The sequence below is a fragment of the Parvibaculum sp. genome (assembly GCF_030651915.1).
Taxonomy (GTDB): Bacteria; Pseudomonadota; Alphaproteobacteria; order Parvibaculales; family Parvibaculaceae; genus Parvibaculum.
Map to the genome: position 1 here is coordinate 220,477 of NZ_JAUSBV010000008.1, position 112,800 is coordinate 333,276.

Annotated in this window: 109 protein-coding genes, 1 tRNA gene and 1 other RNA gene (2 of these 111 cut by a window edge); 46 read left to right on the forward strand and 65 right to left on the reverse strand. The window is 64.0% G+C overall.

Going from position 1 to position 112,800, the window contains the following annotated elements:
• Together Q7V31_RS12515 and Q7V31_RS12520 are read right to left on the reverse strand one after the other, a co-directional pair.
• A protein-coding gene (locus tag Q7V31_RS12515) for an error-prone DNA polymerase (protein ID WP_304734813.1) crosses the window boundary here: on the reverse strand, positions 1-874 show its beginning. 2,387 nt of this gene lie to the left of the window's left edge; only the first 874 of its 3,261 coding nucleotides appear in the window; its start codon is at positions 872-874; the stop codon falls past the left edge of the window.
• Positions 871-2,472 carry a DNA polymerase Y family protein gene (locus tag Q7V31_RS12520; RefSeq protein WP_304734814.1) on the reverse strand — a complete coding sequence of 534 codons (1,602 nt, stop codon included), beginning with the start codon at positions 2,470-2,472 and terminating at the stop codon, positions 871-873. The genes Q7V31_RS12515 and Q7V31_RS12520 overlap by 4 nt, the downstream gene beginning before the upstream one ends.
• A gap of 149 nt (positions 2,473-2,621) precedes the next feature.
• Here Q7V31_RS12520 and Q7V31_RS12525 point away from each other — a divergent pair, with 149 nt between their 5' ends.
• Together Q7V31_RS12525 and Q7V31_RS12530 are read left to right on the forward strand one after the other, a co-directional pair.
• Entirely contained in the window at positions 2,622-2,876 is a 255-nt protein-coding gene (locus Q7V31_RS12525; RefSeq protein WP_304734815.1) for a hypothetical protein, read from the forward strand.
• Positions 2,877-2,896: 20 nt separating this feature from the next.
• On the forward strand, positions 2,897-3,193 hold the full coding sequence (locus Q7V31_RS12530; RefSeq protein WP_304734817.1) for a hypothetical protein: 297 nt from the start codon (positions 2,897-2,899) through the stop codon (positions 3,191-3,193).
• A gap of 1 nt (position 3,194) precedes the next feature.
• Here the strand turns inward: Q7V31_RS12530 and Q7V31_RS12535 are convergent, their stop codons facing one another.
• From Q7V31_RS12535 to Q7V31_RS12560, 6 genes are all read right to left on the reverse strand, one after another.
• Positions 3,195-4,025: an ImuA family protein gene (locus Q7V31_RS12535; RefSeq protein ID WP_304734818.1), complete on the reverse strand. Its 831-nt coding sequence runs from the start codon at positions 4,023-4,025 to the stop codon at positions 3,195-3,197.
• Positions 4,026-4,110: 85 nt separating this feature from the next.
• Positions 4,111-4,728, reverse strand: coding sequence for a class I SAM-dependent methyltransferase (locus Q7V31_RS12540; protein WP_304734820.1), 618 nt, complete (start codon positions 4,726-4,728; stop codon positions 4,111-4,113).
• 53 nt (positions 4,729-4,781) lie between these two features.
• Entirely contained in the window at positions 4,782-5,639 is an 858-nt protein-coding gene (locus tag Q7V31_RS12545; protein WP_304734821.1) for a hypothetical protein, read from the reverse strand.
• A 23-nt stretch (positions 5,640-5,662) separates the two neighbouring features.
• Entirely contained in the window at positions 5,663-6,082 is a 420-nt protein-coding gene (locus Q7V31_RS12550; RefSeq protein WP_304734822.1) for a DUF3574 domain-containing protein, read from the reverse strand.
• 40 nt (positions 6,083-6,122) lie between these two features.
• The gene (locus Q7V31_RS12555) at positions 6,123-6,446 is read right to left on the reverse strand and encodes a 2Fe-2S iron-sulfur cluster-binding protein (protein WP_304734824.1); all 324 of its coding nucleotides are present in this window, start codon (positions 6,444-6,446) and stop codon (positions 6,123-6,125) included.
• A 24-nt stretch (positions 6,447-6,470) separates the two neighbouring features.
• Positions 6,471-7,502, reverse strand: coding sequence for an NAD(P)/FAD-dependent oxidoreductase (locus Q7V31_RS12560; protein ID WP_304734825.1), 1,032 nt, complete (start codon positions 7,500-7,502; stop codon positions 6,471-6,473).
• Positions 7,503-7,738: 236 nt separating this feature from the next.
• On the opposite strand from Q7V31_RS12560, the gene Q7V31_RS12565 reads away from it, so the two are divergent.
• Positions 7,739-8,047, forward strand: coding sequence for a chorismate mutase (locus Q7V31_RS12565; RefSeq protein ID WP_304734826.1), 309 nt, complete (start codon positions 7,739-7,741; stop codon positions 8,045-8,047).
• Positions 8,048-8,067: 20 nt separating this feature from the next.
• Here the strand turns inward: Q7V31_RS12565 and Q7V31_RS12570 are convergent, their stop codons facing one another.
• Entirely contained in the window at positions 8,068-8,697 is a 630-nt protein-coding gene (locus tag Q7V31_RS12570; RefSeq protein WP_304734827.1) for a glutathione binding-like protein, read from the reverse strand.
• 91 nt (positions 8,698-8,788) lie between these two features.
• On the opposite strand from Q7V31_RS12570, the gene Q7V31_RS12575 reads away from it, so the two are divergent.
• Positions 8,789-9,388, forward strand: coding sequence for a TetR/AcrR family transcriptional regulator (locus Q7V31_RS12575; protein WP_304734828.1), 600 nt, complete (start codon positions 8,789-8,791; stop codon positions 9,386-9,388).
• 26 nt (positions 9,389-9,414) lie between these two features.
• On the opposite strand, the gene Q7V31_RS12580 is transcribed toward Q7V31_RS12575, so the two are convergent.
• On the reverse strand, positions 9,415-9,735 hold the full coding sequence (locus Q7V31_RS12580) for a 2Fe-2S iron-sulfur cluster-binding protein (protein ID WP_293507108.1): 321 nt from the start codon (positions 9,733-9,735) through the stop codon (positions 9,415-9,417).
• A 232-nt stretch (positions 9,736-9,967) separates the two neighbouring features.
• On the opposite strand from Q7V31_RS12580, the gene Q7V31_RS12585 reads away from it, so the two are divergent.
• A complete protein-coding gene (locus tag Q7V31_RS12585; RefSeq protein ID WP_304734830.1) occupies positions 9,968-11,482 on the forward strand; it encodes an alkaline phosphatase family protein in 1,515 nt (504 codons plus the stop codon).
• 702 nt (positions 11,483-12,184) lie between these two features.
• Here Q7V31_RS12585 and Q7V31_RS12590 read toward each other — a convergent pair.
• The gene (locus tag Q7V31_RS12590; RefSeq protein ID WP_304734831.1) at positions 12,185-15,637 is read right to left on the reverse strand and encodes an autotransporter domain-containing protein; all 3,453 of its coding nucleotides are present in this window, start codon (positions 15,635-15,637) and stop codon (positions 12,185-12,187) included.
• 184 nt (positions 15,638-15,821) lie between these two features.
• On the opposite strand from Q7V31_RS12590, the gene Q7V31_RS12595 reads away from it, so the two are divergent.
• Positions 15,822-16,376 carry a hypothetical protein gene (locus Q7V31_RS12595; RefSeq protein ID WP_304734832.1) on the forward strand — a complete coding sequence of 185 codons (555 nt, stop codon included), beginning with the start codon at positions 15,822-15,824 and terminating at the stop codon, positions 16,374-16,376.
• Between the two features lie 56 nt (positions 16,377-16,432).
• On the opposite strand, the gene Q7V31_RS12600 is transcribed toward Q7V31_RS12595, so the two are convergent.
• Both Q7V31_RS12600 and Q7V31_RS12605 read right to left on the reverse strand, forming a co-directional pair.
• Positions 16,433-18,112 (reverse strand): capsular polysaccharide synthesis protein, encoded by a 1,680-nt coding sequence (locus Q7V31_RS12600; protein ID WP_304734834.1) that lies wholly within the window; start codon positions 18,110-18,112, stop codon positions 16,433-16,435.
• Complete coding sequence (locus Q7V31_RS12605; RefSeq protein ID WP_304734835.1) at positions 18,109-19,029, reverse strand: hypothetical protein; 921 nt, start codon at positions 19,027-19,029, stop codon at positions 18,109-18,111. Before Q7V31_RS12605 ends, Q7V31_RS12600 begins: the two co-directional genes overlap by 4 nt.
• Before the next feature lie 177 nt (positions 19,030-19,206).
• On the opposite strand from Q7V31_RS12605, the gene Q7V31_RS12610 reads away from it, so the two are divergent.
• The 3 genes from Q7V31_RS12610 (at position 19,207) to Q7V31_RS12620 (ending at position 21,161) form a co-directional block, all read left to right on the forward strand.
• Positions 19,207-19,572, forward strand: coding sequence for a type II toxin-antitoxin system RelE/ParE family toxin (locus tag Q7V31_RS12610; protein WP_304734837.1), 366 nt, complete (start codon positions 19,207-19,209; stop codon positions 19,570-19,572).
• Positions 19,572-19,946, forward strand: a complete 375-nt coding sequence (locus Q7V31_RS12615; RefSeq protein WP_304734838.1) for a helix-turn-helix domain-containing protein — start codon at positions 19,572-19,574, stop codon at positions 19,944-19,946. Before Q7V31_RS12610 ends, Q7V31_RS12615 begins: the two co-directional genes overlap by 1 nt.
• Before the next feature lie 105 nt (positions 19,947-20,051).
• Positions 20,052-21,161 carry an NAD(P)/FAD-dependent oxidoreductase gene (locus tag Q7V31_RS12620; RefSeq protein WP_304734840.1) on the forward strand — a complete coding sequence of 370 codons (1,110 nt, stop codon included), beginning with the start codon at positions 20,052-20,054 and terminating at the stop codon, positions 21,159-21,161.
• Positions 21,162-21,435: 274 nt separating this feature from the next.
• Here the strand turns inward: Q7V31_RS12620 and Q7V31_RS12625 are convergent, their stop codons facing one another.
• Complete coding sequence (locus Q7V31_RS12625; RefSeq protein WP_304734841.1) at positions 21,436-21,843, reverse strand: Hpt domain-containing protein; 408 nt, start codon at positions 21,841-21,843, stop codon at positions 21,436-21,438.
• A 330-nt stretch (positions 21,844-22,173) separates the two neighbouring features.
• Between Q7V31_RS12625 and Q7V31_RS12630 the strand changes: the two genes are divergently transcribed.
• Entirely contained in the window at positions 22,174-24,363 is a 2,190-nt protein-coding gene (locus tag Q7V31_RS12630) for a hypothetical protein (RefSeq protein ID WP_304734842.1), read from the forward strand.
• Positions 24,364-24,598: 235 nt separating this feature from the next.
• On the opposite strand, the gene Q7V31_RS12635 is transcribed toward Q7V31_RS12630, so the two are convergent.
• From Q7V31_RS12635 to Q7V31_RS12650, 4 genes are read right to left on the reverse strand one after another with little or no spacing between them, the layout of a single operon-like run.
• Entirely contained in the window at positions 24,599-25,267 is a 669-nt protein-coding gene (locus tag Q7V31_RS12635; RefSeq protein ID WP_304734843.1) for an ABC-type transport auxiliary lipoprotein family protein, read from the reverse strand.
• A gap of 14 nt (positions 25,268-25,281) precedes the next feature.
• Entirely contained in the window at positions 25,282-26,190 is a 909-nt protein-coding gene (locus tag Q7V31_RS12640; RefSeq protein WP_304734844.1) for an MlaD family protein, read from the reverse strand.
• A 5-nt stretch (positions 26,191-26,195) separates the two neighbouring features.
• On the reverse strand, positions 26,196-26,966 hold the full coding sequence (locus Q7V31_RS12645; RefSeq protein ID WP_304734845.1) for an ABC transporter ATP-binding protein: 771 nt from the start codon (positions 26,964-26,966) through the stop codon (positions 26,196-26,198).
• A 3-nt stretch (positions 26,967-26,969) separates the two neighbouring features.
• Positions 26,970-28,145 carry an ABC transporter permease gene (locus Q7V31_RS12650; RefSeq protein WP_304734847.1) on the reverse strand — a complete coding sequence of 392 codons (1,176 nt, stop codon included), beginning with the start codon at positions 28,143-28,145 and terminating at the stop codon, positions 26,970-26,972.
• A 196-nt stretch (positions 28,146-28,341) separates the two neighbouring features.
• On the opposite strand from Q7V31_RS12650, the gene Q7V31_RS12655 reads away from it, so the two are divergent.
• The 3 genes from Q7V31_RS12655 to dgcA all read left to right on the forward strand — a co-directional run bounded on the left by Q7V31_RS12655 (position 28,342) and on the right by dgcA (position 32,259).
• Positions 28,342-28,740, forward strand: a complete 399-nt coding sequence (locus Q7V31_RS12655) for a cytochrome c family protein (RefSeq protein WP_304734848.1) — start codon at positions 28,342-28,344, stop codon at positions 28,738-28,740.
• 177 nt (positions 28,741-28,917) lie between these two features.
• The gene (locus Q7V31_RS12660; protein ID WP_304734850.1) at positions 28,918-31,182 is read left to right on the forward strand and encodes a CHASE2 domain-containing protein; all 2,265 of its coding nucleotides are present in this window, start codon (positions 28,918-28,920) and stop codon (positions 31,180-31,182) included.
• A gap of 93 nt (positions 31,183-31,275) precedes the next feature.
• Complete coding sequence (gene dgcA / locus Q7V31_RS12665; RefSeq protein WP_304734851.1) at positions 31,276-32,259, forward strand: N-acetyl-D-Glu racemase DgcA; 984 nt, start codon at positions 31,276-31,278, stop codon at positions 32,257-32,259.
• Here dgcA and Q7V31_RS12670 read toward each other — a convergent pair.
• The 8 genes from Q7V31_RS12670 to Q7V31_RS12705 all read right to left on the reverse strand — a co-directional run bounded on the left by Q7V31_RS12670 (position 32,256) and on the right by Q7V31_RS12705 (position 39,746).
• Positions 32,256-33,269, reverse strand: a complete 1,014-nt coding sequence (locus tag Q7V31_RS12670) for an NAD(P)-dependent alcohol dehydrogenase (protein ID WP_304734852.1) — start codon at positions 33,267-33,269, stop codon at positions 32,256-32,258. The two genes, dgcA and Q7V31_RS12670, sit on opposite strands and share 4 nt — an antisense overlap.
• Before the next feature lie 93 nt (positions 33,270-33,362).
• Positions 33,363-34,220: a TauD/TfdA family dioxygenase gene (locus Q7V31_RS12675; protein WP_304734853.1), complete on the reverse strand. Its 858-nt coding sequence runs from the start codon at positions 34,218-34,220 to the stop codon at positions 33,363-33,365.
• Positions 34,177-35,397 carry an MFS transporter gene (locus Q7V31_RS12680; protein WP_304734855.1) on the reverse strand — a complete coding sequence of 407 codons (1,221 nt, stop codon included), beginning with the start codon at positions 35,395-35,397 and terminating at the stop codon, positions 34,177-34,179. The genes Q7V31_RS12675 and Q7V31_RS12680 overlap by 44 nt, the downstream gene beginning before the upstream one ends.
• Before the next feature lie 85 nt (positions 35,398-35,482).
• Positions 35,483-35,932 carry a hypothetical protein gene (locus tag Q7V31_RS12685; protein ID WP_304734857.1) on the reverse strand — a complete coding sequence of 150 codons (450 nt, stop codon included), beginning with the start codon at positions 35,930-35,932 and terminating at the stop codon, positions 35,483-35,485.
• Positions 35,929-36,969 carry a phosphotransferase family protein gene (locus Q7V31_RS12690; RefSeq protein WP_304734859.1) on the reverse strand — a complete coding sequence of 347 codons (1,041 nt, stop codon included), beginning with the start codon at positions 36,967-36,969 and terminating at the stop codon, positions 35,929-35,931. The genes Q7V31_RS12685 and Q7V31_RS12690 overlap by 4 nt, the downstream gene beginning before the upstream one ends.
• 2 nt (positions 36,970-36,971) lie before the next feature.
• Positions 36,972-38,081, reverse strand: coding sequence for a hypothetical protein (locus Q7V31_RS12695; RefSeq protein WP_304734861.1), 1,110 nt, complete (start codon positions 38,079-38,081; stop codon positions 36,972-36,974).
• Between the two features lie 174 nt (positions 38,082-38,255).
• Positions 38,256-38,447, reverse strand: a complete 192-nt coding sequence (locus Q7V31_RS12700) for a rubredoxin (RefSeq protein ID WP_304734862.1) — start codon at positions 38,445-38,447, stop codon at positions 38,256-38,258.
• A gap of 27 nt (positions 38,448-38,474) precedes the next feature.
• A complete protein-coding gene (locus Q7V31_RS12705) occupies positions 38,475-39,746 on the reverse strand; it encodes a cytochrome P450 (protein ID WP_304734863.1) in 1,272 nt (423 codons plus the stop codon).
• 309 nt (positions 39,747-40,055) lie between these two features.
• On the opposite strand from Q7V31_RS12705, the gene Q7V31_RS12710 reads away from it, so the two are divergent.
• From Q7V31_RS12710 to Q7V31_RS12750, 9 genes are all read left to right on the forward strand, one after another.
• Positions 40,056-41,024 carry an NAD-dependent epimerase/dehydratase family protein gene (locus Q7V31_RS12710; RefSeq protein ID WP_304734864.1) on the forward strand — a complete coding sequence of 323 codons (969 nt, stop codon included), beginning with the start codon at positions 40,056-40,058 and terminating at the stop codon, positions 41,022-41,024.
• 68 nt (positions 41,025-41,092) lie between these two features.
• Positions 41,093-41,470: a DUF423 domain-containing protein gene (locus tag Q7V31_RS12715; protein WP_304734865.1), complete on the forward strand. Its 378-nt coding sequence runs from the start codon at positions 41,093-41,095 to the stop codon at positions 41,468-41,470.
• Positions 41,471-41,546: 76 nt separating this feature from the next.
• Positions 41,547-43,043 carry an NAD(P)/FAD-dependent oxidoreductase gene (locus Q7V31_RS12720; protein WP_304734867.1) on the forward strand — a complete coding sequence of 499 codons (1,497 nt, stop codon included), beginning with the start codon at positions 41,547-41,549 and terminating at the stop codon, positions 43,041-43,043.
• 38 nt (positions 43,044-43,081) lie between these two features.
• The gene (locus Q7V31_RS12725; RefSeq protein ID WP_304734869.1) at positions 43,082-44,053 is read left to right on the forward strand and encodes an alpha/beta fold hydrolase; all 972 of its coding nucleotides are present in this window, start codon (positions 43,082-43,084) and stop codon (positions 44,051-44,053) included.
• Between the two features lie 94 nt (positions 44,054-44,147).
• Positions 44,148-44,525, forward strand: a complete 378-nt coding sequence (locus Q7V31_RS12730) for a hypothetical protein (protein WP_304734870.1) — start codon at positions 44,148-44,150, stop codon at positions 44,523-44,525.
• 44 nt (positions 44,526-44,569) lie between these two features.
• Positions 44,570-44,980 (forward strand): nuclear transport factor 2 family protein, encoded by a 411-nt coding sequence (locus Q7V31_RS12735; protein WP_304734871.1) that lies wholly within the window; start codon positions 44,570-44,572, stop codon positions 44,978-44,980.
• 104 nt (positions 44,981-45,084) lie between these two features.
• Positions 45,085-46,515 carry a glycosyltransferase family 4 protein gene (locus Q7V31_RS12740; RefSeq protein WP_304734872.1) on the forward strand — a complete coding sequence of 477 codons (1,431 nt, stop codon included), beginning with the start codon at positions 45,085-45,087 and terminating at the stop codon, positions 46,513-46,515.
• A complete protein-coding gene (locus tag Q7V31_RS12745; protein WP_304734873.1) occupies positions 46,481-47,197 on the forward strand; it encodes a class I SAM-dependent methyltransferase in 717 nt (238 codons plus the stop codon). The genes Q7V31_RS12740 and Q7V31_RS12745 overlap by 35 nt, the downstream gene beginning before the upstream one ends.
• Positions 47,197-48,282 (forward strand): prenyltransferase, encoded by a 1,086-nt coding sequence (locus tag Q7V31_RS12750; RefSeq protein ID WP_304734874.1) that lies wholly within the window; start codon positions 47,197-47,199, stop codon positions 48,280-48,282. The genes Q7V31_RS12745 and Q7V31_RS12750 overlap by 1 nt, the downstream gene beginning before the upstream one ends.
• On the opposite strand, the gene Q7V31_RS12755 is transcribed toward Q7V31_RS12750, so the two are convergent.
• Positions 48,262-48,882, reverse strand: a complete 621-nt coding sequence (locus Q7V31_RS12755; protein WP_304734875.1) for a class I SAM-dependent methyltransferase — start codon at positions 48,880-48,882, stop codon at positions 48,262-48,264. The genes Q7V31_RS12750 and Q7V31_RS12755 overlap by 21 nt on opposite strands.
• Before the next feature lie 127 nt (positions 48,883-49,009).
• Between Q7V31_RS12755 and Q7V31_RS12760 the strand changes: the two genes are divergently transcribed.
• Positions 49,010-49,558 carry a hypothetical protein gene (locus Q7V31_RS12760; protein WP_304734876.1) on the forward strand — a complete coding sequence of 183 codons (549 nt, stop codon included), beginning with the start codon at positions 49,010-49,012 and terminating at the stop codon, positions 49,556-49,558.
• Here Q7V31_RS12760 and Q7V31_RS12765 read toward each other — a convergent pair.
• From Q7V31_RS12765 to Q7V31_RS12775, 3 genes are read right to left on the reverse strand one after another with little or no spacing between them, the layout of a single operon-like run.
• Positions 49,555-50,571, reverse strand: coding sequence for a threonine/serine dehydratase (locus Q7V31_RS12765; RefSeq protein WP_304734878.1), 1,017 nt, complete (start codon positions 50,569-50,571; stop codon positions 49,555-49,557). The genes Q7V31_RS12760 and Q7V31_RS12765 overlap by 4 nt on opposite strands.
• The gene (locus Q7V31_RS12770) at positions 50,532-51,134 is read right to left on the reverse strand and encodes a histidine phosphatase family protein (RefSeq protein ID WP_304734879.1); all 603 of its coding nucleotides are present in this window, start codon (positions 51,132-51,134) and stop codon (positions 50,532-50,534) included. Before Q7V31_RS12770 ends, Q7V31_RS12765 begins: the two co-directional genes overlap by 40 nt.
• A complete protein-coding gene (locus Q7V31_RS12775; RefSeq protein ID WP_304734880.1) occupies positions 51,135-52,142 on the reverse strand; it encodes a magnesium transporter CorA family protein in 1,008 nt (335 codons plus the stop codon).
• A gap of 269 nt (positions 52,143-52,411) precedes the next feature.
• On the opposite strand from Q7V31_RS12775, the gene Q7V31_RS12780 reads away from it, so the two are divergent.
• Positions 52,412-53,725: a DEAD/DEAH box helicase gene (locus tag Q7V31_RS12780; RefSeq protein ID WP_304734881.1), complete on the forward strand. Its 1,314-nt coding sequence runs from the start codon at positions 52,412-52,414 to the stop codon at positions 53,723-53,725.
• Positions 53,726-53,843: 118 nt separating this feature from the next.
• A complete protein-coding gene (locus Q7V31_RS12785) occupies positions 53,844-54,659 on the forward strand; it encodes an alpha/beta fold hydrolase (protein ID WP_304734882.1) in 816 nt (271 codons plus the stop codon).
• 95 nt (positions 54,660-54,754) lie between these two features.
• Here Q7V31_RS12785 and Q7V31_RS12790 read toward each other — a convergent pair whose 3' ends face one another.
• From Q7V31_RS12790 to purT, 10 genes are all read right to left on the reverse strand, one after another.
• Positions 54,755-56,803 (reverse strand): acyltransferase family protein, encoded by a 2,049-nt coding sequence (locus Q7V31_RS12790; RefSeq protein WP_304734883.1) that lies wholly within the window; start codon positions 56,801-56,803, stop codon positions 54,755-54,757.
• Between the two features lie 229 nt (positions 56,804-57,032).
• Positions 57,033-57,108, reverse strand: a tRNA-Lys gene (locus Q7V31_RS12795).
• Between the two features lie 156 nt (positions 57,109-57,264).
• Positions 57,265-58,413 carry a rod shape-determining protein RodA gene (gene rodA / locus Q7V31_RS12800; protein ID WP_304734885.1) on the reverse strand — a complete coding sequence of 383 codons (1,149 nt, stop codon included), beginning with the start codon at positions 58,411-58,413 and terminating at the stop codon, positions 57,265-57,267.
• Entirely contained in the window at positions 58,413-60,299 is a 1,887-nt protein-coding gene (mrdA, locus tag Q7V31_RS12805; protein WP_304734886.1) for a penicillin-binding protein 2, read from the reverse strand. Before mrdA ends, rodA begins: the two co-directional genes overlap by 1 nt.
• 23 nt (positions 60,300-60,322) lie before the next feature.
• Positions 60,323-60,856, reverse strand: coding sequence for a rod shape-determining protein MreD (gene mreD, locus Q7V31_RS12810; RefSeq protein ID WP_304734887.1), 534 nt, complete (start codon positions 60,854-60,856; stop codon positions 60,323-60,325).
• A 3-nt stretch (positions 60,857-60,859) separates the two neighbouring features.
• Positions 60,860-61,783, reverse strand: a complete 924-nt coding sequence (gene mreC / locus Q7V31_RS12815) for a rod shape-determining protein MreC (RefSeq protein WP_304734888.1) — start codon at positions 61,781-61,783, stop codon at positions 60,860-60,862.
• Between the two features lie 81 nt (positions 61,784-61,864).
• Positions 61,865-62,905, reverse strand: coding sequence for a rod shape-determining protein (locus tag Q7V31_RS12820; protein WP_304734889.1), 1,041 nt, complete (start codon positions 62,903-62,905; stop codon positions 61,865-61,867).
• A 400-nt stretch (positions 62,906-63,305) separates the two neighbouring features.
• A complete protein-coding gene (locus Q7V31_RS12825; protein ID WP_304734891.1) occupies positions 63,306-64,268 on the reverse strand; it encodes a LysR family transcriptional regulator in 963 nt (320 codons plus the stop codon).
• Positions 64,269-64,457: 189 nt separating this feature from the next.
• Positions 64,458-65,408, reverse strand: a complete 951-nt coding sequence (locus Q7V31_RS12830) for a calcium/sodium antiporter (protein WP_304734893.1) — start codon at positions 65,406-65,408, stop codon at positions 64,458-64,460.
• 121 nt (positions 65,409-65,529) lie between these two features.
• Complete coding sequence (gene purT, locus Q7V31_RS12835) at positions 65,530-66,729, reverse strand: formate-dependent phosphoribosylglycinamide formyltransferase (RefSeq protein ID WP_304734895.1); 1,200 nt, start codon at positions 66,727-66,729, stop codon at positions 65,530-65,532.
• Positions 66,730-66,839: 110 nt separating this feature from the next.
• Between purT and Q7V31_RS12840 the strand changes: the two genes are divergently transcribed.
• From Q7V31_RS12840 to Q7V31_RS12855, 4 genes are all read left to right on the forward strand, one after another.
• Positions 66,840-67,181 carry a helix-turn-helix transcriptional regulator gene (locus tag Q7V31_RS12840; RefSeq protein WP_304734896.1) on the forward strand — a complete coding sequence of 114 codons (342 nt, stop codon included), beginning with the start codon at positions 66,840-66,842 and terminating at the stop codon, positions 67,179-67,181.
• Between the two features lie 93 nt (positions 67,182-67,274).
• The gene (locus Q7V31_RS12845; RefSeq protein WP_304734897.1) at positions 67,275-68,183 is read left to right on the forward strand and encodes a cation diffusion facilitator family transporter; all 909 of its coding nucleotides are present in this window, start codon (positions 67,275-67,277) and stop codon (positions 68,181-68,183) included.
• 68 nt (positions 68,184-68,251) lie between these two features.
• A complete protein-coding gene (locus Q7V31_RS12850) occupies positions 68,252-68,962 on the forward strand; it encodes an alpha/beta fold hydrolase (RefSeq protein WP_304734898.1) in 711 nt (236 codons plus the stop codon).
• 171 nt (positions 68,963-69,133) lie between these two features.
• A complete protein-coding gene (locus Q7V31_RS12855; RefSeq protein ID WP_304734899.1) occupies positions 69,134-69,571 on the forward strand; it encodes a globin in 438 nt (145 codons plus the stop codon).
• Positions 69,572-69,707: 136 nt separating this feature from the next.
• Here Q7V31_RS12855 and Q7V31_RS12860 read toward each other — a convergent pair whose 3' ends face one another.
• From Q7V31_RS12860 to miaA, 6 genes are all read right to left on the reverse strand, one after another.
• Positions 69,708-70,391: an aspartate/glutamate racemase family protein gene (locus tag Q7V31_RS12860; protein WP_304734900.1), complete on the reverse strand. Its 684-nt coding sequence runs from the start codon at positions 70,389-70,391 to the stop codon at positions 69,708-69,710.
• A gap of 80 nt (positions 70,392-70,471) precedes the next feature.
• The gene (gene ilvC, locus Q7V31_RS12865; protein WP_304734902.1) at positions 70,472-71,491 is read right to left on the reverse strand and encodes a ketol-acid reductoisomerase; all 1,020 of its coding nucleotides are present in this window, start codon (positions 71,489-71,491) and stop codon (positions 70,472-70,474) included.
• 17 nt (positions 71,492-71,508) lie between these two features.
• Positions 71,509-71,799, reverse strand: coding sequence for a hypothetical protein (locus Q7V31_RS12870; RefSeq protein ID WP_304734903.1), 291 nt, complete (start codon positions 71,797-71,799; stop codon positions 71,509-71,511).
• Between the two features lie 7 nt (positions 71,800-71,806).
• A complete protein-coding gene (gene ilvN / locus Q7V31_RS12875) occupies positions 71,807-72,319 on the reverse strand; it encodes an acetolactate synthase small subunit (RefSeq protein ID WP_304734904.1) in 513 nt (170 codons plus the stop codon).
• Between the two features lie 58 nt (positions 72,320-72,377).
• The gene (locus Q7V31_RS12880) at positions 72,378-74,132 is read right to left on the reverse strand and encodes an acetolactate synthase 3 large subunit (protein WP_304734905.1); all 1,755 of its coding nucleotides are present in this window, start codon (positions 74,130-74,132) and stop codon (positions 72,378-72,380) included.
• Between the two features lie 122 nt (positions 74,133-74,254).
• Positions 74,255-75,199 carry a tRNA (adenosine(37)-N6)-dimethylallyltransferase MiaA gene (miaA, locus tag Q7V31_RS12885; protein ID WP_304734906.1) on the reverse strand — a complete coding sequence of 315 codons (945 nt, stop codon included), beginning with the start codon at positions 75,197-75,199 and terminating at the stop codon, positions 74,255-74,257.
• Positions 75,200-75,226: 27 nt separating this feature from the next.
• Between miaA and serB the strand changes: the two genes are divergently transcribed.
• Positions 75,227-76,114, forward strand: a complete 888-nt coding sequence (gene serB, locus Q7V31_RS12890) for a phosphoserine phosphatase SerB (protein ID WP_304734907.1) — start codon at positions 75,227-75,229, stop codon at positions 76,112-76,114.
• A 4-nt stretch (positions 76,115-76,118) separates the two neighbouring features.
• On the opposite strand, the gene Q7V31_RS12895 is transcribed toward serB, so the two are convergent.
• The 4 genes from Q7V31_RS12895 to hflK form a co-directional block, all read right to left on the reverse strand.
• Positions 76,119-77,573 (reverse strand): DegQ family serine endoprotease, encoded by a 1,455-nt coding sequence (locus tag Q7V31_RS12895; RefSeq protein ID WP_304734909.1) that lies wholly within the window; start codon positions 77,571-77,573, stop codon positions 76,119-76,121.
• 91 nt (positions 77,574-77,664) lie between these two features.
• Entirely contained in the window at positions 77,665-77,856 is a 192-nt protein-coding gene (locus Q7V31_RS12900) for a DUF2065 domain-containing protein (RefSeq protein ID WP_304734910.1), read from the reverse strand.
• Positions 77,857-77,859: 3 nt separating this feature from the next.
• Positions 77,860-78,738, reverse strand: a complete 879-nt coding sequence (gene hflC, locus Q7V31_RS12905; protein ID WP_304734912.1) for a protease modulator HflC — start codon at positions 78,736-78,738, stop codon at positions 77,860-77,862.
• Positions 78,735-79,904, reverse strand: coding sequence for an FtsH protease activity modulator HflK (gene hflK, locus Q7V31_RS12910; RefSeq protein ID WP_304734914.1), 1,170 nt, complete (start codon positions 79,902-79,904; stop codon positions 78,735-78,737). Before hflK ends, hflC begins: the two co-directional genes overlap by 4 nt.
• A gap of 183 nt (positions 79,905-80,087) precedes the next feature.
• Here hflK and Q7V31_RS12915 point away from each other — a divergent pair, with 183 nt between their 5' ends.
• Positions 80,088-81,233 (forward strand): Mrp/NBP35 family ATP-binding protein, encoded by a 1,146-nt coding sequence (locus Q7V31_RS12915; protein WP_304734916.1) that lies wholly within the window; start codon positions 80,088-80,090, stop codon positions 81,231-81,233.
• A gap of 57 nt (positions 81,234-81,290) precedes the next feature.
• Here the strand turns inward: Q7V31_RS12915 and Q7V31_RS12920 are convergent, their stop codons facing one another.
• The 7 genes from Q7V31_RS12920 to Q7V31_RS12950 form a co-directional block, all read right to left on the reverse strand.
• Positions 81,291-81,626 carry a hypothetical protein gene (locus Q7V31_RS12920; RefSeq protein WP_304734918.1) on the reverse strand — a complete coding sequence of 112 codons (336 nt, stop codon included), beginning with the start codon at positions 81,624-81,626 and terminating at the stop codon, positions 81,291-81,293.
• 119 nt (positions 81,627-81,745) lie between these two features.
• Entirely contained in the window at positions 81,746-82,663 is a 918-nt protein-coding gene (locus Q7V31_RS12925; RefSeq protein WP_304734919.1) for an SMP-30/gluconolactonase/LRE family protein, read from the reverse strand.
• A gap of 85 nt (positions 82,664-82,748) precedes the next feature.
• Positions 82,749-83,588: an S-formylglutathione hydrolase gene (gene fghA, locus Q7V31_RS12930; protein WP_304734920.1), complete on the reverse strand. Its 840-nt coding sequence runs from the start codon at positions 83,586-83,588 to the stop codon at positions 82,749-82,751.
• The gene (locus tag Q7V31_RS12935) at positions 83,588-84,697 is read right to left on the reverse strand and encodes an S-(hydroxymethyl)glutathione dehydrogenase/class III alcohol dehydrogenase (RefSeq protein WP_304734921.1); all 1,110 of its coding nucleotides are present in this window, start codon (positions 84,695-84,697) and stop codon (positions 83,588-83,590) included. Before Q7V31_RS12935 ends, fghA begins: the two co-directional genes overlap by 1 nt.
• A 77-nt stretch (positions 84,698-84,774) precedes the next feature.
• Positions 84,775-85,287, reverse strand: a complete 513-nt coding sequence (locus Q7V31_RS12940) for a dihydrofolate reductase (RefSeq protein WP_304734922.1) — start codon at positions 85,285-85,287, stop codon at positions 84,775-84,777.
• A complete protein-coding gene (locus tag Q7V31_RS12945; protein WP_304734924.1) occupies positions 85,287-85,430 on the reverse strand; it encodes a hypothetical protein in 144 nt (47 codons plus the stop codon). Before Q7V31_RS12945 ends, Q7V31_RS12940 begins: the two co-directional genes overlap by 1 nt.
• Before the next feature lie 17 nt (positions 85,431-85,447).
• Positions 85,448-86,242, reverse strand: a complete 795-nt coding sequence (locus tag Q7V31_RS12950) for a thymidylate synthase (protein WP_304734925.1) — start codon at positions 86,240-86,242, stop codon at positions 85,448-85,450.
• Positions 86,243-86,404: 162 nt separating this feature from the next.
• Between Q7V31_RS12950 and Q7V31_RS12955 the strand changes: the two genes are divergently transcribed.
• The gene (locus tag Q7V31_RS12955; protein WP_304734926.1) at positions 86,405-87,568 is read left to right on the forward strand and encodes a dipeptidase; all 1,164 of its coding nucleotides are present in this window, start codon (positions 86,405-86,407) and stop codon (positions 87,566-87,568) included.
• 3 nt (positions 87,569-87,571) lie between these two features.
• On the opposite strand, the gene Q7V31_RS12960 is transcribed toward Q7V31_RS12955, so the two are convergent.
• Positions 87,572-88,174 carry a DUF1287 domain-containing protein gene (locus tag Q7V31_RS12960; protein ID WP_304734927.1) on the reverse strand — a complete coding sequence of 201 codons (603 nt, stop codon included), beginning with the start codon at positions 88,172-88,174 and terminating at the stop codon, positions 87,572-87,574.
• A 57-nt stretch (positions 88,175-88,231) separates the two neighbouring features.
• Between Q7V31_RS12960 and ssrA the strand changes: the two genes are divergently transcribed.
• From ssrA to Q7V31_RS12985, 5 genes are all read left to right on the forward strand, one after another.
• Positions 88,232-88,592, forward strand: a transfer-messenger RNA (tmRNA) gene (gene ssrA / locus Q7V31_RS12965).
• A gap of 176 nt (positions 88,593-88,768) precedes the next feature.
• On the forward strand, positions 88,769-89,236 hold the full coding sequence (locus Q7V31_RS12970) for an SspB family protein (RefSeq protein WP_304734928.1): 468 nt from the start codon (positions 88,769-88,771) through the stop codon (positions 89,234-89,236).
• Positions 89,233-89,595 carry a DUF3147 family protein gene (locus tag Q7V31_RS12975; protein ID WP_370690661.1) on the forward strand — a complete coding sequence of 121 codons (363 nt, stop codon included), beginning with the start codon at positions 89,233-89,235 and terminating at the stop codon, positions 89,593-89,595. Before Q7V31_RS12970 ends, Q7V31_RS12975 begins: the two co-directional genes overlap by 4 nt.
• 85 nt (positions 89,596-89,680) lie before the next feature.
• On the forward strand, positions 89,681-91,081 hold the full coding sequence (gene fumC, locus Q7V31_RS12980; RefSeq protein WP_304734929.1) for a class II fumarate hydratase: 1,401 nt from the start codon (positions 89,681-89,683) through the stop codon (positions 91,079-91,081).
• A gap of 17 nt (positions 91,082-91,098) precedes the next feature.
• Positions 91,099-91,335, forward strand: a complete 237-nt coding sequence (locus Q7V31_RS12985) for a ribbon-helix-helix domain-containing protein (RefSeq protein WP_304734931.1) — start codon at positions 91,099-91,101, stop codon at positions 91,333-91,335.
• On the opposite strand, the gene Q7V31_RS12990 is transcribed toward Q7V31_RS12985, so the two are convergent.
• On the reverse strand, positions 91,336-94,755 hold the full coding sequence (locus Q7V31_RS12990) for an AsmA family protein (RefSeq protein WP_304734933.1): 3,420 nt from the start codon (positions 94,753-94,755) through the stop codon (positions 91,336-91,338).
• Positions 94,756-94,887: 132 nt separating this feature from the next.
• Here Q7V31_RS12990 and Q7V31_RS12995 point away from each other — a divergent pair, with 132 nt between their 5' ends.
• From Q7V31_RS12995 to Q7V31_RS13015, 5 genes are all read left to right on the forward strand, one after another.
• Positions 94,888-95,124 (forward strand): DUF4169 family protein, encoded by a 237-nt coding sequence (locus Q7V31_RS12995; RefSeq protein WP_304734934.1) that lies wholly within the window; start codon positions 94,888-94,890, stop codon positions 95,122-95,124.
• A 152-nt stretch (positions 95,125-95,276) separates the two neighbouring features.
• Positions 95,277-95,906, forward strand: coding sequence for a TetR/AcrR family transcriptional regulator (locus Q7V31_RS13000; protein WP_304734936.1), 630 nt, complete (start codon positions 95,277-95,279; stop codon positions 95,904-95,906).
• 1 nt (position 95,907) lies between these two features.
• Positions 95,908-96,735, forward strand: coding sequence for an HlyD family secretion protein (locus Q7V31_RS13005; protein WP_304734937.1), 828 nt, complete (start codon positions 95,908-95,910; stop codon positions 96,733-96,735).
• Entirely contained in the window at positions 96,732-97,505 is a 774-nt protein-coding gene (locus Q7V31_RS13010) for an ABC transporter ATP-binding protein (protein WP_304734938.1), read from the forward strand. The genes Q7V31_RS13005 and Q7V31_RS13010 overlap by 4 nt, the downstream gene beginning before the upstream one ends.
• A 4-nt stretch (positions 97,506-97,509) precedes the next feature.
• On the forward strand, positions 97,510-98,646 hold the full coding sequence (locus Q7V31_RS13015) for an ABC transporter permease (RefSeq protein WP_304734939.1): 1,137 nt from the start codon (positions 97,510-97,512) through the stop codon (positions 98,644-98,646).
• A gap of 230 nt (positions 98,647-98,876) precedes the next feature.
• Here the strand turns inward: Q7V31_RS13015 and Q7V31_RS13020 are convergent, their stop codons facing one another.
• A complete protein-coding gene (locus tag Q7V31_RS13020; protein ID WP_304734940.1) occupies positions 98,877-99,095 on the reverse strand; it encodes a CsbD family protein in 219 nt (72 codons plus the stop codon).
• A 160-nt stretch (positions 99,096-99,255) separates the two neighbouring features.
• On the reverse strand, positions 99,256-100,650 hold the full coding sequence (locus Q7V31_RS13025; RefSeq protein ID WP_304734941.1) for an FAD-binding oxidoreductase: 1,395 nt from the start codon (positions 100,648-100,650) through the stop codon (positions 99,256-99,258).
• Positions 100,651-100,914: 264 nt separating this feature from the next.
• Between Q7V31_RS13025 and Q7V31_RS13030 the strand changes: the two genes are divergently transcribed.
• The 4 genes from Q7V31_RS13030 (at position 100,915) to Q7V31_RS13045 (ending at position 106,796) form a co-directional block, all read left to right on the forward strand.
• Positions 100,915-101,394: a thioesterase family protein gene (locus tag Q7V31_RS13030; RefSeq protein ID WP_304734942.1), complete on the forward strand. Its 480-nt coding sequence runs from the start codon at positions 100,915-100,917 to the stop codon at positions 101,392-101,394.
• 37 nt (positions 101,395-101,431) lie between these two features.
• A complete protein-coding gene (locus Q7V31_RS13035; protein WP_304734943.1) occupies positions 101,432-103,774 on the forward strand; it encodes an ATP-dependent helicase in 2,343 nt (780 codons plus the stop codon).
• A 231-nt stretch (positions 103,775-104,005) separates the two neighbouring features.
• A complete protein-coding gene (locus Q7V31_RS13040; RefSeq protein WP_304734944.1) occupies positions 104,006-104,941 on the forward strand; it encodes a 50S ribosomal protein L11 methyltransferase in 936 nt (311 codons plus the stop codon).
• Between the two features lie 40 nt (positions 104,942-104,981).
• Positions 104,982-106,796: an aminopeptidase P family protein gene (locus Q7V31_RS13045; RefSeq protein WP_304734945.1), complete on the forward strand. Its 1,815-nt coding sequence runs from the start codon at positions 104,982-104,984 to the stop codon at positions 106,794-106,796.
• A gap of 331 nt (positions 106,797-107,127) precedes the next feature.
• Here the strand turns inward: Q7V31_RS13045 and Q7V31_RS13050 are convergent, their stop codons facing one another.
• The 4 genes from Q7V31_RS13050 to recN all read right to left on the reverse strand — a co-directional run.
• On the reverse strand, positions 107,128-108,174 hold the full coding sequence (locus Q7V31_RS13050; RefSeq protein ID WP_304734946.1) for an IS110 family transposase: 1,047 nt from the start codon (positions 108,172-108,174) through the stop codon (positions 107,128-107,130).
• Positions 108,175-108,319: 145 nt separating this feature from the next.
• The gene (locus Q7V31_RS13055) at positions 108,320-109,555 is read right to left on the reverse strand and encodes a GNAT family N-acetyltransferase (protein WP_304734947.1); all 1,236 of its coding nucleotides are present in this window, start codon (positions 109,553-109,555) and stop codon (positions 108,320-108,322) included.
• Positions 109,556-109,668: 113 nt separating this feature from the next.
• A complete protein-coding gene (ligA, locus tag Q7V31_RS13060) occupies positions 109,669-111,741 on the reverse strand; it encodes an NAD-dependent DNA ligase LigA (RefSeq protein ID WP_304735133.1) in 2,073 nt (690 codons plus the stop codon).
• Between the two features lie 59 nt (positions 111,742-111,800).
• On the reverse strand, positions 111,801-112,800 hold the 3' portion of the coding sequence (gene recN, locus Q7V31_RS13065) for a DNA repair protein RecN (protein ID WP_304734948.1). The gene runs 683 nt beyond the window's last position; the window shows 1,000 of its 1,683 coding nt (coding positions 684-1,683); its start codon lies beyond the right edge, outside the window; the stop codon is at positions 111,801-111,803.

Here is a 112,800-nt window from a genome sequence, read left to right on the forward strand (position 1 = left end):
CACCGTCGGAAAGCCTCCCCTGCGCACCTTCCCATGTCAGCCTTTCGAGAAGTTCTTGCGGCGTCTCATGCTCGGAAAAATTGTCGGTCGGATATTCGTAGCGAAGTTCATCGAGCGAGAATGCGCAGCGCGTTGCAATGTCGCGTGTCGCGGCCAGCGCCTGAGGCGCATGGGCGAGAAGCCGCGCCATTTCCATCCCGCTTTTGACATGCCGCTCGGCATTCGCTTCGAGACGAAATCCCGCTTCCGCGAGCGTGCAATGTTCACGGATGCAAGTGACGACATCGGCCAGCGGTTTGCGGTCCGGTGTGTGATAGAGCACATCATTGGTCGCCACGAGCGGAACGTCCGCCTCCCGCGCCATACGGCCGAGAAGAACGAAACGGCTCTTGTCGTCGGCGCGGTAGAGCGGCGTCAGGCCAAGCCAGACAGATCCTGGAAAACCTTGTGCGAGCTGCGTCAGCGCGGCTGTGAAATCCTTGCCCGGCACAGGAGGCGGCATGGCGATCAAACATTGCCCCACGCCATGTTCCAGCACATCGGCGAGCGTCAGGTGGCATTGGCCTTTGGCTGCGCGCCGGTTACCGAGCGTGAGAAGCCGCGTCAGCCGCGCATAACCCGCGCGATCCTGCGGATAGGCGATGACTTCGAAACCGTCCATCGTCACAAGCCGCGCACCCACAAGAAGTCGCAAGCCTTCCACCTTTGCCGCCGCATGGGCACGCACAACGCCGGCCAGCGTATTGCGATCAGCGACGCCGATGACGTCAAGCCCCTGCGCCTTCGCCGCCAGCACCAGCTCGGTGGCATGCGACGCGCCGCGCAGGAAACTGAAATTTGTCGAAATCGCCAACTCTGCAAACGGCACGCTCATTCGAAAACACCGTGCAGATACCAACGTGGTCCCTCCGTGTCGCGCAGGTAAAGCCCGTCGCGATAGAGCCAGAAGCGCCGCCCCTCGACATCCTCCACGCGGTAATAGTCGCGCGTTCGCCGTTCGCCAGGCCGCCACCATTCGGGTGCAATCCGCTCTGGCCCTTCAGCCCGCGCCACGCGATGCGCGACGCGCCGCCATCGGAAAATCCGCGGTGGCCCTTCCGGCACTTCGGCAACGGCTTCCACAGCCTCCGGCTGCGCCAGAAGCCGCAGCGGCCGGGCGAGACGCCCCGTCAGCGCCGCCGCCATCTGTTCTTCGACTTGTGTGCGCCAGCCGCACATGGCCGATGTCACACCCTTGAGCGCCGGCACGGGAATGACGGCACGTTCCGGAATGTGACTCGCCCGCGGTTCGAGCCTGACGATGCGATCATGCCCCAGCCGGACGCCGAACCGATCGATGATCTGCGCCAGCGCTTCTGCGCCAGCGCCCTTGGCATCGAAACTGTCCTGCGCCGGCACCAGCGGGTCGGCTGCGGTCGCGGCCAGCATCGCCGCCTCGATACCGAAACCCGCATCGAAATTATCGCCCGTCTGTGCAAGTTTCTCGTGGAAAAGCCGCGCTAGATGCGAAGCGTCATGCGAAGCGGCCGCGGTACCGGCAAAAAGCCGTGTCACTTCACCATCGGCACGGAAAAGCGTCAGTTCGAGCCGCCGCGCACCCCGCCGCTCGCTTGCGAGCAACCGGCAAAGCTCGGTGGCGAGAAGCCGGACTGCTTCCACGATGTCTTCGGTTCGCACCAGCCCTTCGACGAAAAGCCCGCGCGCACGAAAAGGCGCCGGCGGCCGCAGCGGCGAAATCGGTTCGCGCACGAAGCCCAGCGCCTCGTCAAGACGTCGCGCGACATCGGGTCCAAACCGCGCTGCGAGGGGCGCGCGTGGCTTGCCATAAAGATCGCCGATGCGCTTGAGGCCGAGCCGCATCAGCCCACCGATCGTCGCATCATCAAACCGAAGCGCCGCCACCGGCAATGTTTCGAGCGCGCCCGCCTCACCTCCCGGCGGCAGGATGAGAGCGGGTACATCGCCAAACCGCGCCAGTGCCCAGGCCGCACCTGGCGTTGAGGCGACCGCCACACGCCCCGTCAACCCGAACCCGCGAAGCTGCCTCCGCAGATCGGCGACAAGCGCCGCCTCACCGCCGAAAAGATGATCGCAACCGCTGATGTCGAGCAGCAACCCGTCAGGTTCCGCGCCAATGCCCACGGGATCGACCGCCGTCCAGGGCGTGTAGCGTCCGCACCAGAGCGCAAACTGCGTCAGCGTCGCCCGATCGGCGCCGAAATCGGCAGCCTGCAAATCGAGCGCTGGGCAAATCATCATTGCATCGGGCACAAGCTGTCCCGGCGCGATGCCGGCCGCCGCCGCTGCCCGGTTGCGCGCGGTCACGCGGACCCCTCCCTGACCCGGTGCAGCCAGTGCCAGCGGTATCTCGGGAGCCGAAACCCTGCCGCCCGTTCGCCGGAGCGCACGACGAAACCGCTCCACCGGCCAGTGCGGCAGCCAAAGCGCGGCGATCCGCCTTTTTTCGTCCATACGCATCGCCGGAAAAACCGTCAAAAGAACAAAAAGGGAACGATCACTTTGACTCAGCCACGTCCCGAAGGCGAGTCGAATCTCGCACCGCCCTGTTTTTGCCTGAAACAGGCATAAGATGAGCCCGCACACCCGAAAGGCATCGCCCCATGACGAAATATCCGCTCATCCTTCTCGCGCTTCTTGCGCCACTGACACTGGCCGCCTGCGCCGACCCGAAAGCCGAGCAGGCACGTCTTGATGCGATCGATCATACGAATTGCGTCGACCTGGGCTTCGAGCCGGGCACCGAGGCCTATGGCAATTGCCGGCTGAAGATGAAGGAAATCCGTGCGAAGGAAGAAGGCAACCGCTCGCCGAACATCGGTTTCGGCGTAGGTATCGGCGTCAGCAAGGGTTTCTGACGCAACGAAGGGAGGTTGGCATGAAAGTCGTGAAAACTACTCTGGCCCTCCTGATGCTGTTTGCGCTTGCCGCCTGCGTAAGCCCGCAGGAACAGGCCGCACGCGCCGCCGCCCAGACGCAGGCCGACGGTACCGAATGCGAACGGCTGGGTTTCACGCCCGGCACCGAGGCTTTCGCCAATTGCCAGTTGAAGCTGAAAGAAATTCGCGCCCAGCAGGAAAACACGCAGGCGCTGCGTCGCGCGCAAACACCGCCGCCTTTCTGGGGACCATGGCCGGGCTACTATCCCCACCCTTATCCCTACCGGCGCTGGTAACTCAAGCGCTTTGCCTGAATGCCGCCACGCTCTCTCTCGCTGGCGCGGGCGGTTTCTCCCATCGTGCAAGCGCTGCCGTATCGGCAAGCGCAAAGCGCCTGTCGCCGGCATGCCATGCCACATTCCATGTGCCCGGCGCACCGCCGCGCGCGCGCGTCAATGCGGCGCGCCAGCATGGCACGCCCGTCAACCCGGCAAACTCATCTGTATCCGGAATAACTGAACCTGGAAGAGCGGCAATGCGCCAGCGTGTGACAGCCGCGCTTGCCGCCCCGCCGTCATGCCCGGTGAACAGAAGTACTGGTGTTCCTTTTTCTTCCGCTGCAAGCTGCAGCCGTCGCGTCGCCGTCAGATCGAGTGCGGCAGCGCGCCCGGCCACCTCGCCGATAACGACAGCAAAGACGCCGGACCGCAGCGCCTCCTCCATCGCCCAGAGGCAATCCGTGACGGAGGCAGGAAGCGCAAGCACGAGCCGCGCCGGGTCGAACCCGAAGCCGACAAGCCCCGGCCCGTAAAGCGCGCCGATGTCGAAAGGCGGTTGCGCCGAGCCACACCAGAGAACGGGCATGGATGTGCTTTCGGCAAGGCATGTGGCAAGCGCCGCCAGAAAACCCGTCGCCGCGCCCATGTCGCGATAATCCGCGGCGCCCACCTCATGCAGTGCACCGGCCTTCAGCCCGCCGCCCGGCAGCGCCGCATCGATCGCATCGACGTTTAGCGGCACGAAACGCCCGTTCCCTGCCGTTTCAAATCCGGCGAAAGGCCCGGCAATCCGGGCCCTGAGGTCGGCGACAAGCGCGGTTTTGGCATCCTGTTGCGAGAGCGGCGGCATGAGACAAAGCCTTTTTGTTCTTGTTTTGTTCTAGCCACACATCTTCCACAAGTCAATTCTCCTCACAGGACGTCGGAACATGGACTCAAGCTTGCGCCACGCCCCAATAATTGAAGCCCGCAACGCGCGGCGTCGACGGCAGATACATGGTCTGCAGATCGGCGATGCGGAACCCGCCTTCCTCGATAAGCGCCGGCATCTTGCGGTTGAGGTTGCAGCCGCCAAACAGCACTTTCCACACCGGATTGATGCGATCCTGCCATTTCGCCACGCCCTCGTCCGGCGCCGCGCCATGCTCGCAGAAAATGAGCTTGCCGCCCGGCTTCAACACCCGCTTCATGCCTTCAAGCGCCTTCACCGGATCGGGAATGGTGCAAAGGCTGAAGGTGCAGAGCACCGTGTCGACGCTCTTGTCGTCGAGCGGGATTTGTTCGCCAGGCAGGCCGATGAATTCGACCGGGAAGGAAAGATCTTTCGCCCGCTCGCCGGCAAGCTTCCACGAGGCTTCGGACGGATCGAGCCCGATCACGCGTGTGACTTTCGCCGGATCGTAATAAGGCAGGTTGAGGCCCGTCCCGATGCCGATTTCAAGCACCGTTCCCTCGGCCATCGGCACCACCTTCTTGCGTTGATAGCGGATCGGCTTGGTTCCGCAGGCGCAGTTGATGATATGCGGTACAATCCGGTTTTCGTAAAAGCCCATGATGCGTCCCTCCCGATCCGTCAGACAGCGCGGAGTATGACGCCGCCGCTTCGCTAGCGCCACTCCGAAACGCCGAAGCGCAGCAGACGGTCGCCATCAATCGGTCCGACGGTACGCCCGCGCCCCTTGAGGCCCAGCGCCGCCGCGCGCAACAACCGCTTCTCGCGCAGCACACTGGCCCGCCGCACACCCGCCGAAAGCGCCTGCCAAACTGTCTCCGGTTCGATGAGGCCCGCCACAGCGGTCACGCCCCGCCCGTCCCAGCCCATTGCAACAAGCCGGTCACGCGAATGCCCGGCCTCGCGCGCGGCGCCCGCGACATCAGCCGCATCGGCAAGCGCGGCGGCGGCGAGACCCGCCAGTGCCGTATTGCGCGCCTGCACCGCAACGCAATCGGCAAGCCCCGAAGTCGGCGTGGCGGAGCGAATGCCGCCGATGGCGACACCCCCTTGCAACCCCGCACCGAGCGCCGCGGAAAATTCATGAAGCACCGGCGGCAGGCTCGTCCGCAACGGTACGTTTTCACCTGCTTCCAGATGAACTGCCATCACGTCGCCCACCGAAACCAGCACCAGCGTCGTCCGGCCGCCCTCGCGCATTGCCACCAGAACCGCATCGCAAACCGCACCGGGCAGCGCCGCCAGCGCCGGCGGCAGATCATCGACGGGCATGGCATCGCGCATGGTGTGGAATGCCTCAATCGCAAGCCGCCCGGCACTCCCGCGCGGCAATATATCGGCAGACCCACCTGCAAGAAGTTCGGCATCGGCCATCAGCGCCAACGAAACCTCGCGTGCCATCTCCATGCCCGCATCGAGCGCATCGCGCGCGCCCTCTCCCGCCGCCGCCAGCCGAAGCACGCCCGGCCATACCTCGAATTCTTTCTCAATCAACGATGCAGCAGCCAGCATGGCGGAAACTCGACAGGGAAAAACTATTCAACAACACGAACCGGCGCTTCCGTATGGAAAACCGATCTCTGGCCGAAACGCTTTATGTAGTCGGCCTTGATCGCGGCAAGAGCTGCCACAGCATCCGGTGTTGCATCGTGCACGACAATCACGACCTTGGTCGCCTCTCTCACGATGGCCGCATCGGCAAGTCCCGCGTCGCGCCATTGGCCGTAGGCGTCGACAACGGTCAGCCCGTCGGGAAAGCGCGGCGTCACCGCCTCGACGAGAAATCGCCGCCAGTCGCGCTCGCTGACCGTGCCGCCATCGCCGCGATCGAGCCCGAAATAGAGCGTCGTCTGGACAACACCGGAGACCGGATCGGCAATGGCTGCATGGCGCGGCGATGCGACACCGACAAGTGCCAGAACGACAAGAAAGACATGGATGAATCGGCGGGTCATGGCCCCTACTCTGAACCCTGACGCGCCGCTTCGCTAGCCCTCAGGCGGCCTCGCGCAAGGCCACGTCTGCGATACGAAGACGCAACCCGTCAAGCGCCGGCGTCATGATCAGCTGGCAGGAAAGCCGCGACCAGTCGCCGCCAAAGTTCCGGTCGAGCATATCGACCTCGTCGTCGCGTGGTGGATGAAGCTTCGTCGTCCATTCGGGATCGACTTCCACCTGGCAGGTGCCACAAGCGCAGGCCCCGCCGCATTCGGCGACGATCGGAAAGCCGTAGTCGCGGATGATTTCCATCACCCGCCAGCCCTCGGCGGCTTCGAGCGCTTGCTCAACGCCCTTTTGGTCCACAAGAACGATACGCATTTCTTGCTCCGGCTGTTCAGTGGTTCAAGCGACACCCAGCTTCTTCTGCAGGCTGGTCGACGACGTCGTGTACTGGAAGGTGAGCTTTGCGTCCGGGTTGGCATGGCGAAACGCCGCCTGCGCCATCAGCGCCGCTTCGTGGAAACCCGAGAGAATGAGCTTCAACTTGCCCGGATAGGTGTTGATGTCGCCGATGGCGAAGATACCTGGCACGTTGGTCTGGAACTTCTCGGTATCGACCGGGATCAGATTCTCATGCAGGTTGAGGCCCCAATTGGCGATCGGCCCGAGCTTCATGGTCAGGCCGAAGAACGGCAGTAGCGTGTCGCATTCAAGCTGGAAATCGTTGCCGTCATTGCCCTTCACGGTGACGCCTTCGAGCTGGCCGTTGTCGCCATGCAGCGCCGTGATCTGGCCGAGATGGAACTGCATCTTCTTTTCGTCCACCAGCGCATGCATCTTCTTGACGCTGTCGGGCGCGGCGCGGAAACCGTCGCGGCGATGAATGAGCTGCATGGAGGCCGCAACCGGTTGCAGGTTGATCGTCCAGTCGAGCGCGCTGTCGCCGCCGCCGGAAATCAGAATGTTCTTGCCACGGAAGGTTTCCATGCGCTTGACCGCATAGAAAACCGACTTGCCCTCATAGGCCTCGATGCCGGGGATCGGCGGCTTCTTCGGCTGGAAACTGCCGCCGCCGGCCGCGATGACGATGACCTTCGCTTCGAACACGAGACCGCCATCGGTCTTCACTCGCCAGCGCCCGTCGGGCAGCTTCTCGAGTTCCTCAACCATTTCGTTGTAGTGAAATTCCGGCTTGAAGGGCGCCGCCTGTTCCATCAGACGGTCGGTCAGCTCCTGACCGCTGACGACGGGAAGCCCGGGAATATCGTAGATCGGCTTTTCGGGATAGAGCTCCGCGCACTGCCCGCCCGAGCGGTCGAGAATGTCGATCAGGTGGCATTTCATGTCGAGCAGGCCGAGCTCGAACACCGCGAACAGACCGCACGGCCCTGCCCCGATGATGACCACATCCGTCGAAATCGTTTCCTGCGTCATAGCCGGCACCCGTCTGGTTTCGCCCCACCTGTGGAGCTAAAATAACTTGCAAAAATTGTGGTTTAATCTATTTCACAATCCGCGACGCTTATATAGGGGCGCGGAGGCCCGCCGCCAAGCGGAATTTGCAGAATTGTGGCGCTCCGCGGCGATTTGCGGCGGTATGCGCCCCGTGACATTCCGTCCGCCCTGCCTATTTTATGCGGAGCGCGGCGAAGAGAGAGGCGGAGACGAGAATGGTCAAGTGCAACACCATGGCGGATGTCCGCCGCGAGATCGACCGGATCGACCGCGAGCTGGTGAAGCTGCTGGCGGAGCGCCAGACCTATATCGAACAGGCCGGGGCGATCAAGGGCGAGCGCACGCGGGTGCGCGACGAGGCGCGGATCGAAGACGTGGTGCAGAAAGTGCTGGCCGAAGCCGACCGCGCCGGCCTGTCGCGTGCCATTGCCGAGCCGTTGTGGCGCCTGCTGATCGAGAAATCGATCGCGCATGAATACGAAATTTTCGACGCCAAGCCGCGCGCGACCGGTACCGGCGACTGACAGCCGCCGGCGAGACAAGTTCAGCCCTTCTTGATCAGCGACATTTCTTCCGACAAGGCACGCGCGACGCTCGGACGCTGCGCCAGATCGGCGTAATAGGTTTCGAGCGCCGGCCAGCGGCTGCGATCGATGCCGGCAAATCCACACAGTGTCAGCACGAAAAACGCATAGGCATCGGCAACGGTGAAGCGCTCGCCGACGAGATAGCGCCGCCCCTTCAGCATGCCTGCCAGCGCTTCGAACTTCGCCGGCGCCACTTGGTCGCGGGCGAATGCCTTCGCTTCTGACGGCGATGCAGGATTGAAGATCGCGGCGAGCACCTGCTTGTGCAGTTCGGTCGCGATGAAGTTGAGGCACTCCTGCAGGCGGTAGCGTTCCATCGTTCCGAAGGCCGGCGCCAGACCGGTATCCGGATTGCGGTCGGCGACATATTGCAGGACGGCCGGCCCTTCGGTGAGCAGTTGCCCGTCGTCGAGCCGCAGCGTCGGCACCTGCCCCTTCGGATTGATCGCGTAGAAGTCGGAACCGTCCGCCAGCTGCTTGGTTGCAAGCGTCACCGGGTGGAATGAGGCCGCCTCGTCCTGCCCCGACTCGTAGAGGGCGATGCGTGTGGCGATCGAGCAAGCCATTGGTGCGAAATAGAGATCCATGAATGCCTCCCGCGAGTTGAATTTTTGTACCGATCCGAATAATATTAAGCGGACGCCTGCCGTCAATGATTTTTTGCGAATTGGTACAAAAATGTCGGAAAAAGCCCGCGGGCGCCCACGCGCCTATGATCCGGAGGTCGCGCTGTGGCAGGCGCTGGAAACTTTCTGGGCGAACGGTTTCAGCCGAACCTCGCTCGATGCGCTGGCCGCGGCGACGGGTATGAACCGCCCGAGCCTCTATGCCGCATTCGGCGACAAGAAATCGCTCTACCTGAAATCCTTCGAATGCTTTGCCGGACAATTGCACGCGGCGCTCGACAACGCGGCACATAGCGAGGCGCCGCTCGAGGCGACGTTGCGCGACTTCTATCGGGACGCGATCGAGATTTACATGTCGGGTCCGGACGGTCCGCGCGGCTGCTTCATCATCTGCACCGCGCCGGCGGAAGCCGCGATGGATGCCGACATTCGCGCGGCGCTGAAAGCGGCGCTGGCGGAAATCGACAAGGGCCTCGAAGTGCCGTTCGCAAAGGCAAAGGCCGAAGGACGCCTGCCGCCCGATGCCGACACCGCCGCATTGGCGCGCCTGGCGGCGTCGGTTCTGCACAGCCTCGCGGTCAGGGCCCGCGCCGGCGAAACGAAAGAAGCGCTGCACGCGCTGGCGCGCCAGACCGTGCAATCGCTGTGCTGAGATGAGGGTCGAAAGGAAAAGACGTCTCAGAACTGCTTTTCGGGAAGGTTGACCACAAGCCCGTCGAGCTCGTCGGTCACCTTGATCTGGCAGGACAGACGCGAATTCTCGCGCACGTCGAAAGCGAAATCGAGCATATCCTCTTCCATGCTCTCCGCCGGCCCGACTTTCTCTTTCCACGCATCGGCCACATAGACATGGCAGGTCGCGCAGGCGCAGGCGCCGCCGCAATCGGCATCGATGCCGGGTACCGAATTCTTGATGGCGCCTTCCATCACGGTCATGCCGTTCTCGACATCGATCGCGTGTTCCGTGCCGTTGTGCTCGATAAAGGTGATCTTCGCCATTTGATTTTCTTGCCGGATGTTGGAAAGGCGCGAACCCCCGCATGAGGGCCGGCACATAGATGCCGCAGCGGCTTCGGCTTTTCAACCCCTCAATCCGGTTAACCCCCCGGGATCGCCCGGACAAGGCGCCGCACCCCCTGTTGTCGGCCTGTCGCAGGCGGCGCATAGTCTGGAACAACAACGAAAAACCGCCGGGAGCGCGACGGAAATGCCAGAGCCCAAACAGGCACCCATGAACGTCCTTTTCATCACCGCCGACCAGTGGCGCGGCGAATGCCTGTCGGCCCGCGGCCACCCGACGGTCAAGACGCCGAACCTCGACGCGCTGGCGAGGGAGGGCGTTCTCTTCCGCAATCACTTCGCCAACACCGCGCCCTGCGGGCCCTCGCGCGCCTCGCTGCACACCGGCATGTATCTGCAGAACCACCGCTCGGCGACCAATGGCACGCCGCTCGACGCGCGCCACACCAACTGGGCGAAGGAAGCGGCGCGCATCGGCTACGACCCGGTGCTCTTCGGTTACACCGACACCAGCCAGGACCCGCGCGAGGAGGATCCCGAAAGCCCCTGGCTGACGACCTATGAAGGCCCGCTGCCCGGCATCCGCCCGATCTGCATGATGGGCACCTGGCCGACGCCGTGGACGGACGATCTGAAAGAACGCGGCTTCGAAGTGCCGAAAGACATCCGCTACGCCTATGGCCATCGCGCGCCGGGCCCGGAATATGAGGACGGCGCCGCGGTGCCTCGCCCGCTCGTCTATCCGAACGAAGTCGACGACACGGCGTTCCTGACCAACCGCCTGATGGAGTTCATCGGCGAATCCGAAAAGCCTTTCATCGCGCATCTGTCGCTGTTGCGCCCGCACCCGCCTTTCGTTGCGCCGGAGCCTTACAACGCGATGTACGATCCCGAAAACGTGCCGGGTTTTGCGCGGCAAGCGACGCCCGAAGTGGAAGCGGCGCAGCATCCCTGGCTCGAACACCAGCTCGGCCGCAAGCTCTTCCGCGCGCCCGCCGACGAGAAAAAGCTCCGCCGGCTGAAGGCCGTCTATTACGGGCTGATGTCGGAAGTCGACGCCGCACTCGGCCGTGTTTTCGATTTCCTGAAACAGACCGGCCGCTGGGACAACACGCTGATCGTCTTCACCTCCGACCACGGCGAACAGATGGGCGACCGCTGGCTCTTGGGCAAATGCGGCTGGTTCGACGCGTCCTACCACATTCCGCTGATTGTCCGCGACCCGCGCCCCGCGGCCGACGCGACGCGCGGACGCGTCGTCGATCAGTTCACGGAGAATGTCGACATCATGCCGACCATGCTCGATTTCATCGGCGCCGAAACGCCGGTGCAATGCGACGGCAAATCGCTGATGCCCTTCCTGACGACGACCCGCGCGCCCGAAAACTGGCGCAAGGAAGCGCATTGGGAATATGATTTCCGCGATCCGGCCGACGACACGGCCGAGAAACGTCTCGGCCTGACGCTGCATCAATGCACGATGAACGTGATCCGCGACGCGAAATACAAATATGTTCACTTCACGCATCTGCCACCGCTCTTTTTCGATCTCGAAAAGGACCCGCATGAATTCGACAATCGCGCGGGCGACCCCGCCTACCTGCCCCTGATGCTCGAATATGCGCAAAAGCTGCTCTCCTGGCGGATGAACCACGACGAACAGACGCTGACCCATATCGCGCTGACCGACGACGGACCCGTGGCGCGCAAGGCGGCGCGCTATTGATCCGTGAGCGGATTTTAAAGGCTGCGGAAAGGCCGGGGATAAGTCATTTGTGACAGTTTCGTGACAGCCGAAAACGGCTGCAGACCCCCCTCTGTCACAAAACTGTCAAAAAACTGTCACAAATGGAATTGGCGGCGACTTATCCCCGGGACTGGCCGCACTTATCCCCGCTGGAGCGCGATTGACGGCGACGAATTCGGAGACGATCCGAGAGACGCGCGCGGAGACCGGCACGGCGCTTTTGAAGGGGACGTGTTGAGGGTGCTTAGCGGTGCGATCAAGAGGGTGAATTCAGGTGTCCGGATCGGTGCTTTCCAAGGTGATGCGTTGAGGGCTGTGTTCGGTGCGAAGGGAAGGGCCGATTTCGGAGCTTCCGATGGTGGGCGTACGGACTGTGGGGATAATGACCGACCACCCTCCCACATTCGTCTCCCCCGGGGCTTGACCCGGCAAAGACGAAGTGGAGGCGGAAGAATAATCCGCTAACGGATTATTTTATCGTCATTGCGAGGAGCGATAGCGACGAAGCAATCCAGAAGCGGCAAACTCGGCGCCCGCCGCCTCTGGATTGCTTCGCTGCGCTCGCAATGACGGGAATGTGAAGTTTCTTGGAAAGGCCCCCTCACCCTTCCCAACGCAGCGCCGCTGCGTTGGGCCCCTTCCCTCTCCCCCTGAAGGGGGCGAGGGAGAAGTGGACGCCCCCTACCAGCTCACCCGAAAATTGAGCGTCGCCGCATGGGCGGTTGCGTTCTTGCTGGCGGCGAGGCGGTAGCCGGCTTCGAGGACGGTCGAGGGCCCAAGCGCCAGCGCGAGGCCGGTGCCGAGTTCGAGCGTGTCGCGGCCGGGCGGCGCGGCGTGGATGGTGAAGCTGCCGCCCGCAAGCGCGGCCGATGACGCGGCGGCGCTGTCGGCAAATTCGTGGGCCCAGCCGAGCGTGACGTCGGCGGCGAGATCGGAACCGGCATAGGCGAGCGTCGCGCCGAGGCGGCTGCGCAGCGACGAACGCGTGGCAGCCGAAACATCGAGCGCGGCGCTGCCGCCATTGCTTTCGGAAAATTCCTTGCGCTCGAGATGCGCGAAGGCGAAGCCCGCCTCGGGCGCGAGCGTGAAGGACGGCGCCAGCGCAAAGGCCCGCGTCAGCCCCGCCGCGCCGGCGAGGCCCCAGCCATCGGCATCGCCTTCGGGATCGGCGGCGAATGCGCCGGCGCGCACGGCGCGGTTCGTTTCGTAAGCATCGGTGCCGCCGATCAGATGTCCGTGAAGCGTGGCGGGGCCGAGCGCCTGCGCGCCATAGACGGCGGCGAACAGGCTCGTTACATCGGCCGAGCCATTGGCGGCGGCGACACTCGTTTCGACCTGGCCGATGGCAACGCCCAGCCGAAGCTCGGGCGTCGCGGCGCCTTCGACGCCGAAGACGAAGCCGCGATGATCATTGTCGTAGCCCTGAATGCCGCCGGCATCGCGCTGGCGGCCACGACTGTCGAAGACCTGCATCCAGGCCCCCTTCGCCGCCGCCCTGCCCGCTCCGGCCGGCGGGGCGAAGACCAGCGACTGAAGGAGGCGCCGCCCGGCCAGCGCCGCATCGAGCGCATCGGCATGGACCTGCCCCGTCAGGCTGTCGAGCGCCGGCGCAATCGCCGCCGCAGCGAGCGGCGCCAGCGCCGGAAAGAGATCCGTCGCCGCGCCGGCCGGACGGACGCCCGCCGCCGGACGGATCGCGTCGAGCGCCGCGCCGACCGAGGCCTGATTGCGGTTCTGGGAAAGCCCCGCCGCCGCTAGATCGCCATAGGCCGCCGGCGTGACGACGAGATCGATCGTCTGCGCGCCATAGATCACATCCATCCGCGTGCCGGGCGCGAGCCCCGAACCCGGCTGCGCCAGCGCGGCAAAGGAGCCGGTGACGCCGCCTTCGGCCGCGACGATGCCGTCGAAGCGCTGGCCGAGCACGGGCGTGAAATCATTGTTGGCGGGCGGCGTGATGCCGCGAAGACGGATATCGAGCGTGCCGTCGGCGGCAAAACCGTTTCCGGCGCCGAGTACCAGCACCCGGTCATAGCCGCCGGCGCCGTCGACCGGCAACGGCCCGTCGACCTCGATTTCGAGCGTCGCGCCCGGCGCCATGACGACCGGAGCGAGAAAGGTCAGCGTGCCGGGCGACTGACCCGGCGACAGCGTGCCGCCGATATTGGTCTGTGTATTGACGATACCGCCGCCACCGAGAATGCCGCCCGGCCCGACATCGAGCGGGCCGCCGGTCAGCACGCCATTGACCAGCAGTTTGCCGTCCTCAACCTCGGTGCCGCCCTCGAAACTGGCGAAGGAGGCGATTTCGAGCGTGCCCGAACCCTGTTTGACGAGCCCGCTGTCGCTGTCGATCGGATCGGTGAGCGAAACATCGTCGGAACGGTCGAAGGTGATCTCGGATGGCAACACCGGCACGAAGAGCGCCGCATACCAGCCGATGCCCTGATATTCGGCGCCTTCGATCTGCAGACCTTGGCCGAGATCGGGGGTGAAGAGATGCCAGCCACTCGCCGGATCGAAGAAGCGATAGATGGCGCCGGCGCCGGGCCAGGCGCGGTCGAAGGCACCGAAGGCACGTCCCTCGTCGTCCCAGTCGCTGTCGGCGGCGAGCAACGCCTTCTCGTCGGCATCGAGCGTGTAGATGCGGTCGCCGGTCGCCGCGGAAAAAAAGGCATCGACGTCGAGAACGCCCGGCCGCGCCGATTCATTGGCAAAATCGACGCCGGCCTCGGTCAAGCCGGCACCCAGCAGCGCCGCGACTTCATTGGTGCTTGTGGTGAAGCGGTCCGGACCGTCCGGATCGTTGAGGCGGAAGACGACCGGCAGATCGTCGTCGAGATCGTAAGCGGCGAAATCCTGCGCCGCATAGCTGACCGTCCGCGGATCGTCGAGGCTGAGGTCGATGGCAAACATCTGCGGCAGCGCCGCTTTGGTATAGATCGTGTCGGGATCGGGCGTGCGGCCGGGACCGCCGGGATTGTAGATGTCGCTGTAGCCCGCAACGGCGGACGTCGGAATCTCGACCCAGCGCAGAAGCGCGATCGCCGCTTCGTCGCCCTTCAGCACGATGTCGAAATAATTGTCGTGGTCCTCGACATAATAGATGCGGTCGTAAGGATCGTCCTGGGGTGCGCCGGTTTCGGCGAGACCGACAATTTCGACCGTGCCGACACCGAGATCGTAGACGCGGCCGACTTCGTCGATCAGCACGTCGTTGCCCTCGGCATCGACCGCATGCAGCCGGAAGAAGGTTTCGAAATCGGTGGGCAGGAAGCCGCTGACGCCATCGGGCGAGAAACCGCCCGAGGTGAAAAGACGCAGCCGGTATTCGGCATCGTCGCCATAGAGCGAATAGGCGTCGTTGGGAAAGGCATTGGCGAGCGATTGCGGCGCGAAATCGCCGACCGGCGAAAAGTGGTTGAGCTTGGCGCCGACCAGCCCCGGACCGGCGACATAGGGGTTGGCGCTCGGCGCCGTGAGGCCGACGATCGAGACTGGCCCGTCGGGCCCGACCGCCATCAGCGGCGAGGAGCCTTCGACGAAGGCGACCGACACGGGATAGATCGCACCCGCCTCGCCCGGCGCCAGGCGATTGCCGAATTCGCCGAAGACGACGATCACATGACGCTCATTGTAGTCGTAATTGGGATTGAGCGCGGCGAGAACGGGCGTCACGACTTCGCCGGTGTTGAGCGTGATCGCAATATTGTCGGGCGAGAGCGAGCCCGGCAGGATCGGCCAGCTGACCTCGATCGGCATCGCGTCGGCAAAGGTTACCGTGCCGCCATAGCCGGCCGCCGCAACACCGACGACGCCGGCGCCCGATGTCAGATTGCGCAAGGGCGGAACGGGATCGAGCGCGGCCCAGTCGAGATTGACGCCGGCACCGGCAGCGACGGCAAGCGCCAGATCGTCGGCCGTCTGCAGGCCGGGAATGCCGATGATGCCTTCGAAGCCGTAATTGGCGGCAAGGATTTCCGGCTGGTCCGACCAGAGGTCGGCGTTGATGAGGATCGGCCGCTGAAACTCGATATAGGCCGGCATCTGCGTGGCCGGCGTGTCGGCGCGTACAGGCGCGGCGGCCAGGGCGAAGGAGAGAAGGACGACCGGATATCGAAACCGCCTGCCCATGACTGCCCTCCCCGACCGGCATCTGCCCGCGCCGCCCCTTGCGGACCGGGCCGAGACGCGCTTTCACCCGGGGCCCTGTTTATATATTAGCACGTCGAGTGTCAATTTATTTGGGGGCGCGCCGCCCCTTGCTTTCCGCCAGCCGTCGCCCCCATGCTGGACGGCCAACGCCGGAGGAGAACCCATGACATCGCGCCTGACGCTGCTTGCCGCCTTCGCCCTTGCCGCCGCGCTCTTCGCCATCACCCACTACGCGCCGATCCCTTACGGCTTGAAGGATGTGACGGCGGCGGGAGGACGCGCGCAGATTCTCGATCTCGCACCGGCCTTCACGGGCGAGGCGGTGCATGCGCGGCTTGAGGCCTTCGGCGCGGAAGGCCGCGCGGTCTATCAGCGCTTCGCGGTGACGACGGATGTGGCGTTCCCGCTGGCGCTGATGGTGTTTCTTCTGGTGTTTGCGCGTTTCGCGGGCGAACGCGCGTCATTGCCCCGCACCGCGCGCGGCCTTGTGCTGGCGGTGCCCGTTCTCTGGTTTGCCACCGACATGATCGAGAACCTGACGATCTTCACGCTGATCGCGCAGTTCCCCGCGCGCAACGACTTGCTGGAACCAAATCTCGGCTATGTGACGCTTGCCAAGCGGGCGCTGCTGCTGGCGTCCCTTGCGCTGCCGGTCCTCTTGCTCCTCTGGACGATGGCACGCCGCCTCGGCGCGGGACGCAACGCACCGGCAAACTGATCCGGCGCCCCTTGCCACCCTCCCCGTTCTCCGGCACTTCCGAGTGAGTGTCGCCGTCACGACACCGGCAGGACATCCGGCGGTGCGATGGGGCCGAGCGGCGGCGCGGGCGGCAGTTTCCATTTTCCGGCCATCTCGAAGAACCGGTCGAGGATCGCCAGCTTGGTGTCGCCGATCCGGACCGGCGCCGGATTCCAGTCGACATCGCGCCAGCCGTTCTGCGCCTGTGCGTCGAGATCGTGAACCGGCAGGAAATCCGTCAGCGAAGAAAAGCGTTCGCGGTCGGACGCGTGGCCGCGTTCGCTGTTGAGCGGATAGAACATGACCACCGGAATGCCCATCGCGATGGCCGGCAGCGCACAATGGAGCAACGTCGTGACGACGAGCCGGGCGCGCGCCCGGTAGAGCTCAAGAAGGCTTTCCGCCTCGCGCATGTTGGCGGCGAAATCGTTCGAACCCGAATAATGCGAGACGAAATTGCAGGGCCCCAGCTCCGGCGGCAACCGGTCGCATATCCGCGCATCGCGCGAGACGACGAAGACCTCGGACTGCGCGTCGCTGGCGACACGGCGCGGCAATGTCAGCGACAGGCAGTGACTGACAAAGGTCTCGACGCCGTGCCCGGCAAGCAGTTGTGCGGTGTAGCTGTCGCGGCAGCCGATGGGCTGGTGGCGCCGATAGAATGCGATGGCCGCGTCGGACACCAGCGCCGGACATTGAAACAGCCGGATATGAAAGCCGAAGAGCAGCGGCGCAAGCTTCGGGTGCGGCGGCCATTCGGCGTCATTGGTCTTGAACCAGCCATTGAGCAATATGCCGACCTCGCCCCCTTCTGCGTCGAGACAGGGCGCCGACATGATTTCGTCGTCACGGTCGATCTCATGGCGATGCGCGACGCCGAAGCGCGACAGCAGCTGCCGGCCGGCAAGGATCTGGACATGGTCGCCGAGATTCTCGGTCGCCACTTTCAGCGACGCAAATGCCGCCGGCGCGGCGGCCGGCCCGGTCGGCGGCGCTGAAACCGGCAGCATTTCCGCATCGGGACCGAGCACCCGCGCCAGAACCGAGTCCGGGTGCAGCGGTCGGGCCAGCCGATGGGTCAACTTGAAGACGGGTGTCGTCCAGTCGATCCGGTCTCCGACATCCGCCGCCGGACTGTACATGCAGCCGGGCGCCTGCAACGCATGAGATGGACCGGCACTGACCTTCGGCACGCGGGACCACAGGCCGGCAAAAAATCCGCTGGTTTCGCAGATCGTCTTGAACCGGTGGTGAAACCAGAAATAGTCGTTCGAGCGGGTGCGATCCTGCCAGTACTCAATCGTCTTGCGATACCACTCGGCAACAAGCCGGTTGTCCGGTTCCGCGCTCAGGAACCATGACGAGAGCGGGCGGGTGGGAACCGGATCGGCAAAGGCAAAAAATCCTTCCTGCATGACATCCGGCAGCCAGTCGTCGAGCGGCCGGTTGCAGAACAAGGTGGCATCGGCCCATACGCCGCCAAACTCGTGAAGCAGAGAAATTCGAACGATGTCCGACAATGACGCCGCCGTGATCGTCCGGTTGTCGAGATCGATCAGATCCCGAATGGGAACGAAACGCTCGACGGTCCGCGCGTCGAGGCAGCGGAACTCCCAATCGGGGTTCTTTCGCTCCCAACTGTCGAGACATTTCCGAACCAGCGGCGGCGCGGCCTCGCGCCCCTGAAACCAGCACGCCCAGATCGTCTTTCTCATTCCGGGTGCGTGTCTTTCGGCAACGGCTTTCCATGTTCATCGACAAGGACGCGGCCCTGCGGCGCGTTGACCAGACAGGCGGCGCGCTCCTCGGCCAGCCGCCGCCCCTCCTCATCGAAGGACATCAGCGGGTGATCCTTCAGCTTCTGTTCGATGGCATCGAGAAGGCCGGTGAAGGGCGGCTGGTCCTTCGCCGCCTTGCGGATCGACTGCCATTGCCGCAACGCATCGCCATTGACATAGAACATCACCAGCGCGTCCCGGTCGATCGTCGAGGAGAAGCCGTGATAGGACGAGAATTGCGGCACGAAGGTGCAGACCGAATTGGCCTTGAAGCGGGCCAGATAATGCGGCTTCAGCTCCTTGTCGTAGAGAATGGTCGCGTTGCGCTCTTCCTGCTCCGGCGTTACCGGATGTTCGGGAATGTAGAAGACCAGCGACAGGAACTTCGGCGGAATGTCGATGTGAATGTTCTGGAAGCGTCCCGCCTCGGTGAAGACGAATTCGAATTCCTCATGGATCGCCAGCGCATCGGCCAGCGCCGCGCTGGGCACGCGGTAGAACTTGCGCAGGATCGCCTGCTTGACCTCACGGTCGGAGAAGACGCGCCGGAAGCAGCCGATGACGTCGCTGTAATCCTCGACGAGATTGTAACGCTTGTTGACGTAGAGCGGATTGTCCTGATGGCGCTCGCTGACCTTGTCGCTGTGCTTGAACGCCAGCATGTGCGCCCGCAGCGCCGCGTAATAATCCGCCGGAAAGATGTTCTCGATGAAGGCGTGCTCGAAAGGCCAGGTGCTGCCCTGGGTCTCGGCGATGCGCTGCAGCACATGGGCACGGCAGCGATTGAAATCGGTTACCGATCCGCCGGTCACGGGCGCCGCGTCGTCGAGAGCGGCCGGAAGACTGTTCGTCATGATCGAATCCGCAACGGCACAACAGGAAAACAAGGAGTTCAGACGCTACCCAAGGCGAAAGCGCGTGTAAAGCCGCGCCCCGCCCCCTTGCCACCTGCCGCCCGGCCCGCGCATTCTTACCCTGCCCCACGCCAACAATATGTACTTGACACCATATTATCTGGAGTCCATATTTTCATGACATGGCAGGTGCTCTTCGATGCGGCTTTCGAAGCCGAGTTCAACGAAATGCCCGAAGACGCTCAGGACGAGTTGCTGGCCCATGCCCGGCTGCTCGAAACCTTCGGACCGCAGCTGCGGCGGCCACATGCCGATACACTGGAAGGGTCGAAGCACGCCAATATGAAGGAGCTGCGCTTCGCGGCCGATGACGGCGTCTGGCGCGTGGCCTATGCCTTCGATCCCGAGCGCAAGGGCATCCTGCTGGTCGCCGGCGACAAGTCGGGGCAGTCAACGAAACGGTTCTACAAACAGTTGATCGCCAGGGCCGACAAACGGTTCGATGCGCATCTGGCGCGTCTGAAGAAGAAAGAAGGCCGCTGATGCCGAAGAATCTCAAGGAGATGATGGACCGCCTCCCGGCGGCGCGCCGCAGGAAGATCGAGGCGCGCGCCGGAGAACTGATCGCCGAGGAAATGACGCTTCGCGATCTGCGCAAGGCGCGCGAACTGACACAGGAGCGAATGGCCGACGTTCTCAAGATCGGACAGGACAGCGTGTCGCGGCTGGAGCAGCGGTCGGATCTGTTGCTCTCGACACTGAAGACCTATGTCGCGGCGATGGGCGGATCGCTCGATCTCGTCGCCCGGTTCCCGGACCGCCCGGCGGTGGTCGTGTCCGGCATCGGCGAACTCGCGCCTGAGAAGAACGCCGGAAAACCGAAGAGCGGTCGGAACAAGGCGGCGCGAGGGAAGTGAGGCGCAGAAGAGGCGGATAGCGTCTCCGAGCAGCCCCTTGCCACCCTCCCCGTTCTCCGGCACTTCTGAGTGACCGCCGCCGCAAGAATCGGAAGACCGCAACCCGTGACCGACACACATCAGATCGAAGCCGTGGTGATCGGCGCGGGCGTTGTCGGGCTGGCTTGCGCGCGAGCGCTGGCGCTCAAGGGCCGCGAGGTTGTGGTGCTGGAGCGGCATGGCGCCATCGGCACCGAGACCTCGTCGCGCAACAGCGAGGTGATCCATGCCGGCATCTACTATCCGCAAGGGAGCCTGAAGGCGCGGCTCTGCGGGGCGGGCCGCGCGGCGCTTTACGATTTTCTCGAAACGCGGAAGCTGCCGCACAGGCGCCTGGGCAAGCTTATTGTCGCCAGCGATGCGGGCGAGGCGCAAGCGCTTGACGGGATCGCGGGCCGCGCGCGGGCGAACGGCGTGGTGGATTTGCGGGCGCTGACCGGCGCGGAGGCCCGCGCGCTGGAACCGGCGCTCCGTTGCGCGGCGGCGCTGCTATCGCCCTCGACCGGGATACTCGATGCGCATGCGTTCATGCTCGCCTTGCGCGGCGAGCTCGAAGATGCGGGCGGCGCCATTGCCTTCAACACCGAATTCGCGCGTGCGGAACGCGGGGCGGACGGATTTGTCATTCATGCGGGCGGAACGCGGCTGAAAACGAAGCTGCTGGTCAATGCGGCGGGGCTCGCGGCGGCGCGCGTCGCGCGGGCAATCAAGGGGCTCGATGCGGGCCATGTGCCGGCACTGCATTTTGCGCGCGGCAATTATTTTTCCTGCGCGGCGCGGGCGCCGTTTTCGCGGCTGATCTATCCGGCCCCTTCCGGCGATGGCGGGCTCGGCGTGCATCTGACGCTCGACATGGGTGGCGCGGCGCGTTTCGGGCCCGATGTCGAATGGCTCGCGGAGAGCGGGACGCCGGATTACACCGTCGACGCCGCGCGGGGCGAGGCGTTTTACGCGGCGATCAGGCGCTACTGGCCGGCGCTCCCCGACGGCGCGCTGGCGCCTGCCTATTCCGGCATCCGCCCGAAGCTGGCGCGCGGCGACAGCGACTTTGCGATGGCAGGGCCGGAAGCGCACGGGGTGCCGGGCCTCGTCAATCTCTTCGGCATCGAAAGCCCGGGCCTGACGGCCTCGCTGGCGATCGCCGACGAGGTTGTGGGGATGCTCGAGGATTTTTGATTCACGCGACGGCGCGGAAAAGAAAAGAAGGACTCACGCAGAGGCGCAGAGACGCAGAGGGGCTGTGCCCTTGAGACCGGCCGTGCCTCCATTGTTTCAATGATTGCGCCTGCGGCGCGAAGACACTTCCGGCGCGAAGCGCCAGAAAACCTTCTCTTTCGTCGCTGCCGCTCCGTCCATGCATCCGGTTGGGGAAGCGCAGTGCCTTGCCGCAGATGCGGCACCTCTGCGTCTCTGCGCCTCTGCGCCTCTGCGTGCAAAAAACCGCCGCGCTTCAGGCGTCGACGATGCTGTCGATGAAGGCGTTGACGGCGGCCGCCGCATCGCGGAGGCGGGCGAGGATGTCGTCGCGGCCTTCGCCGTCGACGGCCATCCATTCGGCTTCCTCGGCGAGTGCCGCCAGCGGCCAGGCGCCGAGGCCCTTGGCCGAGCCCTTGAGGCTGTGGGTGGCGTTCTTCCAGTCGATGGCGGTGACCGCCGTTTCGATGCGTTCGATATAGATGCCGGCCTGGGCGCGGAAGAGACCGAGCAGTTCGATCTCCAGCGCGCGGTTGCCGAGCGTGTATTTCGCCAGATGCACCAGATCGAGCGGCCGCCCGGCCGGGACCGAAGCCTCGCCGGCCCGGAACGTCATCGCCGCGCCTGCCGCATTCGCCGTCGCCGCACTTGCCTGGGGTTTCATCGGACCCGCTCCATGCCGTCATTCCCGTTGCAGGCAGCTTAGGGGCGGAGGCGCTGCAGAATCGTTAAGCCGGACCGGGCGGCGGGCGGCGGTCATTGCAATTATGGTTAACAAGGGCCTAAGCTGACCCCGACAGCGCGTTCCAGCGGGCCCCGAGAGCCGGCAACCACGCGCCGTCAGCCCCCCTTTCGGCCCCCGGCATGTCCCCCGTGCCCGGGGCCTTTCTTTGTGGCGGCCTTATGGTTGACGGCGCCGGGGGCATCGGACAGGCTGACGCGATGTGGCGGGCGGCCAAGGCCCCCGGACGGGCCAGGGGAGGCCGGAACTTTCATGAAAAACAATGACATGTCGCCAACAGCCGAAACGCGGCCCGCCACCGAAGACAGCGCGACGCCCGGCGAAGCAACCGAACCCCGCGTCCACGCCGCCAATGAGGACAGCCCCGAAACCGGCGCCCTCTACCGGCTGATCCAGCGCCGCCCGAGCCCGCGCATTTTCGGCGCCGCGCTGGTCGCGAGCCTTTTCGTTCTGGGCGCCGAGGCCGCCTTTCTCTGGGGCCGCTACGGGACCGACGGGCTGCAGGCCCTGACGCAGCTTGAAACCGGATTGATCGCGGCCGCCGCCCTCGCCCCCGTCACGCTGATCTGGATGCTGGCCTTTGTCGTCTGGCGCGGCCAGGAAATGCGGCTGATGGCCGACGCGCTGGCCCGCACCGCGATCCGCCTGTCGGACCCGGAAGATTTCGCCAGCGGTCAGATCGCCACCATCTCGGGCGCCGTGCGCCGCGAACTCGCCGGCATGCGCGAAGGGCTCGACGCGGCGCTGAAACAGGCAAACGACCTGAAGGAGATCGTCGCCCGCGAGGTCGAGGAGATCGACCGCGGCACCGGCCGCGCCGAATTCCGCACACGGGCGATGGAAGAACTGCTGGGCCGCCACCGGGAGAGCCTTGAGGAAATCGCCCGCACACTCGGCAGTGAAAGCGATGCGATTTCACGCGCCGTCCGCGAACAGGTCGAGGCCGTGCGCGGGCTGACCGGCAAGGCCGAAAGCGACCTGAAGGCCGCCGGCGACCGGGTGTCGGAACAGGCCGGGACGCTCGGCCGCGTCAGCGAAGCGGCGCGCGCCGGCGCCGATGCGACCGCGCTGATGCTGGAGCGCCAATCCTCGCGCCTCGAAGTGGTGGCGGCGGGCGCGCTCGGCAAGGCCGAGGATCTCGGCCAGCGCTACGACCAGCAGCGCGCGGCGATTGCCGAGGCGGCCGACCGCATGAATGCCGAACGCGAGCGGCTCGACAGCGCGTTCGAACGTCATCGCGCGACGATGGAAACGGCCGATGCGGCCCTTGCCCGCCATACGGCGCAGATCGGCGTGGCCGTCGAAAACCTCGGCACCGGCATCGAAGCGACCTTCGACACCGCCGCCGCCCGCGCCGCCGCCTTGCGCGACATGATCGCCGGCGAAATCCGCAATGCCGCCGCCGAGGCCGAAAGCGCCTCGACCGCCGTCAGCCGCTCGGCCGGCGCCGCGACACGGGCCATCGGCGCCACCGTCGACGAATTGAAAGCCGCGACCGGCGCGCTCTCGACCGATGTGGCGCGCTCGGCCGCCGAAGCGATCGACAAGACCACCGAAAAGGTCAAGTCGGCCACCGTCTCGATGAGCGAAGAGGTGATGCGCGTCACGACGGCGCTGACAAGCGAGATCGCCGGCCGCACCGGCGAGTTGCGCGGCATCATCGAGGCGACGGCCGCCGAAAGCGACAATGCGGCCGAACGTTTCAACGCCGCCATGATCCGCCTCGGCGGCACGGCGCGCGAAGCCGGCCGCGCGCTGCACGAGGCGACCGACGATCTGGCCGCCCGCATCGACGAATTGCCCGGCGAGGCCGCCGAAAGCGCGCTGGCGCTGAAGAACGTGCTGCAGGAACAGGTTTCGGCGCTGGCGACCATCGCCGAAATCGTGGTGCGCCATGCGCGCACGCTCGACCGCTCGGCCCCCCTCCACGATATCGGCGCGCCGGCGCGGCCAACACCGCAAACGCCGCGCGCGGCCGAGAGCCCGCGCCGCTGGGGCCTGTCGGAATTGCTGGCCGCTGCCGAACGCAAGCCGGCCGCACCCGACGCCGCCGACATCACCGGTGGCGGCGAGCGCGACTTCCAGCGCGCCTCGCTGCATGTGATCGAAACGCTGCAGGCGCTGGCCATCGACCTCGATGCGGCGCTCGAGCAAAGCCCGCCGGCCGAACTCTGGCAGCGCTACCAGGCCGGCGAACGCAACGTCTTCACGCGCCGGCTTTACAACCTGGCCGGACGCGATCTCTATGACCGCATTGCGACGAAATACAAGAAGGATGCCGACTTCCGCACCCATGTCGACCGCTTCACCGCCACTTTCGAAAACCTGCTCGGTGCCGCCACCGCCCGCGACCGCGACAACATCCTGGTGCAGACCTATCTGACATCGGACACCGGCAAGGTCTATCTGATGCTCGGCCAGGCGACGGGGAAACTGGGCTGAACTGCGGCCGTTGGCCGGAATGAAAGCGAGAGGCCCTGCCAGAGCAGGGCCTCTTTATTTTGCACGCAGAGGCGCAGAGACGCAGAGGGGACTGTATGCGTGGCTGGTTCCCGTTTCCTGTCGCTTGATTGCCTTTGCCGGGCGAAGCCCGGCAAGAAAGGAAGTGGCGTATGCGGGGGCCTCGTGCGCTCGCTCCGCGTGACGACACCTCTGCGCCTCTGCGTGAATCCTTACCTTATGACGATGCGCGTTTCGGGAAGGCCTTTGCGCCTTCGTCGAGCGTCCAGAGCGCGATGTCCGACAGCACTTGCCCGAGAGCGGCGTCATAGGCGGCAACGATGTCGGTCATCTTGCCGCTGGCCGAGGGCGCCGTCGCGGCGAATTCGCGGCTGGCGACAATCGAGCGGTCGGAGGCGCGCAGGAGGCGAACATAAAGCGTGACGCGCGCTTCCGTCGCCGCCTGGCCGAGGCCCTGCGTGGCAACGCGCGCCGCCGCAAACTGGCGAATGTCGCCGACCAGCGCAAGGTCCATGCGCGCGCCGCTGCCCGAACCGATGGCGGACGGGAAATGTCCGGTATTGTGCAATGTCTCGACCGTCAGCGCGGCGATCATGCGCGGTGCGCGGTCGCTCCAGCGCGCGCCGGCATAATATTTGATCTCGTTGGGCGACGGCTGAAAGACGATGCGCGTCGTATCGACGGCGGCCGGCGCCGAAAATTCCTCGACAACCACCTGCGCCATCGCCGCCACCGCGCCTGCCGGCACCTGCGGCGTCGCCGCCGTCAACACATAAAGACTGGGCGCCGGCTCGCTGGCGACATTGGCCAGCGCACAGGCGCCGAGCGGCCCGAGCATCAGGCCGAGGCCCGCCACGCGCAGCATTTTTCCAAACCGGCTGTCCATCGCGCCCTGCCCTCTCATTCGGCCCTGACCTCGGGCACATTTTTGCCGATCAGAAAGCGGGCCGGATCGTCCTGCGCCCGCGACGCGATCCGGTCGAGCGAGGCCACCAGCGCCCGCGTTTCGGCGACCAGTTGCGGCAATTGCGCAAGGCCGGCGCCGAGGCCGGGCCCGCTCTGTTTCAGAACCGTGTCGAGTTCCTCGGCGACCAGACGATAGGAATGCGCGGCCTCGCGCGCATCGGTGAGGAAGAGGCGGACATCGTCCTTGAGCAGCGCATCGGCATTGCGGCTCAGGCTGTTGAGATGCACCGAGGCCTCGGAAAGCTGCTTGATCGCCCGGCTCATGTCATTCGAACCGCCGGCCAGCGCCGCCGATATCGTGTTCATGTTTTCGATCGCCTCGGTGATCGCTTGCTGGTTGGCGGTCACAACCGCATTGAGGTCGCGGATCAGACTGTTGGCGCTTTGCAGCGTTTCGGGGCCGGCCGCGAGCAGATCCTGGAACACGGACGGCGCGGCGCGGATGATCGGGTATTCGCGATCGGATGGCGCCGTCAGCGGCGCCGATCCCTCGGTGCCGCCGGTGATCTGGATGAAGGCAACGCCGGTGAGACCCGAGAGCTCAAGCTGCGCCACCGAATCTTCCTTGATCGGCGTGCGCGCATCGAGTTCGACGATGGCGACAACCTTGTTGGGATTGCGCTCCATCAACCGCAGGTCGACGACCTTGCCGACCGGCAGGCCGTTATATTGCACCGGGCCCGAGACCGAGAGACCCGACACCGAACCGTCGAAGATGATCATGTAATAGGCAAACTGGCGATTGAGCTGCACGCCGTTGAGCCAGAGCACAAACAGGAAGATGCCGACCAGTGTCAGCAGCGTGAAGGCGCCGATCAGCACATTGTTGGACTTGATTTCCATGGCTCTTACTTGCCCGCAAAGGCCGCGCGCGCCCGCGGCCCGTGAAAATATTCATGCACCCATGAATGACGGCTCAACAGCATGTCGTCGATCGTGCCGATCAGAATAACATGCTTCTCGGCAATGACCGCTATCCGGTCGCAGGTCGCATAGAGCGTATCAAGGTCGTGGGTGACCAGAAAGACCGTCAGGCCCAGCGTTTCCGTCAGATCGTTGATCAGCTCGTCGAACGCCGCCGCGCCGATCGGATCGAGACCGGCGGTCGGTTCGTCGAGAAAGAGGATTTCCGGGTCGAGCGCCAGCGCACGGGCCAGGCCCGCTCGCTTTCGCATGCCACCGGACAGCTCCGAGGGGTAGAGCGTGGCCGCCGCCGGTTTCAACCCCACCATCGCAATCTTGACCGCCGCCAGTTCATTCATCAGCTCCGGCGACAGATGGAGATGCTCCCGGTACGGAACCTGGATGTTTTCGGCCACGGTGAGCGCCGAAAAGAGCGCCCCGTCCTGGAACAGCACGCCCCAGCGCCGCTCATGGAGGCGGCGCTCTTCTTCCGGCAGTTCGGCAAGGTCGATGCCGAAGACACGGATGCGCCCGGCATCGGGCGTCTTGAGGCCGAGGATCGTGCGCAAGAGGACCGACTTGCCGGTACCCGAACCGCCGACAATGCCGATCACCTCGCCGCGCTTCACCGTCAGATCGAGACCGTCATGGACGACATTGTCACCGAACCGCGTGACAAGGCCCTCGACTTCGATGATGGGTTCGCCCTTCTGCATGGCCTAGATATCCACAGCGGTGAAGAACATGGCGAAAAGCGCATCGAGAACGATGACGAGGAAGATCGAATAGACGACCGAGCGTGTTGTCTGCGCGCCGACCGATTCGGCGCTCCCCGAAACCGCCATGCCGGCGCGGCAGCCGACCAGCGCGATGGTGGCGGCCATGAACGGCGCCTTGACCAGACCGACGCCGAAGGTCCAGAAACCGATCGCCTCCTGCACGCGCTGGATATAGACGCCGGGCGACATGTTGAGCATCAGCTGCACGACGACGCCGCCGCCGATCAGGCCCATGATATTGGCGACGAAGGTCAGCAGCGGCAACGCCACGATCAGCGCCAGCACGCGCGGCAGCACCAGCATTTCCATCGGGTCGAGACCGAGCGTGCGCATCGCATCGATTTCCTCGCGCATCTTCATCGAACCGATTTCAGCCGTGAAGGCGCTGCCCGAACGTCCGGCCACGATGATCGCGGTCAAGAGCAACCCGACCTCGCGCAGGAAGATGATGGCGATCAGATTGACCGTGAAGACCTCGGCACCGAACTGCTTGAGCTGTACCGCACCCTGCTGGGCAACGACGGCGCCGATCAGAAAGGTCAGCAGACAGACCAGCGGCAACGCGTCGAAACCGGCCTTCTCCATGTGATGCATGAAGGGAACGATGCGAAATCGACTCGGATGGACGATGGTGCGGCCGGCGGTGACGACAACGGCACCGACGAAACCGAGCATGCCCAGCGCCTCGCCGCCAATGGCGCGCACCGCCTCGCCGACCCGGCCGGTGAACTCGATATAAAGCGGCTGCGAAAGATGGATGACGGGTTCGGGCACGCCGCCCCGGCCGATCTTGTCGATCAGGATGCGCTGGGCCTCGCTGATGTTCTTGAGATCGACCGCCAGTCCGCCCGCCCGCAGGAACGTCGCCGTGCGCGCCAGCACGCAGGCGCCCGCCGTGTCGAAACGGCTGATATCCGTGAAATCGATTTCGGCGCGCCGGGCCTCCGGCGGCGCGGCCAGCAGCTTGCGCAATTGCCGGTCGATCGGATCGAGATGGACAATCGACCAGTCGCCCGCCGCCACGATGCGCAAGGTCCCGGCCTCGACGCCGATCGTGCAGGACGCTGGCGTCGCGGCATCCGGCTCCCGTCCTGCTGAATTATGCGTCCCGGCCAAACCGCCCCCAAAATCCGCCCCGCACCCGTCGATTGACGCACTGTGCCCCCGGGCCCGGCCGACGGCAAGCAATCCCACACGGGCCTTGCGCGCGCGCGTGCCGCATGGATTTGCCGGCACCGCCGGGCTAGTTTCCTGCTCTGTCCCGGCGGCAGCCGGGCTCAATCCCGGTCCCGACCTTCAGAAAGGTGTTCCCATGCGTGGTTTCTATGCAGGTTTGACGGCAATCGGTCTGGCGCTTTCGCTGCCGGGCGCGGCGCTCGCCGAGGAGGCCGATCTCGCCGCCGGTGAGAAGCTCTTTGCCCGCTGCAAGGCCTGCCACACGCTCGATGAGGGCGGCAAGAACGGCATCGGCCCCAATCTGCACGGCATTTTCGGCAGCACGGCCGGAACGCGCGAAGGCGTCACCTATTCCAAGGCCATGAAGGCCAAGGGCGAGGAAGGCCTGGTCTGGACCGATGAAACGCTCTCGACCTATCTCGAGCGCCCGGCGGCGATGGTGAAGGGCACCAACATGGCTTTTCCCGGCCTGAAAAAGCCCGAGGAACGCGCCAGCCTGATCGCCTATCTGAAGCGCGAGACCGACGCCGAATAAACTTCCACATATCGCCATAATTAAGGCGCGCCCGCGCCGGCCCGGCGCTGGAACGAATGCTGCAGCAAAAGCAGTAGCGGCATCCGTCTTTGTCCCGTAACAAGACAAGGGCGGGGTCGAAAGTTTCAATATGGGGCACCCGTTCCGGCATTTTCCCCGGGGCGGTCGCAGTGAGACATGAATCCGACGCCTGCATTCCGCAGACTTTCCGCAATCCTGCCGGGCCTTGTGCTTGTGCTGGGGCTCGCCGTTGCGATCTACGATCCGCGCGGCATGGGCAGTTTCCTGCAGAATCAGGTCTTCGATCTCTATCAGCAAATCCTGCCGCGCGAAGCGGCACCGGCCGGCCCGCATGCCGTCTATGTCGACATCGACGCCGAAACGGCCAAGCGCTTCGGCGCATGGCCCTGGCCGCGCAAGCGGCTGGCCCAGCTTGTCGAGCGCGTGCGCGAGGGCGGCGCCACCGCCATCCTGATCGACGCAGCCCTGTCCGAGCCGGATCCGACCGCCATCCGCGAACTGATGCAACTCTGGGCGCCGCTGCCGGCCGGGGGCGACTTCGCCGGCCTCGCGGGCGCGCTGCAAAGCCTTCCCGATCATGACCGCGAACTGGCGGCCCAGTTGCGCGCGACGCAGGCCGTCGTTTCCTTCGTGCCGGGAAAGACCGCCTTCGACGGACAGCACATGCCGGCCCGCCCCGCATCGATCGTGCCGCAAGGCGGCGAACCGCGGCACTATATGCATGAATACAAGACCTGGCGCCCGACGCTCGCGCCCTTCGAGGTCGCCGCCCGCGGCGTCGGCGCGAGCCTGCCGGGTGACGCCGCCACCGGCATCCGGGTGCGCGATCTGCCCCTGCTGGTCAATCTGGACGGCACGCTCTATCCCTCCAATGTGCTCGAAACACTGCGCGTGGCGCGCAACGGCAGCGGCTATCGCGCCATTGTCGCCGCGCCCGAATACGGCTTCTCCTTCGAGATGGAGCCCGGCCTCGAGCGCGTCGAAATCGGCGACACGCCCCTCGTCGCGCAGACGACCAGGGATGGCAGGCTCCGGCTTTATTTCGGCCGCGACGACACACGCAGCGCCGTGCCGGCCTGGAAGATGCTCGACCGCTCGGCCGATGTGCCGTCGCTCGAAGGACGCATCGCCGTGATCGGCGTCTCGGCGAACGGCGTCGAACGGATGTTCGACACGCCGGCCGGAACCGCGCTCGCCTCCGGCGCCATCGCCGCCAGCGCCATCGACCAGATCGCCGGCGGCCATTTTCTGGTCCGTCCGGGCTGGGCGGCCAGTGCCGAACAGCTCACCATTTTCCTCGGCGGCATCTTCGTCATTCTCGTCGTGCGCCGCTTCCGCCTTCGCTGGGGCTTCACACTGACGCTGCTGCTGATCGCCGGCAGCGCCTACGGGTCCTGGTGGGCATTCGAAACGCATCGCTGGCTGCTCGACCCGGCGCTGGGCGCCGTGACGCTGCTGCTCGCCTGCTTCACCTGCGCGCTGATGACGCGGCTGCATACCGAGGACGAAATCCGCTTCGTCGAGACGCAGTTCGGCCGCCGTCTCTCCTCATCGGGCCTTGCCCGCATGAAGGCCAATCCGCGCCTCATCCGCGCCGAGGGCACGCTGCGCGACGTATCCTCCGTTGTCGCGGGCCTGCGCGGATTCAACATCATCGCCGACCGCTATCTCGAAGATCCAACGGCCTATGCCGATATTCTCAATCGCTTCTTCTCGCCGATGACCAAGATCGTGCAGGACCGCAACGGCATGGTGGATCGCGGCGTCGGCGACACGCTTTTTGCGGTCTGGAATGCGCCGCTCGATGTCTCCGACCACGCCTCCAAGGGCTGCGATGCCGCCTTGCGCATGGTCGAGAACCTGGAAGCACTGAACGAATTCCTCGAAGAGGATGCGTTTCGCCAGCATCTGAGCCATGTGCCGCTGAGCCTGTCGATCGGCATCGACACGGGCACCGCGATCACGGGCAATATGGGCGCCGTCCAGCGCTTCGACTATGGCGTACTCGGTGAGCCGGTCAGCTTCGCGGCCTATCTGCAACGGAACGCGCGCCATTATGGCCCGGCGATCATCGTCGGCGAAGGCACGCAGCGCAGCGTCGGCGGCCGTTATGCCCTGCTTGAGATCGACCTTGTGTCGACGCCGCGCCACCCGGAAGGCCGCCGCGTCTATGCGCTGCTCGGCGATCCGATCATGCGGGCCAATCCGAAATTTCGCGCGCTGCAGGAAGCGCATGCGCTGATCTTCTCGGCCTATCGCAGCCAGCGCTGGGCCGAGGCGCGGGCCGCCATCGCCGAATGCCGCAAGCTCAATGGCGCGATCCCGACGCTCTACGACTTCTACGAAGCGCGCATCGCCGGCTATGAGGCAAACCCGCCCGGTCCGCACTGGAACGGCGCCTTTTTTGCCGGTCGCGTCTAGGGAGCGGCTGTCCCAATACGGGGCTTGGCGGCAAGACGCTGCCGCGCCATGATCGCGCTCCGATTCCAGCACGCAACGAGGCCGCCCCTTTCCATGCGCGAGATCGACGTCGACATCGAATCCTGGCCGATCGCGGGCGCCTTCACGATTTCGCGCGGTTCTAAAACCGAAGCCCGCGTCATCGTCGTGAAGCTGCGCGAAAGCGGGGCGACGGGACGCGGCGAATGCGTGCCCTATGCGCGCTACGGCGAAACCGAAAAAGACACGCTGGCCGCGATCCGCGCCCTGCAGCCTCAGATTTCCGACGGGCTGACGCGCGAGGATCTGCAACGCGCCATGCCACGTGGCGCGGCGCGTAATGCCATCGATTGCGCGATGTGGGACCTCGAGGCGCGGCAGGCGCAATGCCCAGTCTGGAAACTGGCCGGCCTCGACGAACCGAAACCCGTGACCACCGCCTACACACTGACCCTTGCCGCACCGGACGCGATGCGCGAGGCCGCGCGCGAAAACGCGCACCGCCCGCTGCTGAAGCTGAAACTTGGCGGCGGGACGGACGATATCGCCCGCGTCGAAGCGGTGCGCAAAGGCGCGCCCAATGCGACGCTGATCGTCGATGCCAATGAAGGCTGGACGGCCGACGACGTGATGCCGATGGCGCGCGAACTGGCGCGGCTCGGCGTCGCGCTGATCGAGCAGCCGCTGCCGGCAAAGGACGACGAAGCATTGCGCGACATCAGCAGCCCGGTGCCGCTCTGCGCCGACGAAAGCGCGCATGGCCTTGAAGGCATGAAGCGGCTTGTCGGCCTCTACGATTTCATCAACGTCAAGCTCGACAAGACCGGCGGCCTGACCGAAGCCTTGTCGGTGGTGCGCTGTGCGAAGCTGCGCAAGCTGCGCGTGATGGTGGGCTGTATGGTGGCGACGTCGCTGGCCATGGCACCGGCCATGCTGATCGCGCAAAAGGCCGACTATGTCGACCTCGACGGGCCGCTGCTGCTGACCAAAGACCGCGCGCCGGGCCTGCGCTACGAGGGCAGCACCGTCCATCCGCCGGAACGAGAGCTGTGGGGCTAGATCTCGAGGACGATCTTGCCGAAATGCGAGGCCCCCGCCATCAACCGCAATGCGTCCTGTGCTTCGTCGAGGCCAAACCGCTTGTCGATCACCGGGTGAATGTCGTTCTGTTCGATCGCGCGCGTCATATCCTCGAAATGGGCGCGGCTGCCGACCGTGACGCCGCTGATTTTGAGGTTCTGCGAAAAGATCGCAGCGACGTTTACGTCCTTGCTCAAGCCACTGAGAATGCCGATGACACCGACATGGCCGCCAACACGCGCCGCCATGATCGACTGCGGAAAGGTGTCCGCGCCGCCGACCTCGACCACGTGATCGACGCCGCGCCCACCGGTCAGCTTGCGCGCTTCCGTTGCCCAGTCGGGTGTCGTCTTGTAGTTGATGAAATCGTCGGCTCCGAGTTTCCCCGCGCGTTCGAGCTTTTCATCCGATGACGAGGTGACGATGACGCGCGCGCCGGCCGCCTTTGCGAACTGCAGCGCAAAAATCGAAACGCCACCGGTGCCTTGGACAAGCACCGTGTCGCCGGCTTTCATCCGCCCTTCGACCACCAGCGCGCGCCATGCGGTCAGCGCGGCGCAGGGAAGACAGGCGATTTCCTCATGGCTGAGATTGGCCGGCGCCTTCGACACGCCTTCGGCGGAGAGACACATATATTCCTGCGCGCAACCGTCGATCGGTCCGCCCAGCGCCGTGCTTCCGAGCGTTTCGGGCACCGGATCGCCGGACAGCCAGCCCTGAAAGAAACTCGGCGCCACGCGATCGCCGACCTTCAGGCGACGCACCCCCTCGCCCACTTCCACCACCTCGCCCGAGCCGTCCGAGAGCGGGACGAGCGGCAGCTTGTGACCGGGACCATAGGTTCCGCTGACGGTCGCGAGGTCGCGATAGTTGAGTGAGGCGGCTTTCATGCGGATGACAACCTGACCCGGGCCGGCCTTCGGAACGGGCCTGTCGGCAAGCTTCAGATTGTCGATGCCGTAGGCGCCTTGAATTTCCATCGCGCGCATGTCGTTTTCTCCCGTTCATTGAATTTTGTTGCTGCAATAACTGGCGCAGAAAAAGCGGATGTCAAACGGAAGCGATTTGACGCAAGGTCCGGCTCAGCGAGGGGTATCGCCCCTGATCTGCGTGCGATGCATGACGCGGCGCTCGCGCCCGTCGAAACCGTCGCGGCGGTGAATCGCACAGCGATTGTCCCAGATGAGGAGATCGCCGACCGCCCATTGATGCGTCCACGAAAATTCCGGTTTCGCGCAATGCGCCCACAAGCGGTCGAGAAGTTGCTCGCTTTGCTCGACGGGAAGTCCCTCGAGATAACCGTTGAGACGGCGGCCGAGATAAAGCGCCTTGCCGCCGGTCGCCGGATGGGTGCGGATCGCCGGATGCTTCGCGCCGGGTGCTGTGCGCACATCGATAACGGCGTCGGCGCCGGCGCGCAACTCGCCGACGCTGGTGGTGCTGGCGTCGTGATTGCAGATGCGGCCCTCGATAGCGGTACGCAAATCGGCAGGTAGCGTTTCGAGCGCCTTGTACATATTGGCAAAACTCGTGTCGCCGCCGGTTTTCGGAATTTCGAGCGAATAAAGCACGCTCGCCATCGGCGGCGCCGACACGTAGGACATATCGGTGTGCCACTCGGCTTCCTTATCGCCGAGCGCCCCGATGGGTTTGCCGTTTTCGAGCACGTTGGAGATGATCCAGATTTCCGGTCGCGACTTTTCCTGACCGCCCGCCATGTCGGTGGCGCTGGCGGGCGCGATGTCGAGCTCGCCGAAATGCCGAGAGAACCGGATCAGGTCGTCATCGGAAAGTTTCTGGCCGCGGAAGAGCAGAACGATGTGGTCGTACCAGGCCTGCTGGATCGCCATGAAAGCATCGCCCGTCAACGGCTTCGACAGGTCGACGCCGCGAACCTCAGCACCCAGGGCGTGTCGGCTCGGAATGATCTCGATGCTCATCTTCTTCCTCTGTTTCCTCGATCAGCGTACCGCCATCCCAGCGCGCCGCAACATAGAGTGCGCCCACAAGACCCAGCGCACCCGCCGCCGCCGACAGCAGATAGGCCTGCCCACCGTATGCCTGATAGAGCGGCCCGGCAGCCAGCGTCATCGCGCCCATGATAACGCCGGAGGACAGCGCGCCGTAAAGACTTTGTGCGGTCGCCGCCAGCGACTTCGGCGCCGCCGCCGCCACGAAATACATGGCCCCGAGATGCGCCGCGCAAAAGGTCAGCGCATGGAGAATTTGCAGGCCGAACAATGCCCAGAGCGGCGGATCGAAAGCCGTGAACGTCCAGCGGAGCATAGCCGCGCCCGCCCCCAGGATCAGCAGCGATGCAGGGCTGAACCGCTTGAGCACCCGCGCCGAGAAGGCAAAAAGGATGATTTCGGCAATAACGCCGACCGCCCACAGGACGCCGATCAGGTTTTCGCCATAGCCGAGTTGCTGCCAGTTCAGCGTGCCGAAGGCGTAGTAGACCGCATGGGTCGACTGGACGAGGCTCGCCGTCACCAGTCCAACCAGGAAGACCGGGTGGCGGATAATCGCCAGCGACGCCATGAACTGGCCGCCCGGCCGCCGCCGCCGCTTGCGGACTGGCCGTTCCTTAACCAGCAGATGCGCGCCGCCAAGGCCGATGGCGATGGAACCGATCATGCAGGCAATGACGATCGAGGCCGGGTTCCATTCGAGAAGCCAGCCGCCGCCGGTCGCCGCGAAGATGAAGGTGATCGAGCACCAGAGCCGGACGCGGCCGTAATCGACGCCCTGCTCCTGTGTCGCGCGCATGGCGATGGATTCAACCAGCGGCGTGACCGACGGCCAGAGACACATGAGCAAGGCGGCAACGAGGAAGATCGCCCAAAAGCTGTCGGTGAAGAGAAAGAGAGAAACGGTGGCCAGCGAGGCCCAGGAAAGCAGAATGGCGACCCCGCGCCGGTTCTCCCAGCGATCGGCAACAAAGGCGAAGACCGGGCCCGCCGCGATGCGCAGGAACATCGTCGTCGCCAACACCAGCGCGATGTCTTCGGACCCGAGCCCCTTCGACTTCAGCCATACCGGAAAAAACGGCATGTTGATGCCGCCGAACAGGCATAGCGAGCCATAGAAGATCGACAGGCGGACGGAGAGCGACATGATGCGCGGACTTCCCGATGGGAGCACCCACTCATAGCGCGGCGGGCCACGCCTCGGGAAGCAGGATGTTTCAGACCCGCAGCACTCAGCCGAGCGAGGGGAAAGTCAGCTTTCGGCGCTCCGTGGCAGCGACGAGATAATCCCAGATCCGCGCGTCAAGCGGCCCGGCCCAAGCTGCTTTCGACGTCTCGACATACGTCTGCAACTCAACCAGCAGCCCATTGAGCACCGCATTGGCCGCATCGAGCGCCTTGACGCGCAACGAAGCGTCGCGGCTGGCCGCCGCATCGGCGAGCATGGCGCTCAAGGCCGCGTCCTCGATCAACTTCGCCGCCTCGGCAAAAAGCGCCCGCATTTCGGTGTTCTCGGCGACACGAATATCGGCGGCGCGGTCATGCTCCTCGGCCGTCATGAACATCATCATCGCCATGATGCCGACATTGCCCATCGAATATTCGGCGTTGAGGTGCGGCGCGACATCCATCAGCAACGTACCGAAAAAGCCCTGCATCACCAGATCGACATCGGGTTTCATCGACGGGCCTCCTTTGCGAAATCGGCAAGCCGTTTTGCCAGCACCCGGTTGTGAACATCGGTGCAGTACCAGCTCGAAAAGGCCAGAACGGGATCGCGATTGGCGCCGGTCTGGTATTCCTTGCCGGCCGAAATCCAGATCGCAAGGCCCTTCAGCGAATTGAAAATCTCCCACCAGCGCATCCGGCCGGGGTCGATCGTCAATCCGCTTTCCTTTTCCCAGATCGCGAAAGCTTCATCGCGCGCGATCATGCCGCCGGGCCTGTCCGGCCGCTGAAACGCCCAGAGCGGATCGGCCGCCCAGGCGACATCTTCGAGCGGGTCGCCGAGATGGCACATTTCCCAATCGAGGATGGCGCGGATCTCGCCTTCCGGATTGAAGAGGAAATTGCCGGTGCGGTAGTCGCCATGCACGACCGAAATTTTCGGCGGTGGCGGCGGCGGATTGCGCCGGAGCCAGCGGATGGCGGCGCGCGCGACCGGCTGCGGCGCCAGCTCGTCCTCGTCGATCACCTTTTCCCACTTGTCGAGTTCGCGCTTCCAGCATGCATCGGGCGCGATCGACCCCATGTTGGCGTCGAAGCCGATCTCCTTCGGGTCGGCGGCGGCGATGTGCCCGAGATGCGTCCAGAACTGACGCCCGAGCGTTTCGGCAAGCGCGCCGTAAGGTTCGGGATTGAAAGGCGAGCCCGCCGTGCAACCCTCGATCTGCTCCATGACGAAGAACGGCCGGTCGAGCCATTTGAGATCGGTTTCAAGATAAAGCGGCTCCGGCACCGGCAGCCCGGTCGGGTGGAACGCGCGATAGGCGTTGTATTCGACGTCGCGCTCGGTCTCGATCAGGCTTGCCACCGGATCGCGGCGCAGGATGAGCGGACGTGTCTTCCTGTTTCCGCCCTCGCGCCAACTGGCGCTCAGGCGGAAAGTCTCGCGGCTGGCGCCGCCATGAATGCGCGAAACGCCGCTGATCTCGATTTGCGACGCCTGCGGCATCCTGTGCGCGAGATAGGCGGCGATGCGGGGTGCGAGATCGTCCATCGTCATTTCGCCGGGTCGAGAATGTCTTTGAAGCCCGACGGCGCATGCGGGCCGATGATCATCTGTTCGAGAATGCCGGCGCCCTCCCGCGTCGAACCGTCGGGCAGCGTCATCTCGGCCTTGACGAAGGCCTGGATGTGCAGATGCGGCGGCGCATAATCCTTGATATCGGCAAGTCTGAATTCCTCATAGCCGAGCGCATTGTCGCCCTTGTGTGCGCCGTGGCTCCATTCCGGGTGCCCGTAACCGAGCCCCATCATGTAGAAATTCCATTTGGCCGTGAGATCGATGCGGGTCTTGTCGCCCTTGCGGTTCTCGAAAAAGATCGACGCCGACTTCGCATGCCGCGACCCGGACGCGAACTGCAACTCCGAACGCACTCGATCCATTTCCTCCGGCTTCGCGTCCCGACCAAGCGGGCATATGACGCCCGAAAGGTTCCACGGTTCGCCGTGTTCGTCGTCATTGACGTGGAACAGCGTGATGCGGTCCTCGAAATTGAGCGGCGCCCAGAGCCAGTAGAATTGGAACGGCATCGGCGGCACCATCGGCTGTGCGTCCTGCGCGCCGACCGGACGCACGCCCCAGGAACGGTCGCGCGTGCCGATAAAGGCGTCGCGCGTGACCTCGATGCGCGTGTCCTTGATCTCGATCCAGCCTTCCCAGTCGCCATTCTGCGTCATCCGCGTCAGATCCATCAGCAGGCGCGGCCCGTTGCGGCGCGTGAAGCGCGGCTCCTTCAGCGCCGGCGCGCGGCCATGAAACGTCAGATCGGCCGTGATGCCGTATTCATTGTCGGCGACGCGCACCCGCAGGCATTGCAGCGGCTCGACAACTTCGATGGAGATCGGCCCGACATGCGTGTCCAAGCGCTCCATGTTGAGGAAGCGCGAGGCATGGATGTTGCGCTGTACGCCATCGACGATGACGCAGAACGAGGCGTCCATGATGTTGAGATGCGGATAGACGCCGAGCGCGGCGGCAAAAAACACTTCGCCCTCGCGCGTGTAACCGTTGAAGAAGTAGCGGTCGTAGAAATTGCGGTCGGTGCCCGAAAAGGCGATGGGCTCCGGTGTTTGATGAATCGGAAAATCGTCCGCCTTGGTGAGCATCGCGCTGGCCTCCCTCGCCGCCCGGCTTCAATGGCCGAGCTTCGTTCTTGATTGCTTTGCCAGCCAGAATGAACGCCCACTCGGCGGGGGTCAACTTGACAGGAAACCATCGCCGCCATGACGCAACGGAAGCGCAGCCGCCGGCCAGCGCTATCCGTCAGCAAACGGCGGCGATCAGATCACGATCATCTCGAAATCGGTCTTCGGCGTCCCGCATAGCGGGCAAACCCAATCGTCGGGGATTTCGGCCCACCGCGTCCCCGGGGGCAATCCTTCGCCCGGCAAGCCCTCGGCTTCGTCATAGATGAAGCCGCAGGTTACGCACTGCCATGTTTTGTAAGCGCCGCTCGCGTCCTTGCCGACCATAGCCCCCCCTTTTTACCCGTCGCTCCGTCAGTGCATCCGGTAACGGATGGGCACCGATTTCGGACCGCAGACGAAATTTGCCTCCATCAGCTTCGGCATACCCGACAATTCCAGCGATTCAAGGCGTGGCAGAAGTTCGTCCCAGAGAATGCGCATCTCCATTCGCGCCAGATGCTGGCCGAGGCAGACATGCGCACCGTAGCCGAAGGCGACATGCTTGTTGGGCGACCGGTCCACCTTGAAAGAGAACGGATCGGCAAACACATCCTCGTCGCGATTGCCCGACGGATAGGACAGCATCATCCAGTCGCCCTTGGCGATCCTGGTTCCGCGCAGTTCGGCATCGGCGGTGGCGCTGCGCATAAAATGCTTCACCGGCGTCACCCAGCGAATCGACTCTTCCAGATAGCTCGGGATGAGACCGGGATCCTTCTTGAGCATGACGAACTGATCGGGATTTTCTGCCAGCGCCCACAAACCGCCCGAGGTGGTGTTCGATGTCGTGTCGTGGCCGGCGGTCGCCGCGATGATGTAGTAGGACATCGCCTCAAGATGACCGAGCGGCTTCTCCTGGATCGTACCATTGGCAATGACGCTGGCGAGATCGTCGCGCGGGCAGGCGCGGCGGTCTTCAGTCATGGCGTTGAAGTATTCGATGAACTCACCGACGGTGGCTCCGATCTGTGCCAGTGCGGCATCGGCATCCTTGATCTCGACGCCACTCCGGTTGAGGTCCGGATCGGCGCTGCCGAACAGCTCCTGCGTCAATTTGAGCATGCGCGGTTCATCGGCCTCCGGCACGCCGAGCACTTCCATGATCACATGCAACGGATAGAGAAAAGCGACGTCGCGTGCGAAATCGCACTGGCCGCCCATATCGGCCATGCGGTCGATGAAGCCCTTGGCGATCTCGCGGATGCGCGCCTCAAGCCGCTTCAGGTTCTGCGGCATGAACCAGGATTGTGTCAGCCGCCGGTAGTTCATGTGATCGGGGTTGTCCATCTGCACCAGCGAGCGCACCAGATGCGGCGAACCGCCCATCAGCTCGCGCACCTTCTGGTCGACATCGATCGGCGTCAGCGTGGTTGCGCGGTCGCCATTGTGGAAGAGCTCGTTCTGCCGTTCGACCTCCAGAATGTCGGCATGCTTCGTGACGACCCAAAAGGGATCGAAATTCTCCGGCTGCGCCTGTGCCAGCGGCATCTCGCGCCGCAGAAAGGCAAACGCATCGTCGACGCGTTTGCCGTCCGCATAGGCTTTCGGATCGATAATGGTCTGCGCGATATCCTGGGGGATCATGTTTGTGTTTCCTGTCGAACTTCCTAAATCCATAGCGATGCTATGGCTATTTGGTGCGGCAATCAAAGGAGCAAGTGATCGCGCAATGTCCGACTTGCGCAACGTTATAAACTCAGGTTCTGCCGCTTGCTCGCGGTTCCGGTACCGATAGCCGCCACCGGTCTACGCAAACCCGAGATAAACCGGATGCATCCCGAGGATACCGCGACGTAATTCGATTGCGCATGCCTTGCATTCACCGTTCAATTCACACGCCGGCGGGATTGTGACCGGCAGTCATTCGACGTCGCGCGAAGAGAGGGTCTGGCCATGAAAATATTCGTCACAGGCGCGTCGGGATTTGTCGGCGGCGCGGCAGCCCGGCAGCTTTCTGGAGATCACGAGGTTCTGGCGCTGTCGCGCTCGGAAAAATCCGATGCCATCATCAAGGCACTGGGTGCGGCACCCGTTCGCGGCGACCTGAAAAGCATCGACGCGGCGATGCTACGCGGCGTCGATGCCGTGGTGCATTGCGCGGCCAAGGTCGAGACCTGGGGCCCGATGAAGGAATTCATCGACATCAACGTGACGGGCACCGAGCGGCTGCTGAAGGCGGCGCGCGATGCAGGCGCCAAACGCTTCGTTCACATCGGCACCGAGGCGGCACTTTTTTACGGGCAGGCGATGAACGACCTCGATGAGACGGCGCCATTGGCCTTCACCTCGCCGCTGCCCTACCCGCGCAGCAAGGCGCTGGCCGAACGCGCGGTGCGCGCGGCCAATGACGACGGTTTCACGACCATTGTGCTGCGCCCTCGCTTCATCTGGGGACCTGGCGACCAGACATTGCTGCCCGCCTTGCAGGCGATGGTCAAAGCCGGCCGCTTCACCTGGATCGACAAGGGACGTGCACTCACCGACACGGTGCATGTCGACAATGTGGTGCATGCGATCCGCCTCGCGCTGACACAAGGCAAAGGCGGCGAGGCCTATTTCATCACCGATGGCGGCGAGCCGATCTCGTTCCGCGACATGATGACGAAAATGGCGGCCACCATCGATTTGAAGCTGCCCGACAAGAACATGCCGGGCTGGCTCGCACGCGGCGCCGCAAAGCTTCTCGACCTCATCTGGCGCCTGACGCTGCGCCGGACGCCACCGCCCATCGACCCGCATACGGCGGCGCTGCTGTCGCGTAATTGCACGCTGAAAATCGACAAGGCGCGGCGCGATCTCGGCTATGAGCCGGTCATTGCGCGCGAGGCCGGCATCGCGGCGCTGATGCAGGCCGGACGTTGACGCCGCATTGCGCGCGGGCCTGATTTGCCCGATGCTTCGGCGGCAGGCATATGGCGGAGGAAAATCACATGCGGCTCTGGTTGGCCATCGGCGCGCTGAGCGGGCTCGTTTCGGTGGCGCTTGGCGCCTTCGCGGCGCATGGGCTGCAAGCGCGTGTCGGCCCGGCGGAACTGGCCGCCTTTGAAACCGGCGCGCGCTACCAGATGTATCATGCACTGGCGCTGTTCGCTGTCGCCTGGGCTGCGGCGCAAGGCGGCGGCACCTTCGCGCAGGCGGCCGGCTGGGCCTTCCTCATCGGCACGATCCTCTTTTCCGGCTCGCTCTACTATCTCGGCCTTACCGGCAGCCGCATGCTGGTACTGGTGACGCCGATTGGCGGCATTGGCTTTCTGGCCGGCTGGCTCGCGCTTGCCCTCTCGGCCTGGACCATGAAGAGCGGAGCCTGAGCCGCCACCTCTTGTAATAAAATAGACTGCAGTCTATTTTCCTGCCGGGGCCGAGGGTCGAGGCGGAGGCGAGAGCATGGGTGAACGGATTCTGGTGGTTGGCGGCGGCATCGCCGGTCTGTCGACCGTGCTGGCGCTGGCCCGCGCGGGCCGCGAAGTAACGATCCTCGAACGCGACCCGCCCCCGCCCGAGACCTCGGCCGACGAAGCCTTCGATCATTGGGAGCGCAAGGGCGTCGGCCATCTGCGTCACAGCCATGCATTCCTGGCACGACTGCACATGCTGATCCGCGACAATTATCCCGAGTTGATGAAAGATCTGCTGGCGGCCGGCTGCCGCGAGCTCGTCTTCGCCGACAATCTCTCTCACGCAATGCGCGCGCGCTACGTTCCGGCGCCGGGCGACAAGGACATGACGATCCTGACCAGCCGCCGTACGACGCTGGAACTGGTGATGCGCCGCTATGCGGCACGCCAGCCCGGCATCCGCTTTGAGACCGGCGCGCTGGTGCGCGGTCTTCTGACCGACCGCGAAGACGGCAAGCTTCGCGTCACCGGCGTCACGGTGGAGCAAAACGGCGCGCGGCGCGACTGGCCAGCCGATATCGTGATCGATGCTGCCGGAAAGAACAGTCAGGCCATCGACTGGCTCAACGAGGCAGGCGCCGGCATCCCGGAAGAAAACGAGCGCGCGGGAATCCTCTATTTCACGCGACACTACCGGCTGCGGGACGGCGTTACGGAGCCCGAACGCGGCAAGGTACCCGGCGCAGGCGATCTCGGTTTTATCAAATATGGCGTGTTCCCCGCCGACAATGGCTGCTTCTCGATCACGCTGGCGGTGCCGGAGATCGAGATCGAAATACGCAAGGCCGTCGTGCGCCCCGAAATCTTCGACGGCATCTGTGCACAATTGCCGGGTATCGCCCGCTGGACCTCGCCCGAGACATCGCGATCCGTCAGCCGCGTCTTCGGCATGGGCGAACTGATCAGCCGCTGGCGGCATCTGGCCGTGAAGGACGAGCCGCGTGTGCTCGGCTTTTTCCCGATCGGCGACAGTGTTATCCGCACCAATCCACTCTATGGACGCGGCTGCTCTTTCGCTGCCATCGCCGCCGAGGCGTTGCGCGATGCACTCGACCTGCCGGAAGCTGCCACGCGCGCCGTCTACTACCACAAGCGCCTCGCCGTCGATCTGCGTCAGTACTATGACGACATGGTCAAGCAGGATCTGTCAGCTATCAAGCGGGCGCGCAATGCGATCGATCCTGACTACAAACCGGGACTGAAGGCGCGGCTTATCAAGAGTTTTGCCGAAGACGCGATCACACCGGCGCTGCGCGGCGACGTCGAATTGTTGCGCACTTTCATGCGCGCCTTTCATATGGTTGATCGTCCGAACCTGTGGCTGCGCGATCCGCGCAATATCGCCAAGATTCTGTTCACCTGGGCGCGCGGCAAGAAGCGCAATGCCGCGTATTATCCACCGAAACTCGGGCCCGATCGCGGCGAAATGCTGACGTCACTCGGACTGTCGCCAACCGCCGACGCGGAACGGCTGAAGGCCGCATAGAAATCAAGCTTCCCTCCAAGCAGGAAAGAAACAGGGCGATGAAATTTCCCGAGCCGCACTATGTCGAGACAAACGGCATCCGGATGGCCGTTTATGAGCAAGGCCCGAAAGACGGCGTGCCCATCGTGATGTGCCACGGGTTTCCGGAACTTGGCTACTCATGGCGTCATCAGCTTCCAGCCGTCGCGGGCGCGGGCTTCCGTGCCCTCGCGCCGGACCAGCGCGGCTACGGCAATACCGGCGGCCCGAAGGGGTCGGACGCAGTGCCGCTCTACGACATCGCCCATCTGACGGACGATCTGGCGGGGATGCTTGACGCTCTCGGCATCGACAAGGCCGTCTTCGCCGGACACGACTGGGGTGGCATGGTCACCTGGCAGATGGCGCTGCGCCACCCGGACCGCGTCGCCGGCGTCATCGGCGTCAACACGCCCTTCATTCCGCGCGGTCCCATCGACCCGATCGCCGGAATGCGAATGGTTTTCGGCGAAGACATGTACATCGTCTATTTCCAGAAATTTGGCGTCGCGGAAAAGATTTTCGATACCGATGTCGCTCGCTCGATGCGCTTCTGGTACCGCAAGAGCGCGATGAAGCTCGCCGACTTCGATGCCCTGCCCGCCGACCAGAAGAACCTGTCGTTCCTGAAGTCCTTCGACGCCGACGAAAGCACCTGGCTCGGTACGCAGTTACTCAACAAGGAAGAGCTCGACTACTACACCCGGGCCTTCAAGAAGTCGGGCTTCGAAGGCGGCATCAACTGGTACCGCAACTTCACGCGCAACTGGCAACTGACCGAAGGTCAGACCGAAAAGATCGACGTTCCCTGCCTGATGATTTCGGCCGCCGACGACATCGTGCTCCGCCCCGAACTGACGGCCGGCATGGAGAACTACATCCCCGATCTCGAAAAGCACGTAATCGCCGATTGCGGCCACTGGACTCAATCGGAGAAGCCGGACGAGTTGAACCGGCTGATGGTCGATTGGCTGAAGCGTCGTTTCAGCTGAATCTCGCACGGATGTGACTTGCCGCCTGCCCCGAAAATGGCCAGAATGACCAAATTGTAACAATCGGTCAGTCCGGCCTCGGGGGAGGACAGGCATGGAATGGATGGAGCGTATCCTCGCCGATCCCGCCTTGCCGCACGCCTTTCTCGGCTGGCTGATCTTGGTCAATTCACTGGCGGTGTTCTTTTTCTTCCGGCATTGCGCGGCGCGGGCGATTCTGGCCGCCTGGCTGGCCAATCTTCTGCTCCTCGACATGGTGCGCGCCAACGGCGTGACGTCTCTGAGCCATATGCTGCTCTGGACGCCGCTGCTCGCCTGGCTAGTCTGGCGCAATCCGGCGTTCGACTTGCGCTCACCCCTCGGACTGTGGCTGGTCGTGGTCTTCGCCTCGGACCTCGTGGCTATCTCCGTCGGTTATGTCTCGCTCTTTCAAGAGAATACGAACGGACCGCCAATACTCGCGGGCCTGTGAAAGCCTGCTAGACTGTGAGTTCGGCTTTCAGATCCGGCACCTGCATGACATTTGCCCGCGACCGTGCTGCCCTGCTGTTTGCAAACGAAACCTTCTATCGCGCCTTTGCAGGCCGCGACATGACGCTGATGGGCGCGCTCTGGGCCGATGTCGAACAGGTGACGTGCCTGCATCCGGGCTGGCCACCCGTCGAGGGGCGCGATGCAGTGCTGCAAAGCTGGCATGCGATCCTGACCGGACCGGCAAGCCCCAACATCGAGTGCTTGCGGGCACGCGCCAGCCTTCACGGCGACACGGGCATCGTCATCTGCTACGAGCGCATCGGCCCGGACTACCTGCTGGCGACCAACATCTTCATTCGCAGCGGCGAGGGCTGGCTGATCGTCCATCACCAGTCGGGCACGGCGCCGGACCCCGACGAAGAGACCGCGACGCCCCGGCAACGCCTGAACTGATGCTTGAATTGGGGCCCGGAATACCCCTCGCTTACATTTTTGTTAGCGGGTTGTTGCCTTGCCCCTATGCCGTTATGATCCGCCGCGCTTTAATGCGGCGCAGTATGGGGTATACCCCCTCCGGCCATCCGGACGCCGCCTTCGGCGCGCATCAAATAGAGACCGAGGAAATCTGTATGTCGCAGGCGCTGGAGCGCAATGAGACGGATAACGCGCTGGCCGGGCCCGCGAAAAAATCCACAACCGACGCACCGAAGCTCGCCGCCATTTCCGGCGACCGGCCGCTGCGCATCCTGCTGCCGAGCTATCGCTCGAACCCGACCACCGGCGGCCAGGGCGTCTATATGCGCCACATTGCCAAGGCACTGGTCGAACTCGGCCATCAAGTCGACGTGATCTCGGGTCCCCCCTATCCCGAAATCGACCCGCGCGTGAAGCTGATCAAGCTTCCCTCGCTCGACCTTTACGCCAATCCGCACCCGATCAAATCGATCCGGCCCTGGATGTTGGCCTCACCGATCGATCTTTTTGAATGGTGGAGCCATGCGACCGGCGGTTTCTCCGAGCCCTACACCTTTTGCGCGCGCATGGCGCGCTACGTGCGCGGTACCATCGCGGATTACGATGTCTGCCACGACAATCAGACGCTTGGCTGGGGCCTGCTGAAACTCCGCGATATGGGCCTGCCTATCGTCGGAACGATCCATCATCCGATCACAATGGACCGTCGTATCGATATCCAGCATGCGAAAACACTATCGCTGAAGCTGCTGAAGCGGCGCTGGTACTCCTTCCTCAACATGCAGATCAAGGTGGCGCGGCAGCTCGACCCGCTGATCGTCGTCTCCGAGAGCACACGACGCGACGTTGTGCGCGAATTCGGCGTCGACGCGTCGAAAACGCGCCTCGTTCTGCACGGCATCGACCATCTGCAATTTCGCCCGATGCCGCATGTGAAGCGGCGTGATGACCTGATCGTTGCCTGCGCCAGCGCCGACGTCCCACTGAAGGGTCTGATCTACTTGATCCGCGCCTATGCCGAACTCCTGAAAACACGGCCTAACCTCAGGTTGAAAGTGATCGGGCGTTTGCGTGAAGGAAACACGACGGACGAACTCCGCGCTTTCGGTATCATGGACAAGGTGGAGTTCGTGACGGGGGTCACCGACGAGGATATCACCACGATCTACAACGAGGCGACCATCGCCGTGTCGCCCTCGGTCTATGAAGGCTTCGGCTTCCCCTGCGGTGAGGCCATGTCATGCGGGACGCCCGTCATCGCGACCGATGGCGGCTCGCTGCCCGAAGTCGTCGGCGATGCCGGCATCATTGTGCCGCATTCCAATCCGCCGGCGCTCGCGCGCGCCATTGCCGCGATGCTCGACGATCCGGACATGCGGGCGCGCTACGGCGAGGCCGGGCGCGAGCGCATCCTCGCCAAATTCAAATGGGAACGTGCGGCGCGTGAATGCGTCGAGATATACAGGCAGACAATCGCAGATGCAGACCATCGACTTGAACGTGCTCGGGCTTAGGGACGGCCAGCGCGCGCTCGACCTCGGTTGTGGCGCCGGCAGGCATGTCCATGCCATGTATTACCACGCCGAATGCCACGTGGTCGGGATCGATCTCGGCTTCGAGGACGTGAAGCGCACGCGCGACGGCTTCGGCACCTGCCCCGACATGGACCCCGAAACAAGGCGCGCCTTCTCGCTGTCGGTCGGCAATGCGCTGTCGCTGCCCTTTCCCGATGCGAGTTTCGACAAGATCGTTTGCTCCGAAGTGCTGGAACACATCCCGGACTACAAGCAGGCGGTCGCCGAAATCGACCGCATCCTGAAGCCCGGCGGCACACTTGCCATCAGCGTGCCCCGCTTCTTCCCCGAATGGGTGTGCTGGAAGCTTTCCGACGATTATCACAACGAACCGGGCGGCCATGTCCGCATCTTTCAGGAGAGCGAACTGAAAGATGCCGTCGAGAAACGCGGACTCTCCTTCTTCCATCGTCATTTCGCGCATGGCCTGCATTCGCCTTACTGGTGGTTGAAATGCGCCGTCGGCGTGAAGCGTGAGGATGTGCGCCTCGTCAATCTCTACAAGCGCTTTCTCGAATGGGACATTCTCGAGGGCCCGTGGCTGACACGGACACTTGAAAAGCTCGCCGGACCGCTGATGGGCAAGAGCGTCGTTCTCTATTTCACCAAGGGAGCGGCGTGATGGTGCATCTGACCTGGGGCGACCCGGTCCCGGATGATTTTTTCGCAGGCTCGCAAGCGCGCATTATGGAGTTGCAGCGCGATAACGGCGCAATCCCCTGGTATGACGGCGGCGTCATCGACCCGTGGAACCACACCGAAGCCGCGATGGGCCTGACCGTGCTCGGCGAAATCGAGCATGCGCGCCGCGCCTTCCGCTATCTCACCGAGACGCAGTTGAAGGACGGATCGTGGTGGGGCCAGCTCGGTTCCGCCGTTCCCTTCGACGACGACGAACAACGCTTCACCGGCGAGGAACACGAAGCGGGCCATCACATCCGCGACACCAATTTCGCCGCTTACATCGCGACCGGTGCCTGGCATCACTATCTCGTCACGCGCGACCGCAAATGGCTGGCAGGCATCTGGCCGCATGTGAAGGCCGCGATCTCCTTTGTGCTGGCGCATCAGAGCCCGCATGGCGACATCCGCTGGTCGGCCGCCGATCCGCACACGCCGGAGGACGACGCGCTGATCACCGGCTGTTCCTCGATTTACAAGAGCCTCGAATGCGCCGCCCACATCGCACGCGAACTGGGCGAACCGTCGCGCGACTGGCTGGCCGCACGCGCCCGTCTCGGCGAGGCGCTGCGCGACAAGCCGCACCGCTTCGATCGCACCTGGGAGCCGAAGGACCGCTATTCGATGGACTGGTACTACCCCGTCCTCGCCGGCGTCGTCACCGGCGAAGCGGCCCGGAAGCGCCTCGACTGGAAATGGGACATCTTCGTCGCCGACGGCAAGGGCTGCCGCTGCGTGCTCGACCAACCCTGGGTGACGGTCGCCGAAAGCGCAGAGCTGACCATGGCGCTGCTGGTCGCCGGACGGCGCAAGGAAGCCGAGGCGATGCTCTCCTGGCAGCACCAATGGCGCGCCGATTGCGGCGCCTACTGGATGGGCTATCAGTTCGAGGACGATGTAGCCTGGCCGGCCGAGAAGCCGGCATGGACGGCCGCCGCCGTTATCCTGGCGACCGACGCCGTGACCGGCATGACGCCTGCCGCCCGCCTCTTCGCCGAGCGCACGCTAGCCGAGGCGGCGGAGTAGCCTGAGGCTCTTCACGGCCTTCTCGTCCTCAAACAGCTTCGAAGCCAGCGCCATCTTGTAAATCTCGTAGGGCGGCCGGCCGCCGTCCTTCGGATCGGGGAAGACGTCGTGAATGGCGAGGATGCCACCCGGCATCACGCGCGGCGCCCAGAGGCGGTAGTCTGTCAGCGCCGGTTCCATGCCGTGGCCGCCATCGATGAACACCATCGCCAGCGGCGTCGCCCAGCCCTTCGAGGCGACTTCGGACGGTGCCACAAGCGGCACCACCGTGTCTTCAAGCTTCGCCAGGCGCATCGTCCGGCGGAACAGCGGAAAGGTGTTGAGGCGGCCGGTCTCGGCATCATGGAGCGCCGCGTCGTGATGCTCCCAGCCCTGCTGGTTCTCCTCCGAGCCGTAGTGATGGTCGAGCGCGTAGAGGACGGCGTTGTTGGCCTGGCAGGCGGCGCCAATATAGACCGTCGACTTGCCGCAATAGGAGCCGATCTCGAGCACCGGGCCGCGCCGCGAGGCTTCCAGCGCCGCCTCATGCAGCGCCCAACCCTCTTCCGCGTCCATGAAACCCTTGACCGTCTCGATATCGATGGGGAGTTCGCGCGCCAAAATCCGGTCCTTTCGCCTCGCCGGAACGCCCGGCCCCGCCATCTCTAGCCTCTCGCAAGGGCGCGAAGCAAACGGTTAAGCAATGCCTCCGATAATGACCCGGCAAGCCTCACCCGGAGCCACATCCATGAGCCAGCCCGCCTACGCCCCGGAACCGGACGACTACGATGCCATCGAGCAGGCCGTGCGCGAGACCCCGCGCGGCCGCTGGTTTCTGGAGGAATTCGCCCGCCGCCACGCAGCCGGCGCCGCCGAGGTCGTTGGCGCGATCGAGAAACTGGCGCGGGAAACCGATGCGGGGCTCCGGCTCGGCTTCGTCTACCACGAGGCACAGGAACTCGCCCGCGCGCTGGCCGAAGCACAAGCGGGATTTGCCGAGGTTGGACCTGACGAACCCGCCACCGATCCTGCCGCCATCGCCGATGCCGCGGCCCGCGCCGCCACCGACATTGCAAGCGCCGCAGGACGGCTGCAGGAAATCGCCGAGGTGTTGCGCGGCAAGGGCGCCGACGCCGACCTCTGCGACGAGATCGAGACCCATGCCAGCGGCATCTTCATGGCTGCGGCCTATGAGGAACTGACCGGCAAGCGCATCGCCGTCGTCGCAAATGCCCTCGATCGTATCGAGGAACGCCTCGCCCGCCTCATCGAACGCTGGGAGAACGAGGTCCGCTAGCCGGCGAGGACACGCGCAAACGCCACCGGATCGGCATTGCCGCCGCTCAGCACCAGTGCCACCGACTTCCCTCGGGCATCGTACCGCCCGGCCAGCACCGCCGCCAGCGCCACGGCGCCACCGGGCTCTACCACCAGTTTCAAATCCTCGAAAGCGAAACGCATCGCGACCGCTACTTCCGTGTCGCTCACCGCCAGACCGCCCGCAAGACGCACGGAATTGATCGCGAAGGTGAGTTCGCCCGGCATCGGTGCCAGCAGCGCATCGCAAAAAGACTTGCCACCCGCTTCGTTGCCGAGTCGCTGCCCCGCAGCCAGCGAGCGCGCGTGATCGTCGAAGCCTTGCGGTTCGACGCACCAGACTTTCGCATCGGGCATGGTGGCGCCGAGCGCCAGCGCCGTGCCGGCGGCCAGACCCCCGCCGCCCGCCGGCACCAACACCGCGTCGAGCGCAACACCAAGCCGCGCCGCGTCTTCGGCAATCTCGAGCCCCACGGTGCCCTGCCCCGCAATGATCTCTGGATCGTCATAGGGCAGCACGACGACCGCGCCGCGTTCGGCAGCGATCCGCGCCCCGATCTCTTCCCGGACCTCCGTCGCGCGGTCATAGAGCACGACATCCGCGCCGAAGCCGCGTGTGCGTTCGATCTTGAGGCGCGGTGCGTCCGACGGCATGACAATGAGCGCCGGAAGGCCGAGCATCCGCGCCGCCGCTGCAACGCCTTGCGCGTGATTGCCCGATGACCAGGCGACGACGCCACCGCGCCGCTCAGTCGCCGAAAGCTGCGACAAGCAGTTCCAGGCGCCGCGAAACTTGAACGATCCGGTTCGCTGCAGCACTTCCGGCTTGACGAAAACCCGGCCACCACACCGCGCATCGAGCGCCGTGCATTCAAGCAACGGCGTCCGAACCGCAACGCTGGCAATGCGTGCCGCCGCAGCGCGAACATCCTCGGCACCGGGCAAACGCGCCGTCACGCCGAAAGATCGAGATTGACGCAACCGACGCTCCATTGCGCCGCGCCGTTGACATCGCGGTGACTGAGCCGGGTGATCGACAACGGCGTAACTTCAACGCGCAAAGCCGTCGCAAGGTCGATCCCAAGTGCATGGGCGATTGCCGCCCGAACCGCACCGGCATGCGCGACCGAAACAAGCGTATGACCGGCATAATGCGCCGTCAGTCGATCGATACCCGCCGCCACGCGCGCCGCCATCTCGGCAAAGCTCTCGCCCTCCGGCGGACGAATGTCGGCGGGCCGCGACCAGTCAAGTGTCCGGTTGGCGGCGAAGACATCGTTGAAGCTCATACCCTGCCAGCGCCCGTAGTGCTGATCGATGAAATCGCCGACCGCTACCGGATCGACGCCGGGCTTCAGCGCCAGCGCCGTCGTACGTGTGCGCGTCAGCGGCGACGATAGCCAGACCGCGACGGAAGGCAGCCGCCGCGCGATCACCGATGCCTGCACCGGATCGACCGGCTCGGCGGCGACATCGAGGTGACCGTAATAGCGGCTTTCACGTCCCTGCAACGGCGCATGGACGATCCATATCCATTCGGTGCGTATTCCGGACATCTAGAGCCAGCCGCGCTGCTTGAAGAAGAGGTAGGGCCCAACGGCCGAGGCGACCATCATGACGAGCGCCATCGGATAGCCCCAGGGCCAGGCAAGTTCGGGCATGAATTCGAAGTTCATGCCGTAGATGCTGGCGATCAGCGTCGGCGGCAGAAAAACGACGGCGGCGACCGAGAAGATCTTGATGATACCGCTCTGCTCGTTGCTGATCAGGCCCAGCGTCGCGTTGAGGATGAAGCTGGTATTGTTGGCGATGAAGCTCGCATGGTCGCTGAGCGCCGTCAGATCGCGCGCCGTCGTCTTGAAGGCACGCTCGGTCGCTTTCGGCCGCTTTTCCGTCGCAGGCCGCGCGATGAAACTGACCAGCCGACCGAAACTGACCAGGCTTTCCCGCACTTGCGAAGTCAATGCATGGCTGCGGCCGATGCGGCGCAAAATCTCGTTGTAGTTGCGCTTCGTCTTCCCGCCTTCATGTGGGAAGACCTCTCCCGACAGCGTGTCGATGTCGGATTGCACGCGCTCCAGAATATCGGCGACACGATCGACGATGGCATCGAGCAACCCGGCCAGAACTTCCTCGCCGGTCGCACAAGGCACGCTGTGACGTCGTGCCTCGGAGGCATAGTGGCGAAAGGGTGTCGGCTCTGCATAGCGCAGCGTCAACAATCGATGACCGGCAAGAACGAAGGTAACAGGCACAACCAGCGGCCTCGGCGTATCCGCTTGGGTGACCATCGCCGCCGTCATGTAGACGACGTCATCCTCGAGATAGAGGCGGCTTGACACCTCGATCTCCTGCATATCAGCCTCGGTCGGCACATCGAGATTCAACTTCACGTCGACAAAGGCAAGTTCGTCATCCGTCGGCTGGAGCAGATCGATCCACACTGCGTCGGTCGGGATCGTCTCGCCGGTAGCGACCGGAACGGGGGTAAGTGCGCCGTTGACGGGCACATAGGCTGTAATCATCGGACCTTCCGCATCGGTTCTTGCGACCGCGTCGATCATGCCTACTCAAACCACCCGCGACAATCCGTCCCGCCATGCTCCATTAAGGTTTCATGAACCCTTTCGTCCTTGACTTCAGGAGCCAAATGGCCCAATTAACGGCCATCTGCCTTCGTGTGCGCGCTCTGCGCTGCCTTTTCGGCATCGCCTAACCCCGAAGCAGCAGACCCTTTCCTCGATTCCAAGCGCGTTGGAACGCGGCAAGACCCCGCGTGAAGTGACGGCCATAATGGCCGGCGCACGACGTTTGACTTGTGAGATTGTTACTTATGACCACGAAGACCTTCGCGGATCTCGGCGTTGCCGAGCCGCTCTGCCGCGCTCTTGAAGCGCAGAACTACACCACTCCAACCCCCATTCAGGCCCAATCCATTCCGGCGCTCCTTCAGGGCCGCGATCTGCTGGGCCTTGCCCAGACCGGCACCGGAAAGACGGCGGCTTTTGTGCTTCCGATCCTGCAGCGTCTGGCCGCCAATCAGACCAAGCGCCCTGCCAAAGGCGCACATGTCGTGATTCTCGCGCCGACGCGCGAGCTCGCGGTTCAGATCGGCCAGAGCGTTGAAACCTATGGCCAGAACCTGAAGCTCCGCCACACCGTCATTTTCGGCGGCGTCAATCAGTTCCGTCAGGTGAAAGCCCTGGCTGGCGGCGTCGACATTCTGGTCGCGACGCCCGGCCGACTGCTTGATCTGATGAACCAGCGCCATGCCGATCTCCGTCAGGCCTCCGTACTGGTTCTGGACGAAGCAGACCGCATGCTCGACATGGGCTTCATCCACGACGTCAAGAAGATCGTCGCGGTATTGCCGAAGACACGCCAGTCGCTGCTGTTCTCCGCCACCATGCCCTCGAACATCGAGCATCTGGCAGCTGAAATCCTCAACGAGCCGGTACGCGTCGAAGTTCGGCCTGAGGTTATCACCGTCGACAAGGTCGACCAGCGCGTGCTGCATGTCGATGGCAAGCGCAAGCGCGAGCTTCTGGCAAAGCTGCTGGACGACAGCGAGTTGAGTCGCGTCATCGTTTTCACGCGCACCAAGCATTGCGCCAACCGCGTCAGCGAACAGCTCGAAAAGACGGGCATCGCCGCCGAAGCCATTCACGGCAACAAATCGCAGGGCGCCCGCCAACGTGCCCTCGAACAGTTCCGCAATGGCAAGGCACGTGTGCTGGTTGCGACCGACATTGCCGCGCGCGGCATCGATGTCACCGGAATCACGCATGTCATCAACTATGAATTGCCGAACGAGCCCGAAAGCTACGTTCATCGCATCGGCCGCACCGCGCGCGCCGGCAAGAGCGGCATCGCAATCTCCTTCTGCGACTCTTCCGAGCGTTCGCATCTGAGAAGCATTGAAAAGCTGACCAAGCGGCCGCTCACCGTGGTCGCAACCACGGAATGGCTTGGCGATCAGGTCGCCGTGCCGATGAATGAGCCGTCGGACAACCGCCCAGCCCGCAATGGCCCGCGCGGCCCCCGGCATCAGCCCGGCAAGCCGCGCCACTTCGGCAAGCCCGGTGCCGGCCGCGGCCGCCCGCAGAGCGGCCAGAAGCAGAGCCGCCGCCACGCCGCAGCACAGTAGAGCGGCGACCGCACAACAGCGGACAATTCTTTGCTATCGAAAATCGCCGCCTCGGGTCACTCTGAGGCGGTGTTTTCATATCCGGTCGATCGTCATGCCGAAACGCCGTCAGAATTTTTTGTCCCCGGCCATCCTACTTCTGCTTGTCGCTTGCGGCACACCCGCACCCGCCGACCGCAAGGAAAGCGCCGAGGCGATGGCGACCGGCAATATGGTCCCCGCCTACCTCCAGACACGGCAATTCGACCTCTACAGCCTCAGCCGCACAAACGACCCGCAGGACCTGCTCGTCGTCTATATCGAGGGCGACGGGCTCGCATGGCTGCGCATCGACGAGGCGTCGCCTGATCCGACACCCGTGACGCCGACGGCGCTCAGACTGGCGCTGGCGGACGGCGCGCCGGCGGTTGCTTATCTTGCCCGCCCTTGCCAGTTCACGGATGAAGCCCACAGGCGCAATTGCCGTACCGCCTTTTGGACAAGCCACCGCTACGGCGAAGACGTCGTCGCGGCGACAAACGAGGCGCTCGATATGCTGAAGCGGCGCACGGGCGCACAACGCCTCGGCCTTGTCGGCTTTTCGGGTGGCGGCGCTATCGCCGCGCTCGTCGCGGCACGGCGAGGCGATGTGGCGTGGCTGAAAACGGTGGCGGCACCGCTCGATACCGACGCCTTTGCGCGCCACCACGGCGTGGCACCGCTGACCCAATCGTTGAACCCGGCAGACATTGCCGCGACGCTTGCCAGCCTGCCCCAGCTTCATCTTGCCGGCGCCGACGACAGGATTGTGCCTGCTGCGACCGGCAACGCGTACATGACACGCCTTCGGGATTCGCGCTGCGCCTCGCTGCGTATCCTGCCCGGCACCGGCCATCATGACGGTTGGGAAACGAGGTGGCCCGACCTTGCCCAGGAAACGCCAATCTGTCGCTAACATCGACCACGCATCGATCAGATGCCTCGCACGGGCATCACAGACCCGTTGGCCGACAGCACTGAACGGCGGCGCCCGGTTTCATGCCGGGAAATTCAGCCCTTGATGAGATTCAAGATGCTCAGCAGCATCGGTTCGAGCCGTCTCGCGCCGGCCGGGCTCAAATGGTCGTCATCCACATAAAGCGCCATCTGGTGTTCTGACCCACGGCAGACCTCCGCGTCGCACAACACCAGATGCGGATAAAACACGCTCACGCCTTCCATACGCTCAAGCTCGGCGAGAACGGGTAAAACACCAAGCTGGCGCCGGTCGAAATCAGCCCGCGCGTTGACGATATCGCCAGTTCTCCCTTTCATGGCGGCCTTGACGAAGGCGGCCGGCAGATTGACATCAAGCTCGGGCACAGGCCCGACGATGATAACGCGCTTGCCCGAGGCGCGAATTTTCTCAACGGTTTCGACAAGAAGCCGCCCAAAGGTTTCACGGTTTGCGTCTTGATCGTTCTCGACAAACCGGGGCAGACTCGTCGGACGTTCGTTTGGAGACGGCGTTCCCTCCGCGTAAAGCCCCCAGCGGCCAATCAGAACCACATCCGAAATGTCGGGATCGTGAAGGAGCCTTTCGACTTCGCTCGGTCCTGCAAGGCAGTTTCGAAATTGCCGCCCTTGCCCTTCAAGGCCGAAGAGCGGCACGCAACCGCCGCGCCCGATATTGAAACCCGATAGCTCCGCCGCCGTTGCCAATTGAGCGACCAGCGGCGCGATCGTCGCCTTGTGAGAATCACCCCACAGCATGAAAGAAGGTGTCGCAGTCGGCGCGCCGATGGCGCAATCGGCGGCCGTGCGCGCCCGAACGCCTTCCTCGCCAAAACTGCACAATCCACCCGAAACCACCCGCGTGGGCGTCGCACGTGCCAGCGCCGCAACTTCCGGCGCCAGCCGGCCCGGGAGACCTTTCCCGTCGACGATCAATTCTCTTGCGCCCAGGCACAGCAAAATGGCGGCAAGTCCGCCGGCGAAGACGACTTTGCGCGTCACCGGTGGACCGGCATTGCGCGCCGGCTGCTCCACGAAGCGGTAGGTGAGCGCCGAAAGACCAAAAGCGACGATGAGAAGGCCCACGCGGTGCCAGACTTCAAGCGATGCGCCGAATTCATATTCGGCGAAGGCAAGCAAAGGCCAGTGCCACAGGTAGAGCGAATAGGAGACCTTGCCCACATAGACGACCGGACGCTGCGAGAGCAGGCGTGCCGTCGCCGTTGATCCGGAATTCATGGAGGAATGAATGAGAAGCATGGTACCGACGACCGGTACCAGTGCAGCGAAACCGGGAAATGGCGTCCGCTCGGAATAGAACAGAACCGCAAAGATGATCAGCGCAAGACCCGCCGTGCCCAGAACCTCGTTGATGCGCCGATGTTGGACGACGGGAACGAGTCCCATGGCGAGTGCAACACCACCCATGAGTTCAAACGCGCGCGAATGTGGAAGATAGAAGGCCCATCGGGCTTGTGTGGCCACGCCCCACATCGAGACGGCGAGGGAGGCGGCGAACAAGGCGACGAAGATCGGCGTTCTCCATGGCCGCAACTGCCGCGCGAACAGTAGGAGAGCGAATGGCGCGACCAGATAAAATTGCTCTTCGACACCGAGTGACCATGTGTGCAGCAACGGCTGCGTCTCGGCGGCCGGTGCGAAATAGCCGGCCTGATGGGAAAAATGGAAATTCGAAAAGAAAGCCATCGCGGCAATGATCGATCGGCCGAACAACACGTAGTCGGCCGGGGCAAGAAGAACCGCACCCGCAGCCGCGGAAGCCGCTATTACCAGGAACAGGGCGGGAAAGATGCGCCGTATACGCCGTTCGTAGAAACGGGCGAGGTTGAACTTTTTTTCCGCCTCCTCCTTCAGGATAATGGAAGCAATCAGGTAGCCCGAGATGACGAAGAAGATGTCCACCCCCACGAAACCGCCAGGCATGATACCAACTTTGGCGTGGAAGATGATCACAGCAAGAACCGCAACAGCCCTCAGCCCGTCGATGTCCGGCCTCCATGCGAGTGCCGAACCTTGATGTTGCCAAACTCTCTTCGTCATTGGGGGTCCCACGAGACAAGCGACGTACAATTTTGGGCGAAGCACGCCGGAATATCCATCGCTGTTTCATCCGCAAACCGCTGGTTGCGGTCGGTTCGCGCCCGGGACGAAAACGCCGTCCAAAAACCCTCTTGGTGCACCCTGATCGTCTCGCTCGGCAGCGCCGTCTTCGGCAGACGCCATGCACCCGCAGCGAACCGCACAGGCTGTTACCTCTCATATTTCGGAATTGAGAACGCTGCCAAAAATAGGCAGCGCAGGTCCCGGACTTGCTTGGTGGGCGCACCAGGACTCGAACCTGGGACCCGCTGATTAAGAGTCAGCTGCTCTACCAACTGAGCTATGCGCCCGCCGTGCCGCCGGACATAGCGCCGGGGGCGACCGGTGGAAACCACCATCCCGGCCACGTGTGACGTGGGGGAGCGGTGCCTATAGCAAAGGAAAGAGGACCTGTCCAGCAGCCCTCTCCACCGACCAAAGGCGGCGCCCCGAAAGGTCGGCCGTTGTCACCAGAAGGCGCTGGGCCCGCGTGAGATTTCGACGTTGCGATGGATATAAACACTCATCAGCAAGCCCAAAGCGAACATCAGAGACAGCATGGCCGTGCCGCCATAGGACACCAGCGGCAATGGCACGCCGACGACGGGCAGCAACCCCATCACCATCGCGGAATTGATGAAAACATAGAGAAAGAACGTCATCGACACGCCGATAGCCAGCAACCGGCCAAACTGGTTGCGGCACTGCATCGCCACATTGAGCGAGAACATCAGCACGATGAAATAGAGCACCAGCAACACAAGCCCGCCCACAAGGCCAAGCTCCTCACCCAGCATCGTGAAAATGAAGTCGGTATGCTTTTCGGGCAGGAAATTGAGTTGGCTTTGCGTGCCCTCCATAAACCCTTTGCCAAAAACCCCGCCGGCACCGAGGGCGATCTTGGATTGCAGAATGTGATAGCCCGCGCCCAAGGGATCGCGCTCCGGATCGAGAAAAGTAAAAACGCGATTCTTCTGGTAGTCATGCAGCCGGCTCCAGACGACCGGCACGGTCGCGAGCACGATGATTCCGGACAAGATGAAATAGCGCCAGCGCAATCCAGCCGCGAAGAACAGGATCGCACCTGACGCCACCAGGAGGATCGCGGTACCAAGATCAGGCTGCAGGACAACAAGGCCGACCGGCACAGCAATCAATAAAACCGGGATGACGAGATTGCGCAGCCGCGACACTTCCTCAAGCGTCAACCCGTGAAAATAGCGCGCCAACGCCATCAGCAGCGTCACCTTCATCACTTCGGACGGTTGCACCTGGACAAATCCGAGATTGAGCCAGCGCTGGGCGCCCATGCCGGTGAAACCCACAATCTCGACCGCAACCAACATGGCAAGCGCTACGCCGTACAGCGGATAGGCGAGCCGCATCCAGAGACGCAGATCGATCATCGCAACAATCAATAAAATGCAAACGCCAACTCCGAAACGCAACGCCTGCCTGTAGGCCCATGGCGAAAAACTGCCCTCGGCGACCGAGTAAAGCATCGCGAATCCGATCGACGCGATCAGCACCAGCAACAACAAGAATCCCCAATTGAACTCAATGAGCTTGTCGGTGAGTCGCATTTCACGACCGGTGAAGCGCCTGAGATCGAGCATCAGCCTTCCCTCGTCTTGCCGTCAGCGCGCGATGGCACCGTGGCTTGTGGCCGTTCGGGGTTGCGGATCAAAACTTCGCGCATGATGTCGCGTGCGACAGGTGCGGCGGCACCTGATCCCGATCCGCCATGCTCGATGATGACAGACATGGCATACCGGGGGGCATGAACGGGCGCATAGCAGACAAAGAGCGCATGATCGCGAAACCGCCACTCGAGTTGGTCGTTTCGCAACACGCCGGTCGACCGCTCGGCGCGGCTGATCCGCCGAACCTGCGCCGTACCGGTCTTGCCGGCGAGCTCCATCCCCGGATCTGGAATCCGCGAGCGAAACGCCGTGCCGCCCGCTTCATTCGAAACGGCGTTCATGCCGTCACAGGCGACTTTCAATGCCGCTTCGCTGACACCAATCGCTGCGGGTCGCGGCGTCGGCAACAATTGTCCGCCAATGGCGCGAGTCAGTCGAGGCTTTACGGCGTAGCCGCCATTGGCAAGCCGCGCCGTCATCACAGCGAGTTGCAGCGGCGTCGCAAGCAAATAGCCCTGACCAATGCCGGCAATCACCGTTTCGCCCTGGTGCCACGGCTCGCCGCGCGTCGCGCGCTTCCAGTCGGGTGTCGGCACGAGGCCTGCTTTTTCACCTGGCACTTCGAACCCGTAGGTCTCACCCAGACCGAACTTCCGCGACATCTCGGCAATGGCATTGATGCCGATACGCCGTGCGACATCATAGAAGAAGACGTCGCAGGAATACTTGATCGCCTGATGCATGTTCATGGCGCCGTGCCCGCCCTTCTTCCAGCAATGGAAGACGTGACTTCCCAGCGAATAATGCCCCGGGCACACGACGCGCTGCGCGGGGTTGATTCCCGCCTCAACAGCTGCTGCCGCCACCACCATCTTGAACGTCGAACCGGGCGGGTACATGCCGGCCAGCGACTTGTTGATGAGCGGCTTGTATTCATTGTCGACCAGCGCACGCCATTGCTCGTTGCTCAGGCCCATATTGAACTGGTTCGGGTCATAGGCGGGCGCCGATACAAAGGACAGCACGTCGCCAGAATGAATGTCCATGACGACGGAACCCGCAGACTCACCCTTCAGCCGGTCCCACGCAAACCTTTGAATATCCATATCGAGCGTCAGGACGACCTCGTCGCCCGGTTTGCCGGGGTCTTTGGCAAGCTCGCGGATCACGCGACCATAGGCGTTGACTTCGACATGGCTGGAGCCCGCCGTTCCGCGCAGCTCCTTGTCGTAGGTTTTTTCGATCCCTTCCTTGCCGATACGAAAACCCGGCAGACGCAGCAACTGCCGATCGGTCTGCGCGTCGGACATGTCCTTCTCGGATACGGCCGCAACATAGCCCATGATGTGCGCGAGTTCCTCGCCATAGGCATAGTCGCGCGTCTCGCCGACATCGGGAATGATCCCTGCGAGATCTGGTTCGTTGATATTGACCTGCGCAAATTGGTCCCAGGTCAATCCTTCGGCGACGGTCACCGGCATGAAGCGCGGCGAACGCTGCACATCGCGCAGAATCCGCCTGCGGGTAAAATCGTTGATCTCGACGATCCGCGACAACCTGTCGAGCGTCGCCTCGATATCCGGTGTTTGTTCGGAGATCATCATCGCGCGGTAGTTCTGGCGATTGGACGCCAGCACGCGCCCGTAACGGTCGACAATATTGCCCCTGAGCGGCGCCAGAAGCCGCATGCTGACCCGGTTTTCTTCGGCCAGCATCGTGTATTGGTCCGACTTCAGAACTTGCAGATAGTACATGCGCCCGGCGAGCACCACGAAAGCAACGCCTTGAATCCCGCCCAACAGCGCCGCGCGCCGCGTGAAGGTCTGATATCGATTGCTGTCGCGTCCGCTTATTTGCATGTGTCACGCCCCATCGTTCTGCCTCAGCTTCCCGGCAAAACGCGCGCCTGAACCCGTCCAAAAATCATAGCGAAGATCGGGAAGATCGCCACCGTCAAAACCATGTGTTGCATCAATGAAGATGGGGGAACCGGCCTCCCGTAGTATATCGACACAACCGCCCAAGAAATCGCGCCGGTGAACACCGCAACAACAAGAAAACCGAACCAGAAGACCGCAAAGGGAGCGTTGACCACAAGCGGCCGCTGCGAGATCACAACGGCATAGATGAGAACATAGACAAACGCCCAGAGCCCGATAATGCCGCCTGACAAAAGATCGAAGACAAGGCCGACTGTGAAAACCGCCAGAGGCGGAAACATTTCGGGTCGCACGATCGCCCAGTAATATATCGCCATCAGCGCAAATGCTGGCGTCAACGAGGAACCGAAAATGCGGCCAAGCGGCACAAAAGAAAGCAGGACGCAAACAAGCCCCATGACAAACGGCGCAACGACCATGAAGACGCGGCCCGCGCGGGCGGCCGGTGTCGGCGAATAGGGCTCGAGACGGACCATGCGCTACTCCGTTCCGGTCGAATTCGCGGCAGCCGAGGCCGCCGAATCGGCGCTGGACGAAATCGGCGGGCCCTTCAGCACGTCGGGTGGATCTTGCCGCTCGACCTGCGAAGGGAATTCGTATTGAAGGACTCGCACAAAATTGAGTCGCCCCCGGTCGGCGAATGTCTGAACACGCAAGTTACCATCACTGGTTTGTATGACGAGACCAACCGGCAGACCTTGCGGGATGAGCCCGCCGTCGCCTGACGTAACAACCCGGTCACCCGGCGAGATGGCGCTGATATTCGTCAGATATTCAAGGCGCGGCCACTCGGTATTGTCGCCCGCCAGTACCGCCTTGTAGTGCGCCGGCTCGATCACGACAGGGATACGGCTGTTGAGGTCGGTCAGCAGCAGCACACGGCTCGCCTTTGGGCCGGTCGACACGATGCGTCCGACCAGACCATCCGTATCGACGACGGCCTGTCCACTCTTTGCACCCTGCTCGCGCCCGACATTGACCAGAACGGTATCGACAAAGGGACCACCCGCATCCGAAACGGCGCGACCGGTTACATAGTTGATGGATGGATCGATCTGGACATTGAGCAACGCTTCGTAGCGCGCAACGCGCGCCTCGAGGTTGAGCGCCATCTCCTTCCAGGCGAGCAAGCGCGCATTCTCGGCCCTCAGCCGTTCGTTCTCGTCAAACACATAGGCATATTCGTCGGTGCGTTCGATCACGCGCCGTGCGGCGGCCACTGGCCGCGATGCGACCTCCAGCAGCGGCGCAGCCAGATCCGTAACGACCTGTCGCGCCCGATCGAAGACATAAGTTTCGGCACGGCCGAGCAGGAGCAGTGCGGCAGCCAGCGTCAGCATGAAGACAAGCGAGATTCTATGGGAAAACTCGCGGAACGGCAGCGCTGTCCGGTTCGGGTCCATTACAACTTATTGCTCTCTCGTTGCCGGCCGGCCCACCTTGCTTCTACCTTTCGCGTTCCATGAATGGAACAGGCTTGCGCCTCAGTATACCGACGACAAGACGTGCTTCATCGTCCGTATGTGTTCGAGGGCCTTGCCAGTGCCGAGAGCGACACAGGAAAGCGCATCGTCCGCAATGCTGACCGGAAGCCCCGTCTCGTCGCGCAACACCTGATCCAGATTGGCGAGCAGCGCCCCGCCGCCCGTCAGCACAATCCCTTTGTCGACAATGTCGGCCGCAAGCTCGGGCGGCGTCGCTTCGAGCGCAACCTTCACAGCCTCGACGATGGCACCAACAGGTTCGGCAAGGCTTTCGGCGATCTGGCGTTGGCTAATCGCGATTTCCTTGGGCACGCCGTTCATCAGGTCGCGGCCCTTGATCTCGATCGTCATCCCGTCGCCGTCCGCCGGGATAGCAGCCGAGCCGACCTCCTTCTTGATGCGCTCGGCACTCGCCTCGCCCACCAGCAGGTTATGATGGCGGCGGATATAGGCGATGATCGCCTCGTCCATCTTGTCGCCGCCGACGCGCACCGAACGCGCATAGACGATGCCGCCAAGCGACAGCACGGCAACTTCCGTTGTGCCGCCACCGATATCAACAACCATCGAGCCTGTGGGCTCGGTCACCGGTAGGCCGGCGCCGATCGCGGCAGCCATTGGCTCCTCGATCAGGTAGACACGGCGCGCGCCCGCCGACAGCGCCGACTCCTGGATCGCACGACGTTCGACGGCCGTCGATCCCGACGGCACGCAAACGATGATCTGGGGATTGGCGAAAGAGCGCCGGTTGTGAACCTTGCGAATGAAATGCTTGATCATTTCTTCCGCGATTTCAAAGTCGGCGATCACGCCGTCGCGCATCGGCCGGATCGCCTGGATGTTGCCGGGCGTGCGGCCAAGCATCATCTTCGCTTCCTCGCCGACGGCAAGAACTTGCTTCTTTCCGCCCTTCTCAATGATGGCGACGACCGACGGTTCGTTCAGGACGATCCCGCGGCCTTTGACATACACGAGCGTATTTGCGGTGCCGAGATCGATTGCCATATCGGCCGAGAACATGCCGAGCAGACCGGAAAGCATGTTTTTTTCATTCCCTTGACAGAGTGCTGCCGGACACCAGAGACATCGCGGCTACGAATTTCAGAGCTTCGCCACTTAGGGTGGCTTTTTGGTTAATGCGTCGTCAAAAATTACCGCCGCACGTCCGGCGCCGACGGCAAGCGTCAAAAACAATCAGGAAGACACCCTCATCGATTCTTCAGCCTACGAATGTCGTGGGTCGAAACTGTGGCGAGATCGCAACTGGAAACGGCACCAATGGCCTCGATACGCGCAACAACTCCCGCTACCGGCATCGCGCCAATCGCAGCGGCCGGAAAATTAAGAGCGCGTTAAGGCCAACCCGTCCCGCATCTGCACGGGATTCTTATGCCAGAACGTGACGAAAACGCAATGGCAAAGACAGAATTTTCGCGGCTTTTCAATGGTTTGAAGAGGTTTGGGGCGGCAGCTCCATAACCTCCTGCATGCGCCCTTCGAGCGCACCGCGACGACGCTTGACGGCCTCCACGACGAACTCCATGACGGCGCGAACATGAGCAAGCTGCGCGAGGTCGTTGCGGGCAAGCAGCCACATTTCCAGCGCGCCGAGCATGTCGGGGCCAAAGATGCGCTCGAGCCCTTCGTCCGAGTCGGCAAGAATACAAGGCAAGGCGGCAAAGCCGAGTCCGTTCCGCGCCGCCTCGGTGCGTGTCGCAACACTGGACGATCGCAGTGTCACATTCGCCGACTTCTCCGCCCGCGAGAACCACCACACCGGCCCGAGCGGCGTTTCCGCGCGCGGGAACCCGATCAGATCGTGACCGGCGATGTCGGCCATCTGGCGCGGATGCCCGCGTTCTTCGAGATAGGCCGGCGCAGCGTAAAGCCCGTAGGCCATGTCGCCGACCTTGCGCATCAGCATGTCGCCCTGCGTCGGACGGGCGAGCCGCAGCGCCACATCGACATCCTTGAGCGGATTGCCGATACGCGGCGCAGCACCGGCCGCTGCGAGGCGCGGATCGGTGACGATTTCGAGCTCGAGCCCCGGATAGGCGTGGCAAAAGGATGAAAGCCCCGGCGCCAACAAAGCCGCGGCCACCACATCGCTGGCCGCCAGCCGGACAATGCCTTCAGCGCCGCTGCCGCCGGCGGCGGCGAAATCGCGCGGCAGGGCGGACAACCGCCGGTCGACGGGTTCGAGCGTCTCGACCAGCTTTTCTCCTGCAGCTGTAAGGCGATAGCCGGTCCGCTCGCGTTCGAACAGGCGCGCGCCGAGATCGTCCTCCAGCGAGGCGATGCGCCGGAGGACGGTGGTCGTATTGACCCCGAGCTGCTGCCCGGCGCCGGACAGGCTGCCGGCCGCCGCAACCGCCAGAAAGTACCGTAAATCATCCCAATTCATACACTTAGCCCCCGCCACCAGACCGAAACCGAGGTTTGCGTGAACAGCATAGGGGTCTTGCATCGCCATTAAAATGCGAAAAAGCAACGGTCGACTTGCGGGAAAAGGGTATGTCGGAGGCAATTGTGACAGCACAGCGGAGCAACGGTTTACCCCCCTCTGTCACAAAACTGTCATAAAACTGTCATATCAGGCCAGCAGGAACGCCACATAGGCCGCATAGCCGACCAGCAGACATGTCGCCTCCACCCGCCCGAGCCGTGCCCCGGTGAAGGCGAAGAAGAGAAAGACCAGCGTCGCCGCGCCCATGACCCAGATGTCGAAAGAGGCGATGTCGGCCGGCACCGTGATCGGCTTGACGATGGCAACCGTGCCGGCGATGCCGAGCACGTTGAAGATGTTGCTGCCGACCACATTGCCGATGGCGATCTCCGATTTGCGTCGGAAGGCGGCAAGCACCGAGGTCGCCAGCTCCGGCAGCGAGGTGCCGACGGCGACGACGGTCAGACCGATGACCGAGTCGGAGATGCCGAAAGTATCGGCGAGCGTGACGGCACTGTCGACCAGCAGCGAGGCGCCGGCGACCAGCGCAACAAGACCGCCCAGCGCCATGACGAGTTCGATCAACAGGCCGAAACGCGGACCCGCCTGCAGGAAGGCTGCTTCGGCCGCATGCAGATCGGCGGTGCCGTCCTGGCACTTGCGGTCGGCGCGATAGGTGTAGACGAGGTAGGCGGCCAGCAACAGCAGGAAGACGATGCCGACGCCGCGCGACAGGAAGCCGTAGACGCAGACGGCGATCATCACCGCGGCGGCGGCCAGCATCATCGAGCCGTCGCGTTTCAGCACCCCCCGCTCCACCGTCATCGGATAGACGAGACCGGCAATGCCGATGATCAGCAGGATATTGGCGATGTTGGAGCCGACGACATTGCCGACCGCGATGCCGGGATAGCCGCGAAAGGCACCTTCAAGACTGGCAACGAGTTCCGGCGAGGAGGTGCCGAAACCGACCAGCGTCAACCCGATCAGGAAGGGGGAAACGCCGAGCCGCGTCGCAAGCCCCGCCGCACCCTTGACCAGAAACTCCGCGCCGCCCAGCAGCAGCAACAGCCCGAGAACCAGAAACAGCAGCGTCAATCGCCAACTCCTTCATGTCCCGTGCGCGCTTCACGGATAACACAACCACGCGTCTGACGTGCAAGAGATAGAGTGTTTGCAAGCAGTCCGCGAGCCCCGGCGGAAAATAAATAAAGAGGGCTCAACCCGAGACCGGTTTTACAAGACCGGCCGCCTGCTTCGCCCTTGCGCGTGCCTCGTCGACATTCGCGGCCCGCGCCAGCGCCACGCCCATGCGGCGCTTGGTGAAGGCCTCGGGCTTGCCGAAAAGCCGGACCTCGGTGCCCGGCAGCGCCAGCGCCTGATCGAGACCTTCAAAGGCGATGCCCTTTTCGTCGCGCCCGCCATAGATGACGGCGCTGGCGCCCGGCGATGCCATCTCGACCGAAACCGGGAGACCGAGCACGGCGCGCGCATGCAGCGCGAACTCGCTCTGATATTGGGTCACCAGCGTGACGAGACCGGTGTCGTGCGGACGCGGGCTGACTTCCGAAAACCAGACCTTGTCGCCCTTGACGAACAGCTCGACGCCGAAAATCCCCCTGCCCCCCAAGGCATCCGTCACTTTTTTGGCGATCGCGCGCGATGCAGACAGCGCCTTTTCGCTCATCGGTTGCGGCTGCCAGCTCTCGACATAGTCGCCCTTGACCTGGCGGTGACCGACCGGCGCGCAGAACTGCGTCTCGACGCCGCCGCCCTGTCCCTTCGCGCGCACGGTCAGCAGCGTGATCTCGTAGTCGAAATCGATCATGCCCTCGACAATGACGCGCGGCGCCTCGACGCGGCTGCCCGACATCGCATGATCCCAGGCCTTCTGCACGCCACCCGGCGCTTCCAGAAGACTCTGGCCTTTGCCCGACGACGACATGACCGGCTTGACGAAACAGGGAAAGCCGATGCCGCCATCAATGGCAGCTTTCAGTTCAGCGGCGCTGGAGGCAAAGGCATAGGGCGAGACCGGCAGGCCAAGCTCCTCGGCGGCCAGACGGCGAATGCCCTCGCGGTTCATGGTGAGTTGTGTCGCCCGCGCCGTCGGGATCACTTCGGCGAGCCCTTCGGCCTCGATCTTCGCCAGCTCCGCTGTCGCGATCGCCTCGATCTCGGGAATGACGATATGCGGGCGCTCTTTTTCGATCAGCGCGCGCAGCGCCCCGGCGTCGGTCATCGCGATCACGTGGCTGCGATGCGCCACCTGGTGCGCCGGCGCGTCGGCGTAGCGGTCGACCGCGATCACCTCGACGCCGTAACGCTGCAACTCGATAGCGACTTCCTTGCCAAGCTCGCCCGAGCCCAGCAGCATGACCCGCGTGGCCGACGGGGAAAGCGGCGTGCCGATGCGCATGAGGCCTCCTTGAACCGTTAGGGCGGCGGGTCTAGCACGGATCGGCGGGCCTTGTGCAGCCCGCTTTTTGATGATAACAATTGAATATATATTCAATTGTATGGTTCATCATGGCCACGCCGAAAACCGCCAGTGCCGCCCCGCCGCTGCCCGACCTCCCGCTCGACGACGACAAGACGGTGGAGCTGGCCGACATGTTCAAGATGCTGGGCGATCCGAGCCGCTTGCGCATCGTGACAGCAACACTTGCCGGCCCGCGCGCCGTCGGCGAGATCGCCGCCGCGCTCGGCCTCTCGGTCTCTCTGGTCAGCCATCATTTGCGCCTGCTGCGCGCGACAAGGCTGGTCAGCGCCGAGCGGCGCGGCAAGCAGGTTTTCTACCGGGTGCATGACCAGCATGTCGCACGCGTCATTGCCGACATGATCGCGCATGTGAACGAGGACGCGGAATAAACCCGGCTCCGTTTCAGTCCACTTATCCCCGCTCTCCCGCCCCGTGAGAGAATAGGCATAGGCACCAATCTCCAATGAATATCGGAATTCAAGATGACCGTGCATCGGCATAGCGACCATCAACACGACCACAGCCACGCCAATGAGCGCCGGGTGTTCTTCGCCATGTGGCTGACCGGCACCTTCATGATTGTCGAGTTCGCCGGCGGCATCCTGTCGGGCTCGCTGGCGCTGATCGCCGATGCCGGCCACATGCTGACCGATACCGGCGCGCTGATGCTGGCATGGCTCGCAACGCGGCTGGCACGCAAGCCCGCCGATATCGCCCGCTCCTATGGCTACGGACGCGCCGAAACGCTGGCCGCCTTCACCAACGGCATTGTGATGCTGGTGCTGGTCGGCTGGATCCTTTTCGAGGCGGCAACGCGCATCATGGAACCGCGCGACATTCTGGCCGGGCCGATGCTGGCCGTCGCCATTGCCGGGCTTGCCGTCAACATCGTCGCGCTGAAACTACTGCATGGCGGCGACGGCAATCTCAACATGCGCGGAGCGGCGCTGCATGTGATGGGCGACCTCCTGGGCTCGGTCGCCGCGATCGCGGCCGCCATCGTCATCCTGACGACCGGCTTCATGGCCATCGACCCGATCCTCTCGGTGCTGGTGGCGCTGCTGATCCTCCGAAGCGCCGCCTCGATCATCCGCGAGGCCGCGCATGTGCTGATGGAAGGTTCGCCCGAAGGCGCGGACGGCGTCGGGATTGCCGGCGACCTGATGGCGGAAGTGCCGGGGCTGGCCGACGTCCATCATGTCCATGCCTGGTCGCTGGCGTCCGATCGCAAGGTGGCGACGCTGCATGCCCGCCTCGCCCCAGACACCGACCCCGGCGTGGCACTCGCCGCCATCAAGGCGCGGCTCGCCAGCCGCTTCGGCATCGGCCATGCGACGGTGCAGATCGAGGCGGCCGATTGCCCCGACGATGCGGACCATCGCGGGCACTGAAATAACCCGCGCCATTCATGTTGCGGTGCGGTATGATGCGGGTCAGACGATCAAAAAAGGGGCCAATCATGCCGTTTTCGGCCGACGGAGCACGGACACTTCTGTCCTGGGCTGGCGAGCTGCGCGTCTTTGCGGAACTGGGCGCGCTGGCGCCGGCGCTGCCGGCCCTGCTTGGCGCGCCGCGCGGCGACGGTCATGCGGTGCTGGTGCTGCCCGGCATGCTGACCGGCGACGAGGCGACCTTTGTCATCCGCCGCTATCTCGACGAACTGGGCTACACGACGCATCCCTGGAACCAGGGCCACAACTGGGGCCCGAGCCGGGCGCTGCACGCGGCTTTGCGCGAACGGCTGCGCGAATTGTCGGCGCGCTATGGCCGCCGCGTCAGCCTTGTCGGCTGGAGCCTGGGCGGCATTTATGCGCGCGAGCTCGCGCGGGAATATCCGCAACTGGTGCGCCAGGTCGTGACGCTGGGCAGCCCCTTCGGCGCCGAGAACGGCCCGGACGGATATGACGGCGGCGAAAAAGCCGCCCGCCGCCGCATCGCCCCGCCGGTGCCCTGCACCGCCATCTATTCGAAAAGCGACGGCGTGGTTTCGTGGCAGGACTGCCGCGAAATAGAAGGTCCGCAGGCGGAGAATATCGAGGTGACGGCCACCCATCTCGGCATGGGCGTCAACCCGATGGTGCTCTGGGCGATCGCCGACCGGCTGGCGCAGTCGGAAAGCAATTGGACGCCGTTCGACCGCACCGGCTGGCACGGGGTGGTTTACGGGTGAGGCGACCAGCCGCACCTCCCCTCCCGAGATCCTCATTGCCGGGCTTGTATGGGCATGACGATGTTTGGGAACAGTGAACGAACCGCAGCCGCATAATTGCCGCACCCCCAGATACCGGCTTTCGCGCGGGTGACATCGGTGCTGTAGTGTTCTCCCAAAAGGGAGGCACCTATGAGCCTGACAGAACAAGAAAAACAACTGATCGAACATTCCATCGAACGCGTGGCGGAAGTGGCCGGCGATCCGTCTCGTCAGGTCTATGCGCGGCTCTTTGCGCAGTCGCCGGAGATGGAGGCGCTGTTCGTGCTGGACACCGACGGCAATGCGCGCGGCCACATGTTGTCGGAATCGCTCGATTGCATATTCGATTTTCTGGGACCGCGCGCCTATGCGCCGGTGCTGATCCAGAGCGAACTGACCAATCACAGCAATGTCGGCGTGCCGCCGCGCGTCTTCGCGACGTTCTTCACGGTGGTCATGGAGACATTTCGCGAATTACTGGACGCGGAATGGACGGCGGAAACGGACGCCGCCTGGGCAACGCTGCTCGGCGAGCTCGACGCGGTGGTGGCGGAGCAAGCGAAGAAATACGGCATGGAAGTGGTTTAGAGGCCGCATCCTCTCCCTAAGTACGTCATGGCCCGCTTCATGCGGGCCATCCACGTCTTTGCAGCCATTCAGACAAGGAAGACGTGGACGGCCCGGACAAGCCGGGCCGTGACGATTTTTTTTAGTTCTGCTTCCCCTACCCCCTGACCCCCGCGATCTTCGCCGCCGCCTCGAAACCGATACGCGGGCTCGACAGCAGCGGCACGGAGAGCGCGCCGCTGCGATCGGCGGCGGGCGCCATCGAAGCTTGCGCCAGCACCAGCACATCGACATCGCGCGCCGCATCGGCGAGGCGGCCTGCGATGCCACCGTAATAATCGTCGAGACGGCCTTCGCGGAAGGCCGCCCAGACGTCGTCGAACAGGAACTCGCGAACCCGGACATCGCGGCCGACCCGTGCCGCCGAGCTTTCAATCAGCGCCCGGGTGGGCGCGAGCGTCGGCGCCAGCGCCGCGCAGACGCCGATGACGCGGCCGGCCAGAACCGCCGCATCGGCCATCGGCCGGTCGATGCGCATGATCGGGATTTCAGCCTCCCCGGCTGCCGCTTCGGCGGCCGGCCCCAGCGTCGAGCAGGTGCAGACGACGACGCGCGCGCCACCTTCGGCGAGCGCCAGCAGCGCCTCCTGCGTGCGCAGGCTGACGGCGGCGGTGAGGCCGCCCGCCTTCTCGGTGGCGCAGAGAAGATCCTCGCGCACCGCATGGGTGAGCGCGACGCCGGGCGCAAGCTCGCGCGCCAACGCGTCGAAAGTGTCGATATGGACGGCGGCCGTGTGCAGGAAGGCGATGGCGGCGCCGTGATGTCGTAATGATGGAGGCATGGGCCTCTCCTCAAAGAAAAAGGCCCTCCGCGATCTTCGCGGAGGGCCCCATGTTTCGTCGGGCTGAGTGCGAGATCGCGTCAGTTCTTGGCCTTGTCTACGAGTTTGTTCGCCGAAATCCACGGCATCATCTCGCGCAGACGGGCGCCCACCTCCTCGATGGGGTGGGCGGCGGCGGCGGCCCGCGTCGCCTTGAAGCTGGTCTGGTTGACCTTGTTCTCGAGCATCCAGTCGCGCGTGAACTTGCCCGACTGAATGTCGTTGAGGACGCGCTTCATTTCGGCCTTGGTTTCCGCCGTGATGATGCGCGGACCGGTGACATATTCGCCATACTCGGCCGTGTTGGAGATCGAGTAGTTCATGTTGGCGATGCCGCCTTCATAGATCAGGTCGACGATCAGCTTCACTTCATGCAGGCATTCGAAATAGGCCATTTCCGGCGCGTAACCGGCTTCGGTCAGGGTTTCGAAACCGGCGCGGATGAGTTCCACGAGACCGCCGCAGAGCACGACCTGCTCGCCGAAAAGATCGGTCTCGCATTCCTCGCGGAAGGTCGTCTCGATGATGCCGGCGCGGCCGCCGCCATTGGCCGACGCATAGGAGAGGCCGACATCATGGGCGTTGCCGGTCGCGTCCTGATGGACGGCGATCAGCGACGGCACGCCGCCGCCGCGCTTGTATTCCGAACGCACCGTGTGGCCCGGGCCCTTCGGCGCGACCATCAGCACGTCGATATCCGTGCGCGGCTCGATCAGGTTGAAATGGATGTTGAGGCCATGCGCGAACAGGAGCGCCGATCCCGGCTTCATGTTCTCGTGCAGGTCGGCATAATAGATGTCGGCCTGAAGTTCGTCCGGCGTCAGCATCATCAGCACGTCGGCCCATTTGGCGGCGTCGGCGACCGTCATCACCTTCAGGCCCTCGCCTTCCGCCTTCTTCGCGGTGGCCGAGCCGGCGCGCAGCGCCACGGCAACTTCCTTGACGCCGCTGTCGCGCAGGTTCAGCGCATGGGCATGGCCCTGGCTGCCATAGCCGATGATGGCGACTTTCTTGCCCTTGATCAGATTGACGTCGGCGTCGCGGTCGTAATAAACGCGCATTTTTCTATCCTCTTTCGTCAGACGCTGGTGCCTTGCCATCGGCTTTGCCACCACGCTTTCAGTCGTTCCACGAATTCCAGAGCCTCGGGCTCGTGCAATTTCAGTCCCATGTTCCCGAAGGCAAAGCGCAGATGCGCCATCATCTCTTCGTCGGGTCCGCCCTGCTCCAGAATTCGCAGGCACGGCCCCACATAGCCCTCGTATTCGTCTTCCGGCATATCCGGTGCGCCAATTGGATTGAACTCATTCCAAAGGCCGCGTACTTCCCGCCAGCGCTGTCGACTTTCCTCTTTCGACAGACGCCTCATCTTTCTCCTACATCGCCTCGGGACCGCGGGCGATCGCCACCACGCCGGTCCGCGACACATCCACGAGGCCGAGCGGCCTCATCAATCCGATAAAGGCGTCGATCTTGGTCGGCGCGCCCGTCACCTCGAAAATGAAGGAGGTGTGGGTCGTGTCGATGACGCGGGCGCGGAAGGCATCGGCCAGCCTGAGCGCCTCGACGCGGCGTTCGCCGGTGCCCGCCACCTTGACCAGCGCCATTTCGCGCTCGACCGAATTGGCCTCGACAGTGAGGTCCATCACGCGGTGGACCGGCACCAGCCGGTCGAGCTGCGCCTTGATCTGCTCGATCACCATCGGCGTGCCGACCGTGACGATGGTGATGCGCGAGGTGTGCTCGGCCTGGTCGACTTCGGCCACCGTCAGGCTTTCGATATTGTAGCCCCGGCCCGAAAACAGCCCGATGACGCGCGCCAGCACGCCCGCCTCGTTGTCGACGAGGACGGCGATGGTGTGCCGTTCGATGGTCTCATCCTTCTTCATGCGCGTCTCTGTATTGTGTCCGGGGCCTCGGGGGAAGCTTATTTTGGCGTTTTCCCCGTCAAACCAGCATTTTGCCCTCTTCGGAGACGGTGGCGCCCTCGGCATCGTCGCCCAGGATCATCTCGTTATGCGCCGCCCCCGAGGGGATCATCGGATAGCAATTCTCGAACTTGTCGACCACGCAGTCGAGGATGACCGGACCCGGCACCTCGATCATCCGCTTGATCGCGTCGTCAAGCTCGGAAGGCTTCGAGGCGCGGATGCCGGTCGCGCCATAGGCTTCGGCCAGCTTGACGAAATCGGGCAGCGAATCCGAATAGGAATGCGAATAGCGGCCCTCATGCAGCAGCTCCTGCCACTGCCGGACCATGCCCATATATTCGTTGTTGATGATGAAAATCTTGACCGGCAGCATGAACTGAACGGCGGTCGAGAGTTCCTGAATGCACATCTGGATCGAGGCTTCGCCGGCGATGTCGATGACCAGCGCGTCCGGGTGCGCGATCTGCACGCCGATGGCGGCCGGAAAGCCATAGCCCATCGTGCCGAGACCGCCCGACGTCATCCAGCGATTGGGCTGCTCGAACGGGAAGTGCTGCGCCGCCCACATCTGATGCTGGCCGACTTCGGTGGTGATGTAGGTCTCGCGATGCTTCGACAGCTCGTAGAGACGCTGGATCGCCTGTTGCGGCTTGATGATGTCGTCATTGGTCTTGAAGCTGAGCGACTTGCGCGCCCGCCACGCTTCGATCTGCTTCCACCAGGCCGACAGCGCGTCCTTGTCGGGACGGCGTGCCTTCGACTTCCAGATGCGCAGCATGTCTTCGAGCACATGGGCGCAATCGCCGATGATGCCGATATCGACACGAACGTTCTTGTTGATCGACGAGGCGTCGATATCGACATGGATCTTTTTCGAATGCGGCGCGAAGGCGTCGAGACGGCCCGTGACGCGGTCGTCGAAGCGCGCGCCGATATTGATCAGCACGTCGCAATCATGCATCGCATTGTTGGCCTCGAAGGTGCCATGCATGCCGAGCATGCCGAGCCACTGCTTGTCCGACGCCGGATAGGCGCCGAGCCCCATCAGGGTGGAGGTGATCGGATAGCCGGTCAGGCGCACGAATTCGCGCAGCAGCTGGCTGGCAACCGTGCCGGAATTGATGATGCCGCCGCCGGTGTAGAAAACCGGCTTCTTGGCATTGGCGATCAGGTCGACCGCCTGCTTGATCTTCTCGATGTCGCCCTTGACCTTCGGCCGGTAGGTGCGGTGAACGACATTCTGCGGGCCGGTATATTCGCCCTTCTGGAACTGGACGTCCTTCGGGATGTCGATGACGACCGGGCCCGGACGGCCGTGGGTCGCGACATAGAAAGCCTCGTGCATGACGCGCGTCAGCTCCTGCGGCGACTTCACCAGCCAGTTGTGCTTGGTGCAATGACGCGTGATGCCGACCGTGTCGCATTCCTGGAAGGCGTCGGAGCCGATCAGATGCGTGGCGACCTGCCCGGTGAGACAGACGATCGGGATCGAATCCATCAAGGCATCGGTGAGGCCGGTGACCGCATTGGTGGCGCCGGGGCCGGAGGTGACAAGGACGACGCCGGGCTTGCCGGTCGAGCGCGCATAGCCTTCGGCCGCATGCACTGCGCCCTGCTCGTGACGAACGAGGATGTGGCGGATCTTGTTCTGCTGGAACAGCGCATCGTAGATCGGCAGCACGGCGCCGCCGGGATAGCCGAAAATCGTGTCCACGCCCTGATCGACCAGCGCCTTGATGACGATTTCCGCGCCTGTCAGTTCCTGAGCCATCGGTCCGGTCCTTGCGAGGCCCCGGGAAGGGGCCAGAAACAACAAAGCGGCACGCGCAATGCCCGGAATCCGGACGTTTTCAAGCGCATCGCCGCCGAAAGCGCGGGCAACCTAACCGCGCCTCAGGACCGGGTCAACCCCAAATCGTCAATAAATGAAAAGATTTCTGCATTAATACTTTCCGAATCTTGCGTATGGAAGGCCATCCACGCAATCATTTGAGTCCGGAACCAGGTTTCCTGCCGTTTGGCATAGGCCCGCGTTTCGGCCTGTCCGGCCGTAATGGCCTCTTCGAGCAGCAGGGCGCCGACGAGATGGCCCATCAGCGGGCGCAGGCCGAGCGCCTTCATGGCCGGCAGCGCAGGGTCGAGCGCGAGGGCGGCCATGGCGGCCGCCTCCTCAAGCGCGCCCTCTTCGACCATGCGCGCAAAGCGAGCGTCGCAGCGCGCCCTGAGCCAGTCGCGATCGGGCATCAGCACGATTTTGGCGAAACGCCCCGTCACCAGCGGCACCGGCGGCACTTGCTGCCATTCGCTCAAGGGCCGGCCGGTGGCGCGCGCCACTTCGACACCGCGGGCAATGCGCTGGCGATCTGACGGGCGGATGGTGGCGGCCAGTGCCGGATCGGCTTCGGCCAGCAGCGCATGTGCACCCTCGCCCGCTGCCGCGACCTCGGCGCGCACCTCGCGGCGCAGATCGGGCGGGATCGCCGGGATCGGCGCCAGACCTTCGACAAGCGCCCGGAAATAGAGGCCGGTGCCGCCGACGACGATGGGCACCCGGCCCCGCCTCGCAATCTCGCCCATGACGCGGGCGGCCTCGACCGCCCAGCGCCCGGCCGAGAGCGGCGCGTCTGCCGCCGTGACGCCGTAAAGATGATGTGGCACAAGCGCTTCTTCGGCTTCGGAGGGCCGCGCCGTCAGCACCCGCATTTCGCGATAAAGCTGCATCGAATCGGCATTGACGATCTCACCGCCGAGCCTTTCGGCCAGCGCCAGCGCCAGCGCGGACTTGCCGCTGGCGGTCGGCCCTGCAATAAGAACGGCGCGATCGACTTCGAGACTCAAGAGACGGGTTCCTTTCCGGTTTTCGCGATGAAATACGTCCTGACGCTGATAGGCAACACGGCAACGCCGCTTTCGCAAGCGCATGTCGACGCGGCGCGCGGCCTGCTACCGGCGCCGGCGCTCGCCGACTGGCTTGCGGAAGGTGTCGCCTGCGACATCGCTTTCGAAACGCCGAATCCAAGGCCGGCCGAACTGGCGGCGCGCGCGGCGCTGAAGGACGTGAAGATCGACCTCGCCGTGCAGCCCGTCGGCAGCCGCCGCAAGAAGCTGCTAGTCGCCGACATGGATTCGACCATCATCCAGCAGGAATGCATCGACGAGCTGGCCGCCGAACTCGGGATCAAACCGCAGATCGCCGCCATCACCGAACGCGCCATGAAGGGCGAGATCGAATTCGAGCCGGCGCTGCGCGAGCGCGTGGCGCTGTTGAAGGGCCTCGACGTTGCGGCGCTCGACAGGGTCTATCGCAGCCGCATCGTCGAAACGCCGGGCGGCCGCGCGCTGACAGCAACCATGCGCGCCCATGGCGCGGCCTGCGCGCTGGTCTCGGGCGGCTTCAGCTTTTTTACCGGGCGTGTTGCCGCCGCCGTCGGTTTCGACGTCAATCAAGCAAACGAACTGCTGTTTGAAAACGGCAAGCTGACCGGCGCCGTGCAGGAACCGATCCTCGGCCGCCAGGCCAAGATCGAGGCGCTGGTGAAACTGCGCGGCGAGATGAACCTCGGCCATCACGAAACGATGGCGGTGGGCGACGGCGCCAACGATCTCGGCATGATCGGCGAAGCGGGCCTCGGCGTTGCTTTTCACGCCAAGCCCGTGGTCGCCGAAGCGGCCGATGCGCGCATCGATCATGGCGACCTGACGGCGCTGCTCTATCTGCAGGGCTACCGGAAAGACGAAATCAGGCTGGGCTGACGCACTATTGCCCACCGAGCCGGAGCGCGACGAAGCGCATATCGCCGCCGCTCGACAGACGCAACAGCACCGTGTTGCGCCCCGCCTTCTCCTCGGACGCGACGATCCGCTCGACATCGGCGGGCGTGGCCACGTCGCGCTGCGCGACCTGCAGGATGACATCGCCCGGACGGACGCCTTTTTCGGCCGCCGCGCTCGCCGGATCGACATCGCTGACGAGAACGCCCTGGGTCTGTGCATCCACATTGAAGCCTTGCCGCGTCTCGGCGGTCAGCGCCGTCAGACTGAGCCCCAGCACGACCGTCCGGGCGGGTCCGGGCGCCGTTTCGGCCGGCACGGCGGCGGGCGTCTCCTCGGATTCGTCGAGCCGCGCAACCTGGACCTTCACGCCGAGCGTGCGGCCGCCGCGAAAGATTTCGACATCGACCGTCTTGCCGACATCGGTTTCGGCAACGACGCGCGGCAGATCGCGCATGGCACCGATGTTGCGGCCATCGAAACTCAGCACGACATCGCCAGGCTCGATGCCCGCCATGGCGGCCGGGCCGTCTTCATTGATGCCGGCGATCAGCGCGCCGCGCGCCGGCGTGAGGCCGAGGCTGTCGGCGATCTCGGGCGTCACCGTCTGGATGCGCACGCCGATCCAGCCGCGCCGCGTTTCGCCATGTTCGAGGATCTGCTCGACGACCGGCCGCACCGTCGATGTCGGCACGGCAAAGCCGATGCCGACCGAGGCGCCGGACGGCGAAATGATCGCCGAATTGACGCCGACCACGCGGCCCTCCATGTCGAACAGCGGCCCGCCGGAATTGCCCCGGTTGATCGAGGCGTCGGTCTGGATGAAATCGTCGTAATTGCCGGCGTGAATGTCGCGGTTGAGCGCCGAGATGATGCCGGCCGTGACCGTGCCGCCAAGGCCGAAGGGATTGCCGATCGCAATCACCCAGTCGCCGACCCGGGCCTTGCTGCTGTCGCCGAGTTCGACGAAGGGCAGCGGCGTCTTGCTTTCGACCTTGAGCACGGCGATATCGGTTTTCGGATCGCGCCCCGTCAGCACCGCCGGCAGGGTGGTGCCGTCCATGAAGATGACCTCGATCCGGTCGGCGCCGTCGATCACGTGATTGTTGGTGACGATGACACCCGAGGGGTCGATCACGAAACCCGAACCGAGCGACTGCACGCGCTGCGGCCGCTGGCCTTGCTGCTCCATGAACTCCTTGAAGAAATCGTTGAGCGGCGAGCCCTCCGGCACACCGGGAATGGACTGCGGGCCGGTGCCGAGAAGCTGCGATGTCGAGATGTTGACGACGGCCGGCGACAGGCGTTCGGCAAGATTGGCGAAGCTGTCGGGCGCCGCTTGCGCCTGCGCCGCCGAAGCCAGCAGCGGCACCATCAGCAACGCCACCGCCACGCCGCGCATGAAGTCGCGCCGCGCCCGTCCTGTACCGGTCCCTGCCATCGAAACGCCACTCCCCTCGGCCGATCCGCCGCCCCGTCCGGGGCAGCGCCGCCTTCATTGTGAGACGGATTATGGACGAATTGAGGCGTCCTCAGCCGCGCACCAGCCAGACGATGAAAACACCGGCGGCAAGCGCCACAAGCCCGGCCATCCGCAGCGCCTGTTCCGGCTGCACGGAAAGCGCCGCCAGCGCCCGCCGCATCGGCTCCGGAAAGGCTGCATAGGCCAGCCCCTCAAGCGCAATCGCCAGACCGAGCGCCGTGACGAGATCGGTCCAGTCCACGGGTCAGCGCCGGACGCGCCCGGCCTCGGCGCCGAAATAGCGGAAGAACTCGCCATCCGGCGTCACGATCATCGTCGTGTTGTCGCCTTTCAGGCCCTCGCGATAGGCCTGCATCGAGCGGTAAAAGGCGAAGAACTCGGTATCGCGCGAATAGGCCTCGGCATAGATGTTGTTGCGCATCGCATCGCCCTCGCCGCGGGCCAGCTGCCCATCGCGTTCGGCCTCGGCGATGATGACCGTCGATTCACGATCGGCACGGGCACGGATACGCTGCGCCTCCTCGTTGCCTTGCGCACGGATTTCAGCCGCTTCGCGCTCGCGCTCGGTCTGCATACGCTGATAGATCGCCATGCTGTTCTGTTCCGGCAGGTCGGCGCGGCGGATACGGACATCCACCACCTCGATGCCGAATTGCTGGGTGGCGTTGTTGAACGCTGCCTGGATGTTCTTCATCAGACCGGCGCGATTGTCGCGCACCAGTTCTTCCAGCGTATGATCGCCGAGCACGTTCCTGAGCGACGAGATGAAGTTCGGCTGCAGCCGCTGGGTCGCGTTGCGCGGATCGCCGACCGACTGATAGAAGCGCAACGAGTCGACGATGCGATAACGCGCAAAGGCATCGACCACCAGGCGCTTGCGGTCCTTGGCGATGATTTCCTCGGCCGGCGAGTCGAGATTGAGAATGCGCTTGTCGATATAGACGACATTCTGGATGACCGGCAGCTTCCAGTGCAGGCCCGGTTCCGTGATGACCTGACGCGGGTCGCCGAACTGCAGCACGATCGCCTGCTGCGTCATGCTGACCGTGAAGGCGGAAAGATAAAGCACGACCGCGATAATGAGCGCGGTGATGCCGACGCCTATGGCTATCGACCTGTTCATCGGCCACCTCCCGTCGTCGCGCCCGGGGCGGGCGCGGCTGCCGGTGCCCTCGGCTTCAGCTCATTGAGCGGAAGATAGGGCAACACGCTTTGCGCGCCCTGCGCACCGTCCATAAGCACCTTGTTCATACCGCCAAGAACTTCCTGCATGGTTTCGAGATAGATGCGCCGCCGCGTCACATCCGTCGCCTTTTTGTATTCCTCGTAGATCGAGACGAAACGTCCCGCCTCGCCCTGCGCCTCGGCGACGATCTGTTCGCGATAGGCCTCGGCGGCCTGCGTGATCTGCGCCGCATCGCCGCGCGCACGCGGGATGACGGTGTTGGCATAGGTCTCGGCCTGGTTGCGCAACCGCTCCTGGTCGGCGCGCGCCGCTTGCACGTCGCGGAAGGCGTCGAGCACCTGTGCCGGCGGATCGACTTTCTGCAATCTCACTTCGGTGATTTCGATGCCCGCACCATAGCTGTCGAGCGTCGCCTGCAGTCCGGCGCGCACCTGATTCTGCACCTCGGCACGGCCGACGGTCTGCAGCACTTCGATCTGCGACTGGCCGACCGCCTCACGCATCATGCTTTCGGCGACGGCTTTCACCGCCCGGTCGGGATCTTCGACATTGAAAAGAAAGGAATGCGCGCTGTTGATACGCCACTGCACCGAGAAGCCGATATCGACGATGTTTTCGTCGCCGGTCAGCATCAGGCTTTCTTCCGGCACCGCGATCGCCGAACTGCCTGCCACGCGGATGCCGATGTCGACGGTCGTAATGTTGGTGACGGCCGGCGTGTAGACCGTTTCGATCGGGAACGGAAATTTCATGTGGAGGCCGGGCTCGACCGTGCGCACCAGCTTGCCGAAACGCAGCACAATGCCCTGCTCATTGACATTGACGCGGAAGAACGAGCTGTAGGCAATGAGACCGAGAATCACGAGGCCGATCAGGATAAACGGCCCTGAACCGCCGCCGGCACCAACGCGGGTCCCGCCACCACCACCGCCGCCACCGGGAAACATCTGCCGGAACTTCTCTTGCGCGCGCCGGATCAGCTCATCAAGGTCGGGCGGTTGATTGCCGCCGCCGGAAGGCCCCTGCCCCCACGGACCCCGATTACCGCCACCGCCGCCCTGCCAGCCGCCACCGCCGCCACCGTTCTGATTGCTCCAGGGCATCCATATTCCTTCGATTGCTTCGTGAGAGACCGGTTGGAAACACCACTATCGGGGGTTATATGACAGACACCATGTCCGCGCAACGCGAACCGGACGCAGCGCAACCCGAAATGCGGGGATCGCACGAATTCTCCGTCGCACGCGGCCATAACCGTCACATATGGGCAAACAGGCAAATTATCCATGAGCAGCATAACCCGAGACGATGTTGCCGCCGCGTTGTCGGTCGTCATCGACGACGAGACGGGCAAGGATGTCGTCACCGCCGGCATATTGCAGGGACTGGTCGTGCGCGAGGGACATGTCGGCTTTTCGCTTGAGGTCGATCCTGCCAGGGGCGCGGCAAAGGAACCGCTGCGCCAGGCTTGCGAGGCCGCTGTGAAATGCCTGCCCGGCGTGCTGAGTGTAACGGCGGTTTTGACGGCACATCGTGGCGGCGCGGCGGCGCAACGCCCCGCACATGGACATGCACATGACGATCGGCCAAAGCAGCCGCGCGCGGCGCAGCAGGGTCCGTTGCGCATTCCCGGCGTCACGGCGATCGTCGCCGTGGCGAGCGGCAAGGGCGGCGTCGGTAAATCGACGGTCGCAATCAATCTCGCGCTGGCCCTGTCGAAGCTCGGCCGCCGCGTCGGCCTGCTCGACGCCGATATCTACGGACCTTCCATCCCGCGCATGATGGGCATCAAGGGCAAGCCCGAGACCCGGGACGGCAAGAAGCTGCTGCCGATGGAGAACTACGGCATCAAGACAATGTCGATCGGCTATCTCGTCGACGAGGACACGCCGATGATCTGGCGCGGGCCAATGGTGCAATCGGCGCTGACGCAAATGATGATGGATGTCGAGTGGGGCGAACTCGATGTGCTGGTCGTCGACATGCCGCCAGGCACTGGCGACGCGCAACTCACCATGGCGCAACGCGTGCCCCTGACAGGTGCCGTCGTCGTCTCAACGCCGCAGGAAATCGCGCTGATCGACGCCCGCAAGGGCTATGCGATGTTCGAGAAGACGCATGTGCCTGTTTTCGGCATCGTCGAGAACATGGCCTATTTCATCAGTCCGGGGTCGGGTGAGAAGTCCTACATCTTCGGCGAAGGCGGTGCGCGGCGTATGGCCGAGAAACTCGGCTGCGACTTCCTCGGTGAAGTGCCGCTCCACATGACGATCCGCGAGACATCCGATAGTGGCCGGCCCGTAGTCGCCACCGCACCGGACAGTCCGGAAGCAAAACCATTCCTCGACATCGCCGCGCGCGTCGCCGCCCATATCGACCGCGCCCTTGCCGACACGGCGCGCAAGGCGCCGGTCATTTCCATCGAGGACTGAAACGAAAACGGCCGGCCCCTCGCGGAGCCGGCCATTCCGATAGACCGCCTGAAGGTTTCAGCGGCCCGCGACCAGCGTCGCAGTTTCTTTCGAGCCATCGGGTGCCGTCAGCTCCCATGTCTCGCCGATGTCGCGCGATTGAGCCGCCACGCAATAGGGCTCGTCGCCACCGAGGAAGCAGGCCGTATCGCCGTCAATCTCATAGGTGCCTTCCGCGGTGCTGCCATCCGGCAGCTTCTGCGAATAGGCCCCGCCCGCGTCGATATAGACCGAGCGCTCGCCGGCGGCGCCAACCACGTTGACGGTGTTGCCATAGAAATTGGCGAACGGATCGGCGAGAGCCGCTCCGGTGAACGCAAACAACGCAACGAGTACACTCACAAATAGACGCATTCTGTCCTCCCTATCTTCAGATCGATCACCGTGTACCCCAAAGGCGGCGCATGTTTGCACGGCCTCTGGCATGCGGAAAGGTACATTCCGGAACCGGAACATACTTTTCCATCATCCCGTTACTTGTTGAGGAAGTTGAGCGGCAGCCCGGCCACCGGCCAGTCCATCGACACGAGCCTTCCGCTCGAAGACAGCGTGATATAGGCCGTCTTCAAGTCCTTGCCGCCGAAACAGATATTGGTGGTGATGAAATCGTCGGTCGGCGTGTGCGTCACCTTCGAGCCGTCGGGCGAGATCGTGGTGATGCCCGCATTGAAAATCGTCGCCACACAGATATTGCCCTCCGCATCGACCGCAAGACTGTCGAAGAAACAGAGCTGCGGTCCCGATGCCACGAACCGGCCGGGCAGCGGACCCGGTTGCGGCGCAACTTCGCCCGGCCCCTTGATGTCGAAGGCCCAGAGACGGCCGGGGATCGTGTCGGCGACATATACGGTCTTCTCGTCGGGCGAGAGGCCGACGCCGTTGGGCGAGGTGATCGGGAAAACGACTTCCTTGATCATCGAGCCGTCGATTTTTGCGTAGTAGAGGCCGCCGCGATCCTGTGTGCGGCCACGTCCCTTGCCGAGATCGGTGAACCAGAAGCCGCCCGACTTGTCGAATACGATGTCGTTGGGCCCGTTCAGCGGAATGCCGTTGCACTCCTTGTAGAGCACCTTGAACGCACCGGTCTTGAGGTCGACACGCTCGATGCGTCCGCCGGAGTAATTGGCAGGTGCGTCGCCCGGCACAAGCGCACCGTTGACCTCGTGGAACTCGAAACCGCCGTCGTTGCAGACATAACAGGCGCCATCGGGACCGATCGCCGCGCCGTTCGGCCCGCCGCCGAGCTCCGCGATCACTTCGACCTTCCCAGCTGCCGTAACGCGCGTCAGCGTCCCGCGCGCGATCTCGACCAGCACGATGCTGCCGTCCGGCATCGCAATCGGACCTTCCGGAAACCGCAAGCCGTCGGCGACAAGTTTCATCGCAGTCATATCAATCCTCCCTGATGTTCCGTCTGATGCGGAATTCTTGTGGGCCGCATTCTGTCAACGCGCGGCGGGTTCCGCAATGGCTCGTTCAATCAAGCCTCTGCCGGTGAAACGCCAGATGATCGCCGATGAATGTCTGGATGAAATAGTAGGAGTGATCGTGGCCAGGCTGGCGGCGCAACGTCAGCTTCTGCTTCACGGCCGCGCAAGCCGCCTCAAAAAGTTCCGGCTTCAGTTCCTTCTCGAGGAAATTATCGGCGAGCCCCTGATCGATCAGGATGTCGTCATAGCGCCCCAGCGCCGCGCCGCCCTCCATCAGCAGCGAAGCATCATGCGCCGCCCATTGCGCGCGATCCGGCCCGAGATAGGCGCCGAGGGCCTTTTCACCCCAGGGACAGCGAGTCGGCGAAACGATGGGCGCAAAGGCCGAAACCGAACGGAAGAGGTCGGGATGCTTCAAGGCAAGCGTCAGCGCCCCGTGCCCGCCCATCGAATGACCGCAAATGCCGAGCCGCGCCGCATCGACCGGAAAATTCTCGGTCAGCGCCGCATGCAGATCGCGGACGATGTAGCTCTCCATTCTGAAATGCGGCGCCCATGGCTTTTCGGTCGCATCGATGTAGAAACCCGCGCCCTGTCCGAGATCGTAGGCTTCGCAATCGGCGACACCCGGACCCCGCGGGCTGGTGTCCGGCGCGACAACCGCCAGCCCGAGCTTCGATGCATGTGCATAGGCGCCGGCCTTCACGGTGAAGTTTTCTTCCGTGCAGGTCAGGCCTGCGAGAAAAATCACCGCCGGGAATGGCCCCTTGCCATCCGGCACATAGACCGAAAAGCGCATCGGCGTGCCCGTCGCCACCGAGGCATGACGATGGATGCCGAGCGTGCCGGCGAAACAGCGATGCGTTTCGAGCGTTTCGACAGCCATCAATAAACCACGACGGAACGGATCGACTTGCCTTCATGCATCAGGTCGAAACCCTTGTTGATCTCTTCGAGCGGCATTGTGTGGGTGATCAGATTGTCGATGTCGACCTTGCCGTCCATGTACCAGTCGACAATGCGCGGCACGTCGGTGCGCCCGCGCGCGCCACCAAAGGCCGTCCCCTTCCAGACGCGGCCGGTAACGAGCTGAAACGGCCGTGTCGAGATTTCCTGTCCGGCGCCGGCGACACCGATGATGATGCTCTCGCCCCAGCCGCGATGGCAGCATTCGAGGGCCTGGCGCATCGTGTTGACGTTGCCGATGCATTCGAAGCTGTAATCGGCGCCGCCGCCGGTCAGTTCGACGATATGGCCAACCACATCGCCCTTCACTTCCCTGGGATTGACGAAATGCGTCATGCCGAATTGCCGCGCGAGACTTTCGCGTGCCGGGTTGATGTCGACGCCGACAATCATGTTGGCGCCGACCATGCGCGCGCCCTGAATGACGTTGAGGCCGATGCCGCCAAGTCCGAAGACGACGACATTGGCGCCCGCCTCCACTTTCGCCGTGAAGATCACCGCCCCGAGACCCGTTGTCACGCCGCAGCCGATGTAACAGATCTTGTCGAACGGCGCGTCCTTGCGCACTTTCGCCAGCGCGATTTCCGGCAGCACGGTGTAATTGGCAAAGGTCGAGCAGCCCATGTAATGCAGCACCGGCTTGCCCTTGTACGAAAAGCGGCTGGTGCCGTCGGGCATCACGCCCTTGCCCTGCGTCGCGCGGATCGAGGTGCAGAGATTGGTCTTGTGGCTGGTGCAGCTTTTGCACTCGCGGCATTCGGGCGTGTAGAGCGGGATCACATGGTCGCCGACCGCGAGCGACTTGACGCCGGGTCCGACCTCGACGACGACGCCCGCGCCCTCATGGCCGAGGATCGCCGGAAAGGCGCCTTCGGGGTCTTCGCCCGACAGCGTGAACGCATCGGTGTGGCAAATGCCGGTGGCCTTGATCTCGACCAGCACCTCGCCCGCTTTCGGCCCGTCGAGCTGTACCGTTTCGATTTCGAGCGGTTTGCCCGCCTCGAATGCCACCGCCGCACGCACATCCATATGTCGTCTCCGTTGGGAAATCTGCTTATGAATTTCAGAGCGTCATTGTGAGCCGGGCGGCCCGGCGACGCAATTGCTCAGACCCGCTCCAGCACAACGAAGGAACAATCGGCGCTGTCCTTCTCTCCCGCCACGCGTCGCTCGCGAGAGGTCTCGCGCCATTGCCGGCGATCGAAGGCTGGAAAACTGACATCGCCCTCAGGCGATGCATGAACTTCGGTGATATAGAGCCGCGTCGCATGATCGAACGTCTCGGCATAGAGCTCCGCGCCGCCGATCACCATAATCTCATCCACGCCACTTGCCGTCGCAATTTCGCGCCCGCGCACGAGCGCCGCCGCCGCCGACGTCGTGACCTCCGCGCCATCCGCCGCATAGGCCGCATTGCGCGTGACGACGATGTTCGGACGGCCCGGCAACGGCTTCTTCGGCAATGATTCCCATGTCTTGCGGCCCATGATGACGGGCTTTCCCATCGTCACCCGCTTGAAGAACGCCATGTCGCCCGTGAGCCGCCACGGCAAGCCATTGTCGCGGCCGATGACGCCATTGTCGGCAATGGCAACGACGAAGCAGACATGAGCGCCCATCACACCACCCGGCTTTCAAAAAGCGCCGTGAAATCCGGCGCGCGCAAGGCTTCCGGATCGAGCGGCCTCAGACTGACCAGTATGGCGAACATCGCGAAGGCGGCGAGCAGCAGCACCGCGATCGTCAGCCCGAAGAGCAGCATCCGCCGACGCGTCCGCATCAGACCGCGACAGGCGCGGCGATATGCGGATGCGCCTCGTAGCCTTCGAGCCGGAAATCGTCATAGGTGAAATCGAAAAGGCTCGTCACATCGGGATTGATGTGCATGACAGGCAGCTTTTTCGGCTCTCGTGAGAGCTGTTTGTCCGCCTGTTCCAGATGATTGAGATAGAGATGCGCGTCGCCGAAGGTGTGGATAAATTCGCCGGGTTTGAGGCCGGTCACCTGCGCCACCATCATCGTCAGCAGCGCATAGGAAGCGATGTTGAATGGCACGCCGAGGAAGATGTCGGCCGAGCGCTGGTAGAGCTGGCAGGAGAGCTTGCCTTCAGCCACATAGAACTGGAACAGGCAATGGCAGGGCGGCAGCGCCATGTGGTCGACATCGGCGACATTCCAGGCCGAGACGATCAACCGCCGCGAATCCGGATTGTTTTTGATCTGCTCCAGCAGGTTCCTGATCTGGTCAATCTTGGTGCCGTCGGGTGCCGGCCATGAGCGCCACTGGTGGCCATAGACCGGTCCAAGATCGCCATTGGCGTCCGCCCAGTCGTCCCAAATGCTGACGCCGTTGGCTTTCAGATAGGCGATGTTGGTGTCGCCGGCGAGAAACCACAGCAATTCATGCACGATCGACTTCAGATGCAGCTTCTTGGTCGTCACCAGCGGAAAACCTTGCGCAAGGTCGAAGCGCATCTGATGGCCGAATATGCTGCGCGTGCCGGTGCCGGTGCGGTCGGTCTTGGTCACGCCCGTGTCGCGCGCAAGGCGCATGAGGTCGAGATATTGTTTCATCGCTGGTCCTGAGATTCGGCTGACCAGTCTAACCCCGGCGAAGCCCCGCCGCCACCGCGCGGCAATCCCCGTCACAAGCCTGTGATTTGATACGGAAAATCTGGCGGCGATGCCCCGCCCGCGCCAGAATGCCCGCAAAACGGCAAGGGGCAAGGGACCACCATGAAACGCATAATGCTCGGCATCGGCGCGGCGCTCGTGCTCGCCGCCATCCTCTTCCTGGAGGTCTTGCCCGGTTTCGTCGAGGGCCAGATCAACCGCCTGGTCGATGTCGGCCCCCTCGAAGTGACCGAAGAGGCCGCCCGCCATCACCAGCGGCTGAATGTCGTCGATCTCCATGCCGACACGCTGCTCTGGGCGAGAGACCCGCTGGCGCGCGCCAGCCGCGGCCATGTCGACCTGCCCCGCCTTGTCGACGGCAATGTGACGCTGCAGGTTTTTTCGGTGGTGACGAAAGTCCCCCGCAGCCAGCGCCACACCGGCACGGATGCGAATTCCGACGTCATCACCCTGCTGGCGATGGCGCAGCGCTGGCCGGCCCGCACCTGGGACAGCCTCTTCGAGCGCGCGCTCTATCAGGCCGAAAAGCTGCACCGCGCCGAGGCGGCCGCGCCGGGTGAGCTGCGCATCATCCGCACCGCCGCCGACATCGATGCGCTGCTCGCCGCGCGCGCGGGGAACCGCCCGGTCGGCGGGTTGCTCGCCACCGAAGGCTCGCACCCGCTCGAAGGCCAGCTCGAAAACATCGAGACGCTTTACGACGCCGGCTACCGGATGATGGGCTTGCAGCATTTCTTCGACAACGAGCTCGGCGGCTCGTTGCACGGACTTTCGTCGGGCGGCCTCACCGAATTCGGCAGGCAAGCCGTGCGCGAGATGGAGCGCCTCGGCATCATTGTCGATGTGGCCCATTCCTCCCATGCGGTCGTCGAGGATGTGCTCGACATCGCCACCCGGCCCATCGTCATTTCCCACACCGGCATCAAGGGCGCCTGCAACAGCCCGCGCAACATCGACGACGCCTTGATGAAGCGCGTCGCGGAAGCCGGCGGCCTGATCGGTATGGGCTACTGGAAAAGCGCCATCTGCGATCCGGCGCCCGAAGGCATCGTCCGCGCCATCCGTTATGCGATCGACGAGCTCGGCGTCGATCACGTCGCGCTCGGTTCGGACTACGACGGCGCCGTGCCGGTCGCTTTCGACACCTCGGAACTGGCGTTGCTGACCGGCGCCATGCGCGACGCCGATTTCACCGAAGAGGAAATCGAAAAGGTGATGGGCGGCAATGCGCTCCGCCTCTTCCGCGAATTGCTGCCGGCGGGATAGGCCTCACGCCGGCAGATAGCGGAAGCGGCCATTGACCGGGAAGCGCTCGAGAATATCGGCATATTCGGCGCCGCCGCCGATATTGTGGATGACGAACAGGCGCGCCGCGCCCCGCACCCGCCTGTCCGACACCACCGAAATATGCGGCAGCCGCCCGCCGATCGTCTGCGTCACCAGATCGCCGGGCGCCAGCGCTTCCTCCGCCGCCAGTTCCGCCCCTTGCCGCCGGAGGAATGTCGCGAGGTTGGGCACCCGCCGATGGTCGATATTGCGGTCGGGCCGGGTCAGGCCCCAATTGGCCGGATAGGCGGCGAAATTCTCGGCCATGTCCTCATGCACGAGGCGCTGCAGATCGGTGCCCAGCGCAGCGCGATAAGCCCGCACGACAACATCCGTACAGACACCGCGTTCCGGTTCCACATCGCCGCCCGGATAGCCAATGCGGCGATAGGCGCCGTCATAGACCGTCGTGACGCCGATCTGCGCCCGCGCCGCCTCGACGAGCTTCACCGCCGCCTCCGCCGGCTCGGCCGCCAGCCGCGCCGGAAGTGCCAGCACCGGCGGCAGCGTGGCCAGCCCGAAAACCACCGAACGGCGCGAAATCATGCATTTCCCCTTCAAATCCTGCCTGCCGGAAGGTTCGCCGCCGATTTCGCCGGAATTGAGGTTCAAATAAGGAATTTCCCGCCTATATTAGAAGGGCCGGTGGGTTCTCCCGCTCGGCTATGGCGATAAACGGACTGTGGAATAAGCCATTCGGACCCGGGGGCAGTACCCGGCGCCTCCACCAAATTCTCCCTGTCGCGGCAGGGGCTCTGGGGGCGAAACAGGATCGACGAGGGTGTAAAGACAGTTTTTTTGCCCGGCATGGTTCCGCCGTCATCGGGCCGTTTTATAGTTGCCAACGACAACTATGCTGAGGCGCGTCTCGCTGCTTAATGCAGTGCGATAGCTTCAAATCAAGTCCCTGGCTTTAGCCGGTCAGGGCGGGGTTCGGGGGTACCTGGCAACAGAAACCCCCACTTTTTGTCCACATCCAGACTGCCAGCCCAAAAGAGCGGTGTCGCGCACGCCACACTTGCAAAATCTCGCAGCGCCGCACGGCGCGAAGCGCCGCTTCGTCTGGATTTAACGGCCAATCGCTGATTGAATCGGGCGGTTCGAAAAAAGCGCGACTCACGCGCCCTCCGGGAGCTGACCTTGGCCGAAGATCTGATGCGATACGACATGCTGGCGCAGGAAGCGCTGAAAGGCGTCGTGCGCCGCGCGCTTCGCATCGCCCGCGACCAGGGCTTGCCGGGCGAGCACCACTTCTACATTTCGTTCCGCACCGGTGCGCCCGGCGTCGATATATCGCCGAAGCTCAAGTCGCAATATCCGGAAGAAATGACCATCGTCCTGCAGCATCAATTCTGGAATCTCGAAGTCAGCGAGGAACGCTTCTCGGTCGACCTCACCTTCAACAAGATTCCTGAAAAGCTTGTCGTGCCTTTCTCGGCCGTGCAGGGCTTCTTCGATCCGAGCGTCCAGTTCGGCTTGCAGTTCCAGGTCGACGGCGCGGCGGCGAAGCCGGCGGTGGCCGAGGCCTCGAACCCCGCCGAGCCCGAACCGAAAAAGCCCGAAGGCGACGGCGAAGTCGTTAGCCTCGACGCCTTCCGGAAGAAATGAGCGGCCTGCTCTATCCGATCGTCAAGGCAGCGCTCTCCGGCATCATCATCATGCTCGTTTCCGAAATCGCCCGGCGCTATGCGGCTTTGGGCGCCTTGATTGCGTCCCTGCCGCTGATTTCGCTTCTCGCCATCATCTGGCTCTGGAACGACACGGCGGACACCGAGCGCATTGCCGCCCATGCCGAAGCCACCTTCTGGTATGTCCTGCCGACCCTGCCGATGTTTCTGGCGCTGCCGCTGATGCTCCGAAGCGGCATGGATTTCTGGGCAGCGTTGGGCATCGCCTGTGCGCTGACCGTCGCGCTCTATCTGGCCGCAATCTGGATTGCGGCCACCTTCTTCGGCGTGAAACTTTGAGAGCGCTGTCCCGCGCCTTGGCGCTGCCCGCCCCCGCGTGCTAAACCGGCGCCCATCGAAATTCCTGCCTGCTGGAGCACGCCCGATGGCCAATACCCCCAAAACCCGCACCGAAACCGACACATTCGGACCCATCGAGGTCGCGGCCGACCGCTATTGGGGCGCGCAGGCCCAGCGCAGCCTCGGCAATTTCAAGATCGGCTGGGAAAAGCAGCCCCTGCCCGTGGTCCGTGCCCTTGGCATCGTCAAGCGCGCCGCCGCCGAAACCAATATGGAACTCGGCAACCTCGATCCCGCCATCGGCAAGGCCGTGGTGCAGGCCGCGCAGGAAGTGATTGAGGGCAAGCTCGACGATCACTTCCCCCTCGTCGTCTGGCAGACCGGCTCCGGCACCCAGTCCAACATGAACGCCAACGAAGTGATCTCGAACCGCGCCATCGAAATCATGGGCGGCGAGATGGGCTCGAAAAAGCCGGTCCATCCCAACGACCACGTCAACATGAGTCAGTCGTCGAACGACACTTATCCGACGGCCATGCATGTCGCCTGCGCGGAGGAAATCCACCACCGCCTGCTCCCGGCGCTGCAGAAGCTGCGCAATGCCTTGAACGACAAGGCTCAGGCCTGGAACCACATCGTCAAGATCGGCCGCACCCACACCCAGGATGCGACGCCGCTGACGCTCGGCCAGGAATTTTCCGGCTACACCGCACAGGTCGAAAACGGCATCGCCCGCATCGAGCAGACACTGCCGAAGCTGATGGAACTGGCCCAGGGCGGCACCGCTGTCGGTACCGGCCTCAACGCCCCCATCGGCTTTGCCGAAAATGTCGCCGACAAGATCGCCGCCATCACACGTCTGCCGTTCAAGACCGCGCCCAACAAGTTCGAGGCGTTGGCCGCCCATGACGCGATGGTCTTCAGCCATGGCGCGATCAACACGGTCGCCGCTTCGCTCTTCAAGATCGCCAACGACATTCGCTTGCTCGGCTCCGGCCCGCGTTCGGGCCTTGGCGAACTGGCGCTGCCTGAAAATGAGCCCGGCTCCTCGATCATGCCGGGCAAGGTCAATCCGACCCAGTGCGAAGCGCTGACGCAGGTCTGCGTGCAGATTTTCGGCAATCATTCAGCGCTGACTTTCGCCGGTTCGCAGGGCCATTTCGAACTGAACGTCTACAACCCCGTCATGGCCTACAATTTCCTGCAATCCGTGCGCCTGATGGCCGATGCCGCCGTGAGCTTCACCGACAATTGCGTCGTGGGCATCGAGCCCCGCGAAGACAACATCAAGGCGGCGCTCGAACGCTCGCTGATGCTGGTCACCGCGCTCGCCCCGAAGATCGGCTACGACAACGCCGCGAAGATCGCCAAGACCGCGCACAAGAACGGCACCACCTTGCGCGAGGAAGCGGTTGGGGGCGGCTATGTGACCGAAGCGGAATTCGACGCCATCGTGCGCCCTGAAAAAATGATCGGCCCGGAATAAACGACATCGAACGCATCATGACCGACGAGATCAAACGCTCCGTCACCATCGCCGGTCACCGCACCAGCATCTCGCTGGAGCGGCCCTTCTGGGACTTGCTGAAGGAACTGGCCTGCTCGGAAAAGACCTCGGTCAACGATCTGGTGCGCCGGATCGACGCCGAACGCGGTGGCAAGGGCACGCTCTCGGCCGCCGTCCGCCTCTATGTGCTGGAAGGCATGCGCAGACGCAGCGACGGCAGCTGCACAACCTGATTACTGCGTGAAAGCCGGGCGCGTCGGCGGTGGCGGCGGCGGAGCGGTGCGCGTTTCCGCAGGCATGCCCATCAGTTCGCGCAATTCGCGGCTCGCCCCACCGGCTTCTTCCAGACTCTCAGCCAGCAGCCGCGCCGCGACGAATGCTTGCAATTCGAGCGTCTGCGTCTTTGTGTCGATCGTGCCGCCGCGTCCTGTTGCAACGATCGAGAACGCCGGCGCGCCTTCGGGCTTTTCAGGCACAATCGTCAATTCGGCATCGGCCGCAAGCCGCGGCAGATCGTAAAGTGCCAGCAGTTTCGCAGTGCCGCCATTAAGCGTCACGGTGTCATCGGCAAGGCGCAATACGCCATCCTCGATGCTGAAACCACCGTCGAACCCGCGCACCGCGGTCTCGCCGCTTTGCAGCGTGTCGCTGACAAGCGCTGGAAAATCGTCGATGTCCTGCAGCGTTTCAAGCGCTTCGCCGAAGCCGGCGACATCAAGCGGCGCGAACGCCATACCGGCAACATCGATCGTTCCTGCACCGCTCGCCGACGATACGAGCGCCAGCCAGCTGCGTCCCTGTGCCTGAAACTGTGCGCTGAGGTTGACCCGGCCCTTGCCAGGACCCGCACCGAAGGTCTCGCGGAAAACACGCCCGAGTTCGGCCTCCTCAATCAGCGCCGTCAAGCCGATACCGGGCGCGCCCTGCCCGCCCTCGATCCGCGCCCCGAGTGAAACCCGCCCGCCGGCAAATTGCCCGATGAAGGGCGACGCCGAAAGAACGCCATGCGACAGCGACAGGTTCGTCGTCACATCGCCAAAGGCAAGCGAACCGAACCGGACCGTCCCGGCCTTGAGCTCGACCTCCCCGTCCAGCGCGCCCAGCATCGACCAGTCGAGCGCGGCCGCCGGCCAGATCTCGTCGTCGGCGCTGGCGAGCGAGGTCAGCTCAAGCGCATTGGCCTCCAGCCGGCCTGTCAGCGAAGGCAACTTGTCCCCATCCGGCGCGCGCCAGGTCGTACTGCCTGAGAGCCGGAAATTGCCGGCGACACTCTCCATATTCGAAAGCGCAAGACTATGTTTGTCCCAGACAACCGCTGAAGAAAAAACGAAACCCGGCCCGGAAGCCTGCTTGCCGATCCAGCTCGACAAGGGTTCGGGCGCGCCGAATGCGGCAAAGACCGAAAGCACGCCCGGCGCTGCAATGTCGGCTCTTCCCTGGAAGCGCAAGGCTTCGAATGGATCGGTGGCGCGACCTCGCGCCGTCAAGGTCATGCTGCCGATATTGGCCCGGAAGCTGACCTGATAGGGCTTGTCGGGCACACTTTCGAGCTGCAGCGCGATCGACCCCGGTGCCGTCACACTGTCGCGCGGATCGAGCCCCAGTTGCTGCAGAAGAACGCGGCCCTCGTCATTGGCCGCATTGGCGACGATGTCGAGGCTCTCGACGCCGGTGCCGTCGCCATGGCGCCGCTTCAACACCGCATCGACACGGCTGCCGCGCACGGTACCCTTGAGCGTCAACGTGTCGACACGCAACTCGCTGTCGGTGGCCTCGCCCGACACGCCGGTCACATCGATCGACACCGGTCCGCTCGCATCGGGCACCGAGAAGCCAAAGAGCGCCAGCAAGCCGCCAAAGCGCTCACCCTCGATATGGCTGACGAAATTGCCTTTCACATCGTCACGCCGCCCGCTCGTGACACCGGTCAATTGCCCGGAGAAGGAAAACCTAGCGCCCGCGACATCTTCGGCCTCGAAACGCTGAACATCGAGCATGCCGTCGATCAATGTCGCTTCGGCATCGAGGCCGCGAATATTTTCCTCCCAGAGGCGCAGGCGTTCGGCACGAAGACGCAGCCCGATATCATGCGACGCCAGAAACGCCTGCGGTTCGCGGTCGCGGAACCACAATGCGCGCATTGGATCGACATCGAAATCTGTCGCGCGGAGATCGGCATCAATACGCGGACGACCGTCGGCCAGCCGGTAGCCGATGCTGCCGAGAAGCGTGGGCGCGGCGAGATCGCGCGCATAACCGGCCTGCAGACCCGAAATATCGAGCGCATCCGGACCCAACCGCAAGCGCGCGCGGGCCGAAAAGGGTGTGCCGGCGCGTGGCGCGCTGCGCGCGGTCGAATCGGCCTCGTCGTGGCTTGCCGCAAGCCATTGTGTCAGCGCCGCAAGGTTGCCGCTGCGCATATCGAAGCGACCGTCGAAAACCGGAACATCCTCGCGACGAGCCAGTTGACCGATCAGCGAAACCTCGGTTTGACCGCCAAGTTCGCCGCGGGCCGTTTCGACATCCAGAACGCCGTCCGCCAGCGCCAGTGTCAGCTCTGCATTCCGCACGATCGCGTTTTGCAGGGCAAGTGTCGCGACCGAGACCTGCACACTGCCATCGATCCAGCCCGGAAGCGGCACGGCGAGGAGATGGGCAAGCGGAACGCCGCTTTCCATGGCGTCGGGAAGCAACCGGCTGAGCAGAGGCCCGGCGGTGAAATTCTCGGATGTCAGTTCGAGCGAGAATACAGGGCGCCCTTCCCAGCGGGCCTGAGCCGCGCCGTTGAGCGTCGTCCCACCCGCGGCGAGGACGAGATTGCGGAATGTTGCCGATTGTGCGGTCGCGACAAGTCCGCTGTCGATACGAACCGGCACGGCCTCGCCATTCGCACCGACCTCCATACGGCCGTTGCCGTCGAGCCGCGCCGCTGCCGAAAACTCCGTCGCAACACCCGAAAACAGGAACCGGACCGGCCGGTCCCGAAGCTGCAAATCCGCCGTGACCTGAAATGCCTTGCGGCCGGCAAAGTCGCCAAGGCCAAGCCTCATGGTCAGCGGGACGCCGTCGACAACAGCCTCGATCTCGGCACGCAGCGGACCGACAAGTGACGTCGCAATCACCTCACCGCCAACCTGTGTCGCGCGCCAGCTCCGCCCGTTTGCACGATTCTCGTAGACGACAATACCGTTCTCGAATTGCGCCCTTTCGAGACTGATCGACGCCAGCGAGAACATACCGTCCGCCATCACAGCATCCGGCAGTTCGAAAGCGGCCCAGTTTGTTGTGCCGTCCGGCAGAACTTCGAGATTGATCTGCGGGCGAACGATACGGACGCTGGTGATCTTGATGTCGCCGGCGATCAGCGGCGTCAGCGCCACCACGGCGTCGATCTCGTCGAACGTCGCCATATGCGCAGACAGGGCCGCGCTGCTTGTATTGACGATCTTCACCTTGCCGAGCGTCATGTGCGGCGCAGGCAGGATTCGCAGACGTATGTCGCCATCGATGCGAACCGGCGCGCCGATCGCGTTCGAAGCCTGCTCTTCGATTTCGCCGCGGAACTTGTTCCAGTCGATCAGGTTCGGTCCGACCAGAGCGGCAAACAAAAGCGCGACGAAGAGTCCCGCAATATAGGTCAGGATCGAATTCAAGCCTGTCTCCAGCCGCACCCGGCGCGCGAACGCAGCGTTGCCCTCGACGGTTTTATGCCGACCGCCTTTAGCCTAAGCTCATGGGATGAGCGGCAGCCAGACCGCCAGATGCGGTCGTATTGCGGGCAAACTATGGACTCGAACGACGAAAATATAGTCAAAATCGCCACCTTCCGGAAAATGGCGCGCGATGCGGAAAAGCGCGCGGCAAAAGCCGAAAAGGAAAAGCGCGCGACGGCAAACCGTACACGCTTCGGACGCAGCGGCGCCGAAAAGAAGCGCGACAAGCTGGAGCGGACGCGCGCCGAGCGAAAACTCGACGGCGCCCGGCGGGACACGCCGCCGGACGATCCGACGGCGTCCGAGTGAACGTCGCTGGGACCGCAGTCGCCAACCTCAATAGAAAGCATAATAGTTTCATGGGGTTAGGAAAGGCGCTCAACGCGGCGTTGACAACATGCGGTGCATAAATTAATAACTGACTGGTCAGTTATTAATTTACATGAGTTGAGAGCGCCCGCATGCCGACCGCTAATCCGAAGCGCCAGCGCCGCAAACAAGCACGGCCCGCCGAAATCATGGCGGCGGCGCTGACGCTCTTCTCCGAAAGAGGCTTCGCCGCGACGCGGCTCGACGATGTGGCGGAAGCCGCCGGGGTCAGCAAGGCGACGATCTATCTCTACTTCGAAAACAAGGAACAGCTCTTCACCGCCCTCGTCCGCGAACTCGCCACGCCGCGCTTCGACGAGATCGAAATGCTCATCGACACATATGAAGGTTCAAGCGCCGAACTGCTCGGTTTCGTGATCGCCCGCCTCGGCGAAGCCGCGACGACGACACGCATCCCCGCGCTCGCCCGCATCGTGCTAGCCGAGAGCGGAAATTTTCCCGAGATCCGCGACTATTACCGCGACCACATCGTGCAGCGCGGCCTTCGCAATTTCGCCCGCATCGTCGAGCGCGGTATCGCTCGCGGTGAGTTTCATGCCTGCGACCCGAGAACGGCCGCACAAAGCATCATCTTCCCGATCATCATGAATACGCTGGCACGCGAGACATTCGGCGACATTGAACCACTTAACCCGGCGGCATTTTTTCCGGCTCATGCAGCGTTCGTCATGCGCGGCCTCGCCGCGGACAGGGAGGCGTAAGATGCAGCGCCTCCATTCCCTCCTGTTCGCGAGCGTGGCCGCGCTCCTCCTTGCCGGATGCAACGACGCGCCCGATGGCACATATCAGGGCTATGCCGAGGGCGAATATGTGCGCGTCGGCCCGGTCGACGGCGGCACGATCGACGAGATCGCCGTCGCGCGCGGCGACCGCGTCGAAAAAGGCGCCCTGCTCTTCCGTCTCGACCTGACGGCTGAAACCGCCGCCGCCGCACAGGCCGCCGCGCAACTCGCCGAAACGAAAACGGCGCTCGACGACGCCCAGCGCGAATTGAAACGCATGGAAGCGCTTCGCGCCGGCGGCAATGTGGCTCAAGCGATCCTCGACACATCGCGCGCGCAGCGCGACCGCGCCGGATCGCGAATGCTCGCCGCCGCCGCCGCGCACGATCAGGCGAAATGGCGCCTCGCACGCCGCGAAGGTCACGCCCCGACGGCGGCCATCGTGCAAGATGTGTTGTTCCGGCCGGGCGAGTTCGCCGCCGCGAGCCAGCCCGTCGTGTCGCTGCTCCCACCGGAGAACATCAAGGTGCGCTTTTTCGTGCCCGAAGCGGATCTCGGCCGCGTCCGCATCGGAAGCCGCGTGATTTTTTCCTGCAGCGGCTGCCCCGCCACGCTCGACGGCACGGTTCGCTTCATCTCGACACAGGCCGAATTCACGCCGCCCGTCATCTACAGCGACCAGTCGAAGGAAAAGCTCGTCTATATGGTCGAGGCCGTGCCGAATGCAACGCCCGAGGCTCTGCATCCGGGTCAACCGGTGACGGTGAGCTTGCCGCTTGCGGCGGACGCCAGCGGAGAAGCGTCATGACGGCGCCGCTCGCCATCGACGTCCGCGGCCTGACGAAGAGTTTCGGCGGCACGAAGGTGGTCGACGGCTTCGACATGCAGGTGGCACGGGGCGATATCTATGGCTTTCTCGGACCGAACGGCAGCGGCAAGACGACGACGATCCGTCTGCTTTGCGGATTGCTGACGCCCGACAGCGGCGCAGGCACTTGCCTTGGCTACGACGTCTTGAGCGAGAGCGAGAAAATCAAGCGCGAGGTCGGCTACATGACGCAACGCTTCAGCCTCTACGAGGATCTGTCGATCCGCGAGAACCTCGAATTCGTCGCCTCGATCTATGGTATTCGAAGAGCGCGGCGGACGGTCGGCGAGACGCTCGAAAAACTCAACCTTGCAGACCGCGCGCATCAACTCGCGGGCACACTCTCGGGCGGATGGAAGCAACGCCTCGCGCTCGCCGCCGCAATCATGCACAAGCCGAAACTGCTGCTGCTCGACGAACCGACGGCCGGCGTCGATCCGAAAGCGCGGCGCGAATTCTGGAATGAGATTCACGACCTCGCCGCCGAAGGTCTGACCGTCCTGGTCAGCACGCATTACATGGACGAGGCCGAACGCTGCCACAAGATATGTTACCTCGCCTATGGCAAGCTGCTGGCGCGCGGCACGGTGGAAGAGGTGATCGAGCAGTCGGGCCTGTGCAAGTTGAAGGCCGCGCCGACGCTTGAAGACGTCTTCGTGCATCTGATGCGCGATGTCACCGACAACTTCGCGATCAAGAAGGCGGGGTGACGCGATGGCCGGCGGCTTCTCGTTCAGGCGTCTCGGCGCGATGATCCGCAAGGAATTCATCCAGATGCGGCGCGACCGCCTGACCTTTGCCATGATGCTCGGCGTACCGGTGATGCAATTGGTACTGTTTGGCTATGCGATCAACGCCGACCCGCGCCATCTGGCAACAGCGCTTTTCGCGCAGGACCACTCGGCCTTCACGCGCAGCCTTGTCGCGGGAATTGAAAACTCGACCTATTTCGATGTCGTTGCCAAGCCCGAAACGGCGGCCGAAGCAGACAGGTTGCTGCGCAACGGCACCGTTCAATTCGCGATCGAAATTCCACCGAACTTCACCCGCGATCTCGAGCGCGGCGCGCGACCGCAGATATTGCTGGATGCCGATGCCACCGATCCTTCGGCCACAGGCCATGCCGTGACCGGCCTTCAACTTCTTGCTGCAACGGTATTCGACCGCGATCTTGCCGGTCCGCTGACGCAACTGAAGCAGGGTCCGCCACCCGTCGGTCTCGTCATTCACCGCCGCTACAATGCCGAAGGCCGCTCGCAGATCAATATTGTGCCGGGACTTCTCGGTGTGATCCTGACCATGACGATGATCATCTTCACCGCGCTGGCAATGACGCGCGAAGTCGAGCGCGGCACGATGGAAAACCTGCTGACGATGCCGGTGCGGCCGCTCGAAGTGATGGTCGGAAAGATCCTGCCCTATATCGCCGTCGGCTATATCCAGACCGCCGTCATTCTGGCCGCCGCCTACTGGCTGTTCAGCGTACCGATGACCGGCAATCTCTGGCTTCTCTCGGCTGTGCTGCTTGTTTTTGTCGCCGCCAACCTCGCCGTCGGATTTACTTTCTCGACGCTGGCGCGCAATCAGTTGCAGGCCGTGCAGATGACGATCTTCTTTTTCCTGCCGTCGATCCTTTTGTCGGGTTTCATGTTTCCGTTTCGCGGCATGCCCGGATGGGCGCAATGGATCGGCGAGGTGCTGCCGATCACGCATTTCCTGCGCATCGTGCGCGGTATCTTGCTGAAGGGGAACGGTTTCGAGGAGATCATGCTCGACTTCGCGGCGATGACGGCGTTCCTGCTTGCGGTCTCGCTGGTAGCGCTCAATCGCTATCGGCAGACGCTCGATTGAGGCTGTTTACCCCCCCTCTGTCACAAAACTGTCAAAAAACTGTCACAAAAGCCTGACGAGAAAACTTGTCCCCGGGTTTATGCCCGGGTTTATCCCCGCTTCGGTGACAAATGAAAAAAACTTATCCCCGCCGCCGCCGCGAACGCCCAAACCGAATCGAACCGACGTTCTGAAACGGAGCGGGGCCGCCTCCCGGAAGAGACGGCCCCACGCTCACACGGCAAGAGAAATCAGTTGCCGCCGACGGCGTCGCGCACTTTGTCCTTGGCGTCCTTCACGGCGTCGCGTGCCGTGTCCTTCGCACCGCCAAAGGCATTCTGAATCTTGCCTTCGGCCTTGTCGGACTTGCCTTCGACTTCGAGCTTCTTGTCGCCGGTCAGCTTGCCGACCGTTTCCTTGACGGCGCCGGTCGCCTGTTTCGCAGTTCCCTTGATGCGGTCCTTGTCCATGTCGTTTCTCCGTGGTGAGAGGAATGGAACGGGACGGCTGAACGCCGCTCCGCATTTCGTGAGTGTCACCAGACAGGAGAAACTTGCCGTGAGAGCGGCCGGAATAAGGCATTTCCGTCACATTTGCGCGGAATTGAGAGAAATATCCGGAACATAATCCCTATGCGGAAAATATCTTCCCCGGATTGAGGATGTTCTGCGGGTCGAGCGCCTGTTTGATGGCGCGCATGACGGCGACGCCTTGCCCATGCTCCGCTTCGAGGAACTTGATCTTGCCTTCGCCGATGCCGTGTTCGCCGGTCGAGGTGCCGCCGAGCGAAAGCGCCCGGGCGACCATCCGGTCGTGAATACGGGTGGCTTCGGCGAGATCGCGCGGGTCTTCGGGGTCCATCAAGAGCAGCATGTGGAAATTGCCGTCGCCGACATGGCCGACAATCGGCGCCTGCAAGAACGAGGTTTCAAGATCGGCGCGCGTGCCCGAAATCGCCTCGGCCAGCCGCGAGATCGGCACGCAGACATCGGTCACCATGCCCTTCTTGCCCGGCTGATAGGCCAGCGCCGCGTAATAGGCATTGTGCCGCGCCTCCCAGAGCCGGGTGCGGTCTTCGGCTTTCGAGGCCCATTCCGCCACGCCGGCGCCATGCTCCGTCGCGATGGCGAAGAAACGTTCCGCCTGTTCGGCAACGGAGGCCTCGGTGCCATGAAACTCGACGAACAGCGTCGGCACTTCGGCGAGCGACAGTTTCGAATAGGCGTTGCAGGCGCGGATCGACAGCGTATCGAGAATCTCAATGCGCGCAATGGGAAGCCCGGACTGGATCGTCTCGATGACGGCATCGACCGCGCCTTCGAGCGTCGCGAAGGGAACGACGCCGGAGCGGATCGCTTCCGGGATGCCGTAGAGACGGAGCGTCACCTCGGTGACGATGCCCAATGTGCCTTCCGAGCCGACCAGAAGCCGCGTCAGATCGTAGCCGGCCGAGGATTTGCGCGCCCGCCCGCCGGTGCGCACCACCGAACCATCGGCCATGACGGCGGTGAGGCCGAGCACGTTTTCGCGCATCGTGCCGTAGCGGACCGCATTGGTGCCCGACGCCCGCGTCGCCACCATGCCGCCGATGGTGGCATCGGCGCCGGGATCGATCGGGAAGAAGAGCCCGGTGTCGCGCAGGTGTTCGTTGAGGGCTTTGCGCGTGACGCCGGCCTCGACGCGGACATCGAGATCTGCCGCATTGACTTCGACAATGCGGTTCATCTGCGTGAGATCGAGCGAAAGCCCGCCATGCACCGCCGAGACATGGCCTTCGAGCGAAGTGCCGGCGCCAAAGGGAATGACGGGAAGCCCATGCGCGGCACAGATGCGGACGATCGCGGCGACTTCATCGGTCGTTTGTGCAAAGGCGACGGCATCGGGCGCGGCAACGGGATGCCAGCTCTCGTCGCGGCCATGCGCCTCGCGGATCGCCGCGGCAGTGGTGAAGCGCGGGCCGAGCAGCGCCGCGAGTTCGGCAAGCGCTGCCGCCCGTGCATCCGTTTCGACCGTCGCCCTGCTCATGGAGGTATCCTTGATCGTGCTTGCGAATAGATTAGCATGAAACTGCATCGTCACGCCGCCCAACCCCACCCGCCCCTGGGGGGCGGGTCGAAAAATTCGAGCGCATGCGAAGAATTTTTCGGGGCGGGGGCTGGGCATTGACGGCGACCCCGCCCCAAAATTTGTTTCGCTGTCGCTGCACAAATTTCGACCCTCCCCCAAGGGGAGGGTGGTCCCTCACGCCAATCTCACCAACCGCCAAGAAACGCAAAAAAGGAACCGCCAATGACCGGACAGCCGCTGGAATGCCCGATCCGCAAGGTCGAGAAGCAATGGGTCGATCTCAACGGCCATATGAACATGGCCTATTACCATCTGGTCTTCGACGAATCGCTGGATGTGGCTTTCACCGAACTCGGCATTGGCTGGGACTATACGCAGAAGGGCGAGGGCTCCTGCTTCACGGCGGAAGTGCATGTCTGCTATCTGGACGAGCTGAAGGAAGGCGATCCGGTCCGCGTCACCTATCAACTGCTCGATGCCGATGCGAAACGCATCCATGTCTTCGGCCATATGTATCACGCCGAAAAGGGCTATCTGGCCGCGACCTCGGAGCAGATGTGCATCCATGTCGACATGAAGTCGCGCCGCGCCTCCCCCTTCCCCGCCGAACAGCAGGAAAAGATCGCCGCCATGATGAAGGCGCATGAGGGCATGCCGCGGCCGGAACAGGCCGGGCGGGTTATCGGGATCAAGAGGAAGTAGGGCACCGCCGGGCAACAACTGCTACAATCCCGGAATCATGACCGCAGGCGACGATCCCTTCGACCTCGGGGCGATCCCCGAAGAAACGACCGCGCGCTCGACCAGCGCCGCGGCGATCGGCGCCATGCGCGCGCCTTACCTCGAAGGGCTGAACGACGAACAGCGCGAGGCCGTGGAGGCGCTGGAAGGCCCGGTGCTGGTGCTGGCGGGTGCCGGTACCGGCAAGACGCGGGTGCTGACGACGCGGCTGGCGCATCTGCTGGCCACCCGCAAGGCCTGGCCGAGCCAGATCCTGGCCGTCACCTTCACCAACAAGGCGGCGCGCGAAATGCAGCACCGCATCGGCGCCCTGATCGGCGGTGCGGTGGAGGGCATGCAATGGCTCGGCACCTTTCATGCGCTGGGCGCCAAGATGCTTCGGCGGCACGCGGAGCTTGCGGGCCTGCGCTCCGATTTCACCATTCTCGACGCCGACGACCAGACCCGGCTGATGAAGCAGATCATCGTCGCCGAAGGCATCGACGAGAAACGCTGGCCGGCCCGCCAGCTCGCAAGCCTGATCGACGGCTGGAAGAACCGCGGGCTGACGCCCGACAAACTGCCGGCCGGCGAAGCCCATGCTTTTGCCAACGGCAAGGGCGGCGAGCTTTACGCCGCCTATCAGGCGCGGCTGAAGGTGCTGAACGCGGCCGATTTCGGCGACCTGCTGCTCGAAGTGCTGCGCATCTTCCAGGAACACCCCGAAGTGCTGGCCGAATGGCAGGACCGCTTCAAATACATGCTGGTCGACGAATATCAGGACACAAACGTCGCGCAATATCTGTGGCTGCGGCTGCTGGCGCAGAAGCACAAGAATATCTGCTGCGTCGGCGACGACGACCAGTCGATCTATGGCTGGCGCGGCGCCGAGGTCGACAACATCCTGCGCTTCGAGAAGGATTTTCCGGGCGCCAAGGTGATCCGCCTCGAACGCAATTACCGCTCGACGGCGAATATTCTGGGCGCCGCCTCGGGCCTGATCGCCGCCAACGAACAACGCCTCGGCAAGACGCTGTGGACCGAGGCCAACGACAATGAGGGCGACAAGATCAAGGTCGCTTCCTATTGGGACGGCGAGGAGGAGGCCCGCGCAATCGCCGAGGAAGCCGAACAATTGCAGCGGCAGGAGCATCTGCTGCGCGAAATGGCGATCCTGGTGCGCGCCTCGTTCCAGATGCGCGAATTCGAAGACCGCTTCATCAATCTCGGCATTCCATATCGCGTCGTCGGCGGCCCGCGCTTCTATGAGCGCGCCGAAATCCGCGACGCCAATGCCTATCTGCGGCTGATCGCACAGGGCGACGACGACCTCGCCTTCGAGCGCATCGTCAACAAGCCGCGCCGCGGCCTCGGCGATGTGGCGCTGCAAACGATTCATCGCCTCGCCCGCGCCGAGGGCATTTCGCTGCTGCGCGCATCGCGGATGCTGGTGACGACGGAAGAACTGAAGCCGGCCGCACGGCGTGCGCTGGCCGGATTTGTCGAAATGGTCGAACGCTGGCGGGCGCTGGTGCCCGGCATGCCGCATACCGAGCTTGCCGAAATCGTGCTCGACGAGTCGGGCTATACCGAGATGTGGCAGAACGACAAATCGGCCGACGCGCCGGGCAAGCTCGAAAACCTCAAGGAGCTGATCCGCTCGATGGAGCATCACGAGACGCTGGCCGGCTATCTCGAACATATTTCGCTGGTGATGGAGATCGAGCAGAACGACACCGCCGACAAGATCAACCTGATGACGCTGCACGCGGCCAAGGGCCTCGAATTCGACACCGTGTTCCTGCCCGGCTGGGAAGAAGGCCTGTTTCCGCATCAGCGCTCGCTCGACGAGAACGGGCTGGCGGGGCTCGAAGAAGAACGGCGGCTGGCCTATGTCGGCATCACCCGGGCGAAGAAGCGCGCTTACATCTCCTTCGCCGCCAATCGCCGCATCCATGCGCTGTGGCAATCCTCCCTGCCCTCGCGCTTCATCGACGAATTGCCGCAAGCCCATGTCGAGGTAACCGAAAGCGCGATGGCGGGCGCCAGCTACCAGAATTACGGCCAGAGCCGCTTCGCGCAGGACTTCGCCCGCGACAGCAACTACACGAGCCCCGGCTGGCGCCGCGCCAAGGAAAACGCCGAAGCGGCCTCGCGCGTCCGCCCGCCCGCCTATGAGACCCATGCCGATCTGGTCGCCACCAGCGACCCGGCGGCCGCCAGCTACAACACCGGCGAGCGCGTCTTCCATCAGAAATTCGGTTATGGCGAGGTGCTGTCGATCGACGGCAACAAGCTGACGGTCGATTTCGACAAGGCGGGCCGGAAGAAAGTGATCGACAGTTTTCTGGAGCGGGTGTGAGGGCGTGGCCGCATTCGCTCAACATTCGATGGAACGCCCACCCTCCCCTTGGGGGAGGGTCAAACCGCCAAAGGCGGTTTGGGGCGGGGTCGCGGCGAATACGGCAGATGTCACTGCCCGCGTTTCGTCCTCCACAAGACGCTTCCCCCGCCCCGAAATTTGTTTCGCTGACGCTGCACAAATTTCGACCCGCCCCCCAGGGGCGGGTGGTTGCAGAACGGCAGCCGAACCATGACCACCCCGCTCTGGAAATTCTCCTTCATCGTGCCCTACGAGGCGGCCGAGGCGTTTTCGGAGGCGCTGGAGGCTGCCTTTGCGCCGGAAGCGCTGGCGGTGTCGACGGTCGAGGCCGAGCCGGGCTCGGGCCCGCTGGTGAAGACGGCCTCGGACTGGAACGAGGTCGAGGCACATGGGCGCTGGCGCGTCGAATGTCTCTATGCGGAAGAACCGGACGCGGCGGCGCTGCGCGCGCTGCTGGCGCCGGTCGAGAAGGAAACCGGTGCGGCCGCGGAAGATTGGCGCATCGAGCGCCTGCCCGACACCGACTGGGTGGCGAAATCGCTGGAGGGGCTGGCGCCGGTGCGCGCCGGGCGCTTTTTCGTCCATGGCCGTCACGATGCGGACAAGGTGCCGGCGGCCGCGATCCCGATCGAGGTCGAGGCCAATCAGGCTTTCGGCACCGGCCATCACGCGACGACGGCCGGCTGCCTTGAATATATTTCCGAACTTCTCGACGAACGCCCGCCCGTTAACGCACTCGACATCGGCACCGGCACCGGGCTGCTTGCCATCGCCATCGCAAAGGCGACGCATCGCGCGGTGCTGGCCTCCGACATCGACCCGGTCGCGGTCGAGGTGACGCGGCGCAACGCGCGGGCAAACGGCGTCGGCCCGTGGATCAAGGCGGTGACGGCGGCGGGCTTCGACCACCCGGCACTGGCGGCCGGCGCGCCCTACGACCTGATCGTCGCCAATATCCTCGCCCGGCCGCTGGTGAGGCTCGCGCCGGCTTTCGGCAGGCATCTGGCGGCGGGCGGCACGCTGATCCTCTCGGGCATATTGCGGACGCAGGAGAACATGGTGACAAGCGCCATGGCGATGCAGGGCCTGCGCCTCGTCTCGCGCAAGCCGAAAGGCGACTGGGTAACGTTGAGGATAAGGGGGTGACCCCATTGCCCCGCCCCGCGCCGCAACTTACATTCATTCCATGTTCCAGACCTTTGACGACACCGCCAATCCCGCCCTCGGCATCGACCGCGCCGCGAAGCTGCGCGCCGAGTTGAAACGCCGTGGGCTCGACGGCTTCCTGATCCCCCGCGCCGACGAGCATCAGGGCGAATATGTGCCGCCCCATGCCGAAAGGCTGCGCTGGCTGACCGGCTTCAACGGTTCGGCGGGGCTTGCCATCGTGCTGATGGACAAGGCCGCGATCTTCATCGACGGGCGCTACACGCTGCAGGTGCGCGCGCAGGTCGATATCGACACCTTCGTGCCGCAACACCTGATCGAGGAGCCGCCATCGCGCTGGATCGAGGAAAATCTTCCGAAGGGTGCGCGGCTCGCCTATGACCCGTGGCTGCACACGATCGACGCAGTGGCCCGTCTCAGAAAAGCCGCAGAGAAGGCCGGTGGCCAGCTGGTGCCGGTCGATGCCAATCCGCTCGACACGATCTGGCTCGATCAGCCCGATCCGCCGACCGCGAAAGTGGTGCCCCATCCGCTCGCCCATGCGGGCGAACCGGCCGCCGATAAGATCAAGCGGCTGGCTTCCGAATTGATGAGCACGGATGCCGATGCGGCGATGCTGACCATGCCGGATTCGATCGCCTGGCTCTTCAACATCCGCGGCGCCGACGTGCCGCATACGCCGCTGCCGCTTTCCTTCGCGCTGCTGCATGAAGACGGCCATGCCGAACTCTTCATCGACGACCGCAAGCTCGACGATGCCGCCCGCGCCCATCTCGGCAATGTGGTGAGCATCCGCCCGCGCGACGATCTCGGCAAGGCGCTGGACGAACTCGGGAAGCAGAAAAAGACCGTGCTGGTCGATCCGGCAACCTGTGCCGCATGGATCGACGATCGGCTGAAGAGTGCCGGCGCCGAGGTGAAGCGCGGCAGCGACCCCTGCGAATTGCCGAAAGCCTGCAAGAACGCGGCGGAAGTGGCCGGCGCCCGCGCCGCGCATCTGCGCGATGGCATGGCGCTGGCGAAGTTTCTCGCCTGGCTCGCCCGCGAGGCACCGAAAGGGAATGTCGACGAAATCACGGCCGCGCGCCATCTCGAAGGCTTCCGTTCGGCCGGCGGCGAGCTGAAGGACCTCAGCTTCGACACGATTTCGGGCGCCGGCGCCAATGGCGCCATCGTCCATTACCGCGTCACCGAGGGCACCAACATGCCCTTGAAGCCCGGCGAGCTTTTCCTGGTCGATTCCGGCGCGCAATATATCGACGGCACCACCGATGTGACGCGCACGGTCGCCATCGGCGCGGCCAGCGCCGAGCAGCGCGACCGCTTCACCCGCGTGCTGAAAGGCCATATCGGCATCGCGACCGCGCGTTTCCCGGAAGGCACCTCGGGCGCGCAGCTCGATGCCTTCGCGCGCATGGCCTTGTGGAAATCCGGCCTCGACTACGATCACGGCACCGGCCATGGCGTCGGCAGCTATCTCTCGGTGCATGAAGGGCCGCAGCGCATTTCGAAAATGGGCCATCAGGCATTGAAGCCCGGCATGATCGTTTCGAACGAGCCCGGCTACTACAAGCCCGGCGGCTTCGGCATCCGCATCGAAAATCTCTGCGTCGTGACGCCGCCGCAACCCATCGAAGGCGGCGAGCGCATGATGATGGGCTTCGAGACCCTGACACTGGCGCCGATCGACCTCGCGCTGGTCGAGAAGAAGCTGCTGACGGCGGAAGAAGTCGAATGGCTCAACGCCTATCACGCCCGCGTCCGCGCGGCGCTGACGCCGGGAATGGACGCGGATACGAAAGCCTGGCTCGAAGAGGCGACGCGGGCGATTTGAATTCCACCGTCATTGCGAGGAGCGCGTGAGCGCGACGAAGCAATCCATATGTGGACGGCCCCCTGCTTGCAAGAGGTCAGGCATGTTTGGATCGGATCGCTTGCGTCCATATGTTCGGCCTGTTTGATGCGGTCACGCTGAACCGCTGGCCAAGATGGTTTTCCCGACGGGAGTTCCACACAGAAGGGCGACGTCGAGCGCCACTGGATTGCCCGGAGTATCTCCTGTCTCGGATCGACCGATCCGCCATCTGCCTGTTCGTCTTGCAAGGTCCGGTTCGGACGAGAGAGCGGGCCTGTTGCCGCGTCGTCTCGCCGGTCTCGATGTCGGGTCAGGCGGCGGTTGGTTGCATCGCGTGCGGGCTGTGCCTCCCGTTATAGGTCTCGCCGGTTGTCATCAGCTTCCAGGCGATGCGGGCGATCTTGTTGGCCAGCGCCACGGCGGCGAGTTTGGGGGGCTTGCGCTTCAGGAGCGCGACGAGCCAGGGCGAGGGCTGACGGCCGGTGCCGCGCCGGACCTGCCAGATCACGGCGGTGGCGCCGACGACCAGCAGACTTCGCAAGGTCTCATCGCCCGCCCGCGTGATCACGCCGAGCCGCGTCTTGCCGGCGGTTGAGTGATCCCGGGGCGTCAGCCCGATCCAGGCCGCAAACTGGCGGCCGGAGCGGAAGGCGTGCGGGTCGGGCACCTTCATCGCCAGCAGCGAGGCCGTGACCGGTCCGATGCCGGGGATCCGGGCCAGACGCCGGCTCAGTTCGTTGGCGCGGTGCCAGGCCATCAGCCGGGCATCGGCCGCCTGGAGGCGGGTCTGGAGGTCGGCGTAGGCCGCGGCCTGCTCGGCAAACAGCTCGCGGGCCAGCGCCGGCAGCGTCTCGTCCGCCTGCAGGCGCTCCAGCAGCGGCTCGATCTTCGCCGCCCCCTTGGCCGCGACAACGCCGAACTCCGCCGCGTAGCCGCGGATCGCATTGGCAAGCCGCACCCGCTCGCGCACCAGCCGCTCGCGCAGACCCGCCAGCATCAGCGCTGCCTGCGCTTCCGCGCTCTTCACCGGCACGAAGCGCATCGACGGCCGGCTCATCGCCTCGCAGATCGCCTCGGCGTCCGCCGCGTCGTTCTTGCCGCGCTTCACATAAGGCTTCACATATTGCGGCGGCAACAAAACCACTTCATGGCCCAGCGCTTCGAGCGTCCGCGCCCAGTGATGCGCCGCGCCGCAGGCCTCGATCCCGATCCGCACCCGATCGAGCCGCGAGAAAAACGCCTCAACCTCCCGACGCCGCAGCTTCTTGCGCAGCACCGCCTCCTCCGACGCATTCACGCCATGCAACTGAAAAACACTCTTGGACGTATCAATGCCAACGCGGATAAGCTTCTCCATGGGCGGCTCCCTTTGCTTGAGGAAATCAACGACCTCACTCTGGCACACATGATGCCGTCGGGGGCCGTCCACCCCATCAGAAGCGGAAAACTCGGAGCCTGCCGCTTCTGGATTGCTTCGCTTCGCTCGCAATGACGAGGAATTTTTACTTGCTGGAAAACCGCAACCCCTGCCGCAGCTTCAGCGGCAAGCGCTCGTAAAGCGTTTTGAGCGCCGGGCGCAGATGCGCGGCGTAAAGATGGGCGGCATAGCCGCTCCAGCCCAGCACGAAGCCATAATCGCGCACTTTGACGCGGCGGTTCGACCAGGCGAGCTTGTAGTCGTCGGCGGGCGGCAGCGGGTCGTATTCGCCGACATCCGGCGCCTCGACGCAGGAGCGGATCGTCAGTTCGGTGACGACGAAGCCCGGACTGTGTTTGGCGAAGTCCGGCGCAAAGGCACCCATGAAGGCATAGTGAATGCCGCCATGGCGGAAGCCGATTTCGATGGCCGCCGTTTCGCCGCCGACCGCAAGATGCGAGACGACAAGCCCCGAACGCAAGCCGGCGTCGCCGGCCAGTTCCGCCAGGCAGGCTTCGAGCCGCGTGTCGATGAAGGCGCGGCCGAAATGGCCCTGCCGGTCGAGCCAGGCGCGCTTGAAGCCAAAAGCGGCGGCGACCAGCGCCTGCGCCTTGTCGCCCGGTTCGAGCGTTTCGAACTGCATGCCGCCCATGCTTTCGAACTTGCGGATGCGTTTGGCATTGCGTTTGGCCTGCGGCCAGCCGGCCTGCGCGAAGGCCTCGGCATTTTCGAAGGGCGAATGGTCGAGCGCCGGCGCTTCCTGCGTGACGCCGATCTTGCGGCCGCGCCGGCCCGCCCAGCGCGCCACGGCGCTGTCGGCGCGCACGCCGCAGAGATGCAGAAAGGAAACGTCGCCCCAGGCGCCGATTTCGCGGAAGGCCGCTTCGATCCAGCGGTCGCGATCGGGGCCCGCCTCGACGACGACATCGCCATATTGTCCGATCGGATCGCCGGCCCATGAAGCAACGCCACCCAGCGCCGTCTGCCGCACCGCCAGCGGCCAGACCAGAACCAGCCGCCCGTTCTTGCGCAAGGTGACGAGGCGCAGTTCGGTGCGCGCATCGCAGAAATGCCGCGCCCAGACGAGATGCAGATCGCAGGACTGGAAGGCCGTCGCCGTGGCCGAGGCGCGCGCTTCGAGCGCCCGCCATTCGGGCGCCATGGCGCGCACGGCCTCGGGCGAGCGGAGGGTCGAAAGCGCGACGCCGCGCGCCTCCCGTGCCTCGGCGCGCTCGTCGGCCGTCGCCGTGCCGATCAAGCCGGTCGCATAGAGCAACGGCTCGAGCAGCGCCACCTCATGCAGGATCAGCAAGGCTTCCATGAATTCCCCAAACGCGCGCGGCCGGAACCCGGCATCGGCGCCGGGGACCGTAAACAGCCGATTTTCGCCCGGATTTGGTTAAGAACGGCTGACCGTGGGGCACGGAAAAGGGCTCAGGAACCGGCCATTTCCATCCATTCGTCCTCGGTGATCGTCTCGATGCCGAGTTCGGCCGCCCTGGCGAGCTTGGAGCCCGCCCCCGGCCCATGGACCACGAGGTCGGTCTTGGCCGAGACACTGCCGGCGACCTTGGCCCCCATCTGCTCGGCCCGCGCCTTGGCCTCCGAGCGGGTCATCCGCTCGAGCGAGCCGGTGAAGACGACGGTCTTGCCGGCGATGGGGGAGCCCGCCTCCCGCTCCGGCAGCGGCACGCCCTCGACGCCGGCCTTGCGCAAGCCCGCCAGCACTTCGCGATTATGCGGCTCGTCGAAGAAATCGGTAAGCGCTTCGGCCAGCACCTCGCCGATGCCGTCGATCGACAGAAGCTCGCTCCAGGCGTCGCCGTCGCGGCTGGCGGCGGCGCGCATCTGGGTCTCGAAATTGTCGAGCGTGCCGTAGCTGCGCGCCAGCAATCGCGCATTGGTCTCGCCGACATGGCGGATGCCAAGCGCGAAAATCAAGCGGTCGAGATCGACCTTGCGGCGCGCCTCGATCGCCTCGAACAGGTTGCGCGCCGAGGTTTCGCCCCAGCCTTCGCGGTCCTTCAGCTTCTTGAGGCTCCTTTTGTCGCGCGCCTCGAGCGTGAAAATATCGTCGGGCCGCGCGATCAGCCCATCGGCATAAAAAGCCGCGATCTGCTTTTCGCCGAGGCCCTCGATGTCGAAGGCATTGCGCGACACGAAATGCCGCAGCCGTTCGACCGCCTGGGCCGGGCAGACCAGACCGCCGGTGCAGCGCCGGTCGACATCGATCTTGCCGGTCTTCGGATTGACCTCGCGCACCGCATGGCTGCCGCATTCGGGGCAGGTTTCGGGAAAGACGAACTTCTTCTTGCCGCGCGGCTTGTCTTCGACCACGCGCACGATCTGCGGAATGACATCGCCCGCCCGCTGCACCACCACCGTGTCGCCGGGGCGGACGCCGAGACGTTCGATCTCGTCCTGGTTGTGCAGCGTTGCATTCGACACAACGACGCCGCCCACCGTCACCGGCGCGAGCCGCGCCACCGGCGTCAGCTTGCCGGTGCGGCCGACCTGGATTTCGATCTTCTCCAGCACCGTCATTGCCTGCTCGGCCGGAAACTTGTGGGCAATCGCCCAGCGGGGCGAGCGCGAAACGAAGCCGAGGCGGTTCTGCCAGTCGAGGCGGTCGACCTTGTAGACGACGCCGTCAATGTCGTAGCCAAGGCCCGCGCGGCTTTCCTCGACCTCGCGATAGAAGCCGATCAGCTCCTCGATGCTGTCGCAGCGCCGGAACAGCGGATTGACCGCAAAGCCCCATTTGTCGAAAGCCTCGATGACGCCTGCCTGCGTATCGGCCGGCAGCGCCGACACCTCGCCCCATGTATAGGCGAAGAAACGCAAGGGCCGGCTGGCGGTGATTTTCGCATCGAGCTGGCGCAGCGAGCCCGCCGCCGCATTGCGCGGATTGGCGAAGACCGGCTTTCCCGCTTCCTTCTGCCGTTCGTTGAGCGCGGCGAAATCCTGATGGCTCATATAGACTTCGCCGCGGATTTCGACGACATCGGGGATGTTCTTTCCCTTCAGCGCCTTCGGCACGTCGACGATGGTCTTGAGGTTTTCGGTGACGTTCTCGCCTTCGCGGCCATCGCCCCGCGTCGCGCCGAGCACGAATTTTCCCTTTTCATAGCGCAGCGCCGCCGACAACCCGTCGATCTTGGGTTCGGCGGTGACGGCCAGCGTCTCGTCTTCCTTCAGATTGAGAAAGCGGCGCACGCGGGCGCAGAAATCGCGCACATCGTCGTCGTTAAAGGCATTCGACAAGGACAGCATCGGCACCTTGTGGACGACCTTGCCGAAACCTTCGGCCGGCGCCGCGCCGACGCGCTGCGAAGGGCTGTCCTCGCGCACCAGCTCGGGATAGCGCTGCTCGATTTCCTCGTTGCGCCGCCGCAGCGTATCGTAATCGGCATCCGAAATTTTCGGCGCGTCCTTGCGGTGATAGAGCTCGTCATGGGTGGCGATCTCGGCCGCCAGCCGCGCCAGCTCCTCCACCGCCTCTTCCATGGTGAGCTGCGCGACGGGCTTCAGTTCGGCGCCCGTACCGGCCTTTTCGGCGCCGCGTGTCACGGCTGGCTCCCGATCAGCCGGTCGGCGGCGGCACGCGCCTCGTCGGTGACGGTGGCGCCGGCCAGCATGCGGGCAATTTCTTCGCGGCGTTCGCCGGCATCGAGCGTTTCGATCCGCGTCGCCAGCCGCGCCGATTTGGCCGCGCCATTGGTGGCGCTTTTCGAGATCCGAAAATGATGCCGGGCCAGCGCCGCCACCTGCGGCGAATGGGTGACGACGATCACCTGCGCGGCCTTGGCCAGTTCGGCGAGACGCCGGCCCACCGCTTCGGCCACCGCGCCGCCGACACCTGAATCGACCTCGTCGAAAATCAGCGTCGGCGCGCTGCCGCGCGAGGCGAGCGCGACCTTCAGCGCCAGCACGAAACGCGACAACTCGCCGCCGGAGGCGATCTTGATCAGCGGCCCGAATGGCGCGCCGGGATTGGTCGAAATCAGGAAGGAGACGCGGTCGATGCCCTCCGGTCCGCCCTGCGCTTCCGGCAGCACATCGATTTGCGTCTTGAATTGCGCCTTGTCGAGTTTCAGCGGCTTCAGCTCCTTCGCCACTTCCTTGTCGAGCTTCGCGGCGGCCTTTTGCCGCCCGGTCGACAATGCCCGCGCATGTGCCGCATAGGCGGTCGACGCCGCCTCGGCAACCTTGGCGAGCGCCGCGGCGCGCGCCTCGCCGCCTTCAATATCGGCAAGCTGCGCCCGGAGCTTGTCGGCCAGTGCGGCGAGATCGTCAACGGCGACATTGTGCTTGCGCCCTGCTGCCCGCAGCGCGAAGAGCCGCGTTTCGGATTTTTCGAGCCGCGCCGGATCGAACTCCATCGCCCGCATCGCTTCGGCGATCCGCTCGCGCGCATCGGCGGCCTCGTTGAGCGTCCGTTCCAGCGCTTCGATCGAGGCATCGAGCCGCCCGCCGGCCTGTTCGGCGACGCGCGCCAGCCGCCGGAGCGCCACATTGAGGCGCGCATCAAGCCCGCCATCGCCGCTCAAGGCCTCATCGGCCTCG

Bases quoted from the DNA above. Each gene is read 5' to 3' on its own strand.
- Q7V31_RS12520 (WP_304734814.1), bottom strand. From the start codon at position 2,472: ATGGACGAAAAAAGGCGGATCGCCGCGCTTTGGCTGCCGCACTGGCCG.
- Q7V31_RS12525 (WP_304734815.1), top strand. From the start codon at position 2,622: ATGACGAAATATCCGCTCATCCTTCTCGCGCTTCTTGCGCCACTGACA.
- Q7V31_RS12530 (WP_304734817.1), top strand. From the start codon at position 2,897: ATGAAAGTCGTGAAAACTACTCTGGCCCTCCTGATGCTGTTTGCGCTT.
- Q7V31_RS12535 (WP_304734818.1), bottom strand. From the start codon at position 4,025: ATGCCGCCGCTCTCGCAACAGGATGCCAAAACCGCGCTTGTCGCCGAC.
- Q7V31_RS12540 (WP_304734820.1), bottom strand. From the start codon at position 4,728: ATGGGCTTTTACGAAAACCGGATTGTACCGCATATCATCAACTGCGCC.
- Q7V31_RS12545 (WP_304734821.1), bottom strand. From the start codon at position 5,639: ATGCTGGCTGCTGCATCGTTGATTGAGAAAGAATTCGAGGTATGGCCG.
- Q7V31_RS12550 (WP_304734822.1), bottom strand. From the start codon at position 6,082: ATGACCCGCCGATTCATCCATGTCTTTCTTGTCGTTCTGGCACTTGTC.
- Q7V31_RS12555 (WP_304734824.1), bottom strand. From the start codon at position 6,446: ATGCGTATCGTTCTTGTGGACCAAAAGGGCGTTGAGCAAGCGCTCGAA.
- Q7V31_RS12560 (WP_304734825.1), bottom strand. From the start codon at position 7,502: ATGACGCAGGAAACGATTTCGACGGATGTGGTCATCATCGGGGCAGGG.
- Q7V31_RS12565 (WP_304734826.1), top strand. From the start codon at position 7,739: ATGGTCAAGTGCAACACCATGGCGGATGTCCGCCGCGAGATCGACCGG.
- Q7V31_RS12570 (WP_304734827.1), bottom strand. From the start codon at position 8,697: ATGGATCTCTATTTCGCACCAATGGCTTGCTCGATCGCCACACGCATC.
- Q7V31_RS12575 (WP_304734828.1), top strand. From the start codon at position 8,789: ATGTCGGAAAAAGCCCGCGGGCGCCCACGCGCCTATGATCCGGAGGTC.
- Q7V31_RS12580 (WP_293507108.1), bottom strand. From the start codon at position 9,735: ATGGCGAAGATCACCTTTATCGAGCACAACGGCACGGAACACGCGATC.
- Q7V31_RS12585 (WP_304734830.1), top strand. From the start codon at position 9,968: ATGAACGTCCTTTTCATCACCGCCGACCAGTGGCGCGGCGAATGCCTG.
- Q7V31_RS12590 (WP_304734831.1), bottom strand. From the start codon at position 15,637: ATGGGCAGGCGGTTTCGATATCCGGTCGTCCTTCTCTCCTTCGCCCTG.
- Q7V31_RS12595 (WP_304734832.1), top strand. From the start codon at position 15,822: ATGACATCGCGCCTGACGCTGCTTGCCGCCTTCGCCCTTGCCGCCGCG.
- Q7V31_RS12600 (WP_304734834.1), bottom strand. From the start codon at position 18,112: ATGAGAAAGACGATCTGGGCGTGCTGGTTTCAGGGGCGCGAGGCCGCG.
- Q7V31_RS12605 (WP_304734835.1), bottom strand. From the start codon at position 19,029: ATGACGAACAGTCTTCCGGCCGCTCTCGACGACGCGGCGCCCGTGACC.
- Q7V31_RS12610 (WP_304734837.1), top strand. From the start codon at position 19,207: ATGACATGGCAGGTGCTCTTCGATGCGGCTTTCGAAGCCGAGTTCAAC.
- Q7V31_RS12615 (WP_304734838.1), top strand. From the start codon at position 19,572: ATGCCGAAGAATCTCAAGGAGATGATGGACCGCCTCCCGGCGGCGCGC.
- Q7V31_RS12625 (WP_304734841.1), bottom strand. From the start codon at position 21,843: ATGAAACCCCAGGCAAGTGCGGCGACGGCGAATGCGGCAGGCGCGGCG.
- Q7V31_RS12630 (WP_304734842.1), top strand. From the start codon at position 22,174: ATGAAAAACAATGACATGTCGCCAACAGCCGAAACGCGGCCCGCCACC.
- Q7V31_RS12635 (WP_304734843.1), bottom strand. From the start codon at position 25,267: ATGGACAGCCGGTTTGGAAAAATGCTGCGCGTGGCGGGCCTCGGCCTG.
- Q7V31_RS12640 (WP_304734844.1), bottom strand. From the start codon at position 26,190: ATGGAAATCAAGTCCAACAATGTGCTGATCGGCGCCTTCACGCTGCTG.
- Q7V31_RS12645 (WP_304734845.1), bottom strand. From the start codon at position 26,966: ATGCAGAAGGGCGAACCCATCATCGAAGTCGAGGGCCTTGTCACGCGG.
- Q7V31_RS12655 (WP_304734848.1), top strand. From the start codon at position 28,342: ATGCGTGGTTTCTATGCAGGTTTGACGGCAATCGGTCTGGCGCTTTCG.
- Q7V31_RS12660 (WP_304734850.1), top strand. From the start codon at position 28,918: ATGAATCCGACGCCTGCATTCCGCAGACTTTCCGCAATCCTGCCGGGC.
- dgcA (WP_304734851.1), top strand. From the start codon at position 31,276: ATGCGCGAGATCGACGTCGACATCGAATCCTGGCCGATCGCGGGCGCC.
- Q7V31_RS12670 (WP_304734852.1), bottom strand. From the start codon at position 33,269: ATGCGCGCGATGGAAATTCAAGGCGCCTACGGCATCGACAATCTGAAG.
- Q7V31_RS12675 (WP_304734853.1), bottom strand. From the start codon at position 34,220: ATGAGCATCGAGATCATTCCGAGCCGACACGCCCTGGGTGCTGAGGTT.
- Q7V31_RS12680 (WP_304734855.1), bottom strand. From the start codon at position 35,397: ATGTCGCTCTCCGTCCGCCTGTCGATCTTCTATGGCTCGCTATGCCTG.
- Q7V31_RS12685 (WP_304734857.1), bottom strand. From the start codon at position 35,932: ATGAAACCCGATGTCGATCTGGTGATGCAGGGCTTTTTCGGTACGTTG.
- Q7V31_RS12690 (WP_304734859.1), bottom strand. From the start codon at position 36,969: ATGGACGATCTCGCACCCCGCATCGCCGCCTATCTCGCGCACAGGATG.
- Q7V31_RS12695 (WP_304734861.1), bottom strand. From the start codon at position 38,081: ATGCTCACCAAGGCGGACGATTTTCCGATTCATCAAACACCGGAGCCC.
- Q7V31_RS12700 (WP_304734862.1), bottom strand. From the start codon at position 38,447: ATGGTCGGCAAGGACGCGAGCGGCGCTTACAAAACATGGCAGTGCGTA.
- Q7V31_RS12705 (WP_304734863.1), bottom strand. From the start codon at position 39,746: ATGATCCCCCAGGATATCGCGCAGACCATTATCGATCCGAAAGCCTAT.
- Q7V31_RS12710 (WP_304734864.1), top strand. From the start codon at position 40,056: ATGAAAATATTCGTCACAGGCGCGTCGGGATTTGTCGGCGGCGCGGCA.
- Q7V31_RS12715 (WP_304734865.1), top strand. From the start codon at position 41,093: ATGCGGCTCTGGTTGGCCATCGGCGCGCTGAGCGGGCTCGTTTCGGTG.
- Q7V31_RS12720 (WP_304734867.1), top strand. From the start codon at position 41,547: ATGGGTGAACGGATTCTGGTGGTTGGCGGCGGCATCGCCGGTCTGTCG.
- Q7V31_RS12725 (WP_304734869.1), top strand. From the start codon at position 43,082: ATGAAATTTCCCGAGCCGCACTATGTCGAGACAAACGGCATCCGGATG.
- Q7V31_RS12730 (WP_304734870.1), top strand. From the start codon at position 44,148: ATGGAATGGATGGAGCGTATCCTCGCCGATCCCGCCTTGCCGCACGCC.
- Q7V31_RS12735 (WP_304734871.1), top strand. From the start codon at position 44,570: ATGACATTTGCCCGCGACCGTGCTGCCCTGCTGTTTGCAAACGAAACC.
- Q7V31_RS12740 (WP_304734872.1), top strand. From the start codon at position 45,085: ATGGGGTATACCCCCTCCGGCCATCCGGACGCCGCCTTCGGCGCGCAT.
- Q7V31_RS12745 (WP_304734873.1), top strand. From the start codon at position 46,481: ATGCAGACCATCGACTTGAACGTGCTCGGGCTTAGGGACGGCCAGCGC.
- Q7V31_RS12750 (WP_304734874.1), top strand. From the start codon at position 47,197: ATGGTGCATCTGACCTGGGGCGACCCGGTCCCGGATGATTTTTTCGCA.
- Q7V31_RS12760 (WP_304734876.1), top strand. From the start codon at position 49,010: ATGAGCCAGCCCGCCTACGCCCCGGAACCGGACGACTACGATGCCATC.
- Q7V31_RS12765 (WP_304734878.1), bottom strand. From the start codon at position 50,571: ATGGAGCGTCGGTTGCGTCAATCTCGATCTTTCGGCGTGACGGCGCGT.
- Q7V31_RS12770 (WP_304734879.1), bottom strand. From the start codon at position 51,134: ATGTCCGGAATACGCACCGAATGGATATGGATCGTCCATGCGCCGTTG.
- Q7V31_RS12775 (WP_304734880.1), bottom strand. From the start codon at position 52,142: ATGATCGACGCGGTCGCAAGAACCGATGCGGAAGGTCCGATGATTACA.
- Q7V31_RS12780 (WP_304734881.1), top strand. From the start codon at position 52,412: ATGACCACGAAGACCTTCGCGGATCTCGGCGTTGCCGAGCCGCTCTGC.
- rodA (WP_304734885.1), bottom strand. From the start codon at position 58,413: ATGCTCGATCTCAGGCGCTTCACCGGTCGTGAAATGCGACTCACCGAC.
- mrdA (WP_304734886.1), bottom strand. From the start codon at position 60,299: ATGCAAATAAGCGGACGCGACAGCAATCGATATCAGACCTTCACGCGG.
- mreD (WP_304734887.1), bottom strand. From the start codon at position 60,856: ATGGTCCGTCTCGAGCCCTATTCGCCGACACCGGCCGCCCGCGCGGGC.
- mreC (WP_304734888.1), bottom strand. From the start codon at position 61,783: ATGGACCCGAACCGGACAGCGCTGCCGTTCCGCGAGTTTTCCCATAGA.
- Q7V31_RS12820 (WP_304734889.1), bottom strand. From the start codon at position 62,905: ATGCTTTCCGGTCTGCTCGGCATGTTCTCGGCCGATATGGCAATCGAT.
- Q7V31_RS12825 (WP_304734891.1), bottom strand. From the start codon at position 64,268: ATGAATTGGGATGATTTACGGTACTTTCTGGCGGTTGCGGCGGCCGGC.
- purT (WP_304734895.1), bottom strand. From the start codon at position 66,729: ATGCGCATCGGCACGCCGCTTTCCCCGTCGGCCACGCGGGTCATGCTG.
- Q7V31_RS12840 (WP_304734896.1), top strand. From the start codon at position 66,840: ATGGCCACGCCGAAAACCGCCAGTGCCGCCCCGCCGCTGCCCGACCTC.
- Q7V31_RS12845 (WP_304734897.1), top strand. From the start codon at position 67,275: ATGACCGTGCATCGGCATAGCGACCATCAACACGACCACAGCCACGCC.
- Q7V31_RS12850 (WP_304734898.1), top strand. From the start codon at position 68,252: ATGCCGTTTTCGGCCGACGGAGCACGGACACTTCTGTCCTGGGCTGGC.
- Q7V31_RS12855 (WP_304734899.1), top strand. From the start codon at position 69,134: ATGAGCCTGACAGAACAAGAAAAACAACTGATCGAACATTCCATCGAA.
- Q7V31_RS12860 (WP_304734900.1), bottom strand. From the start codon at position 70,391: ATGCCTCCATCATTACGACATCACGGCGCCGCCATCGCCTTCCTGCAC.
- ilvC (WP_304734902.1), bottom strand. From the start codon at position 71,491: ATGCGCGTTTATTACGACCGCGACGCCGACGTCAATCTGATCAAGGGC.
- Q7V31_RS12870 (WP_304734903.1), bottom strand. From the start codon at position 71,799: ATGAGGCGTCTGTCGAAAGAGGAAAGTCGACAGCGCTGGCGGGAAGTA.
- ilvN (WP_304734904.1), bottom strand. From the start codon at position 72,319: ATGAAGAAGGATGAGACCATCGAACGGCACACCATCGCCGTCCTCGTC.
- Q7V31_RS12880 (WP_304734905.1), bottom strand. From the start codon at position 74,132: ATGGCTCAGGAACTGACAGGCGCGGAAATCGTCATCAAGGCGCTGGTC.
- serB (WP_304734907.1), top strand. From the start codon at position 75,227: ATGAAATACGTCCTGACGCTGATAGGCAACACGGCAACGCCGCTTTCG.
- Q7V31_RS12895 (WP_304734909.1), bottom strand. From the start codon at position 77,573: ATGGCAGGGACCGGTACAGGACGGGCGCGGCGCGACTTCATGCGCGGC.
- hflC (WP_304734912.1), bottom strand. From the start codon at position 78,738: ATGAACAGGTCGATAGCCATAGGCGTCGGCATCACCGCGCTCATTATC.
- hflK (WP_304734914.1), bottom strand. From the start codon at position 79,904: ATGCCCTGGAGCAATCAGAACGGTGGCGGCGGTGGCGGCTGGCAGGGC.
- Q7V31_RS12915 (WP_304734916.1), top strand. From the start codon at position 80,088: ATGAGCAGCATAACCCGAGACGATGTTGCCGCCGCGTTGTCGGTCGTC.
- Q7V31_RS12920 (WP_304734918.1), bottom strand. From the start codon at position 81,626: ATGCGTCTATTTGTGAGTGTACTCGTTGCGTTGTTTGCGTTCACCGGA.
- Q7V31_RS12925 (WP_304734919.1), bottom strand. From the start codon at position 82,663: ATGACTGCGATGAAACTTGTCGCCGACGGCTTGCGGTTTCCGGAAGGT.
- fghA (WP_304734920.1), bottom strand. From the start codon at position 83,588: ATGGCTGTCGAAACGCTCGAAACGCATCGCTGTTTCGCCGGCACGCTC.
- Q7V31_RS12935 (WP_304734921.1), bottom strand. From the start codon at position 84,697: ATGGATGTGCGTGCGGCGGTGGCATTCGAGGCGGGCAAACCGCTCGAA.
- Q7V31_RS12940 (WP_304734922.1), bottom strand. From the start codon at position 85,287: ATGGGCGCTCATGTCTGCTTCGTCGTTGCCATTGCCGACAATGGCGTC.
- Q7V31_RS12945 (WP_304734924.1), bottom strand. From the start codon at position 85,430: ATGCTGCTCTTCGGGCTGACGATCGCGGTGCTGCTGCTCGCCGCCTTC.
- Q7V31_RS12950 (WP_304734925.1), bottom strand. From the start codon at position 86,242: ATGAAACAATATCTCGACCTCATGCGCCTTGCGCGCGACACGGGCGTG.
- Q7V31_RS12955 (WP_304734926.1), top strand. From the start codon at position 86,405: ATGAAACGCATAATGCTCGGCATCGGCGCGGCGCTCGTGCTCGCCGCC.
- Q7V31_RS12960 (WP_304734927.1), bottom strand. From the start codon at position 88,174: ATGATTTCGCGCCGTTCGGTGGTTTTCGGGCTGGCCACGCTGCCGCCG.
- Q7V31_RS12975 (WP_370690661.1), top strand. From the start codon at position 89,233: ATGAGCGGCCTGCTCTATCCGATCGTCAAGGCAGCGCTCTCCGGCATC.
- fumC (WP_304734929.1), top strand. From the start codon at position 89,681: ATGGCCAATACCCCCAAAACCCGCACCGAAACCGACACATTCGGACCC.
- Q7V31_RS12985 (WP_304734931.1), top strand. From the start codon at position 91,099: ATGACCGACGAGATCAAACGCTCCGTCACCATCGCCGGTCACCGCACC.
- Q7V31_RS12995 (WP_304734934.1), top strand. From the start codon at position 94,888: ATGGACTCGAACGACGAAAATATAGTCAAAATCGCCACCTTCCGGAAA.
- Q7V31_RS13000 (WP_304734936.1), top strand. From the start codon at position 95,277: ATGCCGACCGCTAATCCGAAGCGCCAGCGCCGCAAACAAGCACGGCCC.
- Q7V31_RS13005 (WP_304734937.1), top strand. From the start codon at position 95,908: ATGCAGCGCCTCCATTCCCTCCTGTTCGCGAGCGTGGCCGCGCTCCTC.
- Q7V31_RS13010 (WP_304734938.1), top strand. From the start codon at position 96,732: ATGACGGCGCCGCTCGCCATCGACGTCCGCGGCCTGACGAAGAGTTTC.
- Q7V31_RS13015 (WP_304734939.1), top strand. From the start codon at position 97,510: ATGGCCGGCGGCTTCTCGTTCAGGCGTCTCGGCGCGATGATCCGCAAG.
- Q7V31_RS13020 (WP_304734940.1), bottom strand. From the start codon at position 99,095: ATGGACAAGGACCGCATCAAGGGAACTGCGAAACAGGCGACCGGCGCC.
- Q7V31_RS13025 (WP_304734941.1), bottom strand. From the start codon at position 100,650: ATGAGCAGGGCGACGGTCGAAACGGATGCACGGGCGGCAGCGCTTGCC.
- Q7V31_RS13030 (WP_304734942.1), top strand. From the start codon at position 100,915: ATGACCGGACAGCCGCTGGAATGCCCGATCCGCAAGGTCGAGAAGCAA.
- Q7V31_RS13035 (WP_304734943.1), top strand. From the start codon at position 101,432: ATGACCGCAGGCGACGATCCCTTCGACCTCGGGGCGATCCCCGAAGAA.
- Q7V31_RS13040 (WP_304734944.1), top strand. From the start codon at position 104,006: ATGACCACCCCGCTCTGGAAATTCTCCTTCATCGTGCCCTACGAGGCG.
- Q7V31_RS13045 (WP_304734945.1), top strand. From the start codon at position 104,982: ATGTTCCAGACCTTTGACGACACCGCCAATCCCGCCCTCGGCATCGAC.
- Q7V31_RS13050 (WP_304734946.1), bottom strand. From the start codon at position 108,174: ATGGAGAAGCTTATCCGCGTTGGCATTGATACGTCCAAGAGTGTTTTT.
- Q7V31_RS13055 (WP_304734947.1), bottom strand. From the start codon at position 109,555: ATGGAAGCCTTGCTGATCCTGCATGAGGTGGCGCTGCTCGAGCCGTTG.
- ligA (WP_304735133.1), bottom strand. From the start codon at position 111,741: ATGGAAGAGGCGGTGGAGGAGCTGGCGCGGCTGGCGGCCGAGATCGCC.